The sequence below is a fragment of the Pseudomonas fluorescens NCIMB 11764 genome, assembly GCF_000293885.2.
In the GTDB taxonomy this organism is placed as follows: Bacteria; Pseudomonadota; Gammaproteobacteria; order Pseudomonadales; family Pseudomonadaceae; genus Aquipseudomonas; species Aquipseudomonas fluorescens_B.
Map to the genome: position 1 here is coordinate 3,606,194 of NZ_CP010945.1, position 115,343 is coordinate 3,721,536.

General features: G+C 55.8%; 99 protein-coding genes, 1 tRNA gene and 6 pseudogenes (2 of these 106 running past the window's edge). 54 read left to right on the top strand and 52 right to left on the bottom strand.

All coding sequences use genetic code 11. The features are described 5' to 3' along the window. The 11 genes from B723_RS16690 to B723_RS16740 form a co-directional block, all read left to right on the top strand. Window positions 1-36 carry the 3' end of a WD40/YVTN/BNR-like repeat-containing protein gene (locus B723_RS16690; RefSeq protein WP_017337773.1) on the top strand. 1,077 nt of this gene lie to the left of the window's left edge, so 36 of the gene's 1,113 nt are visible here — the last part of the coding sequence; its start codon lies off the left edge, out of view; the stop codon is at window positions 34-36. A gap of 50 nt (window positions 37-86) precedes the next feature. Continuing rightward, window positions 87-2,561, top strand: a complete 2,475-nt coding sequence (locus tag B723_RS16695) for an efflux RND transporter permease subunit (RefSeq protein ID WP_017337774.1) — start codon at window positions 87-89, stop codon at window positions 2,559-2,561. Window positions 2,562-2,605: 44 nt separating this feature from the next. After that, window positions 2,606-3,079, top strand: a complete 474-nt coding sequence (locus B723_RS16700; RefSeq protein WP_017337775.1) for a VOC family protein — start codon at window positions 2,606-2,608, stop codon at window positions 3,077-3,079. Between the two features lie 45 nt (window positions 3,080-3,124). Then, window positions 3,125-3,649, top strand: a complete 525-nt coding sequence (locus tag B723_RS16705) for a nuclear transport factor 2 family protein (RefSeq protein ID WP_017337776.1) — start codon at window positions 3,125-3,127, stop codon at window positions 3,647-3,649. Window positions 3,650-3,773: 124 nt separating this feature from the next. Continuing rightward, window positions 3,774-4,130 carry a DUF4286 family protein gene (locus B723_RS16710; protein WP_017337777.1) on the top strand — a complete coding sequence of 119 codons (357 nt, stop codon included), beginning with the start codon at window positions 3,774-3,776 and terminating at the stop codon, window positions 4,128-4,130. Between the two features lie 19 nt (window positions 4,131-4,149). After that, window positions 4,150-4,641, top strand: a complete 492-nt coding sequence (locus tag B723_RS16715; protein WP_017337778.1) for a VOC family protein — start codon at window positions 4,150-4,152, stop codon at window positions 4,639-4,641. 75 nt (window positions 4,642-4,716) lie between these two features. Further along, the gene (locus B723_RS16720; RefSeq protein ID WP_017337779.1) at window positions 4,717-5,592 is read left to right on the top strand and encodes an SMP-30/gluconolactonase/LRE family protein; all 876 of its coding nucleotides are present in this window, start codon (window positions 4,717-4,719) and stop codon (window positions 5,590-5,592) included. Between the two features lie 71 nt (window positions 5,593-5,663). Beyond that, complete coding sequence (locus B723_RS16725; RefSeq protein ID WP_017337780.1) at window positions 5,664-6,455, top strand: SDR family NAD(P)-dependent oxidoreductase; 792 nt, start codon at window positions 5,664-5,666, stop codon at window positions 6,453-6,455. A gap of 36 nt (window positions 6,456-6,491) precedes the next feature. Beyond that, on the top strand, window positions 6,492-7,253 hold the full coding sequence (locus B723_RS16730; protein WP_017337781.1) for an SDR family NAD(P)-dependent oxidoreductase: 762 nt from the start codon (window positions 6,492-6,494) through the stop codon (window positions 7,251-7,253). A 219-nt stretch (window positions 7,254-7,472) separates the two neighbouring features. Continuing rightward, window positions 7,473-8,453 carry a LysR family transcriptional regulator gene (locus B723_RS16735; RefSeq protein ID WP_017337782.1) on the top strand — a complete coding sequence of 327 codons (981 nt, stop codon included), beginning with the start codon at window positions 7,473-7,475 and terminating at the stop codon, window positions 8,451-8,453. Beyond that, entirely contained in the window at window positions 8,446-9,420 is a 975-nt protein-coding gene (locus B723_RS16740) for a LysR family transcriptional regulator (RefSeq protein ID WP_017337783.1), read from the top strand. The genes B723_RS16735 and B723_RS16740 overlap by 8 nt, the downstream gene beginning before the upstream one ends. A gap of 58 nt (window positions 9,421-9,478) precedes the next feature. On the opposite strand, the gene B723_RS16745 is transcribed toward B723_RS16740, so the two are convergent. Beyond that, window positions 9,479-10,033 carry a nuclear transport factor 2 family protein gene (locus B723_RS16745; protein WP_017337784.1) on the bottom strand — a complete coding sequence of 185 codons (555 nt, stop codon included), beginning with the start codon at window positions 10,031-10,033 and terminating at the stop codon, window positions 9,479-9,481. A gap of 24 nt (window positions 10,034-10,057) precedes the next feature. Beyond that, window positions 10,058-12,412 carry a CocE/NonD family hydrolase gene (locus B723_RS16750; protein ID WP_017337785.1) on the bottom strand — a complete coding sequence of 785 codons (2,355 nt, stop codon included), beginning with the start codon at window positions 12,410-12,412 and terminating at the stop codon, window positions 10,058-10,060. A gap of 164 nt (window positions 12,413-12,576) precedes the next feature. On the opposite strand from B723_RS16750, the gene B723_RS16755 reads away from it, so the two are divergent. After that, window positions 12,577-13,221 (top strand): TetR family transcriptional regulator, encoded by a 645-nt coding sequence (locus tag B723_RS16755; protein ID WP_017337786.1) that lies wholly within the window; start codon window positions 12,577-12,579, stop codon window positions 13,219-13,221. 74 nt (window positions 13,222-13,295) lie between these two features. On the opposite strand, the gene B723_RS16760 is transcribed toward B723_RS16755, so the two are convergent. Beyond that, window positions 13,296-15,557, bottom strand: a complete 2,262-nt coding sequence (locus tag B723_RS16760) for a CocE/NonD family hydrolase (protein WP_017337787.1) — start codon at window positions 15,555-15,557, stop codon at window positions 13,296-13,298. Between the two features lie 116 nt (window positions 15,558-15,673). On the opposite strand from B723_RS16760, the gene B723_RS16765 reads away from it, so the two are divergent. Together B723_RS16765 and B723_RS16770 are read left to right on the top strand one after the other, a co-directional pair. Continuing rightward, on the top strand, window positions 15,674-16,273 hold the full coding sequence (locus tag B723_RS16765; RefSeq protein WP_017337789.1) for a TetR family transcriptional regulator: 600 nt from the start codon (window positions 15,674-15,676) through the stop codon (window positions 16,271-16,273). An 83-nt stretch (window positions 16,274-16,356) separates the two neighbouring features. Beyond that, entirely contained in the window at window positions 16,357-16,806 is a 450-nt protein-coding gene (locus B723_RS16770; protein ID WP_031318669.1) for a MarR family winged helix-turn-helix transcriptional regulator, read from the top strand. 77 nt (window positions 16,807-16,883) lie between these two features. On the opposite strand, the pseudogene B723_RS16775 reads toward B723_RS16770, so the two are convergent. Together B723_RS16775 and B723_RS16780 are read right to left on the bottom strand one after the other, a co-directional pair. Next, window positions 16,884-18,332: pseudogene (locus tag B723_RS16775) on the bottom strand (tyrosine-type recombinase/integrase). 489 nt (window positions 18,333-18,821) lie between these two features. After that, the gene (locus tag B723_RS16780) at window positions 18,822-19,424 is read right to left on the bottom strand and encodes a hypothetical protein (protein WP_017337791.1); all 603 of its coding nucleotides are present in this window, start codon (window positions 19,422-19,424) and stop codon (window positions 18,822-18,824) included. A 607-nt stretch (window positions 19,425-20,031) separates the two neighbouring features. Here B723_RS16780 and B723_RS16785 point away from each other — a divergent pair. Next, window positions 20,032-20,262 (top strand): AlpA family transcriptional regulator, encoded by a 231-nt coding sequence (locus B723_RS16785; protein WP_031318670.1) that lies wholly within the window; start codon window positions 20,032-20,034, stop codon window positions 20,260-20,262. A gap of 581 nt (window positions 20,263-20,843) precedes the next feature. Here the strand turns inward: B723_RS16785 and B723_RS32285 are convergent. Continuing rightward, a protein-coding gene (locus tag B723_RS32285; RefSeq protein ID WP_425311781.1) for an IS3 family transposase occupies window positions 20,844-22,063 on the bottom strand; the annotation gives its coding sequence in 2 pieces (ribosomal slippage) (window positions 20,844-21,724 and window positions 21,724-22,063; 1,221 coding nt in all). On the opposite strand from B723_RS32285, the gene B723_RS32290 reads away from it, so the two are divergent. The 11 genes from B723_RS32290 to brxL all read left to right on the top strand — a co-directional run bounded on the left by B723_RS32290 (window position 21,981) and on the right by brxL (window position 39,547). Beyond that, a complete protein-coding gene (locus B723_RS32290; RefSeq protein ID WP_144425242.1) occupies window positions 21,981-22,691 on the top strand; it encodes an inovirus Gp2 family protein in 711 nt (236 codons plus the stop codon). The genes B723_RS32285 and B723_RS32290 overlap by 83 nt on opposite strands. Before the next feature lie 143 nt (window positions 22,692-22,834). Then, entirely contained in the window at window positions 22,835-23,749 is a 915-nt protein-coding gene (locus B723_RS16800; protein ID WP_017337794.1) for a WYL domain-containing protein, read from the top strand. Window positions 23,750-23,810: 61 nt separating this feature from the next. Continuing rightward, on the top strand, window positions 23,811-24,314 hold the full coding sequence (locus tag B723_RS16805) for a BrxE family protein (protein WP_017337795.1): 504 nt from the start codon (window positions 23,811-23,813) through the stop codon (window positions 24,312-24,314). Next, window positions 24,311-25,096 carry a DUF1819 family protein gene (locus B723_RS16810; protein WP_017337796.1) on the top strand — a complete coding sequence of 262 codons (786 nt, stop codon included), beginning with the start codon at window positions 24,311-24,313 and terminating at the stop codon, window positions 25,094-25,096. The genes B723_RS16805 and B723_RS16810 overlap by 4 nt, the downstream gene beginning before the upstream one ends. Continuing rightward, the gene (locus B723_RS16815; RefSeq protein ID WP_013692224.1) at window positions 25,077-25,649 is read left to right on the top strand and encodes a BREX protein BrxB domain-containing protein; all 573 of its coding nucleotides are present in this window, start codon (window positions 25,077-25,079) and stop codon (window positions 25,647-25,649) included. Before B723_RS16810 ends, B723_RS16815 begins: the two co-directional genes overlap by 20 nt. 15 nt (window positions 25,650-25,664) lie before the next feature. After that, window positions 25,665-29,306, top strand: coding sequence for a BREX system P-loop protein BrxC (gene brxC, locus B723_RS16820; protein WP_017337797.1), 3,642 nt, complete (start codon window positions 25,665-25,667; stop codon window positions 29,304-29,306). Continuing rightward, window positions 29,307-31,208, top strand: a complete 1,902-nt coding sequence (locus tag B723_RS16825; RefSeq protein ID WP_031318675.1) for an Eco57I restriction-modification methylase domain-containing protein — start codon at window positions 29,307-29,309, stop codon at window positions 31,206-31,208. After that, on the top strand, window positions 31,205-33,142 hold the full coding sequence (locus tag B723_RS16830; RefSeq protein WP_031318677.1) for a hypothetical protein: 1,938 nt from the start codon (window positions 31,205-31,207) through the stop codon (window positions 33,140-33,142). Before B723_RS16825 ends, B723_RS16830 begins: the two co-directional genes overlap by 4 nt. Further along, window positions 33,139-34,947, top strand: a complete 1,809-nt coding sequence (locus tag B723_RS16835; RefSeq protein ID WP_017337800.1) for a DUF262 domain-containing protein — start codon at window positions 33,139-33,141, stop codon at window positions 34,945-34,947. The genes B723_RS16830 and B723_RS16835 overlap by 4 nt, the downstream gene beginning before the upstream one ends. After that, complete coding sequence (locus B723_RS16840) at window positions 34,944-37,466, top strand: PglZ domain-containing protein (protein WP_017337801.1); 2,523 nt, start codon at window positions 34,944-34,946, stop codon at window positions 37,464-37,466. The genes B723_RS16835 and B723_RS16840 overlap by 4 nt, the downstream gene beginning before the upstream one ends. 5 nt (window positions 37,467-37,471) lie before the next feature. Continuing rightward, on the top strand, window positions 37,472-39,547 hold the full coding sequence (gene brxL / locus B723_RS16845; protein WP_017337802.1) for a BREX system Lon protease-like protein BrxL: 2,076 nt from the start codon (window positions 37,472-37,474) through the stop codon (window positions 39,545-39,547). 24 nt (window positions 39,548-39,571) lie between these two features. On the opposite strand, the gene B723_RS16850 is transcribed toward brxL, so the two are convergent. The 7 genes and pseudogenes from B723_RS16850 to B723_RS16880 all read right to left on the bottom strand — a co-directional run bounded on the left by B723_RS16850 (window position 39,572) and on the right by B723_RS16880 (window position 45,696). Continuing rightward, window positions 39,572-39,874, bottom strand: a complete 303-nt coding sequence (locus B723_RS16850; RefSeq protein ID WP_017337803.1) for a hypothetical protein — start codon at window positions 39,872-39,874, stop codon at window positions 39,572-39,574. A gap of 251 nt (window positions 39,875-40,125) precedes the next feature. After that, complete coding sequence (gene radC, locus B723_RS16855) at window positions 40,126-40,623, bottom strand: RadC family protein (protein ID WP_017337804.1); 498 nt, start codon at window positions 40,621-40,623, stop codon at window positions 40,126-40,128. Window positions 40,624-40,675: 52 nt separating this feature from the next. Then, window positions 40,676-41,595: pseudogene (locus tag B723_RS16860) on the bottom strand (hydrolase or metal-binding protein). Between the two features lie 78 nt (window positions 41,596-41,673). After that, on the bottom strand, window positions 41,674-42,678 hold the full coding sequence (locus tag B723_RS16865) for a YqaJ viral recombinase family protein (RefSeq protein WP_017337805.1): 1,005 nt from the start codon (window positions 42,676-42,678) through the stop codon (window positions 41,674-41,676). Between the two features lie 93 nt (window positions 42,679-42,771). Further along, window positions 42,772-43,740, bottom strand: coding sequence for a DUF932 domain-containing protein (locus B723_RS16870; RefSeq protein ID WP_017337806.1), 969 nt, complete (start codon window positions 43,738-43,740; stop codon window positions 42,772-42,774). 144 nt (window positions 43,741-43,884) lie between these two features. After that, window positions 43,885-44,220 (bottom strand): hypothetical protein, encoded by a 336-nt coding sequence (locus B723_RS16875; protein WP_017337807.1) that lies wholly within the window; start codon window positions 44,218-44,220, stop codon window positions 43,885-43,887. Between the two features lie 393 nt (window positions 44,221-44,613). Next, window positions 44,614-45,696: a helix-turn-helix transcriptional regulator gene (locus B723_RS16880; RefSeq protein ID WP_017337808.1), complete on the bottom strand. Its 1,083-nt coding sequence runs from the start codon at window positions 45,694-45,696 to the stop codon at window positions 44,614-44,616. Window positions 45,697-45,886: 190 nt separating this feature from the next. On the opposite strand from B723_RS16880, the gene B723_RS16885 reads away from it, so the two are divergent. After that, window positions 45,887-47,371 (top strand): DUF726 domain-containing protein, encoded by a 1,485-nt coding sequence (locus B723_RS16885; RefSeq protein WP_017337809.1) that lies wholly within the window; start codon window positions 45,887-45,889, stop codon window positions 47,369-47,371. 49 nt (window positions 47,372-47,420) lie between these two features. Here B723_RS16885 and B723_RS16890 read toward each other — a convergent pair whose 3' ends face one another. The 3 genes from B723_RS16890 to B723_RS16900 are packed head-to-tail and all read right to left on the bottom strand — an operon-like array spanning window position 47,421 to window position 51,622. Next, window positions 47,421-49,166, bottom strand: coding sequence for a LeoA/HP0731 family dynamin-like GTPase (locus tag B723_RS16890; protein ID WP_017337810.1), 1,746 nt, complete (start codon window positions 49,164-49,166; stop codon window positions 47,421-47,423). Beyond that, window positions 49,144-50,859 (bottom strand): hypothetical protein, encoded by a 1,716-nt coding sequence (locus tag B723_RS16895; protein WP_017337811.1) that lies wholly within the window; start codon window positions 50,857-50,859, stop codon window positions 49,144-49,146. The genes B723_RS16890 and B723_RS16895 overlap by 23 nt, the downstream gene beginning before the upstream one ends. 1 nt (window position 50,860) lies before the next feature. After that, the gene (locus tag B723_RS16900; RefSeq protein ID WP_017337812.1) at window positions 50,861-51,622 is read right to left on the bottom strand and encodes a hypothetical protein; all 762 of its coding nucleotides are present in this window, start codon (window positions 51,620-51,622) and stop codon (window positions 50,861-50,863) included. Between the two features lie 525 nt (window positions 51,623-52,147). Here B723_RS16900 and B723_RS16905 point away from each other — a divergent pair. Both B723_RS16905 and B723_RS16910 read left to right on the top strand, forming a co-directional pair. Next, a complete protein-coding gene (locus B723_RS16905) occupies window positions 52,148-53,548 on the top strand; it encodes a hypothetical protein (protein WP_193392998.1) in 1,401 nt (466 codons plus the stop codon). A 53-nt stretch (window positions 53,549-53,601) separates the two neighbouring features. Next, on the top strand, window positions 53,602-54,354 hold the full coding sequence (locus tag B723_RS16910) for an NAD-dependent protein deacylase (RefSeq protein ID WP_017337815.1): 753 nt from the start codon (window positions 53,602-53,604) through the stop codon (window positions 54,352-54,354). Window positions 54,355-54,812: 458 nt separating this feature from the next. On the opposite strand, the gene B723_RS16920 is transcribed toward B723_RS16910, so the two are convergent. From B723_RS16920 to B723_RS16930, 3 genes are all read right to left on the bottom strand, one after another. After that, a complete protein-coding gene (locus B723_RS16920; protein ID WP_017337818.1) occupies window positions 54,813-56,123 on the bottom strand; it encodes an RES family NAD+ phosphorylase in 1,311 nt (436 codons plus the stop codon). A 169-nt stretch (window positions 56,124-56,292) separates the two neighbouring features. Continuing rightward, the gene (locus B723_RS16925) at window positions 56,293-56,514 is read right to left on the bottom strand and encodes a hypothetical protein (protein ID WP_017337819.1); all 222 of its coding nucleotides are present in this window, start codon (window positions 56,512-56,514) and stop codon (window positions 56,293-56,295) included. A gap of 179 nt (window positions 56,515-56,693) precedes the next feature. Then, a complete protein-coding gene (locus B723_RS16930) occupies window positions 56,694-57,341 on the bottom strand; it encodes a HEPN domain-containing protein (RefSeq protein WP_017337820.1) in 648 nt (215 codons plus the stop codon). 377 nt (window positions 57,342-57,718) lie between these two features. Here B723_RS16930 and B723_RS16935 point away from each other — a divergent pair, with 377 nt between their 5' ends. Next, window positions 57,719-61,120, top strand: a complete 3,402-nt coding sequence (locus tag B723_RS16935) for a TM0106 family RecB-like putative nuclease (RefSeq protein ID WP_031318681.1) — start codon at window positions 57,719-57,721, stop codon at window positions 61,118-61,120. 45 nt (window positions 61,121-61,165) lie between these two features. Next, on the top strand, window positions 61,166-61,834 hold the full coding sequence (locus tag B723_RS16940) for an ankyrin repeat domain-containing protein (protein ID WP_017337822.1): 669 nt from the start codon (window positions 61,166-61,168) through the stop codon (window positions 61,832-61,834). Between the two features lie 49 nt (window positions 61,835-61,883). Here the strand turns inward: B723_RS16940 and B723_RS16945 are convergent, their stop codons facing one another. Then, window positions 61,884-62,759 (bottom strand): WYL domain-containing protein, encoded by an 876-nt coding sequence (locus B723_RS16945; protein WP_017337823.1) that lies wholly within the window; start codon window positions 62,757-62,759, stop codon window positions 61,884-61,886. Window positions 62,760-62,878: 119 nt separating this feature from the next. Here B723_RS16945 and B723_RS16950 point away from each other — a divergent pair, with 119 nt between their 5' ends. From B723_RS16950 to B723_RS16970, 4 genes are all read left to right on the top strand, one after another. Next, a complete protein-coding gene (locus B723_RS16950; RefSeq protein ID WP_017337824.1) occupies window positions 62,879-63,136 on the top strand; it encodes a hypothetical protein in 258 nt (85 codons plus the stop codon). A gap of 10 nt (window positions 63,137-63,146) precedes the next feature. Then, a complete protein-coding gene (locus B723_RS16955) occupies window positions 63,147-64,199 on the top strand; it encodes an ADP-ribosylglycohydrolase family protein (protein ID WP_017337825.1) in 1,053 nt (350 codons plus the stop codon). A 373-nt stretch (window positions 64,200-64,572) separates the two neighbouring features. Then, window positions 64,573-65,838, top strand: a complete 1,266-nt coding sequence (locus B723_RS16965; protein WP_144425243.1) for a DUF1269 domain-containing protein — start codon at window positions 64,573-64,575, stop codon at window positions 65,836-65,838. Between the two features lie 9 nt (window positions 65,839-65,847). Continuing rightward, complete coding sequence (locus B723_RS16970; RefSeq protein WP_017337828.1) at window positions 65,848-68,391, top strand: AAA family ATPase; 2,544 nt, start codon at window positions 65,848-65,850, stop codon at window positions 68,389-68,391. Window positions 68,392-68,932: 541 nt separating this feature from the next. On the opposite strand, the gene B723_RS16975 is transcribed toward B723_RS16970, so the two are convergent. Continuing rightward, the gene (locus B723_RS16975) at window positions 68,933-69,826 is read right to left on the bottom strand and encodes a tyrosine-type recombinase/integrase (RefSeq protein ID WP_238588283.1); all 894 of its coding nucleotides are present in this window, start codon (window positions 69,824-69,826) and stop codon (window positions 68,933-68,935) included. Between the two features lie 98 nt (window positions 69,827-69,924). After that, on the bottom strand, window positions 69,925-70,305 hold the full coding sequence (locus B723_RS33675) for an Arm DNA-binding domain-containing protein (RefSeq protein WP_238588284.1): 381 nt from the start codon (window positions 70,303-70,305) through the stop codon (window positions 69,925-69,927). 132 nt (window positions 70,306-70,437) lie between these two features. On the opposite strand from B723_RS33675, the gene B723_RS33320 reads away from it, so the two are divergent. Next, a tRNA-Ser gene (locus tag B723_RS33320) sits at window positions 70,438-70,512 on the top strand. Window positions 70,513-70,601: 89 nt separating this feature from the next. On the opposite strand, the pseudogene B723_RS16980 reads toward B723_RS33320, so the two are convergent. Continuing rightward, window positions 70,602-71,114 (bottom strand): annotated as a pseudogene (locus tag B723_RS16980) (integrase); the annotation flags it as partial. Between the two features lie 121 nt (window positions 71,115-71,235). Continuing rightward, window positions 71,236-72,458, bottom strand: a protein-coding gene (locus tag B723_RS16985) for an IS3 family transposase (protein ID WP_416739011.1) whose coding sequence is annotated in 2 segments (ribosomal slippage) — window positions 71,236-72,107 and window positions 72,107-72,458 — 1,224 coding nt in all. Because the reading frame shifts where the segments join, the coding sequence is not laid out codon by codon here. A gap of 207 nt (window positions 72,459-72,665) precedes the next feature. On the opposite strand from B723_RS16985, the pseudogene B723_RS34120 reads away from it, so the two are divergent. From B723_RS34120 to B723_RS17015, 4 genes and pseudogenes are all read left to right on the top strand, one after another. Next, window positions 72,666-72,794: pseudogene (locus B723_RS34120) on the top strand (Rha family transcriptional regulator); the annotation flags it as partial. Between the two features lie 199 nt (window positions 72,795-72,993). After that, entirely contained in the window at window positions 72,994-73,434 is a 441-nt protein-coding gene (locus B723_RS34125; RefSeq protein ID WP_425311820.1) for a phage antirepressor KilAC domain-containing protein, read from the top strand. A 107-nt stretch (window positions 73,435-73,541) separates the two neighbouring features. Continuing rightward, window positions 73,542-73,841: a metal-sensing transcriptional repressor gene (locus B723_RS17010; RefSeq protein ID WP_017337834.1), complete on the top strand. Its 300-nt coding sequence runs from the start codon at window positions 73,542-73,544 to the stop codon at window positions 73,839-73,841. Between the two features lie 7 nt (window positions 73,842-73,848). Continuing rightward, window positions 73,849-74,985 (top strand): nickel/cobalt efflux protein RcnA, encoded by a 1,137-nt coding sequence (locus B723_RS17015; protein ID WP_017337835.1) that lies wholly within the window; start codon window positions 73,849-73,851, stop codon window positions 74,983-74,985. Window positions 74,986-75,567: 582 nt separating this feature from the next. Here B723_RS17015 and B723_RS17020 read toward each other — a convergent pair. The 10 genes from B723_RS17020 to B723_RS17065 form a co-directional block, all read right to left on the bottom strand. Then, window positions 75,568-75,804 (bottom strand): thioredoxin family protein, encoded by a 237-nt coding sequence (locus B723_RS17020; RefSeq protein WP_017337836.1) that lies wholly within the window; start codon window positions 75,802-75,804, stop codon window positions 75,568-75,570. A gap of 19 nt (window positions 75,805-75,823) precedes the next feature. Beyond that, entirely contained in the window at window positions 75,824-76,861 is a 1,038-nt protein-coding gene (locus B723_RS17025) for a permease (RefSeq protein ID WP_017337837.1), read from the bottom strand. Window positions 76,862-76,887: 26 nt separating this feature from the next. Further along, window positions 76,888-77,967 carry an ArsO family NAD(P)H-dependent flavin-containing monooxygenase gene (locus B723_RS17030; RefSeq protein WP_017337838.1) on the bottom strand — a complete coding sequence of 360 codons (1,080 nt, stop codon included), beginning with the start codon at window positions 77,965-77,967 and terminating at the stop codon, window positions 76,888-76,890. Window positions 77,968-78,099: 132 nt separating this feature from the next. Next, window positions 78,100-78,399, bottom strand: coding sequence for a hypothetical protein (locus tag B723_RS17035; protein WP_017337839.1), 300 nt, complete (start codon window positions 78,397-78,399; stop codon window positions 78,100-78,102). 101 nt (window positions 78,400-78,500) lie between these two features. Further along, window positions 78,501-78,896: a hypothetical protein gene (locus B723_RS17040; protein WP_017337840.1), complete on the bottom strand. Its 396-nt coding sequence runs from the start codon at window positions 78,894-78,896 to the stop codon at window positions 78,501-78,503. Between the two features lie 340 nt (window positions 78,897-79,236). After that, window positions 79,237-79,938 (bottom strand): VIT1/CCC1 transporter family protein, encoded by a 702-nt coding sequence (locus B723_RS17045; protein ID WP_017337841.1) that lies wholly within the window; start codon window positions 79,936-79,938, stop codon window positions 79,237-79,239. Window positions 79,939-80,007: 69 nt separating this feature from the next. Beyond that, window positions 80,008-80,979: an FAD:protein FMN transferase gene (locus B723_RS17050; protein ID WP_017337842.1), complete on the bottom strand. Its 972-nt coding sequence runs from the start codon at window positions 80,977-80,979 to the stop codon at window positions 80,008-80,010. Next, a complete protein-coding gene (locus B723_RS17055; protein ID WP_017337843.1) occupies window positions 80,963-83,143 on the bottom strand; it encodes a PepSY domain-containing protein in 2,181 nt (726 codons plus the stop codon). The genes B723_RS17050 and B723_RS17055 overlap by 17 nt, the downstream gene beginning before the upstream one ends. A gap of 25 nt (window positions 83,144-83,168) precedes the next feature. Continuing rightward, a complete protein-coding gene (locus B723_RS17060) occupies window positions 83,169-83,639 on the bottom strand; it encodes a DUF2271 domain-containing protein (protein ID WP_017337844.1) in 471 nt (156 codons plus the stop codon). Between the two features lie 92 nt (window positions 83,640-83,731). Further along, window positions 83,732-84,055, bottom strand: coding sequence for a PepSY domain-containing protein (locus B723_RS17065; RefSeq protein WP_017337845.1), 324 nt, complete (start codon window positions 84,053-84,055; stop codon window positions 83,732-83,734). A gap of 132 nt (window positions 84,056-84,187) precedes the next feature. Between B723_RS17065 and B723_RS17070 the strand changes: the two genes are divergently transcribed. After that, on the top strand, window positions 84,188-84,847 hold the full coding sequence (locus B723_RS17070; protein WP_017337846.1) for a response regulator transcription factor: 660 nt from the start codon (window positions 84,188-84,190) through the stop codon (window positions 84,845-84,847). Continuing rightward, a complete protein-coding gene (locus B723_RS17075) occupies window positions 84,844-86,172 on the top strand; it encodes a sensor histidine kinase (RefSeq protein ID WP_017337847.1) in 1,329 nt (442 codons plus the stop codon). Before B723_RS17070 ends, B723_RS17075 begins: the two co-directional genes overlap by 4 nt. 47 nt (window positions 86,173-86,219) lie before the next feature. Here the strand turns inward: B723_RS17075 and B723_RS33010 are convergent. The 5 genes and pseudogenes from B723_RS33010 to B723_RS17100 all read right to left on the bottom strand — a co-directional run. Next, a pseudogene (locus tag B723_RS33010) lies at window positions 86,220-86,716 on the bottom strand (site-specific integrase); the annotation flags it as partial. Between the two features lie 175 nt (window positions 86,717-86,891). Then, window positions 86,892-87,188 carry a DUF6388 family protein gene (locus tag B723_RS17085; RefSeq protein ID WP_017337849.1) on the bottom strand — a complete coding sequence of 99 codons (297 nt, stop codon included), beginning with the start codon at window positions 87,186-87,188 and terminating at the stop codon, window positions 86,892-86,894. 66 nt (window positions 87,189-87,254) lie between these two features. Further along, on the bottom strand, window positions 87,255-88,463 hold the full coding sequence (locus B723_RS17090; protein ID WP_031318689.1) for a D-alanyl-D-alanine carboxypeptidase family protein: 1,209 nt from the start codon (window positions 88,461-88,463) through the stop codon (window positions 87,255-87,257). An 87-nt stretch (window positions 88,464-88,550) separates the two neighbouring features. After that, window positions 88,551-89,966 (bottom strand): sensor histidine kinase, encoded by a 1,416-nt coding sequence (locus tag B723_RS17095; RefSeq protein ID WP_017337851.1) that lies wholly within the window; start codon window positions 89,964-89,966, stop codon window positions 88,551-88,553. Beyond that, complete coding sequence (locus tag B723_RS17100; protein WP_017337852.1) at window positions 89,944-90,624, bottom strand: response regulator transcription factor; 681 nt, start codon at window positions 90,622-90,624, stop codon at window positions 89,944-89,946. Before B723_RS17100 ends, B723_RS17095 begins: the two co-directional genes overlap by 23 nt. Window positions 90,625-91,179: 555 nt before the next feature. Between B723_RS17100 and B723_RS17105 the strand changes: the two genes are divergently transcribed. Continuing rightward, window positions 91,180-91,482, top strand: a complete 303-nt coding sequence (locus tag B723_RS17105; RefSeq protein WP_238588285.1) for a hypothetical protein — start codon at window positions 91,180-91,182, stop codon at window positions 91,480-91,482. Between the two features lie 95 nt (window positions 91,483-91,577). On the opposite strand, the gene B723_RS17110 is transcribed toward B723_RS17105, so the two are convergent. The 3 genes from B723_RS17110 to B723_RS17120 form a co-directional block, all read right to left on the bottom strand. Continuing rightward, window positions 91,578-91,964 carry a DUF1850 domain-containing protein gene (locus B723_RS17110; protein WP_017337854.1) on the bottom strand — a complete coding sequence of 129 codons (387 nt, stop codon included), beginning with the start codon at window positions 91,962-91,964 and terminating at the stop codon, window positions 91,578-91,580. After that, window positions 91,961-93,988 (bottom strand): TRAP transporter permease, encoded by a 2,028-nt coding sequence (locus B723_RS17115; RefSeq protein WP_017337855.1) that lies wholly within the window; start codon window positions 93,986-93,988, stop codon window positions 91,961-91,963. Before B723_RS17115 ends, B723_RS17110 begins: the two co-directional genes overlap by 4 nt. 81 nt (window positions 93,989-94,069) lie before the next feature. Continuing rightward, entirely contained in the window at window positions 94,070-95,023 is a 954-nt protein-coding gene (locus B723_RS17120) for a TAXI family TRAP transporter solute-binding subunit (RefSeq protein WP_017337856.1), read from the bottom strand. Between the two features lie 233 nt (window positions 95,024-95,256). Between B723_RS17120 and B723_RS17125 the strand changes: the two genes are divergently transcribed. Continuing rightward, the gene (locus B723_RS17125) at window positions 95,257-96,576 is read left to right on the top strand and encodes a chloride channel protein (protein ID WP_031318691.1); all 1,320 of its coding nucleotides are present in this window, start codon (window positions 95,257-95,259) and stop codon (window positions 96,574-96,576) included. A gap of 1 nt (window position 96,577) precedes the next feature. On the opposite strand, the gene B723_RS17130 is transcribed toward B723_RS17125, so the two are convergent. Beyond that, window positions 96,578-97,855 (bottom strand): DUF2254 domain-containing protein, encoded by a 1,278-nt coding sequence (locus B723_RS17130; RefSeq protein WP_017337858.1) that lies wholly within the window; start codon window positions 97,853-97,855, stop codon window positions 96,578-96,580. Between the two features lie 239 nt (window positions 97,856-98,094). On the opposite strand from B723_RS17130, the gene nhaA reads away from it, so the two are divergent. Further along, window positions 98,095-99,432, top strand: a complete 1,338-nt coding sequence (nhaA, locus tag B723_RS17135; protein ID WP_017337859.1) for a Na+/H+ antiporter NhaA — start codon at window positions 98,095-98,097, stop codon at window positions 99,430-99,432. Window positions 99,433-100,184: 752 nt separating this feature from the next. On the opposite strand, the gene dctM is transcribed toward nhaA, so the two are convergent. From dctM to dctP, 3 genes are all read right to left on the bottom strand, one after another. Continuing rightward, the gene (gene dctM, locus B723_RS17140) at window positions 100,185-101,468 is read right to left on the bottom strand and encodes a C4-dicarboxylate TRAP transporter large permease protein DctM (RefSeq protein WP_017337860.1); all 1,284 of its coding nucleotides are present in this window, start codon (window positions 101,466-101,468) and stop codon (window positions 100,185-100,187) included. After that, entirely contained in the window at window positions 101,465-102,097 is a 633-nt protein-coding gene (locus B723_RS17145) for a TRAP transporter small permease (protein WP_017337861.1), read from the bottom strand. Before B723_RS17145 ends, dctM begins: the two co-directional genes overlap by 4 nt. A 63-nt stretch (window positions 102,098-102,160) precedes the next feature. Further along, window positions 102,161-103,156 (bottom strand): C4-dicarboxylate TRAP substrate-binding protein DctP, encoded by a 996-nt coding sequence (dctP, locus tag B723_RS17150; RefSeq protein WP_031318693.1) that lies wholly within the window; start codon window positions 103,154-103,156, stop codon window positions 102,161-102,163. Between the two features lie 717 nt (window positions 103,157-103,873). On the opposite strand from dctP, the pseudogene B723_RS17155 reads away from it, so the two are divergent. The 7 genes and pseudogenes from B723_RS17155 to arsJ all read left to right on the top strand — a co-directional run. Then, window positions 103,874-103,984 (top strand): annotated as a pseudogene (locus B723_RS17155) (ArsR family transcriptional regulator); the annotation flags it as partial. 8 nt (window positions 103,985-103,992) lie between these two features. Beyond that, window positions 103,993-104,355, top strand: a complete 363-nt coding sequence (locus B723_RS17160) for a metalloregulator ArsR/SmtB family transcription factor (protein WP_017337864.1) — start codon at window positions 103,993-103,995, stop codon at window positions 104,353-104,355. Window positions 104,356-104,391: 36 nt separating this feature from the next. Next, window positions 104,392-104,862, top strand: a complete 471-nt coding sequence (locus B723_RS17165) for an arsenate reductase ArsC (protein ID WP_017337865.1) — start codon at window positions 104,392-104,394, stop codon at window positions 104,860-104,862. A 197-nt stretch (window positions 104,863-105,059) separates the two neighbouring features. Further along, window positions 105,060-105,776, top strand: coding sequence for an arsenical resistance protein ArsH (gene arsH, locus B723_RS17170; protein ID WP_017337866.1), 717 nt, complete (start codon window positions 105,060-105,062; stop codon window positions 105,774-105,776). A 12-nt stretch (window positions 105,777-105,788) separates the two neighbouring features. After that, on the top strand, window positions 105,789-106,088 hold the full coding sequence (locus tag B723_RS17175) for a hypothetical protein (protein ID WP_017337867.1): 300 nt from the start codon (window positions 105,789-105,791) through the stop codon (window positions 106,086-106,088). 23 nt (window positions 106,089-106,111) lie between these two features. Next, window positions 106,112-107,116, top strand: coding sequence for an ArsJ-associated glyceraldehyde-3-phosphate dehydrogenase (locus B723_RS17180; protein WP_017337868.1), 1,005 nt, complete (start codon window positions 106,112-106,114; stop codon window positions 107,114-107,116). 9 nt (window positions 107,117-107,125) lie between these two features. Continuing rightward, complete coding sequence (gene arsJ / locus B723_RS17185; RefSeq protein ID WP_017337869.1) at window positions 107,126-108,346, top strand: organoarsenical effux MFS transporter ArsJ; 1,221 nt, start codon at window positions 107,126-107,128, stop codon at window positions 108,344-108,346. Between the two features lie 145 nt (window positions 108,347-108,491). On the opposite strand, the gene B723_RS17190 is transcribed toward arsJ, so the two are convergent. The 6 genes from B723_RS17190 to B723_RS17215 form a co-directional block, all read right to left on the bottom strand. Beyond that, window positions 108,492-111,170, bottom strand: coding sequence for a cation-transporting P-type ATPase (locus B723_RS17190; RefSeq protein WP_017337870.1), 2,679 nt, complete (start codon window positions 111,168-111,170; stop codon window positions 108,492-108,494). A gap of 354 nt (window positions 111,171-111,524) precedes the next feature. Further along, window positions 111,525-112,388 (bottom strand): MBL fold metallo-hydrolase, encoded by an 864-nt coding sequence (locus tag B723_RS17195; RefSeq protein WP_017337872.1) that lies wholly within the window; start codon window positions 112,386-112,388, stop codon window positions 111,525-111,527. Between the two features lie 137 nt (window positions 112,389-112,525). Then, the gene (locus B723_RS17200) at window positions 112,526-112,714 is read right to left on the bottom strand and encodes a YgaP family membrane protein (protein ID WP_017337873.1); all 189 of its coding nucleotides are present in this window, start codon (window positions 112,712-112,714) and stop codon (window positions 112,526-112,528) included. A gap of 13 nt (window positions 112,715-112,727) precedes the next feature. After that, the gene (locus B723_RS17205; protein ID WP_017337874.1) at window positions 112,728-113,147 is read right to left on the bottom strand and encodes a DUF6691 family protein; all 420 of its coding nucleotides are present in this window, start codon (window positions 113,145-113,147) and stop codon (window positions 112,728-112,730) included. Beyond that, window positions 113,144-113,584, bottom strand: a complete 441-nt coding sequence (locus B723_RS17210) for a YeeE/YedE family protein (protein WP_017337875.1) — start codon at window positions 113,582-113,584, stop codon at window positions 113,144-113,146. The genes B723_RS17205 and B723_RS17210 overlap by 4 nt, the downstream gene beginning before the upstream one ends. Next, the gene (locus tag B723_RS17215) at window positions 113,581-113,895 is read right to left on the bottom strand and encodes an ArsR/SmtB family transcription factor (RefSeq protein WP_017337876.1); all 315 of its coding nucleotides are present in this window, start codon (window positions 113,893-113,895) and stop codon (window positions 113,581-113,583) included. The genes B723_RS17210 and B723_RS17215 overlap by 4 nt, the downstream gene beginning before the upstream one ends. A gap of 538 nt (window positions 113,896-114,433) precedes the next feature. Between B723_RS17215 and B723_RS17220 the strand changes: the two genes are divergently transcribed. Continuing rightward, window positions 114,434-114,721 carry a hypothetical protein gene (locus B723_RS17220; protein WP_017337877.1) on the top strand — a complete coding sequence of 96 codons (288 nt, stop codon included), beginning with the start codon at window positions 114,434-114,436 and terminating at the stop codon, window positions 114,719-114,721. Window positions 114,722-114,980: 259 nt separating this feature from the next. Next, window positions 114,981-115,343: the 5' portion of a quinone oxidoreductase family protein gene (locus B723_RS17225; RefSeq protein ID WP_017337878.1), read on the top strand. 618 nt of this gene lie beyond the right edge of the window; only the first 363 of its 981 coding nucleotides appear in the window; it begins with the start codon at window positions 114,981-114,983; its stop codon lies beyond the right edge, outside the window.

Here is a 115,343-nt window from a genome sequence, read left to right on the forward strand (position 1 = left end):
GCCACCAGCATGGGTGGAGTCTCCCGGCTTGGTTGACGACATCCACCTGCACGCTCACTCGACGCGCCTTATAAGAGTCCAATGACATGACCACAGTGAAACCTGCTGAGACCGGCGCTTGCCGGCTCGAAGACTTTGATCCGCGCTCGGGCAATGTGCTCGAACGCGCCGTGTTCAACCACCGCATCCTGGTGCTGTGTTTGTGCGTGCTGGTCACCGTCCTGCTGGGCTTCAGCGCGCTGAGCCTGAAGCTCAATGCCAGCTTCGAAAAGACCATTCCGACCGGCCACCCGTACATCACCAATTATCTGGAACACAAAAAAGAGCTGACGGGCCTGGGTAACTCGGTGCGCATTGCGGTGGAGGCACGCAAGGGCGACATTTACAACGCGCGCTATCTGGAAACGCTGCGTCAGATCAACGATGACGTGTTCACCCTGCAGGGCGTGGATCGCGCATTCATGAAATCGCTGTGGACGCCGAACGTGCGCTGGACAGCGGTGACCGAAGACGGACTGGACGGTGGTCAGGTGATCCCTGCGCACTACGACGGCTCGCCAGCCAAAATCGAAGAGTTGCGCATGAACGTGCAGCGCTCGGGCGAAATCGGCCAGTTGGTCGCGGTCAACGGCGGCTCGACGGTGATTCAGGTGCCGCTGCTGGAACATGACGCGGCCGGCAAACCGCTGGACTACGCGGCGCTGTCCAAGCAGCTTGAGCAGTTGCGCGCCAAGTACAGCAGTGACGAGGTGGCCATTCACATCACCGGGTTTGCCAAGCTGTCCAGCGACCTCATGGATGGCATGCAGGAGGTGATCGGCTTCTTCTTCATCGCACTGATCATCTGTGCGGCAATGGTTTTTCTGTACAACCGTGACGTGATCAGCACCGCGCTGGTGGTGATCACCTCTGTGACCGGCGTGCTCTGGCAACTGGGCCTGCTGCCGCTGCTGGGTTACTCGCTGAACCCGTATTCGATGCTGGTGCCGTTTCTGATCTTCGCCATCGGCATCAGCCATGGCGCGCAGAAAATGAACGGCATCCTGCAGGACATCGGTCGTGGTACGCACCGCTATGTCGCGGCACGTTTCACCTTTCGCCGCCTGTTCCTCGCGGGCTTGACTGCTCTGTTGGCGGACGCCGTTGGCTTCGCAGTGCTGCTGATGATCGACATTCCGGTGATCCGCGAACTGGCGATCGCCGCCAGCCTCGGTGTGCTGGTGCTGGTGATTTCCAATCTGATCCTGCTGCCGGTTTTGTTGAGCTACGTCGGTGTCAGCCGTAAAGCCGCCGAGCGCGCAGTGCGCCGGGAATCGGCCACCGCTGCAGGCGAGAGCAGTGCGTTCTTTATCTGGCTGGTGCGCTTCACCGAAGGTCGACGTGCCACCGCGGCGATCGTCTCGGCGCTGGTGCTGGCGGTGGTCGGCGTTGCCGTCGGCACGCAACTGAAGGTGGGCGATCTCGACCCTGGCGCTCCAGAGCTGCAAGCCGACTCGCGCTACAACCGCGACGTCAGCTACCTGACTACAAACTACGGCGCGAGCAATGATCTCTTCGCGATCATGGTCAAGACATCCGAAGGCAACTGTAGCCAGTACGACGTATTGCGTCGGGTCGACCAACTGGAATGGGCGTTGATGGATCTGCCCGGCGTCGAATCCACGCAGTCGATTGCGCGGCTGCAACGGCGCCTGATGGTCGGCATGAACGAGGGCAGTCCGCTGTGGTACGACCTGTCGAGCAATCAAAGCATGCTCAACACCATCACCGCCCGGGCGCCACGTGAACTGTACAACGAAGAATGCAACCTGTTGACGGTGTACGCCTACCTGCGTGACCACCGCGCCGAGACCTTGCAGCAAGTGGTCGATCTGGTCGAGCGCTTTGCCGCCAAAAACAATGACAAGGACGCCACCTTCCTGTTGGCGGCCGGTTCCGCCGGGATCGACGCGACCACCAACATCGTGGTTCACAAGGCCTGGTACCAGATGTTGTTCATGGTTTACGGGGCCGTGGCGCTGCTGTGCTTTGTGACGTTCCGCTCATGGCGAGCGGTACTGGTGGCTATGCTGCCGCTGATGCTCACCTCGATTCTGGCCGAAGCCTTGATGGTCGCGCTGGGCATGGGCGTCAAGGTGGCGACCTTGCCGGTGATCGCCCTTGGCGTCGGCATCGGCGTGGATTACGCGCTGTACGTATTGAGCGTAACGCTTGCGCAAATGCGTGCCGGTGCCACGTTGAAACAAGCCTATGCCACGGCGCTGCAGTTCACCGGCCGCGTGGTGTTGCTGACCGGTATCACGCTGGCGGCGGCGGTCGCGACCTGGCATTTCTCCAGCATCAAGTTCCAGGCCGACATGGGTCTGCTGCTGGCGTTCATGTTCTTGTGGAACATGCTCGGCGCCCTGGTACTGATCCCGGCACTGGCGCGGTTTCTGCTGCCCGGCGCACGCGTCGGAGCCGTCGTCGAGGTCACCGAACAAGCACCGCCGCCAGCGGCCGCAGCACCCTTATCCGCCACCAAACCCGAGAAGCCGGTATTCGAAAGATGCCTGCCGTAACCCATCAACCTGATTTTTCACACCACCTAAAATAAGGAAACACCATGGATCGCTATATCAATCGCCTGTTTCACGTGTGCATCACCGTCGCTGATATCGATGCTGCACTTGAGTTCTACTGTGGCGTGCTCGGCCTTGAGTCCATCGGCAAACTGCGCCACGAAAGGGCGCCCGGTGAAATCCTTGGTTTCCCGAATCAGATCATTGAAATCCACGCTGACCACCTCGTCGGCAAAGACAAGGACAACGCCACCGTTATCGACCTGATCGAGTTCGTCGAACCAAAAACCATGGTCAACAAAAACGCTTCCGCGCCGCTGAACCACGCTGGCATCAACCGTATGGCGTTTGGTGTAGACGACACCGATGCCATTCATGAGAAGCTCAAGGCGCGCGGCGACATCGTTTTCCTGTGCGAGCCGCAAGTGGTGATCGCGCCAACCGGCGGCAAATTCAAGATCCTGACGTTTAAAGACCCGTTCGACAACGTTCTGGAAGTGATTGAGTACTGCAAGTAACCCGTGTTTGTAGAATTTATTACTCGGAAAAATCGGAGAATTTAAATGAGTGTCACACAAGACAAGTCCGAAATTATTGATGTCATCAACCTGTATGGCGTCGCGTTGGACGCTCACGCCTGGGACTTGCTGGACGAGGTGTTTACCGAGGATGCCCACGCTGATTTCGGGCCGGCCGGCGCGGTCTGGAAGTCGGTCGGTGCGCTGAAGTTCGCCTTCAAGGACTTCCACGAAACACTGACCAATCACATGCACACCATGACCGGTTCCTGCGTACACGTGGAGGGCGATACGGCCTACGCGCTGACCTACGGCGACTGGCTGCTGTCCCGTGATTCGGCAGTGGGTGGCCCTGACTGGGTTGGCCGTGGCTGGTACGACGATATCCTGGTGCGCACCGATAAGGGCTGGCGCATCAGCAATCGCGTGTGCCGACTGATTTCCTGGACAGGCAACCCGAATGTGCCTGAACCCGCGTATGAACAGCATCCAGTGATGACCACCCACACGCTGCGCAGTCATCGCGAAGAAGGCAAGGTCCGGTTCTTCGAAGCCATCGCCAAAAAGTAAACAGCTAATAGCAACGACGGATCCACTTCCGATTGTTTGACGGAAGTGGTCTGGGGTTTCTATTGCCCGAAATTCCATTGTGGAGCTCTGGCGAAGAGTAACTTTTTATATTGGAAACCTAATCATGAATGACCAGAGCGTTATCTGGACAGTGGGCATCAATTGCTCAGCGGAAGACGAAGACAAGTTCAATGTTTGGTACGACGACGTGCATGTACCGATGTTGATGCAGGGCGACTGCGTGAGAAAAGTCAGCCGCTTCAAACTGGCCGAGGAGACCTATCACGTCGGCGTAACCACCCAGCCGTGCCCGACGTACCTGACGATTTATGAATTCGACAGCCAGGAAAAATTCGAAGACTGGATGAAGAGCCCGTCGCGCATTGAAGCCGGTGAAGACAAGACAAAGACCTGGGGCGACAAGGTGTATGACGTCCAATGGGCAACGCGCTACGACCTCACTAACACCTGGAACGGTTAATTAAAGGGCGGTAAAAGTCATGAACGCACTGGTTAAAAAACTGCTTCACGTTTGCATCACCGTCCCGGACGTTGATCAGGCCCTCAAGTTCTACCGCGACGTACTGGGTTTTGTTTCGACCTTTGAAACCAGAACCGATGAAGCGGATGGCCCGCTGCTGGGTTTCGCCGAAGATGAGATCAGCATTTACGCCCATCACATCCTTACCGCAGGTGCCGATGCCAAGCACGCCACCGAAATCAACCTGATCGAGTACACCAAACCGGCAACGATCATCGGCGATGGCCCGTATGACTTGATGAATCAGGTCGGGATTACCCGTCTTGCACTGCTGGTTGAAAACACTCGCGAAGCCTTTGAAAAGATCAGCGCGTACGAAGGTGTTGAAGTGGTTTGCGAGCCCAAAGACATCATTATCCGCAAGCCTGGGCAGAACCTGACGATGACCTGGTTCAGCTTCAAAGATCCTTACGGCGTGTTCATCACCATCGCCGAACCACCAAAAGCTTAAGCAGCTCCGTTCAATATCGCGGTTCAGTTTGGGTCGGATCGCCTCATTCCAGTTCAGGAAAATCCAGGAGATAACATGCAGATCGATGTTCTGGTGGACGTAAAAACCACCATCGGTGAGGGCCCTGTATGGGATGTGCAGGAGCAGCGCCTGTACTGGATCGACGTCGTCGGCGGTCGCGTTTATCGCTGCACCGCTGACGGGCGCGAGGTGCGTACGTGGGAAATGCCCGACACCATCGGTTCGATGGCGCTGCGCCGTAATGGCGGTGCCATTGTGGCGCTGGGTTCGGGGTTTCACTTCCTCGACTTCGACACGGGTGAGACCGAGCTGATCGTCAATCCCGAGGCTGACAAGCCGCATAACCGTTTGAATGACGGCAAGGTCGACGCCCGTGGGCGTTTCATCGTCGGCAGCATGGACACCCGCGAGGGCTTCGCTGATGGCACGCTGTTTCGCATCGACCCGGATCTGTCGGTGCATAAGCTCGACTCAGGTTTTGCGATTTCCAACGGGCCGTGCTGGAGCCCCGACGGTTCAACGTTCTATTTCTCCGATACTTTTTCCGGTGAAATCTGGGCGTATGACTACGACCTCGAAACCGGCGGCATCGCCAATCGTCGCACCTTCACCAAAGCAGGTTTTACCGAGACGACAACCACTGACGGCTCCACGGTCGATGCCGAAGGCTACCTCTGGAATGCTCAGGTCTACGCCGGCAAGCTGTGCCGCTTTGCGCCGGACGGCAGTCTCGATCGGGTTATCGAAATGCCGGTGAAGAAGGTCACCAGCGTCAACTTCGGCGGGCCTGAGATGGACACGTTATTTGTCACTTCGATGGCCAAGCCACCGTTGCCGCGCTATCCGGGTGACAACGTGATGCGCGGGAGTCTTTTCGCGGTTCGTGGTTTGGGTGTGCAAGGGCTGCCAGAGCCGCGTTTTGGTGGCTGAATACGAGTCCGTCGAACGCGATTTCGGAGCTGCTTCGAAATTGACATTTCCACCGTTACAGGATCGTTGCGATGCCTGAGTTCAAAGACAAAGTCGTACTGATTTCAGGAACCGGCGGGCGTATGGGGCGGATAGCTGCCCAAATGTTTGCCAGAGAAGGCGCGAAAGTACTTGGCTGCGATGTCGCAATCCAGCGATCTGAAGAAACCTGCAGGCTGGTGAGAGAGGAGGGTGGAGATTTTTTTTCGCTGGAACCTCTCGATCTGGCCAGCCCCATTGATGCACAACGATGGATAGATGAAGCCATATCGCGCTGGGGGCGAATCGATGTCCTCTATAACAATGCCGCAGGTGTCAGCATTGCCGCTTTTGAAGATGCGTCGATTGAGCATTGGAATTACACCATTCGCAACGAGTTGACGATCGCCTACGTGGCAGCTCGCGCGGTTTGGCCGCAAATGCTGAAACAGCAAAAAGGAGTAATAGTCAACGTGGCGTCGATTGCCGGCCATCTTGAGCTATCCGGTTTTCCTGCAGTTGCGCATGGTGTGACTAATGCAGGCGTACACGCACTTACGCGTATGCTCGCCGCCCAAGGCGCACCACACGGCATACGTTCGGTAAGTATCAGTCCAGGGCTGATTGCCGATCCAGACGCGCAGCCCTCTCCAGCGCTTGATGAATACGGCTTACCGACAGCGCGACAACTGTGGAAACACGCGGCACTGGGCCGCCCGGCCCGAGCTGAGGAGATTGTTGAAGCCGCTCTGTTTCTTGCATCCGACAGAGCGTCGTATATCACTGGAACCGATATAGCCGTAGACGGTGGAATGTCCAGCATCATCTGGAAATCAGAAGCGTGAGCAATTTACGCTGACCATTTTGCAATGAATCCCGAGATGCTTGAGGTGAAAACTATGCAAACCCATAAAAATCGCGTTGCCGTTGTTTCGGGCGCCGCCAAGGGCATTGGCCAGGAACTGGCGATTCAACTGGCACAACGAGGCGCCGCTCTGGCGCTGCTGGACATCGCCGATCTTTCGCAAACCTGCGAGCTGATTGAGGAGGCGGGCGGCCAAGCCATTGCCATTCATTGTGATGTCAGCCAGGAAACCGACTGGATCGCTGCCGGCGAGGTCGTCAAAAACCACTACGGTCGCTGCGACATTTTGGTCAACAACGCCGGGATCTACCCCAATGTGCACTTCGATGAGCTGGACTTCAAAACCTGGCGGCGCACCTTTGAGATCAATCTCGACAGCATGTTTTTGAGCGCAAAAGTGTTCGTGCCGATGATGCGCGCTAATGGCTGGGGGCGCATCGTCAACGTCTCTTCGACATCCATCGTCACCAACGCCGTCGGCGTCAGCCATTACATGGCAAGCAAGATGGGCATCATTGGCTTCACCCGAGGATTGGCAAATGACCTGGGCAAGGACTTCATTACCGTCAATTCGCTCGCGCCTGCACTGACCGCGACACCCGGCACCAGCCATATACCGGACGTCGTACGCGATAACATTGTCAATTTACAGGCCTTCAAGAGAATGGCGGTGCCCAACGATATTGTCGGGCCCATGCTGTTTCTGACCAGCGAGGACGCACAGTTCGTGACGGGACAGGTGCTGGCTGTCGATGGCGGCATGATGAAAACCTGCTGAACGGCGTCATCCTCCGGTTCATGGACGATCGGCAAGCGCTGTCTTGCCATCGTCTCCCTCGTTAAACCCCTTCTTTCGCCTGTCCGGAACCGTTGATTTTGCACCTGTTCATCGAGGTTGGATCAGGGCTGGCAAGCCATTCCCGATATGGATAGAGTACGAGCCACCTATAAATTGCTGACGGTGTTCAGCAAGCAATAACAAGAGACGATTCCGCGCATGATGCTCCCCAAGTTGATGCACATCCGCATGTTTGTTGCCGTGTACGAGGAAGGCTCCTTCACTGTCGCTGCCAGCCGCGAAGGGCTGGGACAGTCCGGCGTGTCTGCGCATGTTCGGCAGTTGGAAAATCAATTGGGCGTGCGGCTGTTCGCCCGCGATCGCACGATTATTCCCACGCCCGCCGGGCATGCCTATTACCAGCAATGTGTGCAATTGCTGCGTCAGCACGAAAGCGCCTGCAACGCAGTTGGTCATCGTGCAGAGCCATCGGACGGTTCGCTGCGCATAGGCATGATTCCGACCATGACGCGTTCGGTATTCAGCCGCGCACTGCTGGCTTTTGAAGCCGCTTATCCCAACGTTTCAGTTCACCTTACCGAAGGCGCAGGCAGCGTGATTGCGACCGCAGTACGTCGTGGCATGCTGGATTTCGCCATCACCCAGCGCATGTCTTACGACGGCGGTGGCGGGGCGGTCGGGCTGAGTACATCGTTGTTCACGAGAACGCCAGCGTTTCTGGTGTCCTCACCCGACTCAGGCTTGCCGCACTGCGAACCGGTGCGCCTCAGCGACATCAATGACTTGCACCTGGTACTGCCGATCGGGCGACGACCGCTGCTGGAGCAGTATCTGATCGACCACAAGGTGCAAGTCGTGCAGCGTCTCAACTGGTTCGAGTCCATGCTGGGCGCCATGGATCTGGTGCGCTCCAGCCACTGGGCGGCGATTATTTCCGGCCTGTTTATCGCCGACGATCTGCGGCGCAAGCGCTTCACACTTAACCCGCTGGCCGATCCAATTCTCTGGGACGAAATGTTGTTGGTGGAGCCGGCGCGCAAACCCTTGTCGACGATTGCCCAGAACTTCATCGAGTTTTTGAAGAAGGCCACCGAAGACATCAACGCGATACCGATCCGTATCGCCCATGGCGAGCATTCGTCAAACGCAGACTTCAATGAGATATCGCGCCATGAATGACTCGCTGCCCGGTTTGCGGGAAATGCAAATGTTCGTGGCGGTGTACGAGACGCGATCGTTCACGGCGGCGGCAGCACGTGAGTTTGCCACTCAGTCGGGCATCTCCCAGCACATCAAGCAGATCGAAGAAATGCTCGGCGTGCAGCTGTTTGACCGACAGAAAGGTGTAGAGCCTACCGCAGCAGGCACCTCGTTTTACCAGCATTGTCTGGAAGTGGTGGCGGCCAATTCCAGGGCACTGCAGGCGCTGGATACCTTCGAGCAGGGCCTGTCCGGCGAAGTCCGTTTTGGGGTGACACCGACACTGGCGACCTATCAGCTCGCGCCGGCCTATCTGCGCCTGATGTCGCAGAACCCCAATGCCTCAATCGCGGTGATCGACGCCCCCAGTAACATGCTGATCGACATGGTCCGGGCCGGCGAACTCGACTTTGCGATCATTCCGTCGATTTCGCAGCCACCGGCGGATCTGTCCACGACGGTATTTGCCGCCACGCCTGCGTTTCTGGTCTCGTCAATCACCCATGACAGTGGCTTTGAGCATGGCGAACTCATTGAGCTCGACGAGCTGACGGGGTTCAAGCTGCTGGCACCTGACAGTCGTGAGTATGCGCAGTGGATCGGTTCACAGCTGGACGCTCTTTCGGGGCCGGGCCCCTGTTACCAGCTCGATGCGGTGCTGGCCACGCTCGACCTGATCAGGCAGAGCGAGTGGATGGCGATTCTTCCCGGTCTGCTATTCGTGCACGATTTCAGTGTTGAACCAGCAGAGCGAGACTTCAGGATCAACCCCTTTGCCGGTGCCGGCCTGACGCTGGAGTTGCTGTTGGTGCAGCCGGCGCGGCCAACGCCTTCAGCGCTGATGATGGCGGCGATCAGTGCAATCCAACAGGTGGCCCAGGAGCACATTCAGTTGCTCAGCCGTTTCCGGTTTGGCAACCAGCCGGCCGTTCGCAGGTTGCAATAATCGCGGCGGTTTTGCGGGGGAGGGTGCAGAGGGGCATTGCCCCTCTGGTGTTCGTCGATCAAGCGTCTGCGAGTGATTTTTGCCCAATCGGGGTGCCCGAGTAACCGGCCACCTTGCGCAATACCCGATCAGTGCCGTCACGCGGACTGCCGGAAGCGTCTGGATGATCGTCGAACCAGTTTCCCTTCGGATAGCGGTACATCAAATCGACCATGAGACGCCGCTCGGCAATCAGCCAAACACCGTCGCGACGTTCAAATCGATCAAAATAGCGCGCCCATAATTTAACCGTATCGCCGTTCCAGTGATGACGCTCTGAAGCGGCGTGGTCAGCCTGCAGATAGGTTTCAACGAACGCAATCTCAGGGCCATCGAATTCAACCAGGCTATTTCCGAGGAAATGTTGAGTACGGTTAAACCGTGGCATTTCGTCAGTCAGGAATTGAAAGAATCCCTCGGCGCTGCCGACATGAAGGCTTTCGGGAAAGTGGATGTAGGCGTCTTTATGGAAAGCGCCACGCACCAGTGACATGTCAATCCGGTCAAGGCCACGGCAATAGCGCAGCAGGACATCGTGAATTTCGGTGCGCGCGGCAAGTTCTTCGAGCGTCATAGCTATCTCCTGTACTCATCGTTGTTAGAGGTGCAACGGTGCTTTCGCTGGAACAATCGGAAGCTGAATAAAACCCTGGCGATCCGGCCCGGTGTAGACCGTGTTGCGCGCGCCGTCGTGGCAGGCACTGTCATATCCGTGCCGGGGGCCATGATCGACGCCGTCGAAAGGCTGTATGTCCACGCGCAAGCGGTAACCCTTGCGGATCAACGCTGTGTTGGGAATGATCTCGATTTCCACCATCACCACTTCATCGCTTTCGAGCGGTGCATGGTCGGCTTTGAGGTGCGTGTGCTTGACCGTGTACTCGGTGGTACGCGACGCATCCACTTGGCGATGCGACGCCTTCAACCAGCCCTTGGCCAAGGGATAGTTGGGCACGTTCATGCCCATTGTGGTCGGGCCGGCGTAGTCGACTTCCAGGCCGTTTTCATCGAGTACACGCAGGCTCACGAAGATGTCCATGTCCTCGCTGGTGGAAGACACCCACAGCCGCGCTTTGCCATACCCCGCGAACACCATGTCTTGCGTCACGGGATCACTGATGAACGAAATGCCGGTTTTCCATATTTCCAGTACTGAAGGGGGTTTGACGGGAAGAAAGCACGGCGGGATGCCCGTGCGCAGCGCCAAGGGAATTTGCGCGGAATAATCTGCCTGCCCGCTGACGACCTGAGGGGTCAACGACAGACGTAGAAAATCATCGCGGTGCTCGTCGCCTTGCCAGTCTGATGGCGTGGTGTCGAAGAACCATTGCGGATAGTTCGTTCTTGCAATGGGCCATTCTTGTTCTTCCTGAATATAGGAAGCGCCATTGCCACTTCGAATCTCAAGACGCACCGGCGGGGTGTCCATGATGCCGTTGTCGATGCCTTTCAACCAATGGTCAAAAAACGCCCGGTGATCGGCGATGGCAGTTCGCGAATAGGCTTTGGTGAACCAGTCTTCCCAGAAATCGATCTTCTTCGATGCCGTGTTCGTGGCCAGATAAGCCTCGCTGCTGCCGAGCTGATGGAAGTGCGCCATGTGCGTTGTGCAGGCGATCGCCCATAGCGGTACCTTCACCTTGCTCATGTCCGGGTTCATCAGAATCGTCGAGCGTGGGCCGAACGCCTTGGTGGTATCCGAGTCCTTGAACGTGGCCTCCTTGAGCATGCCGATAAAGTCGACTGCATTGGGCTCGCCACACACCGCGGCCAGCACGCCGGCCTTGTACCAGTGACTGAAGAACTCCTCGTTGAGGATGCCGCCGGTATAGGCGACCTCGTCGTACAGATCAACATCGGTGCCGATGGCGATCATTGCTTTAAGATGTTGTGGCTCAAGGCTTGCCGCTGCGTGCTGGCTCATCGCGTAGTACGACATACCCCACAGCCCGACATTGCCGTTTGACCAATTCTGTACCCCGGCCCAGTCAATCGCATCGCGAAAGGCTTCGGCCGTTTCTATGCCAAATGGCGCCAGTGTTCCCGGGTTTTTGCCTGAGCCCGGGCCATCCACACGCACCAGCACATAGTCATGCGGCACCCAATCCACCGAGTTGGCTGTTTCGTGGTTCTCAAACACCTGCCCTTCGGGATTGCCGTGGAAATAGCGCTCCTCCATGTCCTCGTGGGCGACAAAGTCGGCGTCGTCGGCAATCGAGTGATGGTAGAACGCTCGGCCGTAAGGGCCGCAGTTCATGATGACCGGGAAGCGGCCAGGCTTGGCCGGACGGAACACGTCCGCGTACACGTGCAGGCCGTTTTTCAGGGGGATTCTGACGTCCTTGAAACGCAGAATACCGAGTATGTTTCGTCGGACTTCATTGCGTGCCGTCGCCGCATGGCAGAGCTGGCGCGGTGTGCGATCGGTAAAGACGCCGGCGGCCGAAAGCTCGGCGAGCACCGATGCGATCAAAGGATCCTGTTCGAACTCAAGCACCGGGTTCAGTGCGAGGCCGGAAAAGGAAATATCGTGGCGGAAATTGAGGCGATACTGGCCGATAATTTTGTGTGCTGCCGGATCGATGCAGATGCCGCCATCCAGGTGTCCATCGCGGTCGAGCGAGCAGAGGAAGCGTGCAATGTTTGTCAGTCCAGCGTCGAGCAACTTGTTGATGTTGCCGTCCACGCGGCTGACGATGTCTGCCAGGTTGAGGCGGGGGGCGCCGAGTGCGGAACCGATCGGTGTGTTGCCCACCAGAAAGGCAACCCGCTCGCCCTTGCGGTAGTGGAACTCACCGTTTTCGTTCGTCATCCCGTTAAGGGTAGAAGTCTGATATCTGAGCCCGGCAACCGGACCGGAAAACACACCGGTATGCAGCGTGCAGACATCGTGTCCGCTATCGCCAGCAGGCAACGCTGTGGCGTGGGTAAAAGTCTGCAGGGTATCGCTCATGAAGAGGTCCTCTTGTAGTGCAGATCTTGGATTTGCGCAGTGCAGCGGCGCGAGTGTAGGTCTGATTTTTAATTAACTCAACACGTGTTGAGTTTTTATGTATAGCATGTATCTCGACACACTGAACAAAGAAAAATGACCACGCACAGGGAAATATCGGCGCCATGAAAATCACAGAAGAACTCACCACAGCGGATGCCCGAGAAATCAAAACCGGGCGCCGTCCTGGCTCTGGCAATAGCCGCCAAACGGTGCTTGAAGCGGCACGCGCGCGTTTCGCCAGCGACGGTTTCGGTGCGACCACGATGCGCCGCGTGGCCGCCGATGCCGGCGTTGACGTGTCCATGGTCATGCAGTTTTTCCGCTCTAAAGACGAGCTGTTTGCGGCGGTGATGAATATTCCGGAATCAGCTCTGGAGAAGCTCGGCGCCGTTTTTGCCGGCACCGACGAGCAACTTGGGGAGCGCGTGGTTCGCGCGTTTCTGCAGGCGTGGGAGGGCGCGCCAGAAGAGTCGGAACCGCTGATGGCGATGCTCAGAAATGCGATGGTCAACGAGCAGGCGCGTCATCAACTGCGCGACTACATTGAGTCGCGGTTGATCGCAGGCGCAGGCGAATCGCTTGGGCAAGACGCGCGCCTGCGCGCAGGCCTGGCGTTGTCCATGCTGGTGGGAATAGTGACCGGACGACAAATCATCGGCGTGCCGATTCTTGCCGCGACCGATCGGGAGACGCTAGTCGCGGTGGTCGCCCCGGCGATTCAGCACACGCTGCTGCCACCGCCAAAGTGTACAACCGCCACTGACTGATTGGGGGCATGGTGTTCACTTCCTTACGTCAGGTGAACACCATGGTTCCGTTCAAGGCTACAACGCTTGATCGGTCAGGGAACGATCGGCAGTTGCAGGTAGCTCGGGTACTCCGGCCCGGTGTAAATGCGGTTTACGGCATCGACGTGATAGCTCTTGTCATAGGCACGAACCGGTACGCCGGCCGGCGCATAAGGCTGGATATCCACCAGCAGACGGCAGCCTTTGCGAATCCTCGCGGTGCTCGGGTTGAGACCGATTTCGACCGGCACGATATCTCCTCGCTGCAGCGGCGCGCAGTCTTTCTCCAGGTGAGTGTGCACCGGCCAATACTCGGTAGTGCGTTCGGCGTCCAGCGTACGGCGGGACACTTTCAACAAGCCATGCCCGACCGGGTGGATGTGCACCGGATCCACCGGAAGTACCACGGATTCGTAACGGATTTCGCGATCCTGCTTATCAAAAACCCGCAGAGAGACAAATACGTCCATATCTTCGCTGGTCGATTCCACCCACAACCCGACCTTCATGTAGCCGGCGAGGGTCATGTCTTCGCTCATCGGCTCGCTGACAAACGAAATACCTGTCGACCAGCGTGGAGTGCCGTCACTGGAGCCCGCCGGCGCGAGAGTTGGCGTGCCCAGATCAAGGTGCGCGTCGTATTCGGCGCGGCTTTGTTCGGTGGGCAGCGACTCGGTGATGCGCAGCACGTTGGGACGACGACCGTCGTTTTGCCAGTCTGAAGGGCGAGCATCGAGGTACCAGCGACGGTATTCTGTACGCGCTATCGGCCACTCGTATTCATGCAGGACGAAGTGAGCTCCGCTGCCTGTTCGCACCTGCACCCGCACCGGCGCTTCATCCATCACGCCGTTGTCGATGCCCTTGAGCCAGTAATCGAAATAGCGCATGTGTTCGGCGATCGATTTGTTGCTGTAGGAGTCCGGGAACCAGGCATCTGCGAAATCGAATTTGCGCGCTTTGGCAGCGGTGGAACGGATGTAAGTTTCGCTGCTGCCGAGTTGGTGAATGATCGCACCGACTTGCGGGCCGACGATCCACACCGGGGCAGTGGCTTTGCTCATGTCCGGGCGCATGAAGATGCTGCCGCGCTGGCCATAGGCGTTGATGTCGTTGAACGGCGTCGCCAGCACGCGGGCCATCCAGTCGGTTTCCGGACGTTCGCCACAGTGGTTGTTGCCGGACCAGATCTTCCACCACCAGTTCCAGAAGCCGGAGCCGAAGATGCCGCCGCCGTACAGGGCTTCGTTGTAGATATCCGCGTCGGTGCCTTGCGCGATCATCGCCTTGAGGTGCGAAGGTTGCAGGCTGGCCACACTGTGCTGGGCCATCGCCAGGTACGACATGCCCCACAAACCGACGTTGCCATTGGACCAAGGCTGAGTGCCTGCCCATTCGATGGCGTCGTAATAATCTTCGGCTTCCTGAACGCTGAAGGGCGCTTGTAGGCCCGGGCTTTTGCACACGCCACGCGCGTCGACGCGGATGCACACATAGCCTTCCGGCACCCACACCGAGGTGTCGACGGTCTCGTGATTTTCGTACTGGGCGCCATCCGGATTGCCGGAAAAATAACGATCCTCCATCTGCTCCTTGCGCAGAACGTCGGCCTCGTTGCAAATGCAGTCGTGATAAAAGCTCTTGCCGTAAAAGCCCTTGCTCATGACGATCGGATATTCACCCGACTCGGCAGGCCGGAAGACGTCGGCGCAAACGTATGAACCGTCGCGCAAGGGAATGCGCACATCTGTCATCTTGATGATGCCGCGAATATTGCGGCGCAATTCGTTACGGCTGGTGGCGGCATCGCACAGTGTGCGCGGCGTTTTGTCGGTGAACACACCGGGCGTGGCGTTGAGTGTTTCGAGAATCTGCAGCAGGGTCGGATCGTTGGCAAAATCGACCACGCCGCCTTGGCCCATCGGCATCACCGGTGGGCTGAAATTGATCGGCGTAGCGCCAATCAGCTCATGCACAACCGGCGCAATTTTTACGCCTGACTCGATGCTGCCTTGTTGATCCAGGGTATGCACGAAACGGGCGAGGTTGGTGACCGAAGGATCGAGCAGCTTATCGATCTTGCCGTCGACACGATTGGCCAGTTGCGCCAGATTCAGGCGTGGTGCGGCCTGTAGGGCGCCCAACACGATCCCGCCGACCCGGAAGCTGATGGCTTCGCCGGCGCGGTAGTGGAATTCGCCTTTATCGGAGGTCACGCCGGATAGCGTGGGGGTCTGGTATTTGAGTCCGGCGATCGGGCCGGCAAAAATACCTGTCAATACGGGGCTCAGTGCAGGTGCAGGAGACAGACTCATGCTGGATTCCTTATTGTTCTTGATTATGGGATCGATTCCAGTAAGGTACGGCGATCAAGAAATTAATTCAACACTCGTTGATATGAACGATGTTTCGTAATAATTTGGATATGACTATGAAGAAAGAAACCACTCCTGCGCCGCGTCGTGGGCGTCGGCCAGGCCCCAATAGCACGCGGCATCTGGTGCTCGAAGCGGCACGTGCGCGTTTTGCCAGCGACGGGTTTGCCGGCACGACTATCCGACTTGTGGCAGCTGACGCTGGGGTCGATGTGGCTCAGGTGATGCAGTTTTTTCGCTCCAAGGACGAACTCTTTGCCGCTGTGATGGCGATCCCTGCGTCGGCGCTGGAGCGTTTCGATGCGCTCTATGAAGGACCGGACGAGCACTTGGGCGAGCGGGTCGTGCGTGCGTTTCTCACAGCGTGGGAGGGCATCCCGGAAGAATCGGAACCGTTGATGGCCACGCTTCGTGGCGCGTTCGTCAATGACCAGGCGCGCGATCAGTTACGCGCCTTCATTCAATCGCGATTGCTGGGTGGTACTCACGAGCATCTCGAACCTGAAGCTAAGCTGCGATCCGGCCTCGCGGCGTCCTTACTGGTCGGCATGGTGGTCAGCCGACGCATCATCGGCGTGCCAATGATGGTTGCCGCAGAACCAGAAGAACTGGTGAGGATCATCGGTCCTGCCATTCAAAAGATTCTGGTGCCATAGGCGAGACGCTGGGAAATCCAGACGAATGAATCAACGCGGCGGGAAGTTTCATGACGATCCGTCTAAGCATCCAGGGTGAATACATGGCCAATTTTTCTGCCGCCAGTTTCAAAACGGTCCACCTCGGGATATTGCTAGGGCAAACGGCTACGCTGAAAGATCGGCTGTTGGATCGGCACCTGATGCCTCTCGGCATAACTGCTGCGCAATACAAAGTGCTGAAGATTATTTGTCGTGGAGATGACACCGCGGTCGCGTTGTGCCGACATCTGTCCATCCACAGCGCCTCGATGACTCGAATGTTGAATCGCCTTGAGTGCAAAGGCTTGATCGTTCGTAGCCAGGACGGTCAAGACCGACGCCAGGTTCGCTTGGTGCTGACCAATAAAGGGGAGGCTATGAGGTCGATGCTTCCGACGATGGAGGTTGCTGCGATGAATGAATTCACTTCAGGACTCACGTTGGAGGAAGTGCTGCGGTTGGAGGGCCTTTTGGAAAAGATGCTGTCCATTGAATCGCCACGGATTACATAAATGAGTGCGATTAGCCGTTTTTGGCCGATTGTGCGATCCCTACTACGCTATGAAAATGCAGCGCTAACTAAGCCGATTTATGAAGGCAGTAGTAATCCGGTCGCGGTGTGTTCTGGAAAAAACATTATCGACTCGATTGATGAATGCTCATAGGTTGAGGACAACACAGCACTGAGTCGATCGCCCAACAGGTTCCAGGCGTTTTTTTTCTCTTCGGCGTAGTCGTGGTGTAAGTAATGGCGTCTCACGCGAGAGCCGGCCAGTACATGATTTTGGCAGCGATCGATTACATCCAGGCTAACGCCTAAGGCTTGCATCATGGTTGCGCCGGTACGGCGCAGGTCATGCGGTGTCCAGTCGCCGTGCTGGCCGTCGGCAAGCACCAGGGTATCGTCATGACGCCGCCTGGACAGGGCCTTGCGGTTTTTGAACCGGGCCTGGCGATCACCGACCTGTTTGCTCACCACCTTCACATCCACATGCTGATCATCCTGTTTGTTCGGAAAACACCACTGGGAATCTCCTGTGAGGGTCCTGAGTTCCTGAAAGAAATGCAGGGCGAAGGGTGAGAGGAAGACATGGTGGTCTTGTTTTTTGCCCCGGGTGCCTTTGACGTTTTCGCTGGGGAGGAACCACGTCTGTCGGTCCAAATCGACATTTTTCCATTCGGCCTGGAGCAACTCGCCAATTCGGCACAGCGTGCCCAGGCTGATCCAGAGCGCGAGTTGAGTTTCTTTTTTCAATGGCCGAATGCCTTCGTACTTTTGCCCGGCGGGGAGGGCGTCGTAATCGGCGGTCATTTGCTGGAAGCGGTTGTGCAGTTCTAACAGCTCCGCCGGGGAAAGGATGCGGCTTCTTTCCGCTTCGTAGTCGGCAGGGATCAATGGGGAGATGTCGACCAGTTCCGTCGGATCGCCCTCGATCAATAAGGCCCGCCAGGGCTGACGTTTTCTGGCCCAGCTGAACATCTGGGTAAGGTCGGCGAAGAAGCTGATGGCTTGTCGGTGAGCGCCGCGGTTGACGACGGTGCGGATCAGCGCCCGAATATCGTGTTCGGACACACTGCTCACCGCTGTCTTGCCAAGCGCCGGGAATAGGTCCAAAACGACGCTGTAACTCGGCATTGCCGTCTTTGCGCGCGACGCCATCCACCAGCCAAGCCTTGGCCAGATCCTGGACGGTCAGCGTTTGCACCTTCGTCGTTTTTATTTGTTCGGCCTCTACGTTAGCCGCGGCGTATGCCTGTGCCTTGGCGGTTTTCTTCTGTTCGTTGGGATTGATCTGCTCATCGATGAGCGCGCGGGCCTGGTTGCGGGCCTTGCGGATGTCCGTCAGGGATTTGCGCGGCCAGGATCCGCAGGCGTACTCTTTGTTCTGCTCGCCCAGCGATAACGATAGAAAAAGCTGACCGACACACCGTCCTTACGCACGGAGATTCGACCGGCCAGATTGCCATCCTCCCTGAGGATTCGGCCGGCATCGTTGGCGGTCAGTGATTCGAGTTCTTTGATGGTGATTTTGGCCATAAAATGGGTTCCCCCTACTTTTACCCCCACAAAAACGTCGGCTCTTGGTGGGCGTTACTGGATTCTCGTAGAGCAGAACACCGCTGGAACTGAAGTAAATACTCGCTTAGAAAAATCCAGAGCAAAATTTTGGAAGCTTTCAAGAAGTATGAAAAAGGAGATGGGGTGCTAGGGGTCGAGTGTTCGAATCACTCCGTCCCGACCATATAATTCAATGACTTAGCCAGGTTTAGTAACAGCCTGGCTTTTTCATGTCCGCGATTTGGCTGTTCCGGTAGTGAATTGGTAGTGAATTGAGATTGTCTTGTATGGTGGTTCGCATCTGGCGATCGGATAGCCATACGCCTCTAGGTCGTTTATCACGACTGTCAGCTAAGTCTCCCGGAGCCGCTAAGCAGCTGCGCCTGCCAAGTGTGAGTTGGCGTCTGAACTATCGAGCGGGCTTCATCCTGGCGCACCTGACGTAGTCGGAGGGTGATATCGAAAAAGCTATTTGGGGTTCTCGGCAGTGCTGAGTCTGTGGCGTAGTGTTGCCCTAGGCTCAGATTCCCTTGACCTTGCGAGCTTCCTCTTCGTTTCAGCTTTTTCGGCCTTGAGTACTGCTTGCGTGATCAGATCCTCCAGCATTCCAGATATCGTTTTCTTTTGTCTGCCGGCTAGACGGTCAAGCTGAACCTTCACTGCCGTATCAAGAGTGAAGCTGTAGGACTTCTTATCTACTTGTCGATCTCTGTACCGCTTCTGGCGCCAGGCGGCTGACATATTCCTGATTAGCAGCTCATTGGCTGGTGTGTCTCGGAGACATTGACTCCATTCGGTGAGGCTATCTTCAGGAGAGGACAGCAAGCCCCTAGAAAGTATCTCCCCCTTTGTAGTCAAGTAGTCAATTGCCCATAGGTGCTGGGTTCGATTTCGAGGGTTAAGCCACTTAAGAACCATAGCCTCTAGCTTTGTAACCTCCGGTTCTGATAGGTCTACGATGGGCAGGTCTGATGGAGCTATGGTGGATAGGTCTGACAGGTCTGACAGGTTTATGGTGGATGGGTCTGATAGGTCTACGGCCGTTATGAATGTAGTATTTTTATCGCTCAATGTAATGTTATCCTGTATCAGATATTGACTCGTTACTATGTGATGGTATGCCGTATCGTCACATAGTGACAAAACGTGTGACGTAACCATGTAACGCTACGGAGAGACGTTTAGTGTGACGTTACCTGTTTAATTTAGCGTATATGTCCAATTATGAAAGGCTTTATCCTGAAATATCCTTGGTTATGTTAAAGAAAAATAACCTATTTAATATGCAACTCTGCTCTGAATGGCATCTCGATACCCAGGTGAGGGGTGTCACATATCCACTTGTGAAGAACGGTAATCAGGAGTGTCTTTGATCTAGCGCTTCCATCTCCAGCGCGGCGCTAAACGGTCGGCGCTGCAGTCAGAGCGACTTGCCGCAGTAAGCTCAACATTATCGCGGGCCGTGCATAAGCGCTCGAGCTGGCTGTTTGTCGGTTCCCATCAAAGTGGTAGACCTACGGCTGCGCTGATTCATCCTCATTCAGGGAGTTCGGAGGTTTGGGCAGGAACAGATGGAGCAGGCTTTGGCGATGATCGGTTCCCAATGTGGTCGATCGGCTTCGAAGTATTTTTTTACAGGCTTTGCGAATCCTCTGAACGATATGAGAGGAGCCCGTTCATGAGGATCATGCGCCTGAAAGAAGTTATCGACTGCACCGGGCTGGGCCGGTCCACTATCTACAAGTACATCAGCGAGGGAAGTTTTCCGAAAACAGTGTCATTGGGCGACAGGGCTGTTGGCTGGGTTGAAAGCGAAGTTATGGGTTGGGTCATGTCCAGGATCGAGGCTCGTGATGCACGCGAGTCTCTCACTGCGGAGTCTCCGCTAGGTAATCAGCCGATTGGCTGAGCGTTCGTCAAATCATCCGGTTGGCGCTCAGGCTGTCCGGATGACTCGAATCTTTGGTTTATTTCCAGAGTATCTGAATCACTGAAGCTCCCACATTCTTGCCGAGCTCTCTGTCAGTTTGCCACTCCACTCCCTTGCAGGAGTGGAGTGGTTGGTTTCGGTATTAGTATTATTTATATGCCCATACATTAGACATGGGGTCATCTGGGTAGAGCCTGCATTTCTCATAGCCATCATCAACCAATAGATTTTACCCATCCGTTCTAGGCAACTGCCATCCTGACGCTCATCCCTCAAGAAGGGATGAGTTCAGTCAGTGACTGAACAAAGTGTCTCGCAGCAGTTGCTGAGGTCTGCTACATCGGCAGCTCGAGCTGTAAAAATTTACAGAATCCACTGAGTTGATGAACCTACTCACTCAGCGGATCATTCCCATGACACACCAACCCAAACGTCACCCTGGCAACAGCAATCTCCGCCTGCACTACGAGAGTACCTTTCGAGGACTGCCTGTACTGACGTCCTACGCTCCTTTCATTACTGATGGACTTGCCCCTACAAAACCGGACACCAACTCCCTGTTAACTTGATGCTGCGGCCAAGCGCCTGAACTCCCTCGGCGAGCGATAGCTCAAGGCACTATGCGGATGCTGCTCGTTGTAATGCTCGAAGGCAATGGCCAGGTTGCGCAGCGCCGTTTCTCGATCCGGCTTGGGCATGTGCGCCACGTAGTCACGCTTGATCGTCTTCACGAAGCTCTCGGCCATGCCGTTGCTCTGCGGGCTGCGCACCGGTGTGGTCACCGGCTGCAAGCCGATCTGTCGAGCAAACAGGCGCGTCTGTTCGGCGGTGTAGGCCGAACCGTTATCGCTGAGCCACTGCACCGGCGTTGCAGGCAGTTGATCACCGAAGCGCTTCTCCACGCTTTCCAGCATCAAGTCGCGGATATCATCGCCGCTGTACCCGGTTGGGCTGGCGACCCAGCCGATGGCTTCGCGATCACAGCAGTCCAGGGCGAAGGTCACGCTCAGTTTGGCGCCGTCCTCGCAACGGAATTCAAAGCCATCCGAGCACCAACGCGTATCGCTGGTTTGCACCGCAATACGGCCTTCGTGCCGACGCGGCACGCCGGGTTGTTTGATCCGGCGTTCAAGCAGCAGGTTGTGATCACGCATCACCCGGTAAACCCGCTTCACGTTGATCGCGGGTAGCAACTGGGTTTCACGGGCGCGACGCAGCAATCCCCAGACTCGACGGTAGCCATAGCTGGGCAGTTCGCTGACCTGTTGCTGGATTTCGGCCACCAACTCAGCGTCGTTCACAGGCCTGTTTCGCCGTACTTTGGGCGATACCAATTGCTTGATTCGAACCGTTAATTGCGAGCGCGCCACACCGAGACATTCGCTGACCAGCTTCACTGGTCGTCCCCCGGCAACAAGGGTGAGTGCGCAATCCATTTTCGCGACCGGGCGATCTCGACGGCCTCTTTGAGGATTTCTGCTTCCATCGTTTTTTTGCCCAGCATCCGTTGCAGTTCACGGATCTGCTTGAGCGCATCGCTCAGCTCGGAGGCAGGCACCACGGCCTCACCAGCACTGACCGCCGACAGGCTGCCGTCCTGATACAGCTTGCGCCACAGGAACAGCTGGTTGGCATTGATGCCGTTGCGCCGAGCCACCACCGAAACGCTTTGTCCTGGCTCAAGGCTCTCGCGAACCATGGCCAGTTTTTGCTCCGGGCTCCAGCGGCGCCGCCGCTCCTGGCCCAAAAGCTCCCCACTCTTATCGTTGCTGTTAGTCATAAACATAACCGTTTGCCTATCCCTTATCGTAAGGGGGAAACGGTGTCCTGTCTTTCATGGGGCTCGTTCAACTGAATATCTCGAAGGCGTTTATGAGACTACTCAGTTAGCTCTGATCGCTCACCGTCGGGTGTTTGCTGTACGTTTCGACCTGCATTTCCCAGATGACGACTCCGTCCCTGAATCAGCTAACACCGTCGTCTCCAGGTTTGTTGACTCCTTAACTGAAAGGATTCAATCCGCACGGGAGCGGTCCAGGCGTCAGAATGGCACTGCTCATCAGACAGGCGTCCGATGGTGTTGGGTCAGGGAGATTGGTCGAGAGGGACGGCCGCATTACCACTTCGTCTTGTTGCTCAACAAAGATGCGTACCACACCGTGGGGCGCTATGACTCAGCACAGCAGAATCTATACAGCCGCATTCATGCTGCATGGGCCAGTGCGTTGGGAATTCCTGTCTACGATGTCTATGGCCTGGTACATATCCCTGTCAACGCTGAGTACCACCTCACTCGGAATGATCCGGCGGAGTTGGAGCGGTACTTCCGTCGAGTGAGCTACCTCTGCAAGGCGGCGACCAAGGTGTATGGCAATCGCTGTCGTGTATTTGGTTGCAGCAGAGGGTGAATGGACCGCTGCAGCAAATCAGGGGATGGAAGGTTAGGTAATCAAAATGAGTACCACCATGTTTGTAAAATCCAAATATGGACATGCGCCTAAGGCGTACAATAATATCCGCTAAATAGTCAGATCACGTGCCGCTAATTCGTATGACGCCCATAAGCTCTCTTGCAGACCTCGCTCAGCCACAGCGTGACCGCCTAGCCTTTATCGAACTGCGTGTGCGTTTCGTCGGGGAGATTCGGAGGCAGGATCTGGTTGAGCGCTTTGCCATCCAGTCCGCTGCGGCCACCCGGGATCTTGCTCTGTATAGGGAGCTAGCTTCCGGCAATATCGACTATGACTCCAAGGCCAAGACCTATGTCCTTGGCGCTGACTTCCGTTCGCTGTTCGATTACCCGGCCGAAAGAGTTATGTCGTGGCTGACTCAGGCCTTTGGTGATGGCGAGCCGCTTAAGTTCAAAGCTTGGGTGCCTAGTGAAACTCCTTCTAGGCTGACGAACCCTGATTTGGATGTGCTGGCGAGCGTGACGCGCGCCATCCATCAATGCTGTCCCTTGGTCGTTGAGTACCACTCGATTTCCAGTGGCAAATCGAAACGCGAGATCGTGCCTTTTGCTTTGATCGATACAGGTTTGCGCTGGCATGTTCGCGCGTTCGATCGAAAGTCAAAGGAATTCCGCGACTTCGTCATTACTCGGATAAGGCGCCCAGTGGTGCTTAATGGCCAGCCCGTGGCTCCTCACGAGATGAGCGATCAAGACATTCAGTGGACTCGAATCGTCGAGTTAGAGTTGGTGCCGCATCCGAGTCAGCCGCGTCCAGAAATAACCGAAATGGACTATGGGATGGATGGAGGGGCACTGCGCATGAAGCTGCGTGCCGCCACTGCCGGATACATCCTAAGGCAATGGAGCGTGGACTGCTCGCCAGGCCATAGTCTGCGTGGACATGAGTACCGGCTTTGGCTGAAGGACCAGTTGGCGCTATACGGTGTCAAGAATGCTGTTTTGGCTCCAGGCTACAAAGAACCCCGCCTGGACGAGGCGAAGCCAAATTACTAACTGTGTTGCCCAGCTGCCCAGCTGCCCAGCTGCCCAACTGGAAAAAAGATTTAGGACTTTTATGAATACCATCGCAAAAACAATCGCAGAGCTCCGGATACTGATTGGTTACCTGGGGGAAAAGGGCCAGGCTAATTGGTGGGGCAGCGAGTTCTTTGGCGCTACAGCGGCTGCTTTTTTGGCTCCAATATTCAACCGATCTCTGTTTCTTGCCCAATACCAGGGGGCAACTGCGGCGGCAGCTAAGGTTCACGACGAGGTCATTGGTGTTGGCCGTATCTATCACCTATTTCGTTTGCCGATCGGGCTCGAGCAAGCATCTGCTGATGCGCTCAACGACACCGCTTTCGTGCAAATCTTGCAAGGCAGATTGGCAAGTCGTGAGCTGGCGATGGTGCGCCTGGCTGAATTGGCGGAAAAACCAGAGTCCGCATCGCCAGGCCCCGTTTCGCTGGGCCAGATGAGTCAAGATCTACAAGCCGAGCTACAACGTGCTGCGGGCTTTTATTGTGCAGCCCTAACCTCCGGAATTCAGACGTTCCCCTACGTTCGGGAGGTTGAGTGAGTCAGCAGCGCTACTACACCACTCAGCTACAAGCCGGACTGGGGCTCCTAGAAGAAACAAGGCAACTGCTCCAGGTTTATCAACCTGGCATGAGTGCGTCGCAGCTTTATGAAGCCGCGCTGGCATCGGGTCGTTTCCCTTTGGTAACGGCAAGGCGCCTACGCAATATTGTTGTCGAGTGCTTTGCCCCACGCTACATGCGCGACCCATACGTTGCCGCGCGCCTCAAGTCCCTGGTTGATCATTTCACGACCGCCGAGCTCAATCAGCTGCTTTTTATCTATACCGCGCGAGCCAATCTTGTATTGGCAGACTTCGTTCGAGAGGTTTATTGGGCGCGCTATTCAGCAGGGCGAAATGATCTCCAGCTGGAAGACGCACGCACCTTTGTTACCAACAGCGTGCGCGAAGGAAAAACGCAAAAGCCATGGTCTGAGACCACGATCAAGCGCATCTCATCGTATTTGATGGGCTGCTGCGCCGACTATGGATTGCTGACAACCACAGGCCGCAACCAGCGCTCGATTGCTGCTTATCGCATCTTGCCAAAGGTCGCCGCCTACTTGGCTTACGACTTGAAGTTCAGTGGTCTTGGTGACAACCAAATTGTTTCAAGCTCCGACTGGGATCTCTTTGGACTGGAACGTACTGACGTCCGAGACCAACTGAAACGTTTGTCATTACAAGGCCTGCTCATATTTCAGGCCGCTTCCGATGTCGTGCATATCGGGTGGACCTATAAAAGCATGGAGGAACTGATCGATGTCATCGCTCAAAGCTGATTTCAATGAGTTGATGGAGCGAATTAAGCAGGGGCGCGAGTTTGGCCATGCCAGCTTCGAGCCCATTTTCTATTTGGTTTTTCCGCCGAATCAGATCCTCAATGTGAAGCGCGAAACACCCGCGTGGATGCACCGACTGCGCAACGAAGGCTGGGAAGTCGAAACCTTTTCGATCGCCGAGCATGTTGCAGACATTATCGAGAAGGCACCGCTTCGCAAGATCTGGCTCGCTGCCGATCAGAAAGCGCCCTTGGCATGGGACAAGACCAATGCGTCGCTCGCCAATGCCATCAGTAATGGCGCGTTGCAGGCACGCATCGAAGCCAAGCTGGCCGAACTTGAAGGCAAGCCTAAGGCCATTTTGCTGGTCACCGATCTTGAGGCGTTGCATCCCTACACACGCATTGGTGTCATCGAAGGCAAGTTGCAAGGCAAATTCCATGTGCCCACGGTGTTCTTCTACCCTGGCGTGCGCACCGGCAAGACACGACTCAAATTCCTGGGGTTCTACCCCGACGATGGCAACTACCGCTCTGTCCACGTCGGCGGCTAATCATTGAGGTAAAACATGACGATCAAAAAACTCTTCGACCCCAGCAAGAGCATCAATCGCAGCATTGAAAAGGTCATCACCTATGGCGTGTCACAAGAGGCGCGCCTGAAATCGGAAATCTCGGAATACGTGGTTACCGACAGCATCGACCAGCAGTTTGAGAATCTCCTGCTCAAGATGGAAGCCGCCATGGATATTGGTGGCGAAAACGAAGTCGGCGTCTGGGTGTCGGGCTTCTATGGCTCGGGTAAGAGCTCGTTCACCAAGTATCTAGGCTTGGCATTTGACGATCGCATCACCATTGATGGCGCTCCATTCATCCAGCACCTCCAAGATCGTCTCAAACGTCAGCAAACCAAGTCCTTGCTGACGAACGTAGCCAAGCGCTTTCCTGCCGCAGTGTTGATGTTGGACTTGGCCAGCGAACAGGTCGCAGGTGCGACCATGGAAGAGGTGTCGACGGTCCTGTTCTACAAGGTCCTGCAGTGGGCAGGTTATTCGCGCAATCTCAAGGTTGCAGCGCTGGAACGCAGGCTCAAGAAGGAAGGTCGTTACAACGAATTTCTGGATGCATTCAAAGAAGCCGCGGGCGGTGAAGACTGGAACAACTACCGTAACGACGAGTTGGTGGTCGACAGCCTCATTCCTGAGATTGCGCACAAGCTTTACCCCACACTTTTCAAGACGCCCAGTTCGTTCACGACCGAATCAAGTGAAATCGTCGTTTTCGAAAACGACCGTGTGCGTGAAATGCTGGAGATTGCCCGCGAGGCATCGGGCAAGGAATACATCATCTTCATCATCGATGAAGTCGGTCAGTACGTTGGCCCGCGGCCCAATCTGATCCTGAACCTCGATGGATTGGCGAAGAACCTGAAAAACATCGGCGACGGCAAGGTTTGGATCGTCGGAACGGCGCAGCAAACGCTCACGGCGGACGACGCGAAGGCAGCCCTCAACTCGCCAGAATTGTTCAAGCTTAATGACCGCTTCCCGATTCAGATCGCCCTTGAATCCAACGACATCAAGGAAATTTGCTACACACGTCTGTTGGGCAAGTCGTCACCAGCGGAAGCCGAATTGGGCGGATTGTTTGATCAATATGGTCAGCAGCTGCGCCAGAACACCAAGCTTGTCGATGCGCGCGTCTATGGCGTCGATTTCGATCGCAAGACTTTTGTCGATCTCTACCCGTTCCTTCCCGCGCATTTCGACATCCTGCTGCACTTGCTAGGCGCACTGGCCAAGTCCACAGGTGGCATCGGCCTGCGCTCGGCGATCAAGGTGGTGCAAGACATTCTGATTGACGGCTCTGAAGGCAAACTTGCCGTTGCAGAACAAGCCGTTGGCTGGCTCGCCACCACCGTCACGCTGTTTGATGCTCTGGATAAAGACATCAAGCGCGCCTTCGCTTCTTTGCACGCATCGGTCGAGAAAGTCACCAAGATCCGCTTCTCGCATTCCGAGTTGCATCAAAACATCGCCAAGACGGTCGCCGTTCTGCAAATCCTTGGCAACCTGCCGATCACCCGTCAAAACGTCACCAGCCTGATGCACGCCAGCATCGCCGGGGCGTCTCAAGCAGACGCTGTGGCCAAGGCGGTCGAAGACCTGATCAACGACTCCATCGTTCCATTTGGCGAACAAGACGGCAACCTTTGCTTCTTCAGTGAAAAGCTGAACGACATTGAACAGGAACGCAGCCAAGTTGCATTGCGCGGCGTTGAGCTGCGTCGCATCGTTAACGAAGCGTTGAACAGTGTCTATGCGCCATTGCCCTCCACCCAATTGCACGGTTCCTATGCCGTATCCACCGGACTTAAGGCGCAATCGGCAGGCAATGTACCCGCATCGTTGGCGGGTGAGCGTAACCAGATCCAAACCATTGTTGAACTGGTCGACCCCAAAGAAATCGACAGTGCACGCACTCGAGTCACTGACGAGTCGCGTCACAGTTCATCCAAGTTCAACATCTACCTGGTGGGCCGCACTACGCCGGAAATGGACGAACTGACGGCTGATATCCACCGCTGCCGTGAGATCGCCAACCGCTACCGCAGCGATCCAGATCAGGAAATTCGCGAATATTGCAACGGCCAGGCCGACCGGGCTGAACACCTCAGCACCAAACTGCGGGCACAGATCCAGCGCAGCCTGTTGCAAGGCTCATTCATCTTCCGTGGCCAGGTTGTCGCAGTAGATACGCTGGCGGCGGAGCTGCTGGATGCCGCTCGCAAACACCTGAGCGAAGTGGCCGAGCAAGTGTTCGATCGCTATGTAGAGGCCCCGGTGCGAGCCGGAACCGAACTCGCTGAGAAATTCCTTCGGGTCGGCAATTTGTCGGGCATCACCAGCGCTCTAGATCCTCTGAACCTTGTGCAAACCCAAAGCGGGCGGCACAGCATTCGCACGGACCACTTGGCCATGGTGAGCATCCGTGACTACATCAATCGCAACGGCACAGTCGACGGCAAGCGCTTGACAGATGTCTTTGCCGATGCGCCCTTTGGTTGGTCGGCAGACACCCTGCGATATCTGGTGGCGGCCATGCTGCTGGCCGGTGAGATCAAGCTCAAGGTGGCAGGACGGGAAGTCACCGTCAACGGCCAGCAAGCCATCGATGCCATCAAAACCAACAATACGTTCAAGATCATTGGCATTTCGCTTCGCGGCGGCGACCGTCCGACCAACGACGAACTGGCACGCGCTGCAATCCGGTTGACTGAATTGACTGGCGACACCGTCGTGCCGCTGGAAGACGACATCAGCAAAGTCACCACCAAGCTCTTTCCGCAACTTCAGCACCAATACGGCCCTCTCACTGAAAAACTGCGCAGTCTGAATTTGCCAGGTGTAGACCGCCTGCAAAACCTCACGCACGAGATTAACGATGTGCTGCTCACCGACGCTTCGGATGCGCCACGTCGTTTGGGCAACGAGCAATCAGAGCTGTTTGAAAGTCTCAAATGGGCTGCCGAAGTCAAACTCAAGCTGGAGCAAGGCCTGGAGCAAACGCTGCGCGATCTTCGCCAGCACTGCACGGCCATTGCCAACCTACCGAATGTGGCCTTGCTGGCCACGCTAAAAGAAGAGTTGTCTGAGGCCCTCAGCCTTATCGACGAGCGCCTGCAGCAGGCCGACTTCTATCGTTTTGCGGCTGATTTCAGCACCAGCCTCACCACCATTCGCGCCCGCATTCGCGATACGGTGATCGCGATGCAGGATCTGCTCAAAACACGCATCAAAGAGGCCGAGGTCGACCTAAAGCGGGTGCCGGAGTGGATCAAGCTCACCCAGCAAGAACAGACTGAACTGTTGGGTAGCCTAGAGCGGTTGATTGTGGAAGTGACGCCTGATTTGTTGGGACTCAATTCCATTACAAACAAGCTCTCTGAACTGCAGGATGTAGTACAAGGTTTGAAACACAGCATTGAGCGTCTTGGCACGAAGCGGATTAAGGAGGAGCTTGAAGCTGAGATTCCTGTGCCAAGTGCTGTAAATGAACCGAAACCAGCCATCGCGCGCAGCATCAAGGCGCGCACCAAGATCACCACGATGGATGACCTGGATGCGCTGATCATGCAACTGCAACAACTGCGTGGCGAGCTGAAGTATGCACATGCCTTTGCCGTCAATCTCGAACTGCAGGACGAATAAATGGCTTTCGATCAATCCACACGAGGCCGCCTGCAAAAGCTGGTTAACATTTGTCGCAGCCTGCTGTCCGACGAATTCAGCATCCAGCTTCAGCAAACCTATGGTCTAGACCCCAAGACCGGTGAAGTCACGCCGATGACACGACTCACCCATCTGGACGACCGGCAGCGCCACACGGCTGAGGTCCTACGCCAAACTCTGGTGCACTACCTGGGCGCTGATACCGACGACACCGATCACCGCATCGCAGTGCTCGACCGCATGGTGCGCGAGCAGGCATTTACAGTGCTCAACCGTCTGGCAGCGCTGTTGATGATGGAGGCGCGCGGGCAGTTGATCGAGTCGATCAGCAAAGGCTACCAATCCCGTGGCTATCAGCTCTACAGTAAGATTGCCGGTACCGCCCTGGGCGAAACAGGTCAAGCTTACCAAGTCTATCTGTTCAGCGTGTTTGATGAGTTGTCACAGGAACTGCCCGCCCTGTTTGACCGCTATGCTGCCAACGGTTTGCTGTTCCCTCGTGAGATTGCCCTGCGTGCGCTGCTGGATGAGCTGAACCACTTTGAGATTGAATCTCTCTGGGCCGCAGACGAAACAATCGGCTGGATCTACCAATACTTCAACTCTAAAGAAGAGCGCAAGGCCATGCGCGATGCCAGCCAGGCACCGCGCAATAGTCGCGAGCTGGCCGTGCGCAATCAGTTCTTCACGCCGCGTTATGTGGTGGAGTTCTTGGTCGATAATACGCTCGGGCGTCTCTGGTTTAACGCCACTGGCGGGCAAACTGAGCTGCGGGACCGTTGCCAGTACCTGCTGGTCAAGCCCGACGAGCAAGCACAGGTCGCCATCAAACTGCGTGACCCGCGTACCCTGAAGCTGCTGGACCCGGCTTGTGGCTCCATGCACTTTGGCCTGTATGCCTTCGATCTGTTTGCTGAGATCTATCGGGAGGCTTGGGCCTGGGAACAGCAGCACGGCCCCGGGTCTCTGGATGTTTCCACGCAGCCCCAAGCTGTGCTTAAGCCTCTTTGCCAGACCTACGATGACGAAGCGGCTTTTTCGCGCGAGGTACCGCGTCTGATCATTGAAAACAATATCTATGGCGTCGACATCGACCCGCGCGCCGCGCAGATCGCCACCTTGGCATTATGGCTGCGGGCGCAGCGTGCTTGGCACGATGCCAGCGTAAAAGCCAAAGATCGCCCACGCATTGGTCAGGGGCACGTCGTGGCCGCCGTCGCCCCCCCGGCTGAACGCGATTTACGCGCAGCTTTTGCCGCCCAGCTGGATCAGAGTGACGCTGAGTTGTTCGAGAAAACCTTACAGATGCTGAAGCACCTGCCTGAAATGGGCGTACTGCTCCAGGTTGAGCGAGAGCTACCGCACTTGATTCGTCAGGTCAATGTCGGCAAAGGTACAGGCCTGTTTGCTCAGCAAGAGCAAGAAACTTGGCTGCAGGCTGAGGTGCGTTTGCGTAAGGCACTGAATGAATTCGCGCAAGCAGCTAAATACACCTACCAAGGCCGCCTATTTGCCCAAGATGCATTGCAGGGCCTGCGTATGATTGATCATTGCCGTGAAGTGTTCGATGTGGTGGTAATGAATCCACCTTTTGGCGCGCTAGCTTCAAATACGAAGGATCAACTCGCCAAAGCCTATCCGCGCAGCAAAAACGATTTGCTGACCATTTTCGTAGAAAGAGGATTAGGCCTCCTTCGCACGGGTGGTTACCTTGGCGCGATCACTTCACGTACCTGTCTGTTTCTATCAAGTTATCAGACTTGGCGAAAAGAGATCGTCTTGGGCATGGCTACCCCTAAAGTTCTGGCAGATCTTGGTCTTGGAGTCATGGATGATGCAGTTGTTGAAGCTGCTGCTTTCACATTGGAGCGCTCTGCATGACAACAGTAATTCGTGTTATTGAGAGCGATGATAGAGCTCAAGCGCTCGAAGCAGCTTGCGCGTCTTTTCGGTCTGGTGGCATTGATAGCCGGATTGTCATCGTAGACCCTCTTGTATTTGAAAAAATACCTACCGCTCCGTTCGCGTATTGGGTTACGAAGAGCGTTTTAGATTGCTTCTCGGATCACCCACGCCTAGGTGATGGTGAGTTTGAGGCGTGGGTTGGTCTTCAAACTAATCATGACTTTCAGTGGGTGCGCGCATGGTGGGAGAATCAGGAGGTAGGAGGGCTATTTGGGCTAGTTCCTTTTTTTAAGGGAGGAAGCCGCTCACCTTTCTACTCCGATGTTTATTTGAGCGTCAGGTGGGGGGATGATGGACGACTCATTAAGGAGTGGAAGTTGGGCGAATTGAAAAGTGGTGAAATTACCGCTAACAACTCGCAGTGCTGGAACGAAAAAAATTATTTCAATCCTGGCGTTGCATGGCCAAGCCGAACTCTTTCGTTTTCACCCAGAGTGCTACCTTCTGGTTGTATTTTTGCTCACAAAGGACCATCAGCATTCTCGAAAAACAATGACGCCCAATCGCTTCTGGCTGTTATGGCGATGATGAATTCAAGACCTTTTACTGTTCTCCTTGAGACCCGTTTAAATGCCGCAGATAAAAACGCACGGTCGTACGAGGTTGGAATCATAGAGGGAACGCCACTACCGTACATAGACGGCCGTTCAAGAATCAAATTAGAAAGCCTTGCGAGACAAGCTTGGGAACTCATGCGGTTGCTTGATTCCGTTGTCGAAACTTCGCATGCTTTTTTGCTCCCAAGCATCTTGTTTTGGCAGCGCCTAGGTAGCGAGCCAGCATCCGTTGAAGCAGCTTTGAGAGATATTCAGAGAGAGATCGATACTGCGGCATTTGATCTCTATAACTTCTCAGAAGCTGATCGCCGGGTAGCCCTCGACAAAAGCAATGTGGAATCAAAAAATCGAGACGAAATGAGCGAAGATGAGGGAGATGCGACGGAGCCAGAAGCTCCCCCGATAGACGCGCTACTCTCTTGGTCCGTAGGTGTTGCTTTCGCCCGATTTGACTGGCGCTTAGCTACCGGTGAGCGTGTTGTAACAGCCGAGCCAGAACCCTTCGACCCACTACCGGCAAAAAGCCCGGGTATGTTGCCGGATGGTGCTGAACCCTTCCATGTACACTCTGGCATTCTGGTGGACGATCAGGGTCATCCGCACGATCTTGCTCGCCTTGTTGAGGAAGTACTGGATCGTGTCAGGGTGAACGTACCTGATGACGTGCGTCGCTGGTTGCAAAAGGATTTCTTCCCTTTCCATCTGCAGCGTTATTCCAAGAGCCGTCGCAAAGCGCCAATCTACTGGCCTCTTTCCACCGCGTCGGGTAGCTATACGCTTTGGGTCTATTACCCATCCTTGAATAATCAAACTCTGTTCACAGCGGTGAATGATTTTCTCGATGGCACCAATGGCAAACTGACGCAAGTTAGCCGTGAGTGTGCTGAGTTGCGTATGAAGGGGAGCGGCCGCTCTCGTGACGAGGAAAAGCAGTACGAAATGCTGCAAACCTTCGAGCAAGAGTTGACCGACCTACGCGACACCTTGCTCAAGATCGCACCAACCTATCAGCCAAACCACGATGACGGTGTGCAAATCACCGCCGCACCGCTGTGGCCACTATTACGCCACAAGCCCTGGCAAAAGGTCTTGAAAGACACCTGGACCAAACTGGAAAAAGGCAACTATGACTGGGCACACCTGGCCATGGCCTACTGGCCAGAACGCGTACGTGAGAAGTGCAAGACCGACAAATCCCTCGCCATCGCGCATGGGCTTGAAGATCTGTACGTGGAGCCAGCGGCCACCCCCAAGAAAACGCGCGGAAAAAAGAAGGCCGGGGGTGAGGAATGATCCAGGACGTCAAAGCATTCCCCGTCAGCTTTTACTTCAACCCGGATGGAGCGACCTCTTTCTTTATCCCAAAGTACCAGCGTGAGTACGTTTGGGGGTGGTCGAACTGGGATGCGCTATTCAACGATCTAGATGAGTCGCCTTCTGCTCACTTCTTGGGGTCGATCATTTGTGTCAACGGGCAGAAGGACTCGATGGCAGGTAGCAAGCTGGAGTTGATTGATGGCCAGCAGCGCTTTACCACTATCAGCCTGCTGTTCTGCGCGCTTTACGACAAGCTGACGTCGAACCCTGATCCGGATGACGACTTCAAAGTCGAGATGGTGAACTTGAAGAATCGCATCTTCATCAAGGCTAACAGTCAGTGGCGGCTTGAGCCCAGCGAGCAGATGCAGAACAAAGCGGATTTCCAGCGGATTCTGAGTGAGCTTTTTCCAAAGCTGGTCACCGCACCCAAAGGGCTGGCCAACTTCGGGAATCGCCGTATCGCGAAGGCCTACAAGTATTTCCGCGAGCGGCTTGCGCTACTGACCATTAGCCAGGGCATGGCGCTGCTGGAAAAACTCAAGTCGGCGATCCTAGTCAAGATTGAGGTTCAAAACCACTCAGACGCGTTCATGTTGTTTGAGTCGATCAACAACCGGGGCATTCCGCTATCGGCCATCGACATCATCAAAAATAACTTGCTGGCAGAACTCGACAAACGTCCCGACTACGGTATTGACCGGGCGTTTGATGAGTGGAAAGAGCTGATTTATTGGCTTGATCAGCCTGCGCTACAGGAGCGATTCCTGCGGCATTTATACAACACTTTCAAGTACCTGGGGCGCGTCGAAGTTAAAGGATGTCCAAGGGCGACGAGATCAAATCTCATCACCATTTATGACGTTATTTTGCGGCGTCATCCGGTGTGGTTTATCGGGCAGCTATTAGAAAAAGGAAAGACATATTCCTTACTTCACTTTCCGGATAGTGAAGACTGTGTTTGGTCTGAAGATACAAAAAATCAGTTGTTGGATTTACAGCACCTCGGCGCCGCTCCTGCCTATGCATTTTTACTATGGGTGAGTCAAGTTGCTCGAAGTCGGAGTTGGGATGAAGGCCTGGCACTAGGCCAAATAGCTTCTTTGCTCACCAAGTGGTTTTTTTGGCGAAATCTTACCGATACACCGCCAACCCGTGAGCTAGACCCGATGTTCGTGCAATTAATTGGCGAGCTGCTGAAGCAGATTCGTAATGGCTCGATTGGCAACCTCGAAGAGTTTGTGGTGCAGACCAGTGATTGGTTGGTGGCGCGTGCGGCCCCTGAGGATGTGTGTGATGCGCGCCTGAAGGGCGATGTTTACCTCGATAACTACGAGGCCACACGTTTCATGTTGTGCAAGCTGGAAGAAGTACATCAGACCCGCGAGAACACGCGCAATTTGTGGGCACACGACGCAAACGATCGCCCCGTTTTTACGGTTGAGCACATCTTGCCCAAGACAGAAAACCTTGGCCCAGGCTGGGTGGCCATGCTGGAACTCAACGGCAAGGACACCGCTGACGCCATACGCCAGCGCTGCGCCCACCAACTCGGCAACCTAACCCTGAGTGGGTACAACTCCAAACTCGGCACGATGGAATTCATCAAGAAGCGTGACCGCCAGAACGATAAGGACGACTTCATCGGGTATCGCAATGGGCTTTATCTGAACGCTGATTTGGCCACTCGCACCGAATGGAATGAGGCCGCGATGACGGCACGAACAGACAAGATGCTCAAGGAGGTGAAGTCCATCCTGAGCCTAAGGAGCAGCTCATGAGCATTGCTGAATTCATTCAGAACAAAATTCTTCGTCCCCGATTGCAGAAGACGGGTAGTCTCGTGGTGTATGACCCTGCCGGGCATTACCAAGATGTCTGCAAAGGGTTGGCCGACGAAAAGCTGCTGGTTGTGGATGCTTCAAAGAGCAGCATTGAGAGTCGGGTAGCTGCGATGCAGGGCTTGCGTGATGTGATCGATCGGCAGCTCGCTGGAATGCTGGTCTATGTGCCTGCAAAAGCGCCCGAGAGCGATGAAGAAAGGCAGGCTGATCCCTTCGCACCCATTGCCGCAGCCGGGGCGATTTTCCCCGAAGGGGATGGTGATAGCTTTGAGAGCCTATGCCTGAAGGCGAAACCAGATCACACCACGGCCATTAGGGCCATCTTTGAGCAGGATGCTTCGCCTAGTTTTGCGGTGGTGGATGCTATTGGCGGCGGCTTGGGCTGGCCCAACTTGCGTGCGCTACTGGCAGTCGAGTCCGCCCGAGACATTCTGTTCGCGCTGCTTGTGCCAAACGATGCGCAGCAATCGGCATTGAAAGGCAGCGATAGCTGGGTGACAGAGGCGCGTGATTTGCTCCGCAACAGCATGGGCCTGTCATTGAAGACCAGAGGCAAGACATGGGACTCGGTTGCCAACGAACTGTGGCGTTTCGTTTTGTTCAGCGAGTTTGTGTTTGATCTGCCTGGTGCATTGCCTGCCAGTTTGAGCGATGTACCGCGAGCCGAAACTCAGGCGAAGCCGTTAATTGAATACCTGTGCGATCTGCTGCGCAATGATCGCCGTACGCAGAGTGTTTATATCGACCGCGCAGAAGAAATTGAGCGCGATCTCAACCTAGTCAGCCAATTTGGTAGCTGGTCCGATTTGGGCGACCGGGACACCTTCCCGTTTGAAGAGCGCACATTTTTGAGTCGGGCGATCGAAGGCATCCTGCGTGATGACATCGACCGGGTGAAGAGCATCTCGGAGCGCCATCAGCAATCGGTGTGGACGGGCAAAGGCGAGAGCCGTGCCCAGTGGGATTTGATTCGATCGGCTACTGAGTTGCTTCAAACCTGCGACGACATGGAGCGGCAGCTTTCGGATAACGCACGCAATCTTGATGTGCTGCTGACCTTTTACGTGAGCAGTCTGCGTGAAGCTGATCGCTTGCATCGCGAGTTCGAACAGGCAGTTAGCGATTACGACTGGCAAGACGCGCAAGGTGTCATGACGCCAGTCAAGCAGCAAGTTCGTAAGCAGTACGGCAAACTGGTCGAGAAGGTGCAGTTGATCTTCACTCGCCATGTGGAACAAAGTGGCTGGCCGTTGGCTGGGCAGCTATCGAATACTGATGTGTTTGACCGCATTGTTGCGCCCAAGCTGCAAAAGAACGGCCACAAGGTGGCGTACTTCATGATTGATGCGCTTCGCTACGAATTGGGCGTGGCGCTGGAACGGCAGTTGACGGAAGACGGACAAGTTGAATTGCAGGCTGCCATGGCGCAGCTACCAAGCATCACGCCAGTAGGCATGGCCAGTTTGTTGCCCGGGGCTGGCCAGCAGCTTCGCATCAAGAATGACGAACAGAGCCTGGTGCCAATGCTGGGTGACCAGGTGGTGGGTACCGTTGCGCAGCGCATGGATGTGTTTCGGAAGAAATACGGCCAGCGCTTTGAAGAGGGGCGTCTGGAAGACTTTGTTCGCGGACGTTTCGATTTCTCGCCTGAAACCGATTTGTTGGTGTTGCGCGCTGTAGAGATAGATAGCCACTTTGAGAACCATCCTGACACCGCCCCTGCAGAGATTACCAATGCACTCAAACGCATTCGGGTCGCAATTCATAAGCTGAAAGAACGTGGCTTTCATGAGGTGGTGATCGTGACCGATCACGGCTTCTTCATGAACACCCACGCTGGTGCGGGCGATGTCTGCAGCAAGCCCGCTGGCAACTGGATTGGCATTCATGACCGGTGCGCGCTGGGTGATGGTGCTGGCGACAGCAATCACCTCGTGGTCTCAGCCGAGAAAATGGGCATTCGCAGTGACTTTGCCAAGTTCGCTGCGCCACATTCGCTGGCGGCCTATCGCAGTGGTTTGCTCTATTACCACGGCGGTATTTCTTTGCAGGAATGCGTGGTGCCGGTGATAACGATGCAGTTGAAAACATCCAATCAACCGACACTGCATAAAGCATCTGTGGCGATGAGCTACAAGAACGGTGCCAAGGCCATCACCACACGTATGCCAGTGATTGACCTTGCAGTTGAAACGGCAGACATGTTCTCGACTGAAAACGAGTTCGAGATTTTGCTGGAGGCACACGACAGCAAGGGCGAAGTGGTGGGTGAAGCGAAGGCCGGAGGTGCAGTGAATCCGGCAACAGGAACATTGTCGTTGAAGCCAGGTGACAAGGTTCAAGTCACGATCAAGATGCAAATGGATTTCGAGGGGAAATTCAAGATCAAGGCTTTGCATCCAACGACTTATACGGTGTACTGCCAACTTGACCTGGCAACCGACTATGCGGTGTAAAAACGATGAATGAGCTCGACCAAAAGCTGACCGCCACCTTTGATGGCAAGGTACTGCGCAAGGATCTACTCCATCGGATTAAGAAGGGAACCAACGTCCCTACCTTCGTGCTGGAGTTTTTGCTTGCGCGCTTTTGTGCGAGTGATGATCAGGCCGAGATGGATGCGGGCATGGAGGCGGTGCTCGCCAGCTTACAAGACAACTATGTAAAGCCTGACGAGGCCAATGCCGCGCAGTCAAAGGTGGCAACCAAAGGCAAGCATCGCTTTATCGACAAGGTCCATGTTCGGTATGTCGAGAAGGAAAAGCGCCACTGGGCCTCATTGGAGAACTTCAATTCACAGCGTATCGCTATTGGCGAGAAGTTCTATCGAGACAATGACCGCCTATTGGAGGGCGGAATTTGGGCTGAGGTGACGTTGGCACATAACGCGATCGAAGAAGACGACTACGCGTTTTACATTGAAGACCTGCGGCCCATCCAGATCAGTCGCTTTGATTTTGACCGCTACTGTGAAGGTCGCACTCAATTCACCCGTGACGAGTGGATTGCGGCGATTTTGCGCACCGTTGGCCTGGAACCAACAAAGCTGTCAAATCGCGTGTGTATGCACTTTATTGCGCGCCTGGCTGCCCTCGTTGAACCCAATTACAACTACATTGAGCTTGGGCCACGCGGCACCGGGAAGTCGTATTTCTTCAGTGAATTTTCGCCCTATGCCACATTGATTTCAGGTGGACAGGCGACCAAGTCGGCGCTGTTCTACAACAATGCGCGCCGTAAGGTTGGTCTGGTTGGGTTTTGGGATACCGTGGCTTTCGACGAAGTAGGCGGCATCAAAGTCAAAGATCCGGACACCATTCAAATCATGAAAGATTTCATGGCGAATGGTCGCTTTTCGCGTGGTGCTGAAGTGATCGCTGATGCCAGCCTTAGCTTTGTTGGCAATTTCGATTTATCCATCAGCCAAGTAGTTAACTCGGTTGAGCATGATCTTTTCCAACCATTGCCCGCTGAGTTTGACTTGGCGATCATGGATCGATTTGCAGCCTACATACCTGGCTGGGAAATGCCCAAGAACAGCAGTGAATTTCTAACCAGTAGCTACGGGTTCATTACCGACTACCTGGCGGAAGCATTCCACTACCAGTTCAAGCACACCAATCGGTACGAAGAAGTCAGTAAACGCATCCGACTTGGCAAGAGTGTTGAGGGCCGTGATGAAAAAGGCATCAAGAAAACCGTCTGTGCCTTCCTGAAGATTCTTCACCCTACCGGTTCTCCGACCGATGAGGAGTTCGAAGAATATGTAGCCTACGCAGTTGAGTGCCGTCGACGTGTGAAGGAGCAGATGAATAAACGCAAACCCGATGATGAGTTTGCGCGCATTGATCTCTCATTCGTTAATGCGCAGGGGCAAGAAGTTGTTGTCTATTGTCCCGAGTCGAAGGATGCCGCAGCTACACAGCAACCGTTTAGACGGCAGCTCAACGACAAACTTGCACCTGAACGTGACGTTGCGACAGAGGCTATACAAAAGCCGAGGGTGCCCGAGCCTGCGAGCAAAGTCGAAGTAATTCCTCCTGTCGTCACCCCTGTTGTTTCAGCCGAGTTGGTGGAGAAGCACTTCACGATTATGTACGGTGACGTCGGCCACAGCTACGAATCGATCATTGGTCCCTACCTGCGAGGAGCAAAGACGGTCGTCATTGAAGACCCGTACATTCGCCTTCAGCACCAGATCCAGAATTTCGTTCGCTTTTGTGAGTGCGTCTTAAAGGCCGGAACGGTGAAGAAGATCAACCTCATCACCGGATACGACGACAACACGCAGCTGGCCGATATTGCAGAGAAGCTGGAAGAGTTGAAGCAAAGCTTGCTCGAGATGGATGTGGAGCTTGAGGTCAAACTCAACCCGAACCTGCACGATCGAGAAATCCGCCTGGACAACGGTTGGGTCATCAAAATCGGGCGAGGCCTGGATTTTTACCAAAAGCCGGGTGGCTGGTTTGAGGTGGGCGCGAACGACTTGAGTCTGCGAAAGTGCCTTGAAACCAAGGTGGATATTTTTCGTGGGTAAATTGAGAACCACTGATTTTTGCTGTCATAGCCAATGTTCAGGTAATTCTATTCCATAGTTCTTAGACACTGTTTTTAATGTAGAGATGATCTCGGCGTGTTGGGTTCTGTTGGTTTGATTCCAGGCAGCACGGCAGTCAAGTAGGTTTTTCAGTACGCTCAGGTTGTACATTCCTAGCCGATGGAAATTTCCCCAGCTGGGAATGCCGAACAGGTTGTAGATGACCACGGTGGCGTCGCGTTCGCTGGCCAAGCGCTTGTCGCCAGTCAGCTTCTCGGCAGCTTCCTCGGCTTCGTCGCGGTCGTCGTAGGTGTTGAGTAATTTCATCAGTGTCTGGTTGTAGTCCTATCGGGCTTCAGATTCTGCCTGACCGGCAAAAAAAAGAACATCAATAGGAACTACTCAGGGAAAGCCGCAGTCAAGCGGCTTTCCCTGAGTATGAGACCTATCCAATTAACCCCGCTGCATTCGACTGAAGATACGGCACGCAAGCAGAACGTAATGCCGGGGTATCCTGCTGCTGACCGCCCTAGCATTGGCCAGGGCAGTCTATCGGACGGAGTATCTGGGCCTTTCGGTTACAGATACCCCCGTTCAGCCAACGACACGCAGCCGTCATGACCCACCACCACATGATCCAATATCCGGGTACCGACCATGTTGAGTGCGTTTTTGAGGGTGGTGGTCAATGTGCAATCGGCCTGGCTAGGCTCTGGGTCGCCGGAGGGATGATTATGAACCAGGATTACGGCCGCCGCGTTGTGCTCTAAAGCGATCTTCACCACTTCCCGTGGATACACGCTGGCACCATCCAGCGTGCCTCTGAATAGTTCTCTGAAACCAATCACCCGGTGCTTGGCATCAAGCATTAGCAAGGCAAAGACTTCATACTCATGGTACTGCAGCAGTGTTTGCAGGTGACTGAAAACCTGCTTCGGCTCAGTCAGTGCCCGGCCTTTAGACAGACGACTCATCGCCAGTTGTTGAGCCATCTGCAGGATGTCAGCTTCGGTGACTGGAGTCTCCATGACATAGGTACCGGTCGTTTCACCGGCTACAAGCTTGTGATATTTCATGCGGGTATTCCTGTGCGGATGTGTGAGAACGGAGGGGGGGGGAGAAATCCGGTTACTGAACGGTGGGCTTGCCGTTGTATCGCATGGTTTGCGACTCCAGCTTTTGCGCGAGTGTGGGTTTGGTAGGCGCTGCCAGTTGGTTTTGGGGCTCTATAGGGCTGGTCTGATCTTCAACGGCGGGGAAAAACTCCTCGACGATGCCACCGGTGTCCTCCTCGCTGTCTTCAAAGGCCCCATTGTTAAATCCCTGCCAGGCCGCGTGATCCAAGGCGCTCTGGTCAAAGCCCGCGGCTTGCCGGGTTTCCTCTAGTTGCTTGGCGGCAAGCAAGGCGTCTTCTAGGCTCAGGCCATTGCGCACTGTGATATCGACGTAGAAGATTGGTGTCCCGTGGCTCTGCCGAGTGGATTTACCACGCAGACGTAATTCCAGCGGCAGACAGGCCAGGCGATTGCCGGAGATGGCTTGGAAATACTGCAGGCGTGCCGCCAGGGTACGGATGCTGTTGAACCCAGTGGTGCGAAGACGAAACTGCCCAGTGGATCATCGTCACCAATCACCACGTTCAGCCGGCCGTAAGGCTTGCAGGCTCCGCCTTGCGCCAGTGAGCAACCATCCGGCGAAGGGCAGGGTAACGACTGGATGCCATCCTTAGTGAGACGCTTGCAGGTCTCGCCGTTGCCGACGCACAGCGGCCGGCCGGTGGTGCGGTCGAACAGGCTGTAATCGGCGCGAAAGTTCAGATCGGGCTCGTTGAACAGCAATCGGATCGGAATACTGCGCAGCTTGCCGTCCTGGCCGTTCCGCAGTTCCTCATTGAGTGGGTGCAGTAGCCAACCGTCACGGCTTTGCACCTGCGAGGTGAGGGTGAATTGATCGTCTTTCTCCGGCAGGCGCTTACCGTTTTTCTCGACTACCTTACCGATGGAAATGCGCCCGAGTACCGGCGGGGTGATGGTTAAACCTCTGAGCATGGCGGTTATCCTTGATCTGAAAATAAAAAAGCCACCGGGATGTAAACGATCCGGGCGGTCTGGGTGAGGGGGAATGGTTCAGCCGATCATGAAGCGGCGACTGCCTGTTTTGATCTTGGGATAGCGGGCCTGCAGGTAGGGTTTGTCCTTCAGCATCTGTTCGACATCCAGACCGGTGCTGTCTTTGGACTTCTTCCAGCTGATGTAGCCCTCCGCAAACTCCGCACGGGTGGCTGTACCCATAGCCTGCTGCAAGGCTTGTTTGAGCTGAGCCTCACGCGTCTCCTGCTGGGCAATGCTCTGGCGAATAGCCTTGAGCTCCAGGTAGGTGCTGGCCAGCTCCGTGTGCTGGCTGAAGTCCAGGGTCTGACCATTGTCTTCGGGGTAAAGGCAACGCAACGCCGATTCGGCCGAGGCTGTACCATCGGCCGGTGGCGGGGTATCACTGACCACGTAATCCCAGAACAACCGTTCTAGATCGATCAATCGAGCAATCATCGACTCATCCCGTTCGATGCGATGGATCTCCAGGTGTTGGCCCCCCAGCAGTACCGCTACATCTGCCGCCTGCTTGCCGGTCACCGCCAACTGGTGCATGACCTGTAACTGCACATACTCCGGCACGCCTTCTTTCCAGAGGCGAGCGCCGTTGATGCCGGCAGTTTTGCATTCAAGGATCTGTACATTGTCGGTGCCGATGACCTCGCGGTCGATGTTGGCCAACATCCAGGGCAATTTAGGATCAGGATGCTGCAGCACGGCATTGATCCACCGTACCCGGTGACCACTGCGCTTGGTGTAGTGGGTCGCGACAATCGGTTCCAGGATGTTTCCCCAGTAAGCTGGGCTCTCTTCATCATTGTGATCTAGCTTTAGTAGCGAACTGTCACGGCCAGTTTTCTCCAGCCACAGTTCCAGTTGGGATTTGTAAGGATTGAGCCCTACGGCAGCGGCGGCATCCGAGCTGCCGATGCCTTGCTTGCGCACCGCTAACCAGTCTTCACGCGGTAGCTCCTTGGTACCCACCAGGCGCAAGGCTGGACGGGGTTTGCTGCTGGGGTTTTGCAGTGTTTGCGTAGCCATAATGATTTCCTGTGCGGCATGAAAAACGCCCGGCCAGCAGAAACTGACCAGGCGTTTAGCCGTGAGAAGAAAGAGAGGGGGATCAGGCAGAGACTAAGCAGCGAGTTGCAGGGCGGCGTTCAGGGCGCGTTCTTTGATGGCGGCACCTTGGCCGAACCAGGCCGAATCCATGCGGTATTCAGTACTTCGGGCACGTCGCTCGTGATCGACATACTCCGTCACGGCGTTGAGCAAGCCCCACGCAGTTCCTTGGGCTGATTCAAGCGTCGCTCCACGACCTTGGCCTTCATACAAGCCTTGGACTTTGCGCAGTGCCCGCTCATTCGGCAGGACTTCCGGCAGTTTGCTATTGGGAGCTACGTCGCACAGTACATTCATGAAGAAGCCCATTGCCTCATGCCACTGCACCTTGCGCTCTGCCAGTGCCCGCATGCGGTACATGAACTCGTCCCATTGCGAGACGGCGATGCCCAGTTGTTTCTTCACGGCCTTTGGATCAAAGCGGGTGTTGTGCGGCACCTTGATCGCATGCGTAGCGCCGCTCAGAGAAATGGTTAGGGTGTTATTGCAGACCACGCGAACTGTGGTCGGGGTGGCAGTAGTGGCCAGGGTGCTATCGCAGGAGGTAGCTAGCAGCAGATAGCCATTCACCTGGTCGTTTCCCTTCAGCGCGGTTGCCTGCCCCGTCCTGGCCAGCGCCCAGAACTTGCGGCCACCTTTGAGTATCCCGGCTGTTTCGAGCTCGTAACCAGAAACCTCCGTCAGATCTCGGTAGAACTCCAGCACCTCACGCGGCTGCACAATCTGGTAGCGGTTGGATACCACAGATAAGGGGGCCTTGGTGTCGGAGCGATACAGTACCTTCTGTTCGGGGAAAGAGTGGATCGAGCCCAGGGTGCCGATACTGTCTGATTTGAAATGCACTGGGCTGTCATGGATTTGCCAGTTCATGCCGGCTTCGCGCTGCCAGACTTCCAGCGGTTGTTTTTGCGTCAGGCGGTTACCCAAACCATGCCAAGGGGTAGCGCCAACGTAAGCCATTTGTTCGACGAGATGAGCCATGGAAGTGATTCCTTTTCATAGGCGCACGGCGAAGCCGCTGGATATTCAGCAGGGATCAGTCGGTGTGCGGAGTGTTGATAGAGAGGGGAGGGAGCGATGAATCAGGTGGGGAACAGCAATTACGTCAAGCGGGAGAGGAGCAGTTCAAACGGAATGACGGTCACTAAACTGCAGTTTGCAGTCGAGACAAGCGTAATTGTCCAAAACCCGTTCATCGATGACTTCGCCGAGTTTGGCGCCCGCGATACAGCCGGTCGCCGCGCCGGCTAGCCCCCCGAGAATGGCCCCAGCCATGCCACCAGCAGCAACACCGGCGGGGCCAGCGACTACGCCGATAACTGCGCCAACTTCGGCACCGGCCATGGCGCCGGTGACGCCTTGGGCTGCGCCACCAACGGTGCCGATAAGGGCGCCGACTTTCCTGGCTAAATCCTTGGTGATGACAGCAGTGGAGTGACAGCGTGGGCATTGAGTGGTCATGTGCAGGGTTCCTGTCGAGAAAGTCGGGCTCAAGTCATTGCACGGGCATAGAGCCCATCAAGCAGGTCGCCTGCGCGATCTGCTTAAATGGAGAGACTGCGAAGTCTGGGGGATGCCTGATGCGGATAGGTGCAGGTTCGTGATGTATGACTGAGATTGTTTTGAATCGAATCGTAATCGGGCTCTTTGACGATTAGGTGCAGCAATCGGTCAGAAGGGATAGCCAAACGCACCGGACTGTCGAGAAACACCATCCGAAAATGGGGCAGAGCGAGCCCAATTTCAAATGGCACCTTTTGCCGGCAAAACGATGCCTCTTCATCGAGTCGAGGTTGTCTGCGTCGGGCGGTTTCCACTGTGTGACCAGCCTCAACCGGCGGCTTAGCCAGGGTCCTACGCGACAGACGCGGTGGATTGTTCCGCCGCTTGCTCGTTAACCTGCGAGACCACTGTTCCCGCGACCTTATCAAGTGGTTGATAGGCAGCTGCTGCACGCTGCAGCATTTCGCCGATCTGGGCACGAAGTTCGGCCGGCTGTTCGACCACCATGGCGTCGCCCTGGGACAGAATCCACCAGTGCAGTTGCCAGGTGTTGCTCAGCGTCGAGCGCACCCGATAGCCATCTTCGAGTTGTTCCAGGGTCATGTCCGGGCTCAGCGGTGTCTCGCGGATCAAGCGTGCCTGGCGCTCACTCACCCATGCCTGAAACTGAATTTTCTCCGGCGTTCCGAACTGCAACGCGTCGCTGGCCAGGTAGGCGCGCAAGTCGAATCCCTGCACGCCCTCGGCAGATCTGTCGAGCTGCTCGACCGTGCGGAAACGGTGCACTGCAAACTGGCGTATATCGGTGTACGGATGCGCCGTGGCAATCAAATAGGTCACCAGCCCGCGCTGCACCATTGCCAGGGGATTGAGCGTCATCTCGCTCAACTTGTCGGTGTGTGCGGAGTAATACTGGCACTGCACCTGACTTTCATTGATCAATGCCTTCTGCAATGACTCCAGCCGGTGCGGATCGATGTCCGGTGCCTGGAGATTCAGGTCCGGTCGCACGGCGGCAACCTTTTCCAGCCAACGAGCTGCCGGGTTATCGTCTTCCAGGCCTTTGAGCTTGCGCCGGGCATGCACGAAGCGCGGTTCCAGCACGCTCAACATGCTGGCGGGCAATAACGGGCGAATGGCATCTTCAACCAGCGCCAGGCTCAAGGCTTCGGTCAAGGTAATGCCTTGCAACTCGACATTCACCCCCGGCGTCCAGTGCCAGGCCTGCGGTGAACCGTCTTCGCTGCACTGCAATGGAAACACCAGGGACAAATCAACCAGGTCGCGTTCGACCGTACGCCGGCTGGTCTGGTAGCCACACGTGTCAAGCCGCGCCAGCAGTTCCGTCACGGTGATGCCTGAATCGCGTTTGGGCAGGAGCTTGAGCAGTTCCCATTGACGACTGACCGTGGAATGAGATTTGGCTGACGGCACGGTATTTTCCTTGTGCGGGGGGAGGGTGAAAAAGCAACCGGGGGAGGAATTTACGGGAGTACATTGTGTCGCGGAATGGCGATAAGCTATCACTTTTTGAAGATCGGGATCCACAGGCGAATAGGCAAAGGGCTTGTTTCGAAGTGTGCCCATGGCACTGAAAAATCCTGGTTAGAACGGAGCTTCACTTTTGGTAAAACACTTCAGGTTCTTGACCCTGCCGCACAGTGCCAGCACGGTGGCGAACGTGTTCGTTCACGGGTATTCCGCCGGGCACGATCTGAAGGATCGCCGATTGTTGTCCAGGCAGATTCCCTCCACGCTGCACAATGGCATCAACATTCTTGGCTTCTGGCGCTCGGGCCATTACTTGCAGGTGTCCAACACCACCAAGCAGCTCGTTGTCGCCGCCGGCCGCCTGTATCCCTATGCAACGGCCGCTGCATTTGTAGCGGACCGCGTGGCGCATTTTGCCCTCAGTCGTCGTCGGGCAACGGAAATGGGTGATGTCCTGCTCAGTGAGTTGCACGATTACTTGAAGGCGAATCATCCCGAGGTGGCCGAAATCAATCTGATCGGCCACTCATTGGGCGGCCGAGTGCTGGTCAGTGCCTTGAGGAAACTGGTTCGCCAACCCGACGGCTATAGCCTCACCATCGGCGATGTACTGCTGATGGCCGCTGCTGTCGAAGTGAAGGCTGACGAAGTGCCAGGACTCAAGGCATGTATCAAAGGACGGTTGATCAATGCCTACTCCAGGTCCGACAGGATGCTGCTGATGAACGCAGACGAAACTTGCCTGGGGCGCCACGAAGTGACGAATTTCGAGAATGTTTCGATGACCGGTTTCGGCCATCAAGACTACTGGCCGAACCTGCACAAGGTTTTGACGGTCACTGTCTTTGCCGGTTTCCAGGGGCAGCATTATCCGGTTCTTCTGAACAAGGAAGGCGATCTGCAGGATGATCACGTGCGTACGGATTATCTGCTCTACGACCTGTTTGAACACCTTGAACCGTCGCACCCAACGTTATTGGAGGAAGCGATCAAGCACCTCAAGAACAGCAGCTGGACGTCCCTTGACGACAACCAGGACTCAAACGAAAAGCACTACGCCTTCACCCGGGAATTTCAACTGTTGGGCGGCCATTGCCTGGCCAACATGACGCGACGCCGAGGTTTGCCTTACGCCGAAGTGCTTGAAATGCTGGCATCGCATTTTGAATTGGATGAAGACGAGTTGCATAAGTGCACGACCATCCTGGAGCTTGAGGGCGCATTGGTCCGCAGGTTCTTCCATAACGCGTTTCCAGAAGGGCATGAACTCAGCAAATCAACGGAAACGGACCTGAAAACCCTGTCGGCAGAGCACTATTTCAGGCACGTCGATGCTTTGGCGGGACGGTTAACGTTGAGTGCCTGCTTCAAGTCATCAGCCTCGATGGGCGCGCAGGCATCTGGCTCAGTCAGTTCGCAGATTACAATGGCAACCATTGGTAGCTTCGTGTCGCCTAACCTGCTGGCGATGGTGCCAAAACTGTTGGCGGCGACGACGGTCGGACGAGTGATTACCAACGTCAAGACAGCATTGAAGCCCGGTTACTCGGCATTGATTCCGGCAGTCGCAATCATTTTTTATGCGCGGGTGAAGCTGGGCAATGACGGGTTGCATTGAGGAAAGGGTAGCCGCCAGCGTGCTGCTCCTGGCGGCGTTAAAGCCCTGGTTAAGCGGTCAACGCTCGCATTGAAGGCTCTGTGCTGCCTGGCAGCCCCAGCGCGTTCAGTTTTTCGCGTACTTGAATCAGCTTTTCCTGGTTGCTGCGAATGAATTTCGAGCGCTCATCAACGGCTGCGACGATCTTCTCAAACTCTTTGAGCTGCGGTGCAAAGAAGTCCAGCAGCTTTTCGTCATCGCCAATAAGGTCGTAAATGTCCTTGAACGAACTCTTGATGATCGTGGTGATGGATTCTTTGGCAGTCTTCAATTCCTGCTCGAGTTCGTGAGCCTTGTAGGCACCCAGAAGGTCCGAGGTCAGGGTGAAGGCAGCGCCTGCAGGGCCAGCCCACTTGGAAATGGCGCCAGCAATTTTGGTTGCCTGCCACGGTTTGAACTTGAAGACCACTCCGGTCACGGCCCCCAGTGCATCTCTCGCAGCAAACACTGCACTCTTGATGATGTCCGGGCTCAGGTTGGCAATACCTTTAGCGGCGCCACCCATGGACTTGAGTGCGCCCTCGCTCATGGCATTGAGGAAGCTTTCGCTTGAGTTGAGCTGACGGCCGATGTCCTGGGAAATGCGGTTGGTGACCTTGGAGGATTGATCGAACGAGCGGTCGATGGCGGCCTTGATTTTAAGGTTGAGTTTGTAGCCGACACCTTCTTCGGTGTAGCCGATTTCGTCCTCGAGAAAGTCACGAATATTTTCCAGCGACAGCGGGCGAAGCTTGCCAAGCAAGTCTTTTTCAAGATTGTTCAGCTCATCGAAAAGCTCCCCAGCAAGGCGTTTCACCTCGCGACGGCCCTTGGAAATATCCTGGTTGATCCGCACGGACTCCTCGGCGTTCTGCTGCGCAAAGGCATCCAGTCTGCCCAATTGCTCTTCGGCCCGTGCCACATGCTGGCCGACGACATCGCGCACAACGTCCATGCCCGTCTTGGCCATCAGTGCCGCAGGTACGTTGTCTTGCAGGATGCGGCTGGTCATGGCCTTCAGGTCGTTGATCCGCGAGCGGCTTTCGTAGTGCTCGGGCTTGCCGAACCAGAACTCCAGACCCCGACCACCGGGGTTGGAGGCCAGGCAGACGATGTTCAGGCGTGCCTGTTCTTCCGAGGTCAAGTTGGCTATTCGCTGCAACTTGGCTTTCAGGTTGTCCTTTTTGATGGTGGCCTGATCATCGAACAGCACCTGTTCGGTCAGGTCGGTCACTTCGTCCATTTTATTGATGACGAAGACCGTCGAAGACAGCTTGTTCAAGTCGCGCAGCACCCACTTGGCGATAGCGCTGTGGCTTTCCTTGAGCGGGTTGGTGGCATCCACGACGTACAGGATCAGATGCGCTTCGGAGATGTAGTGTTTGGTCAGGTCTTCATAAACCACCTGTTCGCCATCGACGGTCTTTTCCTTGTCACCGAAAAGGCCGGGGGTATCGACGATTTCACACTTGCCCGGCAGCCCCTCTGGCGTGTAGATCGCCAGGCGATCGGAGGATTCGTCCATGTCGATCTTCATGTCGGCCATGACTTTACCCAGCCATGCGGCGATCACGCTGGTCTTGCCGTCGGAGAAGGCGCCTAGCAGTGCAATGCGCAAAACGTCGGATTCGATTGCCTTGACGGCTGAATCGATCTTTTCCATTTCGGCACTGACGTCACTGCCTAGCTCGCCCAACTCTTTCAGGATGACTCGAAGCTGATCCAGGCCTTTGATCGCTGTTTGCTTATCAACATTAAATTGCGTGAATTGTTCCATGGGGCATTTTCTCCAGTTGATCTTTGGTGCGCTGCATCAATGCCATCTGCTGCTTGATGATGTGCAGCGGGCGAATCAGGGATGCATGGATGTCGTTGACTTGTCCGAGGACTTTTGCCTCGATTTGACTGCGAACAGGTGTGAGCAAAGCCTTCAGCTCATCACGCAGGGAGTCGGCGGCATTGGCGCGTGCTTCGGCGATCTTGTCCTGGACTTGAGCCTGGGCTTTGCGAATGCGTTTTTCCTTGCTGAGGAGGAAGTTCATGAGGTTGATCAAGAGCCCCACCGCAGCGCCGACAGCTGCGCCAATAAGGTTGCCGACGACAGGGAATGCGGTGCCGATCCCGGCGCCCGCGAGGGCATAGGACCCTACGTTGAACAGCATCCAGCCGTAATCTTTGAAATCCAGTCCAAGGCCCAGCTCCGGTGTCTTGTAGCTCGCGTTAAGGTCCGCGCCTGCGTAAGCGATTGCCTGCTCGAACTCAACCCTCGAAACGTCCTCCAGCAGCCGCTGCATGGCCTGCACCAGATCGTTTTGCAACTCCGCCAGATACTTTTCGAACTGAGTCTGCAATTCTTCTTTCAGCTGTTCCTGGCGCTCGCGAAAGGCGCGCTGGATCTTGCTGGCGACCAATTCGTTTTCGCCGAAGTGTTCCTCGACGATGTCGTCGGCAGTCGCACTCATGTCAGTGAAGAGTCGGTCCCACAGGATTTTTCGGCCCTTCGTGACGGACTGTTCGAACTTGGCCAAGCCGTCTTTGACGGCAATGCGGCACTTGTCGAACTCTGGTTCTGTCCTGGCCACGAACGTTTCATGGCTGGTGTGGAGTTCTTGCAGGATGGCGAGGTTTTCCACCAGCAACTCATGAACTTTGGTCTTGTTGCTCTCGATCATGTCTTCTTTGAAGGTGCCCAGTTTTCCGTGAAGCACCTGGGCGACTGACTTGATCTGGCTGAACTCGTACATGGCCTTCGGCGAGGCGAAATACTTGCGGTAATTTCGTTGCTGAATGACCAGGTCGCGATCCCGGGAAGGGTGGATGGTCGTACGTTCCGTCCCTGGTGCAGCGGCCAGCGCCGAGAAAGCCAGCAACCCCTGCACGCAGTGGCCAGACTGCATGGCCTTGGCGCCCAGCACAGACTCGAGCACGCCCACGGTCTGCTGCAATGCACCGCTTTCGAGGGCTTGCCGGTCCTCCTCGAACTCGTAGGCATCGGCGTTGCCGCGCACGTTCACCAAGGGACACACTTGGGTGCCGAGACGCAAATAGGAGCGGATTTTCTCTGCGGTGGCTTTTTCAGGCTTCTTGTTGGTGCCGTTGACGTAGAACACCAGGTGCGCCTTGGCCACCGCTTCACGGACCATGTGCGAATACTTGCCCTCGTCACCTTCAATGCCGGGTACATCGATCAACTGGAAGCGTTTGCCCTTGTAGTTGAGCGTGTAGAACGTATTGCCTTTGGTGAAATCCGCTTCGCCGGTGCCGATGATCCGCCCGTCGATACGCAAGGCCAGGGCTTTTTTTCGGTCAAGTGCCAGAGCGCCGGAAAATACATCGGCCAATCGCTGATTCAGCACGTCATCCATGGCGGCCGATTGGGTCTTGATGTGAGCAAAGGGGTTAGCGATCGGCGCGTCTTCAGGCACCGCGGTCGCTTGATCGAACAGTTCGTCGAGCTCAAAGTTGCTCATCTCAGACTCCTGCCAGTTTCAACAGCAGTGCCGATGCGGCTGCCCCCAGCACCATTCCGCCACAGGTAAAAGCAATCAGTTTTGTCCTGATTTTGGCGTTGGATTGGTCTTGGGCCAGTTGTAGGCGTTGCGCGGCTTCTTCCTGTTCCGCCTTCAAACGTTGCGCCGCTATGTCCTGCTCGGCCTTTAGCCGTTGTGCGGCGACTTCCTGTTCGACCTTCAATCGGGCATTGGCCTCTTGCTCTGCCAGTGCCGTTCGGGCCTGCGCTTCGGCTTCAGCGATGCGGTTTCTGGCAGCGGTCTCTTCCTGCAGAATCTCGCAAAGACGGCGCGTGCCCTGGCGGATGTCAGAGATTTGCGCGGCATGTTCCTCGTAAACCGCACTCAGGCCTTCACGCAATCGTTCGATATGCTCGGCCAGCGCTTTTTCGTACTTCACCAAGTCGTGAGCATTTTGTTCCAGCAATGCTTGCCGGGACTCTTCCTTGAACAGAATGCGCAACGACTCGATGATCGTGCTCTTGCCCGCGTTGGTTTCACCGAAAAACGCCATGGTGAACATGTCCCACTCGGCATGCGTCTTCAGCTGATCAAGTTCGCCATCGAACTGAGCCTGGATGGCGCGAAGCTTCTCGGTCATGTTGCCGACTTCGCGCTTGCCGTCTTTGTGCTCGACATTCAAATCCAGAATGTCGGCCATGGCGCCGGCGATACTGTCGGAAACGTCGGAATACAGGCGGTTAAGGTCTTGGGGCGCGTTCATTACTGTTCCTTGTGTGATGGAGTCAGCCTGGTGGGGCTGAGTGTCAGGCGTACCCGCGACATTTTGTGTCGTGCCCGATGTTCCGATGGGGGGATAAATCGCAGCCGCAGGCGCCGTCAGTTCAGCGAAGCTGCATTGAAATTGCCCAATGGCTGTAGAAAGTGTTGGTCGAGAGGTCGGTCCGGGGAGAACCGTGAAGCGGGTTACAAGAGGCATACGCAACGTCCTTGTTGGTGTGGGGCTTTATGCCAGTGGAGCATGGTCCATTGCCGTTTATCGGCATCGCCGGGAAAAGCTTGAGTGGGGTGGGTGCATCAACGCCACTTTTGCTCGGTGCGACTCAATTTGTCGCGGCCCCTGATCATGATCAAACCTTCCAACAACTGAGGGTGTGACCATGTTGAAAAATTTTCTGGCCGCTGTAGGCGTCGTAATCATCGCCAAGAAAGGGTATGAGATGTACCGGCATTACAAGTCGATGGAAGCGGAGGTTGAAATCTTGCGCAGGACGCAGGGGGAGGGGTAGTGTCCGCCGGCAATCTTATTCTCGAATTCAGCAAGGAAGTAAGCATGACGCAAGTGGCAGCTCAAAAAGTCTCATCGTTGTGGCCAATGATGGGGGCATTGGGAACGCTTCAAACACCGTCGCGACGTTCTGAATTCGGTGTAGACAGTGTGACGCCCGAGCGGGTCAAGGTAGCGGTGGGCAAGACGACGCTTGCGATCCCGAAAGCCGCCTTCGAAGCCGTGCTGGAATATCTGCACGTCAACGACCACCACGCCGGTAATCCGTGTGTGATCGAATCCGATAATGACCATAAAAAAGCCGGGCCGCTTTGCAAGGTCGCCCGAGAACTTTCCAGTGGAACCTACGGTCCGCGAAATATCACCTACGTGCTTCCGATTCTTGAGCAATTGGGAGTTGTGGGGATCCGCTCGAAACAGCCCACTGCGGTCTGGTTGACGACGCGGTCCGTGGCCGTAGCGGCGGTTGTCGAACCGAATCAACGGGTTGTTGAAGAGTTGAAGGCAGGATGTCTCAGCCCGGTTCAACAGGCGTTTGCCAATCATTTGGCAACACTATGGTCAGGCGGTCCGGGTTCATTCGAGCATCGTTATTCAATCACCAGGCATCACTCATGGACGCCATGGAAGGAGCTGACCCGGCCCCAAAACAAGGAGTGGTGGTGCCTGACCCTGGCCGAGGCCGCCAAGCATTATTCCTGGCCGGAAAAGAAAGCACCTGATGACTTTTCCAGCATTGCGGCGCGGCTTCGCACGGCACTTGCGGCGAACGATTGCATTGCCGCGCGAGAGGCCTGCCTGCAGATATTCAAATGGGGAGGTGTCGCCAATAAGCCGGGCGACGCCTCTTTGCTGTGGGTCGAGACCCGGTTCGCCGACCAGACCCTGTGCCATTCGATCTTGCAGGCGGTGAAATTGCTTCGACCCGCAAGCAACGAATCGCTCACGGCTTTCGATGGCACTAACCTGCTGATGAACTCCGCAATGACCAAGATTTACGCCGCTGCCGCCCCGGACGGCATCATCATCTATGATGGACGGGTAGGGGCTGCGCTGGGGTTGTTGGTGCGTAAATGGCTCGAAGGCATCGGGGGGAGCGTTGTACCGCCAGACCTGGCGTTTCGCTGGGGCCCCAATCAAAAAACAACCAACAATAACGTCGAAACACGCGACCCTTCGCAAGAAGGCTTCGAATTTATCAATCTTTACAGAAGCAGCACCAAGGGGCCCAATCCTGCCGGAATCTGGGCCGGACTTGTGCGGGTGACCAGTCGCATCCTCCACGCGGTGATCCGGGTGCTCGCCGCGCAGGGGCGGGAAGTGAGACTGCTGGATCTGGAGCGGGCATTGTTCATGGTGGGCTTCGACGTGCGTTATCCGTTGGTGACGGCTTCCCGGTAGCTCACTGAATTGAGCAGTACTGAGGCCACGCTGACAACATGCAAGAGGTCGTGATGGAATTCCAGGTTGATCAGTTGCGTAGCGCACGCCACGTCGTGGTGTTTAGCGGCGCAGGCATTTCTGCAGAAAGTGGCATCCCGACATTTCGCGATGCCTTGACCGGCCTGTGGGAAAACTTCGCCCCCGCTGCACTGGCCACAGCCCAAGCGTTCCGCAATGACCCCGCCCTCGTATGGGGTTGGTACGAGTGGCGACGTGCCAAGGTCCTTGGCGCACAACCGAACGCTGCGCACCGGGCCATCGCCGCATTGGCTCGTCGCGTGCCCATGCTCACCGTCGTCACCCAGAACGTTGATGATTTGCTAGAGCGCGCCGGCTGTTGTGATGTCTTGCATCTGCACGGAAGTCTGAGTTCACCGCGCTGCTTTGCCTGTGCGCGACCGTATACGTTCAGCGCGGACCCACTCGATGAGCCGCAAGGCGGGCGCCGCATCGAGCCGCCGCGCTGCAGGCATTGCAATGGAAAAGTGCGACCAGGAGTGGTCTGGTTTGGCGAGTCGCTGCCCGATGATGTGTGGCGCAAGGCCGTGTCGGCAGCGAAGGACTGTGATGTGCTGCTTTCGATCGGCACGTCCGGTCTGGTGCAACCAGCGGCCGAGATCCCTCGGATTGCCTTGCAACATGGCGCGCAGGTGCTGCACATCAATTTGCAGCCTGAGCCTGTAAAAGGGGATCGCGAATTCAGCTTGGCGGGCAGAGCGGCAGAGGTTCTGCCGCGGTTGGTCGAGGAGGTCTTCGCAGAGTAGGTCCAATCGCCTACATTCCGCTCAATGAACGAAACCTATGGGGTGCTGCAGCCCCTTGGACTTCAGTCGACATTCCGCCTGATATTCCTGTGTCATTTCTTGCCATTCTTATGAATATTCGTCCAACTCATCCTTATCAATGCCATACGTATCCATCATCCACTGACGCATACGGTCATTTTCAAGCTCCATCATGTGATCCTTGGCACGTCCCATACTTCGCTCCTGATTCAGTTAAGAGATGAAGCCAGACCTGGTAGGATCTGGTTAAATTCGTCCTACACTGTCCTTATCGCGTCATAGAAACGCGGATCGCCCGACAGAATCACCCCCATCTGTAGCGTCATCATGTTCAGACCATTGCAGTTCCTCAGCACGTACTGAACCAGCACTGCCGGATGGACAAGTGCCGTAAACGCTTTATAAAGCCTTCGAAAGTCAAAAAGGAGGGGCTGCATTCAGTCCCAGTAACCCCGCTCATAGTAATCATCGATATCGCTTTCGAGCTGACCCTTGATCACCCTCGTATCCTTCGTCTTGACCTTCACCTGCTCGATCTCGTGAACCATCAATGACTCGGGTACAAACTCAATTGCGGAATCAGGTTGCTCACCTACCCACGGCAAATGGCCGTATTCATCAACAACAGGCAGAAGCGGATCAGGCGATATAGCCTGCGAAAACAGCACAATGTTTTTGCCTCGTTCATGCTTGTTCTGCGCAGACGCAAAAATAACGGCATCAATGGGCGGGGAATGTTGAGTGGCAAGGTACTCAGCGATCACCTGAGTTTGTAGGTACTCATGGTCCTGACCAGGTACCACAGGGCGACTGATGATGCTGTGGAAACTCTTCAAAAACTGCCGCCGTTCAATTTTTCGGCGATAGTCCGGTTCAAAGTAACTTATGACTTTCCTGTCGTAGGCATCCTCCAGCGCTGTGAAGTCGAATACTCGTATTTCTTTGGTGAGTTTGAACTCGCCACTGATGACTTTCCCACCGACGGGTGGCCTGAGCTCAGCGATGCACGTTTCACGTTCAAAGGCACCATAGAACACTGGAACACCCGCAGGACTCATCCGCCCGGCAGGCGCTAACTCTTTCGGAGGCGCTGCTAACTGCTTAGTGGGATCAGCAAAAATGGCCGAACTACGGTCCTTCGGTGGCGTACAGTCTCGCGCACGAAAAATCGGCTTGCTCTCGGTGGGATTTAGCGGACGAACGACACCAGGGCCAGAGCCCCATACCTGGTAATCGTCGATTCCCTCAAACAGCCACTCCAGAAATTCTCTGGCCTTGTGATTGAAGAAACGGCTCTTATGCATCAATCCGTTTCGAAAATCGAGCCAGTTTTCCTCTACGTCAACTGGTACCCATACTCTTCGTTCATAGGCACCCTCATCAAAGAACCCTTCGTTGCCTGGCGACTGGCTTACCAGCGTACCCAGCACGTAGTCGATGACCGAATTGCTCTCTTCATGAATTTGCAGGATCTCTCTTACGTAGTAACTGAGCGACTCACCCCGTCGTTCGGTATAGCTCATTCGATCCCTTTCAATGTCCCAGACATCGAATAAATCACCAGGCGCTACGTTTGTCAGAAGTATCTCGGCTATATCATCGGATAATGTCTCTAGCTCAATGGAAAACCGGTATTCCCCACAGTTCAAACATTTGCCCTTCACCCCTGAACCTACAATCCTCTGCTTCAAATAGTGATCCCCCACACACTCAAAGCAAATCGACTCTAGCAACTTGTCCGTTTTCATCGTCCGACACCTTTAGATTTTGACGCTCGCGGGCATAGCTGGATGATCGCATCCATAGCCCACTGAACCAAGACGCCTTAATCCCCAGGGTGACTCTGAACACTCTTTAAACCCGATTAAAAGCCCAGGGTCACCCACTGGCCCGGGCTGTGCGCATTCGGTATTTATCTCAGTACTGAACAACATCAGCCGCGCTGTAATCATCAGCCTCGACCCACCTCCCAAGGCCCATCCCGAGCGCAAGATCATCATCGTTAAAGCCGTGCCGGCCGAGAAGATTTCGGTGTCCGCCAAGCTGCAGCAGCAGTTGGAGACACCACTTGCGCGAGAGCGGACAGGTGTCGGCTGCACGCTGGTCATCGGCGGTGAATGGAGTGAGAGTGGTACGCATAGGAAGTGTCCTGACACTGAAGAGAGGACAGGGTAGAGGCGAGAATGGTCAGAATGCGTCGTGAGCTGAAACTCCAATGACGCGCCTTTGTTTTCAGCAATCGAACGAGTCGATAGTGACCATGGCCCGGCTGGTTCAGACGGGCCATGGTGATCAAAGTAGGATCTTTGTGGTTTTTCCTAAGCAACCACTGGATAACAGGCATCACCCCATAGCGTTTCCGGGTTATCTAGCATCAGCAAAATAATCACCGGCACCAGCTTGCCGAGAAGGTTCGAGCAGTCGCGCAACTGATCTCGATTCACACTGCTGTTCCAGGTTGCGCCCCCATGCATTACCTGATTACGCAATGTATAAATTCGATTGAACAGAACACCGAGTACTGCTGGGGTATTGCGGTTGGCCAAGGCTTGCTGTGCTGCTCGCCGACCGCTGGCAAAGCGCTCGGTCCATTGTTGTTCGCTGATCTTGCCGTTCTGGTTATCCCAGAAACTCTGGAACACATAGGGGTTGTCCAGTAGCGCGCGAATGCTGCCAGAGAACTCCGACCAGACCAGATTTTCGATCAGGTTGGCAGTGTCGAGCGCGCACAGTTTGTCCAGGAACGCCTTGAATGTGGACTGCTCGGAAAGGCGGTATTGCTCGTCAATATCGGTGGCGTAGGCGGAGTTGAAGGCGATCCACAGGAAGATAAAGCGCCCGTCGACATCGTCAGCTTGCTCGGCACGATTGAGCCAACTCAGCGCGCGATGAACACGCAAGGTGAGGTTGGGATGATGGCTTTCGCGTTCCTGGCGATGACGGGTCTTGAGTGCTTGATGGTCCATGGGGGGCCGATCCTTGAGGTCGTGGGCAGTACGCAAATAAATTGGAAGCGTCTGAAAACTTTACGTGTTTTTTGATTAAGCCCTGGCGTGGGTTGAGAAGTATCGATCTAGAGCCTGAGAACCTGCTCCATTTGTTTACCTGTACGGACAAACAACATGGACGGAGGCTGTGTTTTTACTTAGGGTATGGCCATTCGATATTACCCGCAAGGTGGTCTGCATCAAGCGCGAACAGTTCCTGGCTCAACCTGTAACTGAGTCCTTTATAGCTTGGTTTGTAGCAGTTTTTTCGCGGATGTTCGCTCGACGCCTGACTCACACACGACATTTAATCAGCGTGAAGCGTTCCTGGACGCTTCACCGGACTGGAAGCGACCATGCAAACCCGAAACGGAATTCAGCTGTACTCTGCCTCAGATATTTGCGGTTTTCTTGAGTGCCAGCACCTGACGGCGCTAGACCTTCAGAACCTTGTCATGCCTATGGAAAAAGCCGCGGCAAGCGATCAGAACCGACTGATACAGGACAAGGGCTTGGCCCACGAGGCGGCCTTTTTCGAGCGGCTCAAAAGCGAAAATGCCAACGTAGTCGACATTGCCGAGGGCAATCCGAGTTTCGCGCGCCGGGTGGAACTTACCATCCAGGCCATGAAGGCCGGCGCCGATATCATCTTTCAGGCGTCGCTTCAGGAAGGCGCCTTTATTGGCCATGCCGACTTCCTGCGCAAGGTGCCGCGAGAGTCGGCGCTGGGCGACCACAGCTATGAGGTGATCGACACCAAGCTGGCGAAAACGGCCACGGCCAAGTTTCTTGTGCAGGTTGCGCTTTACTCGCGAATGCTGATCTCGATCCAGAGCGTACAGCCACAGTTCATGTACGTCGTACTCGGTGATGCTGCGCGTACCGAGCAGGCATTTCGGGTGACCGACTACGCCGATTATCTGGAACATGTGCTGCAGCGTTTCGATGCGTTCGTGAACAGTGCCGAACCGCCAGTCACCTACCCCGAACCGTGCGGGCATTGTGGGTTCTGCGCCTGGCGTGATCGCTGCGACGAACAACGACAGCAGGACGATCACCTCTCGGCGGTAGCGGGAATCAGCCGTTCGCAAATCAAGAAGTTACAGAGTGCCGGCGTGACCACATTGCACCAGCTGGCGGACAGTCCCGACGAGCTGCGCATCCCGAAATTGCAGACAGAGTCGTTGAGCAAGTTGCGACATCAGGCGCGGTTGCAGTTCAAGGGGCGCTCCAGTGATGTCCCGTTGTTCGAGCTCCTGCCTGTCTTGGGTGAACGGCGTGGTTTCCATCGGATGCCCAAGGCGGTCGACGGTGATCTGTTCTTCGACATGGAGGGCAATCCGCTGGAAGAGGGTGGGCTGGAATACCTCTTCGGGCTTTACATCGACGAGGATGGGCAGCGAACCTTCAAACCGTTCTGGGCGCATACCCGGGAAGAAGAAAAGGTCGCCTTCGAGCAATTCATCGACTGGGTCATTGGCCATCTCAAGCGTTACCCCGACGCACATATTTACCACTACGCCAGCTATGAAGAGACGGCCATCAAGCGCCTGATGAGCCAGCACGGGACGCGTGAAGCACAAGTGGACTGGTTGCTGCGCAACGGCAAGCTGATCGATCTGTACAAGGTTGTGCGCGAAGCGATCCGGGTGTCCGAACCCAGCTACTCGATCAAGAATATCGAGCACTTTTACATGGATCAGCGCGGCGGCGACGTCACCAATGCCGGCGCGAGCATCGTGTTTTATGAGCGGTGGAAAGAGACCGGCGAATCGAAGTTGCTTGAGCAGATCGAGCGATACAACGAAGACGATGTGCTATCCACCTATCTTCTGCGTAAGTGGCTGTTGGAAATCAAGCCGTCGGATGCAGGCGCTTTTCTCGGGTCTGAAGCCGAAAGCGAGAAATCCATGGCGGAGCAAAAAGAGATTGAGATTCGCCTGGAAGATTATCGCGATCGTTTGCTGGGGGGTATGTGCACCGACGAAGAGGCCATGTGTGACGAGGATCAGGTCACGTTGCTCACCTTCCAGTTGCTCGACTTCCACCGCCGCGCAGATAAGCCGACGTGGTGGCAGCTGTTCAGCCGTCAGGACATGACAACCGAAGAACTGCTGGAAGATATCGAGAGTCTGGCCGGATTGCAGCGTACAAAAACACTGCCAAAACCGATCAATCGGTCTTATCTGTATGAGTACAGTTTCGAACCTCAAGAAACCAAAATGCGTACAGGTTCTCAGGGCGTCATCACCGAGTCCCTGGCCAGCGTACAGCTGGTTAATCTGGACCATGACAACGGTCTGGCGACATTCAAGGCTACCGAGAGAAATGCACCGCCTGATTACTTCGACATGATTCCCGGGAGGCCGATCCCGTCTACTTCGCTGCGCAAGGCGTTGTTCCGTTATGCCGACAGCCTCTTGGCCGGCGAACAGCGCTTCCAGGCGGTTGCGGACTTTCTGCATCGACGCGCTCCGCGGGTGAAGGGCGTCAAGTCGGGTGCACCACTGCTTGATTCAAGTCTGCCTTCGATTGATGCCATCAAGCAGGTGGTGCGAAACCTCGAAAACAGCGTGCTTTTTATTCAGGGGCCGCCCGGTGCCGGCAAGACCTACACCGGCTCGCACGTCATCGTTGATTTGCTCAAGGCGGGCAAGCGCATCGGCGTAACTTCAAACTCGCACCACGCCATAAATAACCTGCTGGCTGCCGTTGAAACTCGTGCGCAGGAAGAGGGGTGCACTTTCACGGGATTGAAAAAATCTTCGGAGGGCGAAGGCACCGAGTTCACCGGCCGCTGCATCCGTTCCATCGAGGAAAAACAGCAGTTCCTCGATGCCTGGGGGCCGAACATTGACTTGACGGCCGGCACCGCCTGGCTATTCGCCGATGACACCTTTACCGAGCAACTGGATTATCTGTTCATCGACGAGGCTGGTCAGGTGAGTGTGGCGAACCTGGTCACGATGGGCCTGGCTGCGCGCAACATCGTCTTGATGGGCGACCAAATGCAATTGTCGCAGCCGGTGCAAGGCGTGCATCCGGGCCGCTCAGGGGATTCCATCCTCGACTATCTGCTGGACGGCACGCCTACTATCGCACCTGATCGCGGCGTGTTCCTGGCGCAAACCTGGCGGATGCACCCCAACGTGTGCTCGTTCATTTCGCAAGCCGTGTACGAAGGGCAACTTTCTTCGGCGCCAGGCACCGAGCGACGGGTGTTGTTACTGGATGGCCAGCGACCTGAGGTGCCGAAGAGCGGGCTAATGTTTTGCCCTGTGACGCACGATGGCAACAGCCAGAGTTCGGACGAAGAAGCGGCGCAAGTCAAAGCGCTTTTTGCGTACTTCTTGCGGCAGCGTTATGTGGATAACAAGGGTGTCGATCATGCGATGTGCATCGAAAACATCCTGGTAGTCGCTCCCTATAACCTGCAAGTGCAGTTGTTGAAACAGGTGCTGCCAGCGGGCGCTCGTGTCGGTACTGTGGATAAGTTTCAGGGGCAGGAAGCGGAGATTGTCATCGTATCGATGGCGACCTCGAATGAAGACTATTTGCCCAGAGACATTGGCTTCCTGTACTCGAAAAATCGCTTGAATGTGGCCGTCAGCCGGGCGAAATCGCTGGCCTGTATCGTCGCCAGCCCCGATCTAACTGCCATACGCTGCCTGACTCCGCACGACATGAGCCTGGTCAACGGTTTGTGCATGGCTGTCAGGTACGGGACGGCTGCCAATGCTCTCGCCCGGTGTGAGTAGTGCCATCAAGGGTTTTGTCATCTATCCGCAACAGGGAAGACAGTAATGCCATACACGCCCGCTTTGCTTCCTCTGCTGCAGAAGGCTTTGGCCTCGACGAGCTTTTGCGTTGATGACATGGAGGGGCTCGGCTTGGGGGACTGGCACGCGTCAGTGCTTCTCGACAATACGCAGTATCTGTCGTCGTTTGATCCGCTGGCGTTCAATGACCGGAATCTTGTGGGGGACACCCCACTGGACATCGCCTATCGGCTGAACCGAATCGCCCTGATCGAGAAGCTGGAGGCACTCGGTGCCTTGGGGGACAAGCAACTGCGGGACTGGAAAGGCCTCGGCAGCTTCATGCCGCACGATAAATACATGCATCTTCCCGCCAGGCAGGGAAAAATAAAAACTCTTGAAACGCGTTTCCGGCTAGGCGGGAGTCTCAACCATCGTGATGTGGGCGGAAATACGCCTATCCATTGGCTCGCAATAAACGGCCACCTCAAGGCCGTCAAGTACTTCACTGATAACTACAATATGTTCGAACTTGATATGAACGCGAAGAACAACGAGGGCAATACCGCTCGAAATCTGGCCATCCTCTATGGCCATAACGACATCGCTGAGCAACTGCTGATCCGGGAGATCAACAACTGCATCAGCGCTGCGCGTCTCTGGCACGAGATGTCGGCCGGGTGGACATGGATGTTGCCGAGTCGAAACGCCTGACAGACAGCGATCGACTCGGGGCACACGCCTTCGCCCAAAGGATTGAGGATCAGTCATGCATGAGCCACGGGCGCAACTCCTTGAGGTTGGTTGCCACGATTTGCTGTGCCTCGGGGTTAGTAGCCTGGTTTCTCGGGTCGATCTGATAGCGTTGCAATACGTACTTCACCAGCGCCCTGCGACTGGGCACCACGAGCTGCCCATCAATCATACCGAAGTCGGTTTCGATGATTGACTTCTGTGCCGCGTTCAATCGCCCATCGGCTGCAAAGATGACCGGTATCTCGGTGTTCCAGTCGTCATCCAGCTCACGAGTATTTGGCGATTCGTCGAGCAGATCCGGCTGGCCTCGCAGTCGGCTGAGCACAAAGTCGCGGAACTGACCATTCTTCTCGCAGTAAGCACGAACGTGCCAGCGCATACCGGTGTAGACCAGCGTGTGCGGGGCTATAAGGCGAATTTCCACGTTAGGGGTGTTGAGCGACACATACTCGGTTTCCAAGCGCAGGCCATCGCGACAGGCCTTGAGCAATGGGCGCAGGACCTCCGGTCGAATCGGGCGATCCGGGACTTCCAGCACCTTGGTGTGGGCGTAGGCGAGGGCTAGCCCATCGATGTGCGGGGCGCGTTCGTTGTTCTGGTAAAGCAGGTGCAAATAGGCGCTGGCGCTGTCGTCGATGAACAGCGGCTTGAACGTCTTGCTGGGCACGTAGCCTTTTATTTTTTTGTCATATGTAAGATTTTTAGGCGCATGTTCTGTGATGTAGGTGTTGATGTCCTTGGACGCCTGCTGACGGCTGATGCCGAAGCTCTGCATCAAGTGTCCCGTGGTCAATCGGCCCTCCCACCAGGCAACGGTCTCAATCAAGCGATAGCGAAGTGCCAGATCCCAGCGGACCTGTTCGATGGACTGCTTGCGTTTCATACCCTCTCCATGTGCGCGAATTCTTTACCTGTATAAGTCTACATTCTAGACCCGTCGTTAAACACTACATATCGTGTGTCTGTCTTCAAAATGAATTGAAGTCACGAAAGGAAGTGGACATGAGTATGTCGGAAGCGGTTTCGACGGGTGCATTACTGATGATGGGAGCAATCCTGCTGGTGTTACTGCATCAGTGTCTGAGATTGCGTGAGCTCTGGCAGATGGCTATGGGCTGCCAAAAAAATCTGCGCTGGGTGCGGATCTGGGAAATGGAAAACCGCGAACTGCGTTCGGCGTTGCGAGCCGAGAAAGAGCACGTCCAGCAACTGCAAAGAAAGCTGGTGATTCTGCAGGAATTGATCCCTGCGGAGGGATGAGGGAAAGGACATGAACAGACTTGAACGGATCAAGGGTTGCCTGCTCGGCGGCGCTGTCGGAGATGCGCTAGGCGCACCAGTGGAGTTTCTCGAGTGGTCTGCAATTGAAGCTAAGTTCGGTCCGCAAGGTATCGTTGATTTTGCCCCTGCGTTCGGTACCACCGGCGCCATTACCGACGACACGCAGATGATGCTTTTCACCGCAGAAGGCTTGCTGCGGGCTTATGTGTGCGGCAGCTCAAGAGGGCCTTGCCACGTCCCCAGCATTATTCACCATTCGTTGCTGCGCTGGCTGATAACCCAGGACTATCCTACGGCGATGCCGATCGGCGTGGACGGCTGGCTGATCAAGCAATCGGAGCTCTGGTCTCGGCGTGCCCCTGGCACTACTTGCCTAGGTGCACTCAAGGCCAGTCCGCGGCTGGGCGCGGTTGCCGAGAACAACAGCAAAGGCTGTGGCGCCTTGATGCGCGTTGCGCCCTGCGCCTTTTTTGCAAACGCCTTTGACTACGCTGCCCAGTCAGGACGCCTGACTCACGGACATCCTACGGGCTACCTGGCGGCCGGGTTGTTTGCCGATATTCTCCAGCGCATTGTCGATCGGCAAGATAGCTTGGAGCACGCGGTTACTCAGAGCTTGGCCAAATATGGACAAACGCCGGGTATGGAAGAAACACGGAGCCTCATTGAGCGCGTACTTTTCTACTTTTACGAGGGCTACCAGCCCACTCCGCAACGAATAGGCGAGCTCGGTGGCGGATGGGTCGCCGAAGAAACGCTGGCTATCGGCTTGTGGTGCGCCCTGGCAGCGCGTTCGTTCGAAGAGGGCGTGATCACGGCGGTGAATCACAGTGGCGATAGCGACAGCACCGGGCTCATCGCCGGACACTTGTTGGGTGCTCAGTATGGTGCTGCGGCGATTCCTGCCCGGTGGTTCGAGCAATTGGAGTTGCGCGAAGTAATTGTGCAAATCGCGGAGGACATTGATCGCGTTCCGCGTGAGTACTGTGGGTATGGCGGAGAGTTCGATCTGCAGATCGAGCTGGCGTATCCCGCTGGCTGAGAGCGCTGATGGAGACGACTATGGATAATTTTCAGGAGAGCTGCGATGCCTATAAAGCCCAGGCCATTTACGTTTGTGTGTGGTGAATGCGGTTGGAAGAAAACGGTGGCCCCCCGGAGTGATGCGCTGGGACCGGGTGAGTGGTTCAAGCAGTGCCCGAAATGCGGGTGCGAATCGTTGAAGATGCGCGATGCGGGGTGGGTTGAGCGGACATTAGCAGAGTTGCTTCTGCGTCTTTAAGTGCATTGTCCAGTGATACCTGGGCGGAGTCGCGCCATGGCAAAAGGCCATTTATTCGCGCGACCATAGGCACTTTGCCGGGTATCATTCTTTACCTTTTGTCACCCTGCTGACCTCCCAAGGACACTCTGCAATGAGCCAATCAAACGGATTTTCTACGTCGAACGTCTCTGAACCAATGCTTAACGATGAAAGCGAGCACGAGCACGAGCACGAGCGTCAAGCAGATCTGCTGAGCCAAGTCGCATTCGCTGACTCCGGTAGTGCGCCCAAGGCTGTCGAGGTCATCTGGAGCTTCATTCGTTCCTACGACCAGCATCGCCATGAGATGCCACTGGATCAGTGGCTCACGCAGGAATTTAACAAGTATCCGCATTTGTGGGAAAACAACGCCGAAGTCGAAAGTGTCGCGCGCACGCTCATCGACTCGATCACGCGTACCAATCGGCATAAAGAGTCATTGCAACGACACCTCGATAAGGGGAAAAGTACGGCTAATTGGCTGGCCAAGGAGCTGGAACAGGACGCTCAGGACAATCCCGGTCTGAATCTGGACGAGTACGCCGGACAAGTGCAGGACATGCTGGCGTCGGCCAACGTATCGCTGGCGCAGACACTCAAGCCGGATATTCGCCACACCACTGTACCGACCGGCGTCGCCATTGGCGGTACGACAGTCGCTACGGAAAAGCAACCGACTATCTGGGACGAAAACTCCCGTCTGGCCATTGCCAAGGATATCAACAACCAGGCATTGCTCAATGCGGCCCTGAATGCTTCCTACCACGGTGCCCGTATCCTCGGGCAGCGCACCTGGAACTGGATGCGTGGCCATGAAAACGCACCGACCAGCGTGGCCCTACAGGAATTTTTCGACAGTTCGCTGAAGTCGACCCAGCATATCGGTGCGCAGGTTGCCGTTTCCGGTGGCGTGGTGATTGCTGCCAAAAGCGGTTGGCTGAGTTTTTTCCGCGATACACCAGCTGAGGTGATCGCGACTACTACCTATACCGGCCTGGAGCGTGCCAAGGCGCTGTATAAGCTGGGGCAGGGCGACATCCTCGCCGATACCGCAATCAATGCCATCGAGCAGACAACCATGGTGGCCGCTCGGTCGCTGGCGCAAGCAGTCGAACAGAAAGGCACCCAACTGGGCGCCCAATGGGGAGCTGCGTTAGGTTCCGTTTTTGGTCCTGGAGGTACAGCTGTTGGTGGTCTTGTTGGCGGCATTGCCGGTCGTTTAGCGGGAAAGGCGGTGGGCACGCTTATTGAAAAGGGTGGCAGGAAGATTGTCGAGGTTGCCAGCAAGGTGGTTCGGAAAGTGGCGGAAACCATTAAAGAGATTGGCTCGGCCGTAGTAGATGTTTTCAAAGGCGCGTTTAACTCTATTTTTGGCTGAGGCTCTTTCATGGATAGCAAAAAGAATTTCGAAATAAAGCTGGAGGAGCATTTCATGGCTGGCGCTCCCGCCATCTATATCCAGTCCGCCGAAGAGGCCCGTGTCGATCAGTTGCTGATCCGACTTCAGGATACACTCGGGCTCAAGCGTATCCACGAGTGGAACCTGGGGCATGGCTGGGTCGACTTTGACAACAAACGCCCCTTGGGCAATCCCGAGTCCGGTAAAACCGAGCTGGAGCACGCGCTGCTGGCGTTGCTGGACGCGGACCTGGAACAGTCGCTGATCGTGATCAAGGGTGCCCGACTTGCCTTGGAGCACAACACACTCGCGATCGCCCGCCTCAAGCAGCTGCTGAACTTGATCGAGCGTCATCACGCTGGCGAATGCTCGGTCATCCTGGTCTCGGAGGCGGTCTGTATCCCGGCCCCGATTGAAGCCCAGGTCACCTTGCTTTCCTTACCGCTTCCCGACCGCAAGGAAATCAAGGCCATGTTGGTTCAGGCCGAGAGCAATGGGCTATTGGCCGTGCCGGACAATTTGAACGATCTGGCGATTTCTGGGCTGAGTGGGCTGACCGGAAGCGAAATAGGCCAGTTGCTAAGGATGGTGGGGCGGCAGACCGAGACGCTGGATGAAAAGGCATTGCAGATGATCCTCCACGAGAAGGAACAAATCATCGCTAAGAGTGGTGTGCTGGAGATGGTCGGCGTCGATGTAAAGTTGAGCGATATCGGAGGACTGGAGAACCTGAAACATTGGCTGGAGCAGCGCGCCACCATTATCCGTCGGCTGGACGAGGCCATTAAACAGGGAGTCAAGGCGCCCAAGGGGGTACTGATCGTCGGCATGCCCGGTTGTGGTAAGTCGCTGACAGCTAAGGTCGCCGCCAGCCTTTTCCAGTTGCCCTTGTTGCGTCTGGATATCGGCTCGTTACTTGGTAAGTATGTCGGCGAAAGCGAGCACAACATGCGCCGCGCGTTGAGCATGGCCGAAACCGTCAGCCCTTGTATTCTCTGGGTCGATGAGCTGGAAAAGGCTTTTGTTGGTATGGGCGGCGGTAATGCCTCGGAGGTGACTGCGCGCCTGCTCGGCTACTTCCTTACCTGGATGCAGGAAAAGACCGGCGCGGTGTTCGTTATCGCCACCGCCAATGACATCAGCGCTTTGCCGCCGGAGCTGCTGCGCAAAGGGCGTTTCGACGAGATTTTTTATGTTGGCTTTCCCAATGCCGTGGAGCGGGAAAGCATCCTGAAGATTCATTTGGGCAAGTCGCGCCAGAAGGTTGCCGATCTGGAGATATCGACGCTTGTAAAGCTGTGCCGCGATTACTGCGGTGCCGACATCGAGAATGCGGTCAACGAAGCCTTGGCCAATGCCTTCATTGGCGGCAGCTCGTTGACTCAGAAGCTGTTGGAAGACGCGATTCAGTCCACCATCCCTCTGCGCGAAACCCTGCGCGGTCAGGTCGGCAAGTACGAAGAGTTGTTCGAGAAACTAAAGTTGCGCCCGGCCTCCGAGTATCAGGGGCTCAGCGTGGCACAGATGATCAAGATGGCTGCCGACCCTAACCAGGTGAAACGTGAGGAGGTAGCGAGTAATCCTGATTGTCCGGATGATCAGTTAGAGAAGCTTGCAATGGATCCACAACGCAGTGTGATCAAGGCCGTTTATGAAAACCCACGCTGCCCGGAACGCTTGCTGTCGATCCGTATCAACATTCCCCAGAACAGCCCTCTGTACGATCTCGAGCTGCTCGAACTGGCCTGCTTGAACGGCAATGCGCCGGAAGATTTGCTAATTCGCCAGATCAATGACGGCACCCTTGCCAAAGAGCTGCGTACCAAGCTGGCAAGTCGGGCGAAAGGCGTGACGCTGCAGCAGAAGCTGGCAGCCGATAGCGATGCGCTCGTTCGTCAGCGTTTGGCAAGCAACAGGGCACTTTTCGAACAAACACTGGAGAAGTTGGTGGCGGATACAAATACCGCAGTAAGAGAAAAACTGGCTGGCAACCCTATATTGCCTGAAAAACTACAGCTTAAGCTTGCCGTAGACAAAGGGACTTCAGTTGGCGCCGCCCTGGTTTCGAATCCATCGCTTGCCAACAGTGTAAAATCCGAGCTCCTTGAGCATGGTGGAAGCAGCATCAAACAGGCCTTCGCCAAACGGCCAGAGTTGACAGGGAGTGAGCAGCTACTACTGCTGAAAAATGCTAATGCGGAGTTGAAAATAATTCTCACCTCACATCCCAAGCTCACTAAGGAAGTGCAAACAAGGCTTGCCAACGATTCGGACCACAACGTAAGAATGAGCCTGGCCAATAACCCTCATTTGGCCAAAGCAACTCAGGAAATCTTGGCTGAAGACACCTACCCAAGTGTAAAGGTATCGCTGTCAAACAACCCTGGTCTATGCCTGGATGAGGCGAAAAAGTTTAAGCTGAAAAAACAAGCAATGGAAAATAGGCATCTGAATGGGAGTATGTCGGTTGCTGGAGGTATTGCGGGTGGAGGTATATGGGGTGGCATTATTCGAGCTATGAATGAAAAATGATTGCCTGTCGGTATCCTAATAACCCTCAATCGTCCTGCAGTGCTCAACTGTCTGGAGGCGACCTTGTGCTTGACGCTGGAAGCGGTCAAGAGCTGGTCGCGGTGCCACGCATCCATCCTGCTGCCTACGTCGTGACGACATGGGAAAATTGGCTGCTTCCTTTCGCTGAGCGAACTATCTCTGCAAGTCGGCTGCCAAGGCCTTTGATGAAGGTAGCCCCAGCTGCAGCTGAGCAGCGTACAGGACCTGGATCCAGAAAACATTAGTGATGGGGGTCGTGCCAATGGCCGCCCTGCGTTAGCCAAGGGAAGTCTATCGGACAGTGTGAGCATAGGAGTTACAGGTAAGCTGCCAAGTTGGACATCTTCGCCGATCACCACATTCACTCACCTTTAGGGTTTGCAGGCATTGCCTTTGGCCAACGGGCAAGCGTCTGACGAGGGGCGGGGCGGCGACTTGATGTCCTCAACCCTGCAATGACATGGCTTGGTCTCCATGATGGGATGTTCATTGCTGTAAAGTGTGACTGAAGCGTTTTTAATTAGGCCGTTTGCGGGTTTATATCTGTAGCCTTTGTGTTCGTGAGCATCTCAAGGTATTCGCCTAGTAGGTTCCATGCGGCAGTCATTTCGACTGTATAGCTATGTCGCTGGTAGATCCGCTTCACTTTATTGTCTTCAGTATGATTCAGGCAGCGCTCCGCCACTTCAGGTATTACTCCCAGTGCGGTCATTAACGTTGCGCCTGTGCGACGAAGGTCGTGAGGAGTCCATTTACCACCCGGAAGCAGCAGACTTTGAGCTTTAGCACTGCGTCGGCTCATTGTTCCTTGCTCAGGCTCGCGTTGACGGTCACCTAGCTGTTTGGTCACGGTCTTGGAGTTGACTGGACCACGGTTATCGGTATTTGGGTAGCACCAGGCCGACCTGCTATTAATGCTCTGAACCCGCTCGAACTGACTTACAGCGAAGTTTGACAGGAAAACAGTATGCGGCTTGCCATTCTTGCTGTGGTCAGCAGGAATTAGCCAAGTGCGCTGCTTGAGATCCACATGCTCCCAACGACTATTTAGTAGTTCACCGATGCGGCAGCAGGTGGAAAGTGCAATCCAGATTGCAGCTTCTGTCGTCATTAGAAGTCCCGCCCCTGGAGCTTTCTTCGCAAGGCTACGAATTTCATCATCAGTCAAAACGCGGTCGCGTTCGACGTCTTTACCGCCAATTTTTGCTTTTCGGATACTAGCGCTGGGATCGTGTTCTATGAGGTCACGGTCTACTGCGAATCTGAACATCTGGCGCATCAGGGAGAAGGCTATTTTTGCAGCACGGTTGACGCCTCTTGCAAGCATGGTGTCAGTTACTTCTGTGATATGGCCTTTTTTCACGTCCGCTACGGCTAATTGGCCTAGAAAGGGCAATACGTCTTTTTCAAACATTCGACGCACTTCTGCGCCGCCATCTTTGCGATTGATCAAGTCGATCTTGGCCCAGTGTTCAAACAGCTCGGTAACGCTCTTGCGGGATGCCTGGCGGGCTAGCTCGTTTCTGCAGTGGCTCTCTCCGCGTCTAACCGTGCTAGCTCGGCGTTGCGGGCAGCGATACGTGCAGTTTCTTTGGACTCAAGGTGCTCACGGATGTTTTTGATGCCTGTTTTATGAAGACTGGCCAATTCCATTGCTCTTTGTCGTGCATCCGAAAGAGTCATTGTTGCGGAATCATCCCCGGCACCATAAGTTCCGATTGGTAGAGCGTATCTCTTGCCTGTCTCATTGGTGTATTGGAAGTAGAAAAGGCGGTCACCCGATGGCGTTATGCGGGCCAGAAGTGATCCATGGCCCCAAATCGCGACTTCACTCATCCATTTATGAGTTTGGCCAGGCTTGGCCTTCATTGCCTTGTCTGTAATGTTGGCCATGTGCTTGCTCTTGGTAGTGAATTGGTAGTGAATTGAGATGGGCTTTAGGGGGGTGTTAGCGGATGCTAATGGACAGTGGTAGCGGGTAAAATCAATATTTTCAGAGTGTTATGAGGGGGGGCTTGGATCTTGCAGGACGTTGCTGGATTGTAATTCACCTTTATGGGGTGCTAGGGGTCGAGTGTTCGAATCACTCCGTCCCGACCATATTTACTGAGTAAAATCAGGCAGTTAAGCCGATCAGATAGATCGGCTTTTTTGTGCCTGCGCAAAACCCGCGCAAAACTGGCGCAAAACTACCCGGTGATTTCACTGATATTCAGGTCCGGAATGGCCTCGGACCAGATGATTTCCTCGTGGTCTCGCTGGTAGTTTTTGGTCATGCCCTCGCTCGCATGCCCCGCAATTTTCTGCCCATCCTTTCCGGCTTTCTTGTAGAGATACAGCGACAGCGCTCGCACTTCCTGGAAGCCCGGCATCTCTTCTTCCTTCCATCCCTTGTAGCATTCCGCAGCCTCCCGGGCTTCCTTGAACGCTCGAGTCAAATATCGCTCTTCAACCTTCGTCCAGTGGTCCTTGGTCTGTGCCTGTCTCTGTTTCAGGCGATCGGGCTTGCGGTGCACTAGGTACGGCGAGACAACATCGTCACGGCACCGACTGATGACTGCTTGGAGTTCCGGCGTCACCCGAAAGCGAATCCATGCCGCGTCACTGGCCTTGGCCGTCTTCTTCTGCACGACGTACAGGAATCCCTCCCGAAAGCGCATATCAAGGATGTCGGTTCGGCGTTGCGCGGTGATCAGGGCCAGCACGAAAAAGCCCAGGGCGAGAAAGCAATTCTTGAAGCAATCGACGCGCTGCAGGTTCTGCGCGAATCGCTGTAGGCTGCCTGAATCCCATGTCTAGTCCTGAAATAGGTTTACACCTGTTTCACCCTAACGCCCGATGCACCGCATCGGGCGTTTTGTATTTTAAAGAGAGGTGCGGCCGCTCCTGGTTGTAGATCGTGACGGCCTCTCGCACCATCTGTGTGGCCTGCGCAAAATCCGCAGGTCGGTGGATCAAGAACTCTGTTTTCAAGATGCCGTTGACCCGCTCTGCCAAGGCGTTTTGGTAGCAGTCGTAGCCGTCGGTCATCGAGCAAGTGATGCCATGCTTTGCGTGCATTTCTTGATAAAGGGCCGAGCAGTACTGGGCGCCTCGATCCGAGTGATGGACTAGTTTCTGAACGCTTCGACGTCGCTTCAAAGCCATTCGAAAGGCTTGCACCACGGAGTCGGTGTGCAGACTTTCATGCACGTGATAGCCGACTATTTTTCTCGAAAAGACATCCGTCACTAAACTCAAATAGGCAACGCCATCACGGGTAGGCAGGTACGTAATATCGGCCACCCAGACCTGTTCTGGGCCGGTAGCGACTATTTGTTCCGGGCTTGGTTTCAGCAGATTGGGGTGTCGGCGGAAGCGATGATGGCTGTCGGTCGTCTTGTGATACGCCCGTTTTCTGCGGACCAACTGGCGGCTTTCCCGCAAAACCGCGAACAAACGATCCCGGCCAACATGGAGCTCCTGTTGCTCACGCTGCTCATGCATCATCGAATGCAGCTTGCGAGTGCCGATGCACGGTTGGCGAACACGGACCTTCTCTACAAACGTTATGAGCTGCTGATCCTGGTCGGCCCGAGCCCTGTAGACCCGGTTGCGTTTGTAATAGGCCTGACGGCTTATTCCCATAAATTGGCAAGCCCTGCTGACACTCAGGGTTTGGGTTTGCGCAACGACTTGCCGGGTCGCTTTTTTACGACAGATACGCCGTAGTCATTTTTCAGAACATCGACCACGGCTTCAAAGAATTGGGCTTTCTGAGTTGCCAGCGCCAGTTGTTCTTCGAGTTCTTTGATTCTTTGCTCGGGAGTCAGTGGCAAGGTTGGCTCGTCCATAGGTCTGATCCTCTGGGAACGAATGGAGGCGCCTTGGCTCCAGTCCTGGCGACCATGTTTGCGTAACCAAACCAGCACCGTCGACCGACCCTGAATCCCATAGCGCCGCTGAGCCTCTTTATAACTCAACTCGCCTTTTTCGACCTGGTGGACAACCGATAATTTAAAAGCCAGTGTGTAATCACGCTGACTGCGCTTCGTGCCCGTATCCATTGCACCTTCCTGAAAAGAAGTCAGAAGGTGTAAACCTTATTCAGGACGGGACACCAGACATAAAAAAACCGCCTGGCAGGGCGGCTTTTTCAACAACGTGTACAACACAGTGGAGCCATTAAGAACACGATCGTCGCTCCAGGCAATACGGTCACCATGTCGAGCCGGGAGATTGCTGATCTCACCGGCAAGCAGCATCAGCACGTCATGCGCGACACGAAACGCATGCTCGGCGACCTTGGTTTCGATGCGTCCACTTTTGGACGCATTTATCTCGATGGCCTGAACCGTCAGCAGACCGAGTACGTGCTGGGTCAGGATCTGGTCATCACGCTGCTTTCCGGGTACAGCGCGCCACTTCGATACCGTGTCGTGACACGTTTGCACGAACTAGAAAACGTGTCACGACAGGTTGTCACGATCCCGCAAATTCTTCCCGAGGCTCTGCGGTTCGCCGCCTTGCAACCCGAAGAGAATCTCCAGCTTCAGCAGGTCATCGCCAAGCAAGCGCCGAAAGGTCGAAGCACTGCAGCGCTTGGCCAAATCACAAGGCGACGTTTGCATCGCCACGGCCGCCCAGCTTCTCGGCATTCGCCCAACCAATCTATTCGCCTGGCTGAACCAGAACCGCTGGATTCATCGCCGTACCGCTCGTTCGAGCTGGGTTGCGTACCAACCGCGCCTGAACACCGGCTGGCTCAAGCACAAGCTGGTCAAGGTCGGCGGTGGGGAAGGGCAGGACATCAAGGTCGTCGAGCAAGTCATGGTCACCCGTTCGGGCATGGTCACGCTCGCTGATCCGAGCAGCCCGCACCCGACATTTCGGCTTGCAGTTCATGGGCGTGATGGGCGTCTTGCGCAATCTCGCAGGCTGGCTGTTTCGACGTCACTGACAAGGTATAGGTATACCCGGCCCAGGCCACAAGCATGGCGAGAACAAGCGCGATTACCACCGTCGTTGTCAGTGTTCTGCTGAACACGGCATTCGGGTTTCAATTCGTTTTATAGGGCTTTCCTTCGTTTGACCAGATCCCCCTAGGGGGGATAGGATGCCAGCGTAATTTGAGGCCTGAGGCTCAAGTCATGAGTGAGCACGATCACGAACACAACCATCCCCACACTCACCAAAGTCATGAGGCGATCATCAAACGCCTCAAACGGGCGGACGGCCATTTACGCGGCATCATCACCATGATCGAAGAGGGTCGTCAGTGCGTGGACATCGCCCAGCAGCTGCATGCAGTTGAAAAAGCGGTATGCCAAGCCAAGCGCACACTCATTCAGGATCACATCGATCACTGCCTGGAGGACACCGTCTCGGCATTGAACAATGGCGAGCGCGCGCCACTGGAAGCCTTCAAGCAAATCACCAAGTACCTCTAGGTCTGACATGCCCAACTTTGCTGAACTCTTGCAACAGGGCGGTTCACACGCCTGGCTGTATTTCCCGAGCGCCATCCTGCTCGGTGCTTTGCATGGCCTGGAACCGGGCCATTCAAAAACCATGATGGCGGCCTTCATCGTCGCCATCCGGGGCTCGGTCAAACAGGCCGTTTTATTGGGTTTGGCCGCGACGCTGTCGCACACCGCAGTGGTGTGGTTGGTCGCCATCGGTGGCATGTACCTGGGCAAAGGCCTGGATGCTCAAACCACTGAGCCTTACTTCCAGCTTGCGTCTTCCGCGCTGATCATTGTGATTGCATTTTGGATGCTGTGGCGTACCTGGCGTGGCGAGCAGATGTTCAAGTTCGAGCAAGAGGATGATCACCATCACGGCGAGCATGACCATGGTCATCACGATGAAACCCATCGCATCGATACCGGCCATGGCCACATCGAACTGTCGATCTTTGAAGAGGGCATGCCACCGCACTGGCGCTTGAAGGCATTGACCGGGCATGCGTGGCTTGCTTCAGACGTTCGTCTGACCACTACCCGTCCAGACGGCAGCACTCAAACGTTTTCATTCGTCGAGCGCGAAGGTTTCCTGGAGTCGGCGGTCGATATTCCAGAGCCTCATGAGTTCAGTGCGCGGTTGAGTCTTGGGCATGCAGGTCACTCCCATGATTACGACCTGGAGTACCAGGAGCATGATCACGGGCACGCGCATTCCGAACTGGAAGGCCTGGAGCTGTCGATTGATGGCTATCAGGATGCGCATGAACGTGCTCATGCCAACGATATCCGTAAACGCTTCACCAACCGCGAAGTCACCACCGGCCAAATCGTCATGTTCGGTCTGACGGGTGGCCTGATTCCGTGTCCGGCGGCCATCACCGTGCTGTTGCTATGCCTTCAGGTTAAAGAGGTGGCACTGGGAGGCATGCTCGTCTTGTGCTTCAGCATCGGTTTGGCGATCACCTTGGTCACTGTCGGTGCTGCGGCAGCTATTGGTGCTAAACAGGCTTCCAACCGTTGGCCGTGGTTGGGCACCGTGGCTCGTCGTGCACCTTACCTGTCCAGCGTACTGATCATCGGTGTTGGCCTTTACGTGGGCGTTCATGGCTGGATTGGCCTGAACGCATAAGGTGACGCGTGGGTGTTTGAACGCTCCAGCTACCTGGGGCTGTTCCTGGCGCTCCATTGAGCGATTGCTGCGCTCGTGACAACACGGCATTGAGCATTGCCCCACCAGCATTGGTGTTGATCTCAATCAGGCCGAAATTGTTCTCAGTGACATGAAAGTCATCCCCAAAGAACACTCCCTTGATCCCACCCGGATCATGTCGTGCGATAGCAGGAGAGTGAGCCAGCACTTCCTCACGGTAAGCTCGGAGTGAAACAACTGCTTCGACCGCGCGCACTACCTGCGCCATACGATGCAGGTGGGCCGGTGCGATGAAGACTGGATGGGCTGCGAATAGATGAGGGCAGCGTTGCTGCGCAAGCTCAAACAAACCTGGCTGCCCGAGAGCGTCGACTCCAGAGTTTCGTAGAGGACGTCTTTATCAAGGCTGATGCAAAAGCACTGGCTGTTGAGGGTTTCTATAGGCACCCTCGCCAGAGCTGCCGCAGCGGCTGCCGTCGAAAGAAACGCCGCGTCATTGTCGGAGAAGGGCAGTCAGGTCTCTCACCACCGAGTCTGGTTGGGTGTGCAGAGGCCTTTGTCTCAAGCGCTGAGCCATTCTTCAACCTTCTCACGGCTCGGGATGCCCCCTGAGTGAACGACTTTTCCATCAATCACGACGCTGGGCGTGGACATCACTCCGTAGCCGACGATCTGTTGCATGTCTTCGATTTTTTCCAGCTTAACGGGGACGCCTTTCGCACTCGCCACCTGTTCGATGATGGCTACTGTCGATTTACATTTTGCACAACCGGTGCCCAGAACCTTGATGTCTTTCATAAAAACCTCGGTAGGTGGATTACAAAGCGAAGTTGAAGACGTAACCAACGATCAGAATGCCGACGGCGACGACCCCAATGAAGGTGGCTATCAGGCGCACTTTCAACACCTTGCGCAAGATCACCATTTCCGGAAGGGATAGAGCGATGACACTCATCATAAAGGCCAGCACAGTGCCCAGCGCTGCGCCCTTTGCGAGCAGTGCCTGCACAATGGGGATGATGCCTGCCGCATTGGTATACATGGGGATGCCGATAAGAACCGCGAGCGGAACTGACCACCAGGCTTCCTTGCCCATGAAGCTGGCCATGAAATCCTCAGGCACATACCCGTGAATGCCTGCGCCAATGGCAATACCGGCAAGGATGTAAGGCCACACTTTTCCGACGATTTCACGCACGCTGCTGAACCCGGCATTTATCCGCTCATACAGCGGCATACTCGTGTCCCCGGCGGTTGCCTGGATCTTGGGCATATCACGGACCCAGTCTTCCAGATAGGCCTCCATTTTCAGACGCCCAATGACCCAGCCGGCAACAATCGCAATAAACAACCCCAGGCTGAGGTACAGCAATGCAACTTTCCAGCCGAACAGGCCAAGCAACAGTGTCAGCGCTACCTCGTTCACCATGGGTGCAGAAATGAGGAATGAGAAAGTCACCCCCAGGGGTACTCCAGCTTGAACAAAACCTATAAACAGAGGAACGGCTGAGCACGAGCAAAATGGGGTAAACACACCGAGAGTGGCCGCCATGACATTGGCCATGCCCTCGCTTCGCCCTGCCAACATTGCGCGGGTGCGTTCAGGCGTGAAGTGGGAATTGATCATGCCCATCAAGAACACGATGCCGGTCAACAGCATCAGCACCTTGGGCGTGTCGTAGAAAAAAAACTGTAAGGCACCTCCCAAGTGGCTGTTGCGATCAACAGGAAGCGCTGCGACCACAGCCTCTGAAACAGGTATCAGGGCTTCATACAATCCGAACCAGACAAGCGCTGCTACCGCTAAAAACAGGCGGGGATTGCGCTCCGGCCAGCGCATGATCGTTTCATTCATGTCCTCTACTCCTGGGATGTAGGGCACTAGGCCACGGACGGATCGCCAAGATAGGTCGCGATCTCATTGACTGTGCTGCGTGCTGTGCGCGTTACACCGATCAGTGTGGCGGAAGCCGAACCTGTCCACTCGCCATAGCCCACCAGCCATAGTCTTGGTTCCTGGATCGAGTGAGTGCCGTCCACCTCAACACGACCTTCAGTGTCGATCACCCCCAACGAATCAAGATGCTGAAGTGCGGGCCTGAACCCGGTACACCAGATCACCACATCCACTGCGGATTCAGATCCATCGGCCCACATCACACCATCGCGAGTGAAGCGTGCAAAGGGGCGTACAGACTTGAGAGCATCACGCTCACGGGCTTCTGCAACTGGTGGCACCATGACAATGTCCCCCAACCCGCCGACGGGCTGGTCAATGACACGCCCCTCCTGCTGGGCCTTCAAGCGCTGGGTGGCGCGCTCGAACAGTACTCGTCCATCCACTTCGTCAGGCAAAAACACCGGTTCGACAGGGGTTACCCAAGTGGTCTCGGCGACCTTGGATACTTCTGCCAAAATCTGCGCTCCTGAATTGCCGCCACCCACCACCAAAACCTTCTTGCCAGCAAAGGCTTGTGCATCGACATAGTTCGCGGAATGCAATTGCCGACCGGCGAACAACTCGGCATCAGGGTAGTGAGGGATATACGGATTGCTCCAGGTGCCGGTGGCGCTGATTACAACCTTGGCATCCCAATACTTGCCGTCAGAACGTACTCGCAAGCCAGACTCTAAGCGTTCCACAGAAACGACCCGAACCGGGCGCTCCACCGGAAACTGGTAGCGCTGCTCATATTGGTTGAGATAGTCGATTACATGATTTCGCGTTGGATAGCCTTCTTGGGCGGGCGGCATCATCCAGCCTGGTATCGAACTCCAGGTGGCCGGAGAGAACAAGCGCAGCGAATTCCAGCCATGCCGCCAGGCACCACCGGGCTCTTCCTCTGCGTCGAGGATAACGAACGAAAGTTGAGTTCGGCGCAGGAAATACGCTACCGCCAAGGCTGACTGCCCCCCACCGATAATCACTACATCTCGTTGGTCACTGGGCGAAAGAGTCATGGGAAAAACCTTGAGTCGATGCTGGGGCGGTAGCCAGTATAGCGACCCAGGTTTGAACCCAACTGATCTAGCTCATAGGTTGAGGATTCTGTGTGGCCGACGGAAATAGGCCGAGGTGCTGAAAAAAGCATTTTAGAGCAGGTTTGACTGCCAGGATTTATTCATCATTTTCATGCCCTCTTGCATAGCGGCTTGCCGTTCGGCTGGCGTCTTCGCAGCGGCGGCTTTGTCATGAGCGGCCTGCATTTTCTGCATTTTCTGCATTTTCTGCATTTGCTCGCTCATCGCTTTATTCATCGCCGACTCGGACGGTGCGCTGGCAGCCGTTGCGCTGGCAGGTGCGTCGGCTGGGTGATGCTCATCTTCGGCAGAAGCCATGAAGACGCTGCTGGCCAAAATGGCGGCAAGAACCAGTTTCAATTGTGTTTGCATGGTGAACTCCGGGTATTTAGAGATAGGTAGGAACTACTAAGCCGCGCCGAATCGGCGCAATGAAGCAGAGCGGCCACGGTGTGGCCGCCCTGAAAGGCGAATTAATCGTTGAAGCGGACGAATATAAGGCGGGCGGGTGGCCCCGATGGAGCGGGGCGCTTCAGTGCGAGTGCAGCGAAGATTATTGTTTGAGCGGAGTTAAGCAGCATCATCGCAGGTAGCAGCAACGCAAGCGCTAAACTGGCGAGATCCAGTGTCGGTATCTGCGATGTGGGACTGATCGCCTTTGCTGCATCGGCACAATGCTTAAGACAGCCGCTGGCATGCAGCGCATGTTCATCCACCTGTTGCAGCGTGGAAGGCGTCTCGTGCGTTGAACTCAGGCTGTGCTGCGGCTGCACCAGGCAGCCGTGAAATACCGTCACGATCACAGCCAACACCCACACCCCTAGGGTGAGTCGCAAAAGATTGCGGTAGTGATGACGGAACCAATACATGACGTGCTCCACGGGCTTGTTAGTCCCTCATAGTTCCAGTGTAGACATCCAGGCAGTCGCAGAGTTGACTTCAATCAGGTAAGTGGTTTTTCGGTAGGCTTGGGCAGCAAGGCTGTTGCTCGGCAAGCAGGTGTTGCTGTGGTCATGATTCGGTGAGTGCATTCCCTCCGAGTCGATTTATCTCGGCAAAATTAAACTCAGCTTTCTTGGATACAGGCCGTCCTCGCCGGCTGTTCGGTCGCACGTAGTTTCTGGAAAGGCTGAGCAAGAGGGGGGCGCAGATCGGCAAGAACCAACAACCTCCAAGCCCTCCGTTTGCGTTTCGAGAGCGTGCGCCTTACTAAACCACTGCTCCGAACAGCGATCCCACCAGCGCCGTCATGCCCATGGCCAGCGCACCCCAGAGGGTCACCCGCCAGGCTCCGGTCATGACCTTGGCCCCGCCGGCCCTGGCAGCAATGGCACCCAATATCCCGAGAAACACCAATGACATGCCCGATATCCAGGGCACCACGCTGTGCTCCGGAGCAACAAGCGTCACCGCCAGTGGCAATGCGGCGCCCACCACAAAGCTGGCGGCCGAGGCGAGGGCGGCCTGCAAGGGTTTGGCGGTGAGGGTGGCGCTGATGCCCAGTTCGTCCCGGGCGTGAGAGCCCAGCGCGTCGTGGGCCATCAATTGATCGGCCACCTGATGCGCCAGTTCAGGTGACACGCCGCGATGCATATAGATGTTCGCAAGTTCAAGGTGTTCGGCTTTCGGGTCGCTTGCCAATTCTGCCCGTTCGCGGGACAGATCGGCCCGCTCGGTATCGGCCTGGGAGTGCACGGAAATGTACTCGCCAGCGGCCATGGACATGGCCCCGGCCATCAACCCCGCCATTCCTGTGACCAGCAACGTGGCATGGCTGGCGTTGGCGGCAGCGACGCCGATCAGCAGGCTGGCGGTAGAGACAATCCCATCGTTGGCACCCAGGACAGCGGCGCGCAGCCAGCCGATACGATCGCTTCTGTGTGCCTCGGTGTGCCTGTGCATGAATTTCATTGTTTAAAGGGATTCCCTGTCATTAGGCGGTCCACGTCGGACGGGTTCCGAGCGGGCCGGCAATCGGCGTCAGCGGGTTTCAATTTGCGCCTGCAGCTGGCCGCCGACAATGGATATTTCTTTGAATTGTTCACCCTCGCGCAGCACGAACAACGCGTCCATCCCGCGTTCCTGAGCCAGACGCGGGCCCTCGGTTTCGCCCAGGACCATTAGCGCCGTGGCCCAGGCATCGGCGAGCATGCACGAGGCCGCCACTACGGTGACGGCGGCGAGCGGGTTGCACAGCGGCGCACCGGTGGCCGGGTTCATGGTGTGAGCATAGGATTGACCGGCCACATCGACCCAATGTCGATAGTCCCCGGAGGTCGCGATTGCGGCATCGCTGAGTTCCATCACCCCCATGACTTCACGCACGCCCCGGTTGGGCTTTTCCAGGGCCACGGCCCAGCACTGGCCGTCAGGTTTGACGCCCCGGGCGCGCATCTCGCCATCGATGCCGACCAGGTAGCGGGTGATGCCAAAACCCTCCAGGCAACGGGCCAGTTCATCAACGCCAAAACCTTTGGCGATGCCACTCAAGTCAAGGTTCAGCGGGACGCGCTTGCGCGCCTGATTGTGTTGCGGCTCAACCACCAATGCGGCGCTGGCTAACAGCCGGGCGCGCGGCGCAATCGTGCCGATCGCCTGCTCTGTGACCGTCTGCTCCCCTGGGCCGAAGCCCCAGGCGTTCACCAGGTCACCGACGGCGATGTCGAAGGCGCCGCCCGATTGCTCACTGACGCGCAGTGCCGCAGACAGCACCGTGGCCAGTTCCTTGGGCACGGACACCCATTCCTGCTCGGGGGCGGCGTTGAGGCGGTTGAGGTCCGAGTCGGGTTTCCAGCTGGACATTTGCTGGTCCACCCGGGCCACGGCGCGCGCCAGGCGCTGGCCAATTTCGTCGGTATCGATCCCGGCCCCGGCATAAAACAGGGCGGTGTATCGGGTGCCCATGGTTTCGCCGTTCAGGCTATAGCGCTGCAACTCAGTAGACGTCTTCACGGTAGCGTCCCTGTGCCTTGAGAGTCAGCACACTCAGGTTGAGAGGCGCCAACACTTCATCGAGGGCCTGCATCACGCCTTTGGCCATTTCGCGACTGCCACACACCAGCACCTGGGCGCCTTTTTCAATCAGCCGGCGCAAGGCCAGGGCATCGCTGATGAGCCGGTCCTGCACGTAGCTGCGGTCCTGAACCTGAGAGAAGGCGGCGCGCAGTGCCGTGAGGCGGCGGTCTGACAAGTATTGGTTGAGCTCCGGTTCGTAGAGAAAGTCCGAGGCCGGGTTGCGCCCGCCCCAATACAAGTGCATCGGGTGTCGGGCCTTGTTGTTGCGGATAAAACCGGCCAGGGGACCGATGCCGGTCCCGGCGCCGATCAGGATCACCGGGTGCGCGCCCGATGCCGGACGAAATTGCGGGTTGGGCTGGATGAAGGCTTCGATCTGCGCGCCGATGTCCAGGCCATGAAGGAATTCCGAGCACACGCCACCGTTGTGTTTACGCACACAGATCTCCAGCACGCCGTCCTGGGAACCGCTGGCCAGCGAGTAGAACCGCGGGATCGGGCTGCCCGGCGGCAGAATCCCGACCAGGTCGCCGGCCAGAAAGTCCGGCAGTTCGCCGCAGGCTTTGAAGCGCAGGATGTGGGTCGGCGCGTTCACCTGTTCGCCATAGGCAATCCGCTCTGTCAGCTTCAATTGATGGGTACGCGGCTGCTGCGGGGTGTGAACCAGCGCCAGCTCCTGCCCCAACACGTCACCCAACGCGTGGCCCCAGCGCGCAAACTCCTGAGGGGACTGGCGGTTGACGGTTTCCAGCGCCAGCAATGGCGAGCCACCGGCCTGCAACATGGCGTCCTGCACTTGATGGGCGTACTGACAGAACTGCGCAAACTGGCGGTCGCCCAGGCCCAGCACCGCAAAGGGCAGGCCGGGCTTGAGGCCGGTTTTGGCCAGCCGCGCCAGAAACTGCGAAGCCGAGGCCGGCGCATCGCCGTCACCGTGGGTCGCGGTGAGGATGAAGACCCGTTGGGCATTGCGGTAATCGCCCGCCCATTCATTCATCGCCGCGCTGTGTACCTGATGGCCACTCTGGTGCAAGGCGTCGTGCAAGGTTTTGGCAAAGCCCCAGGTGCTGTTGTTTTCGCTGCCCACCAGAATCACGCTGTCGGCGGAGTGGGCAGGGCTGTTGTGGCGGATGTTCGGGCCAGCCTTGCGGCGGCGCCACCACAACAGGATGCCGGTCACGCTCATCAACGGCACGCAGAGGGCGCAGAGCCCCAGCGGCAGGCCTAGCCACCAGAGGCCTTCGCCAGTGTGCAACTGATAGATCAATTCGTAGAGGTTGTGCATCGAGTCGTGGGCTTGATAGGACAACAAAGCGCCGCTGGCCTGATCCACATAGCCGTCGCCCTGGGCCGTGCGCAGGGAAAACACATCGCGCGGGTTGCCGGGGTTCGGGTAGACCAGCTCGCGCAGGTCGTTCAGGTCGGCGGCCTGCAAGGCTTGCAGCTTCGCTACCGGCAAGGCCGGGCCGGCGCTGACGTGGGCGGGGAAGGTGGGTTCACTTTGACTGCCGTCGGCGATAAAACCAAAAGTGGTGGCGGACATGTAGAGCCCGCTCAAAGCCGACAGCAGCAGCCCCAGCAAGGCCAATCGCCCGACTTCAGCATGCCAGCGCTGGCTGAAAGTGCCCCGCAGTGGCCGCAGCAGGTTGCGCCAGCCACCCAGGCGCCGGGCCAGCAATAGCGCGCCGGACACTGACAGTATCAGCATGAACAGGGCGCCGACCCCCGACACCCCATGGCCCGGCGTACCAAGAAATAGCGAGCGGTGCAGGTCTTTCACCCAGCGTGTGAACGCGGATGGTTCGTAAGGGGCGAGGCCTTTGCCGGTCAGTGGGTCGACCTTTTCCGCCCCGGCCTGGCCGTTCTGGTTGTAGTAGACGATCACCGTGCCGGACGCTGAGCGCTGGATCTGCTCCACGCCTGGAAAGTGGTTGGCAACGCGCCCGGCCAGTTGGCCGACGTTGAGTTGTCCGGCAGGGGTGGACGTGCTGTGCAGGCGTTCCAGCGCCGGGTCGACCGACAGGATCGCGCCGCTGATGGCCAATAACATGACCAGCAGGGCGGCGATCAGGCCAGGAAGGGAATGGAACTGACGAAGCATGTTCAGCCTCCAGAGATGGCGGGTGCTATAGATCGTAAGTAAAGGACTCGACATAGGTACTGCCGGGCGCTGGCTTGCCGGCGCCCTTGGATGTCAACGGCATGCTGACATCGGCGCGAGCGTCACGTTTGTCCTCGACGGCGCTGTCGATGCGGATCTGATACCCGGCATCGATCAGGGTGTCTGCCAGTTCGACGCTGACTTTGAGCGTGCGCCCGCTGCCGACACTGGCGCCGCTGACCCCGTCAAATTCGCTGGGGTTCATCCCGCTGCCACGGGCCCAGTCGCCCAAATGCTTGTAGTACTTGGCCTTCTTGCCGGCCACCCACAGGGTTTTCTGGTATTGGCCATTGGCGTCGGTGACGTAGATCGCCAGGTAGGCATCATTGCCGCTGTAGTCCTTGAGCTGGGTGGTCAGGGTCACTTCACGGGCCTGGGCCAGCCCTGGCAGGGCAATGGCGCCGACGAGGCAGGTGGCTGCGATGATCTTCTTCATGAGGGTGTCCTTTTGATCGTTAGGTCGAGAGCCTGGACCTGCTTGCTGACAGCAACCTGAAACGCAGGAAAAACTCATCGACAGGTGAGGTGTCATTCGGTGATCGGGCTACCGAGGTAATCCCTGGCATTGCCATCGTCGCGGAAGTGGATCTCGAGGGTGCGCAGGCGCAGCGAGGCCGGTGAGTAGCTGGCTTCGATGGCGTTGCCTTTGCGGTCCAGGCCCTTGAGCTCGTAACAGCCGTCGTCGACTTTGATGCGCTGCACGCTCCAGCCGTATTGCCGCTCGACCTGCTGACGCAAGGTGTCGCGCGGTTGCCAGTCGCTCACCGGGTCGCTGCAGTCGTCGTCAGCCAGGGCGTAACCGCTGAGCAGCAGGCTCAACAGCGCGGCATTGGCAATAAAACCTGATTTCATGATCTGTCTCCTGCCGAGGTCGGCGTCTGTGGCATACCCTAAGGTGCATTGCTGACAACCAGCTGAATCTTCAGATTCACGTCAGGTAAGGCGATTAAGGTGCTGCACGACAACCATCACAGGAGGTTCCAGATGCGGGTTCTATTGGTCGAGGACGCACCAGGGTTGGGGGATGCGGTGCGCGAGCAGATTGCCGATGACGGCCACGCCGTCGATTGGGTGCAGCGCCTGGACCACGCACGCAACAGCGTCCGCACCACGCCTTACGACCTGATCCTGCTGGACCTGATGCTCCCGGACGGTCGCGGGCTGGACTTTTTGCGTCAGCAGCGTTCGGCAGGTGACGTGACCCCGGTGATAATCCTGACGGCCCAGGATCAGATATCCGATCGCATTGCCGGCCTCAATGCCGGGGCCGACGATTACCTGGTCAAACCGTTCGATCTTTTCGAGCTTTCGGCCCGTGTGGCGGCGGTGGCCCGGCGTTATAGCGGCAATCCCAACCCGCAGATCAAGCTCGGTGATTTGCAGGTCGACATAAGCGCCCGCACCGTGCAGCGGGCCGGCACCACCGTAGACCTGACGGCTCGCGAATGGGCGCTGTTCGAAGCGTTCGTGCAGCGGCCCAGCGCGTTGTTGTCCAAGTCGCAGCTGGAAGAACGTCTGTATGCCTTCGGCGCCGAAATCGAGAGCAATACCATCGAGGTCTACATCAGCCGGCTGCGCAAAAAACTGGGACGCGAGCTGATTGAAACCGTGCGCGGCATGGGCTACCGGTTGATGGCCATATGAAGTCTTCTTTGAGCCTGCAAAAACGCCTCGGCCTGGGGCTGACCCTGGGCATGACTTTGCTGTGGCTGGGCGCGACCGTCGGCGCCTGGCTGGTGGTGCAACATGAGTTGAACGAGGCGTTCGACAGCGCGCTGGAAGAGACCGCGCAACGCATCTTGCCACTGGCCGTGCTGGAAATCAGCAACCGGGAGGAACCCCGTGAGGCTCAGCACGTTGCGACGTTGAAAATGCACAAGGAATACCTGACGTACCTGGTGCGCGATGCCAGCGGCAAGATCCTGATGCAATCCCACGACGCCAACCCGAAGATCTTCAGTCAACAGCCGACTGAGGGTTTTTCCACCTCTGAAAAATACCGCTTGTATGGCGCCAGTGCATTGCGCGAAACGCTGTTCATTGAGATCGCCGAGCCGCTGGGGCATCGCCGTGAAGCCGCGCGGGAAGCCTTGTTTGCCTTGTTGTTGCCGCTGTTGGCGCTGATTCCCGTCAGCCTGTTGGGCACCTGGTTGTTCGTGCGGATCAGCCTGCGCAGTGTGTTGGCGTATCGTCGTGCGGTCGAGGCGCGTGGCGTGGGTGACTTGTCGCCGATCAAGGTGGCCCGCCTGCCGGCAGAAATCGATCCATTGGCCGAGGCGGTCAACCACCTGCTGGAGCGCTTGCGCAAGGCCCTGGAAGCCGAGCGCAGCTTTACCGCCAACAGCGCCCATGAGCTGCGCACGCCACTGGCCGCGACCCTGGCGCAGATCCAGCGGTTACACCACGAGGCGCCCGAAGGCCCGTTGCGGGTACGAGCGGCGAAGATCGAAAACGCGTTGCGCGAGTTGGCGCGGCTTTCGGAAAAACTCATGCAACTGGCCAAGGCCGAGGGCGGTGGGCTGTTGTCCGAAACACCTCAGGACCTGATTCCATTGCTGGCCCATGGGGTCGACGAGTGGAACCATCGCAGCGGTCAGCGCATTGAGTTGCATTTGCCCGGTCAAGCCAGCGTGTACTCGAGCATCGATCCGGACGCCTTTGGTATCCTGTTGCGCAACCTGATCGAGAACGCGCTGAAGTACGGCGCAGCGGATCAACCGATCGAAGTCAGCCTCACCGAACAGGCACAACTGCGGGTGGTCAATAGCGGCCCGGCGGTGCCGCAGTCGGTATTGCAGCATCTGACAGAGCGCTTTGTGCGCGGTCACAGTGAAATCAGTGGTTCAGGGCTGGGGTTGGCGATTACTAAAACCATCGTTCAGGGGGTTAACGCGAGAATGAAACTGTTTTCCCCTGCTACAGGTCGACAGGAGGGTTTCGAAGTGTGCGTCTGGTTACCGCTTGCCTAGTTTTAAACAGATCGCCCGCTCCGCTGGGCTCTTTCTCAGCGTCGAGAATAACGAACATCTCCCGTCAGGGTCTTGAGTTCCTGAAAGAAATGCAGGACGAAGGGGGAGAGGAAAACAGGGTGGTCTTGTTTCTTGCGGCAGAGCCTTTGACGTTCTCACTGGGAAGGAACCAGGTCTGCTTTTCCAGATCGACATTTTTCCATCAGGCCTGCAGCAACCCGCCAATCCGGCACAGTGTGCCCAGGCTGACCCAAAGCGCGAGTTGAGTTTCTTTCTTCAGTGGCCGAGTGCCGTCGTATTTTTGACCGGCGGGCAGGGCACTGTAATGGCTGAACATCCGGGTGAGGTCGGCGAAGAAGCTGAGGGCTTGCCGGTGAGCGCCGCGGTTGACCACAGCCCGGATCAGCGCTCGAACATCATGCTCGGAAACACTACTGACTGACGTCTTGCCGAGTATTGGGCAGAGGTCATTATTAAAGCGTCGTTGCAACTCGGCATTGCCGTCTTTACGCGCGACGCCATCCAACGGCCAGGCCGGATAGAGAAGCAAAGTCCCGAGGAAGCGATCATCGAAAATCTGCCACTTAGTTTATCCACCTCGTAATTGACTGGCGATTAGTTGGCAGGGGATCTTGACGATTGTAAAAAGATCATCGGGATCTCGTAACCTGCTGCAATGTCTTCATAACTAATGATCGTACCTCAACGGTTTATAAAAACTACTCTCTTATTTCGTTCAGTTTGCAATACTCCTCCCAGTCCATTTCTACCATTTCTGCCACTTCTCGATGGAACTCCAGCGTCAGGTATTTCAGCTCTTCAGAAGACTCTGAAATCATGATGAGCGTAAGCTCCCATACTTCGATCCCCAGACGTATCGCCTCCTGCTCAAAAGCTGACTCAATGCATAGTTTTCTTTCGGCCTGATTCAGTTCTTTGACATCGTCATTTAGTAATGAATTACCGTTGAAAAATTTCGAGAGCGCTAATTCTCTTCGTAGATCATCCGAGTTCATCAGCTTCTCCAGCAATGGGATCCGTCTCGGTATTTTTTGCCTCGTAATACATAACATTGTCCATGGCTAGGCAATCTCAGTGTCATCGAACCAACTACGAATCATTTGGAGCAAAAACAGATGCATCGTGTCCCACCAACGTTTCCACCAGGCGCCGGTTTCCCCATCTTCAAGGGTAATTAATGGCCGACTCCCCAACTTTTGGCCATCTTCGTACAGCCCCAGCGTTCCGACGATGGTACCAGCGGCAATAGGGGCCTCAAGCGGTCCATCAATCTCAAGGCGCGTCTCTATTTTTCGACTTGTATTTTTGGGCAGGGTGAGAGTCAGATCATCGAGTAATCCCAGTGCAATCGATCGCTGCTTACCTTTCCAGAGCGCAGACTCTGTGAGTATCTCTCCGCCTTTTTTGTAGGTTTTTGTGTCATAGAAGCGAAACCCATAGCCCATCAACTTTTCTGTTTCTGCTGTGCGTTTATATGTACTGCTTGCGCCAAGGATCACGCTGATCAAGCGTCGCCTGGCTCGGTACGACGAAGCCACCATGCAATAACCGGCCGCCTCGGTATGACCGGTTTTCAAGCCATCGAAACTGGGGGCTCGCCATAAAAGGAGATTTCGGTTGGCCTGCCGAATCCCGTTCCAGGTGAGGTATTTTTTGGAATAAAGCGAATATGAACTAGCTCCTTCGCCAATGATTGCCGCCGCCAATGTGGCCATGTCGCGAGCAGATGAATAATGCGCTGGCTCAGGCAGCCCGGTGGCATTCATAAAGTGAGTATTGCTCATTCCTAAGGTTTTCGCGGTCGCATTCATCATCCCGACGAAGACGCCTTCACTTCCAGCTACATGTTCAGCAAGTGCAACGCTTGCATCATTACCGGAGACGATGATCACACCGCTCAGCAAATCCTGAATCGAGACTGTGCTGCCAGGGTCAAGAAACATTCGTGAGCCACCCGTACGCCAGGCGTTTTCGCTGATCGTGACTGTGTCATTTTCTTTCATGCGCCCGGCCTTAATTTCACGTGTAGTGATAAACGCGGTCATCATTTTTGTCAGGCTGGCTGGGGGCAGACGCATATCGCTGTTATGACTGGTAATCACACTACCCGTTGCCGCATCAATCAGTATCCAGGCTTTGGCTCCGAGCTTTGGTGCTGCAGGGATCATCGCCCCTCGAGTGTTCGTTTCAGCCCGAGCATGGTTAATACAGGCAAAAGGCGTTGTTACACAGAGCACGGTCAACACAAGACGGAACAACAGATATTTCACAACCAGGAAGCCTTGGTTTTGCAGAAAGTACGGACAAACCTAGCCCACAGCTCTAATGCGCTCAAATTAAACTCAATTAACTTAAATTTAATGTTCAGCCAGTGATTGATACGAAGGTGACTCGGAGATCATCGGGCAGTGAATCAAGACACGGGTACCGCAGTGCATCGCTGCGGGTTGGATATCCAGCGAGTAGCCGTGCAATTTGACGACGGCAGCGACCAACGATAATCCGAGACCATGCCCGGGTTGCATCTTGCTTGCATCTCCTCGATAGAGCCTGCGAATGACGTGCGTACGGTCCGTTTCGGGTATGCCGGCACCATCGTCAGCGACTTCAATGATGACGGTTGACTCCTCGATACTTCCCCGCAGTTTGATATGCCCACACTCCGGCGTAAATTTGATCGCGTTATCGAGCAGATTGACCACAGCCTCAAACAGCAACGAAGCGTCGCCATACAGTTGGGGTAGGTCATTGGTAATTTCTAGAGAAAGCGTTTGAGAACGATCAAGTGCCAACGGTTCATAAAATTCATGTGCTTGTTGTAACAACGCCATGATTTGGAAAGGTGCAAATGCAGAGCGGCGGCGAATGTCCTCGAGTTCAGCAACTCGAAGCAATCCTTGAAAACGCACCATGATCGATTCGCTTTCCTCAAGGGCCTGATTTAATATTCGCTCGTGATCACTGTCCAATGGCAGTTGCTGGAGCTGATAAAGCCTTGCACGCAACCGCGTCAGCGGTGTACGCAAATCATGGGCGACACCATCGCAGACGCTTTTGACCTCATGCATCAGTTGCTCGATGTGATCGAGCATCGTATTCACAGCGCTCGCCAGCATATCCAACTCATCGCGGCGGGCGGATAAGGGTAAACGCTCCGACAAGTTGCCTGAAACGATACTCTCGGTACAAAGCTGCAAACGTTTGACACGGCGTAATGGCAGCCGCCGTAATAAATACCAGCCAATCAATCCGGGGATGAGCGTTAATGAAAATCCCCACATCAATGCTTGCTCGATAATCCCACCAACGGCTGAGATCGAGCCGCCGTCCCGTGCCAAAATAAGAATATGTCCGTCTCGGCGCCGAGTTAAAAGGGCATAGCTGCTTCTGGTTTCTTCATTGGGTAATGCAATACTTAATCCGCGCTCAAGATAATGGACCTTCCCATCATCGGGCAAACTGGAACGCAGTTTGAGCAGATCTCCTGCAATGTGCTGGCCATCGGCTGTGAACAATCCGTACGCATCGATGCCGGGCGTTGAATAGGCTTCACTGGCAGCCAGTTCTTTTGCCAGTTTTTTATCATCGACTTTTTGATAGTAGTGCGCACGCTGCAATAATGTTCGCTCTGCAACGGTTCCCAGGTAATGGGAGATTTGCCAGTACAATACCCCGGTGAAAAGCGCTCCCCAAACCACAAAAAATATGGCGTAGAACCCGATCAATCGACTACCGGAAGAGCGCCATTCCTCAGTTTTTTGTAGCAAGGACATATCCTGCACCACGTATCGTATGGATGATGGGAGAGTCTTTATCGCCTTCGAGTTTTTTGCGCAGTCGGCCAATGTGAACATCAATGATGTTCGTTCCCGGATCGAAGTGGTAACCCCAGACCTCTTCGAATAGCATGGTGCGTGTGACCAGTTGGCCGGCACTGCGCATCAGGTAATTGAGCAGTTTGAACTCGGTCGGAAGCAGCAGGATGTGTTCATCGTTTCGAGTCAATTTGTGCTCCACCAGATCCAGTCGCAGGTTTCCGTAACTGAGATGTGGATGGCTAGAATCGGCACTGGTGCGCCGAAGCAACGCGTCTAGACGCGCAAGCATCTCGATAGGCGAGAATGGTTTGGTCAAATAGTCATCGCCGCCCGCCCGAAGCCCCTTAACGCGCTCATCTATGTCTGAAAGTGCACTGATCATCAGGACCGGTGTCTGGATTCCAAGACTCCGTAACGTACTGACGATCGTTAGCCCATCAAAATCGGGTAGCATCCGATCCAGAGTAATGGCGTCATAGCCTCCAGCAATCGCCAAGGCCAGTCCGTCTCGTCCGGTTTCGGCCCATCTGGAGCTGAAGCCGTTGCGTTGGAGCGCGGCGATGATGACTTCCGCCGTCACCTCGTCATCCTCTATAACCAACGCGTAACTCATAACTTTCTCCGTGTAATGCCGAACGCCGATACGGCATACCCTAAGAGACCAACGTTGCGGCCGAAAATTAAATATTTCTTAATCCACCTTAACCTTGATGCCTTCCAAAGCACGGATATATTTCCCATGACGGATGCTCGCACGTACTGAAAGGAGGAAAATTGTGACCCCGTATTTGGCTTTCTTTTTGCTCGCATTCGGCTTGGTGTGTACCTATGCGAATTGGATTACTGCATAAAGAAAACTAGCGTAGCTGGAGCGCATGAGCTGAACGCACAGCGAAGGCTTGTCCCGTTTCCCTGATGGAGCGTTCGGTATTTACCCAAAAATCATTGATTGGGAGTTCGTTAGCCGATACAGGTCGCCTCACCTGTCATTTCTCAGCGAGCATCTCGGAGCAGCCATCCCATCGTCATGGGTGCTCGGTCGCCTCCATTTCATCAAGTCATTCCCGTGATTTGATTCAAACCAGCATCAAATACCAAATCGACAGCTGAGCAAAACGGTACTGACCATCCGATCATGCGTTGGCTGTGCAGCTTCACGCGACCACCAATGGCACCAACCACGGGGGCTTTGCAACTCACGGTTTATGCAGGTGTCGATTGTTTATGGTTGCAGATCAATGCTCGGTTTCCACTTCTGGAGAACCCTATGACTCGGCAAGAAGAATTTTTAGCAAAAGCGCTGGAAATACACCATGAGTACGAACAGGCGACAGCTATCATCCACGCCATGATGAGTAAAAACATTGCCGTGGGTCCTGAGTGGGACGCTGCTGTTGCGAGGCAGCTCACGGCGCTTGACGCCTGGATGGAATTACCTCGTGGTTACGGCAATCTTCAGGACGACGACTGATCCACTGGCTCGCTTGCACTAGCGCAATTTAGTAATTCCTGCAGGATCGAAAGCCTCTTCTTTTCTCGACTCATATTTGGAAGGAGGTATCACATTCAGCCTGCCTCGCATGCCCACATCTGCATAGAAGGTTGCCTGTAAGTTGGTGCGCCAATCCACTTGCTCATGAAATAACATTGGTTGTCAAAACACAGCTGATAATCGCCAGCCTCAGGCGTTCGCCCCAGAATCAGTGGCTGCATAGGTGGCAACGATCGCCGGTAGTGCCAACTACCATTTTCCAGTCGAGCACCTGGCGGAATGTCCATTCCTGCGCCATTGCCACGCACTCGAGCTTCTTCCAGTACCAGGCCCTGCTTGGTGATACGGTAGTCCTCTTCCCAGCGAATCTTTTCAATCGTGTGATTCCACGCCAGCGTGAAGTGTGAAACCGACAGTTGAGCCCACACGGCGCCGGTCAGGCCCAGACATAATCCGATCATGCGTTGGCGATCCCTGCCTGACGGGAACGCCAAACATGTTGAAATATCATCAATGTCCCGAGGGCGAAGCCCAGCTCATCAGTCAGTGGCAACGCAACAACCAGCAAGGCTCCCGCGCCTACGCACGACAATCGCTCCCAAACAGGCATCTTGCGTTGCAAGTAGCCGGTGGAGGCCATTCCCCAAAGCCCGACCGCCAATGTTGTCTTGATCAACATGTAGGCGGTTGCCCAAAGATTGTCACCTTGCAGCATCAACGCCGGGTTGTAGACCGCCATGAAAGGAATGACGAAACCCGCCAACGCGATTCGAACCGCCCACAGGCTGATCTTGAATCCACTCTCTTTGGCGATCGGTGCGGCCGCAAAGCAGGCGAGAGCGACCGGGGGGGTGAGATCGGCGAGGATGCCGAAATAAAACACGAACATGTGCGAAACGATCAGAGGCACACCCAACTCCAGCAGCGCAGGGGCTGCGATCGAGCTGGTGATGATGTAATTGGGAATGGTCGGGATGCCCATGCCCAGCACAAGGCAAGTGATCATCGTCAAGATCAGCGAAAGCAGCAGGTTGTCCCGGCCTATAGCTAAAATGTAACCCGCAAAGGTGGAGGCCACGCCGGTCAATGACACCACACCGATAATGATGCCCACCAGTGCACAGGCGATACCTACCGGTACCGCATGGCGCGCGCCTTCGACTAGAGCGTGCAGGCAGATGGTCAATGTTTCGTGACCGCCCTTGATGAACCAGCAGACGACCACCAGTACGCCGATGACCGCAAAGATCACACCGATCCCGAGCTGAAAAAAACCGGTACACAAGATGCCAAGCGCTATCCAAAAGGTGCAACGTAGACCGAAGCTTTGCACTCTGAGAATAATCGCCGAGCCGAGAATCACGATAGCTGTCAGTGCCAGGCCGACCATGCCGGAGAATAGGGGCGTGCGCCCGGAGAACAATAAATAAACCAATACCAACAGTGGAATCAGCAGGTACCAGTTCTCCTTGACCGCCCCCAACGCACTGGGACACTGGTCTTTGGGAAGGCCTTCGAGATTCGAGCGCTTGGCCTCCAGGTGAACCATCCAGAACACCGAGCCGAAATAAAGGATAGCGGGTATCAACGCCGCTTTGGCGATCTCCACGAAGGGGACGTTGATGGTTTCGGCCATGATGAAGGCGACGGCCCCCATCACTGGCGGCATCAACTGGCTGCCCATGCTGGAGGTGGCTTCCACGCCGCCGGCAAATGCAGCTCGGTAGCCAAAGCGTTTCATGAGTGGGATGGTGAATTGCCCCGTGGTAACGACGTTGGCAATCCCGGAGCCGGTAATGGTACCCATCAACGCCGATGAGGCGACCGCAACTTTAGCTGGCCCGCCCAATTTGTGACCGAACAGGCCCATGGCGAAATCGGTGAACAGTTTGATCATGCCGGCTTGTTCAAGAAACGCGCCGAATAGAATGAAAAGAAAAATGTAGGTAGCCGATACATAGGTCGGCGTGCCGTACAGCCCTTCGGTACCAAATGACAATTGATTGATGATCTGATCGAAGCCATATCCGCGGTGGGCCAAGTCGCCAGGCAGATATTCGCCAAACAAGCCATAAGCCAGAAATAGACCGCAAATGATGGGCAGAGCAATGCCCATCACTCGCCTTGCAGCTTCGAACACCAGTGCAATCAGCAAAAGACCGAGCACGGTGTCTGCAAATGTCAGATCGCCAGACCGCTGGATCAGATCAGCCTCGAATACCCACTGATACAAGGCCGTGGCGATGGCCGCTAAACTGAGCAACCAGGCCAGAGGTTGCCAGGGACGCTTCCTGCCGTACGCCGGGTAGCTCAGAAATACTACCCACAGTAGGAAGCCCACGTGTACCGCGCGCAGAACTTGGCTTGAGATCGGCGAAAACGCAGCGGTGAAAATCTGAAAAATCGAGAACAGCAATGCCACGAAAAATAGGGCTTTTGGCCAGTCTCGCGGATTCGCGGAGATGCCGTGATGATCTTCACTCATGTGCTGCCTGCCTCATGACTGCATGGAAGGTGGGGCGAACAGTCGACGCAGTGATAGTTCTGACCGATACGCCCTGGCGCGTTACAGCGCGTCTTTTTCCTTGTAATAACGTTCGGCGCCCGGATGGAGCGCAATTGGCAGGTTTTTGGCGGCAGATTCCAGCTTGATGTCCTTGGCCGCCGAATGCGAGTTACCCAAGCGTGTAAGGTTTTCGAACAGCAACCTGGTCATCTGGTAAGCCACTTCATCTGGCACATCAGCACGGGTGACCAGGATATTAGTGATCGCCACCGTTGGCACCGCATCAGGTTGCCCATCATAGGTGTTGGCCGGAATCATGGCGCCCTGATAGGCCGGGTTGCCGATCTTTGCAACGACGTCAGTCGGGATGGACACATAGTTCAGCGGCATGACAGAGGACAGGTCACGAATGGCCGCCATGCCCAGCCCGGAAGACTGCAGCGTGGCGTCCAATTGTCGATTCTTGATCAGCTCGACCGATTCGGCAAATGGCAGGTATTGAACTTTACCCATATCTTCGTAGGTCAGACCCGCGGCTTTGAAAATCGCCCGCGCGTTGAGCTCTGTGCCAGATTTCGGTGCTCCGACCGAGATGGTTTTGCCTTTGAGGTCGGCTAGCGTCTTGATTCCCGACTCCTTGCTGGCCACGATTTGAATGTAGTTGGGGTAAGCGCCGGCAATCGCGCGCAACTTGGTCAGTGGAGCGTTGAATCCTGCATCTGCGACACCATTTTTTGCGTCGGCCACGGAGTCCCCCAGAGCCAAGGCCAGTTCACCTCGACCGGCCTGCAGCAGGTTCAAGTTCTCCACTGAGGCTTTAGTGGCTTGCACCGATGTTTTCACCCCTGGTATGCCGTCGCTGTAGATCTGCGACAGACCGACACCGATCGGGTAGTAAACCCCGCTGGTCCCCCCAGTCAGTATATTGATGAACACTGGCGCGGCATGCGTTGTGGTGGTGATTGCCAAGGTTGCGGCGGCAACTAAGAGGGCAAAGCGGCTTTTTACTCGCATGAGAAACTCTCCGTCTTGTTATGGCTTTATGCAGAGTGTTCCAACTGTAGTCGATACTGACGCAGACGTGGCGAGAGGGTAGTCAATTTCTGGCTGGGGGATCGGCTACCGATATGTGGGGTTTCGGGTGAATTGTTTTGTAATCATTTTCCCTGCTCCGGTTGGAGCGCATAACGAATGCGGTTAGTCTTGCCTCACTTCGTTGACGAAAACTTCAACTGGAATCCGCTCGAGTGATCAAACCGCTACTTTTGATACGCCGTCGCTTTGCCTCGATCCGGTGGCGTACACGGGTGACGCTTTGGGCTGCCGCTACACTCGCGGGCCTGTTGGTAGTGATGTTCGCCCGGTTGGCCGACCTGGCTCTCACGCAATTCGCTCAACAGGCCGCCGAGCGACCGTGGTTGCCCTTTTTATATACGCCGCTGATTGGCATGCTGGTTGTGTGGATGACCACCCGTTTTTTTGTGGGCTCCCAAGGCAGTGGCATCCCTCAAGTGATCGCCGCCACCCGCCTGGCTCATCAAGGGAAGCCAGTCGATAAACTGGTGTCGCTGCGTATCGCCTTCGCCAAGATAGGCCTTGGCACTCTGGCGCTGACCGGAGGCTTTTCGGCCGGGCGCGAAGGCCCTTCGGTGCAAGTTGCGGCCTCGATCATGCATTTCTTTCACCGCTATTTGCCCAATGCACGAATCATTCGCAGCGAAGACCTCATCCTCGCGGGCGGCGCTGCAGGCATTGCCGCAGCGTTCAATACTCCGCTGGCCGGCGTTGCCTTTGCGGTCGAAGAATTGGGTCGCAAGTTGGAAACCCGCACCAGTGGGGTCTTGCTCAGTACGATCATTCTGTCGGGGATGGTCGCAATTGCTTTGCAGGGTAACTACAACTATTTCGGTCATTTTGATGTTCAAGACATTCATCTCGACATGATTGCGCCGGTGCTGGTCACCGGTATTGGCTGCGGTCTCCTGGGTGGTTTGTTCAGCCGGCTGTTGCTGTGGCCCCAGCGACATCATCGATTTGTTGTCTGGGAATGGCGGCGTATGCACCCCGTCTGGTTCGCTGGCGCTTGCGGATTGGTCGTGGCAATTCTCGGTTGGCTCAGCGCAGGGACGTCATTTGGCAGCGGTTACGGTATTACCTCCCAGGTCATCGTGTCCGATGTCAGCCTACCTTGGCATGCGCCGATCACGCGTTTTCTGGCGACCGTCGTGACTTACTTTTCTGGGATCCCCGGGGGCATTTTTGCGCCGTCTCTGGCGGTAGGTGCTGCTGTTGGGGCAAATGCCGCCGAACTTTTCGGCCTGGCTGCTCAGCCGATCATTGCCCTGTGCATGGCTGGGTTCCTGGCTGCGGTCACGCAGTCGCCCATCACGTCCGCAATCATCGTGATGGAGATGATCGACAGCCACGGAATGGTGATCAGTCTCCTGGCTGTCGCGCTCATTGCCAAAGCGGTCAGTGCAAGGATGGGCCCCGAGTTGTATCAGCAGTTGGCCCGCGGATTTCTGCAAGCCCCGGACAGTGATGCAACTTCGCGAAAATCTGGGTGACCTAGCGCATCAGTTGTCGTGCCGTTGCGCCAAGTATCTGTTTGTCCTCCTCCAATGTCAGTGCAAGGTTCGCGCGCTTGATTAGGAGATCGGCATGCCTGGTACAGGCACCGCCGAACATATCAGGGTGTATGTGCGCGAGACTGACAAGGGCCTTTATCAAGCGAAGGTCCACTTCGATCAAGCCTGCTCCGTCTCGAGCTATGGGCGCGAATAAGTCATCGAAAAGGTCATCGACCATCAGGCTGCGCAAGTAAACCTGCTCGCAATTTTCATCGATTTTTGCCGCAGGCTCTTGGGGTATGCTCCAACAGGTTAGGCTTCTGACCCCGCGCCCAATGACGTCGATTGCCGTTCCAGGGTCGTTAACTGCTGGCGATAATGCGCGTGAGGCAATCTCGGAAAGCACCGACAGCCCGAACCGTGGATCATGCTCAAACGTCCGACGGACGCCGATGGTTAGCGCAGCGAGGATTTTTTCACTGCTGTCGTGCAAAGCGTCTGCGTGCTCCTTGTTCAAATTCACGGTTCGAGCGATCGGCATGTCCAGATGGACAAAGCTCCCCGGAAGGACGTCCAGGAAAATCTGTATTTCGCAGGTTTTGGCGATGGCACCTAATGCATGTACATCAATATGCTGGACGTACCCGGTTTGAAGACTTGAGATTATTTGCGCCGCGGGTGGAATCATCCACTCGGATGGGTAGGCAGCACCGCCCAAATGAGGCCATTGGATTCTGTGTTTGATGGCGTCGATGGTTGCCTGTTCGACACGATCAATGGTTTCACCCACCCGGCCAAGCTTGGACAGGTGATCGATCCAGCGCAAAAGCGTGTAGACAATCAGAATCACGACGGCAATGGTCACCGCAAATAGCAGAACCCTTCCTTGCGTGCCGTAGGCCCCGGTACTCAAAGCGATGATACCTACCAGGCTGAACAGAAATGATCCAATGAAGGTGGCGAGTGCATTTTGAGTCGTGGTGTCCTCCATCACCAGCGTGGTAGCACGAGGCGTTACGCCACTGCTGGCTGCACCGTAGGCAGTCACCATAGTACTCAGCGAAAAAGTGGTCACGGCGAGCATGCTCGAGGCGATGATGCCCAAGATTTTGTCGACGGCATCGGCGCCGATTCGGGTGGGTAATGATTCGGGAATGTAGTCCTTGAAGGCAACGGCGAGTAACGCAGTTGCTATTCCCAGCAAAGAAAACAGACTCGCTCTGAACCACAGCCGTTTGGTCAGTTGGTGTAGCACCCAGCGCCAGCGAGCGATCATTTTTAATATCCTTGATAGTGACGTGATCGGTCAGTAGTTTCGGATTTTCGTCAACAAAGGAGGAAGAGGTTATTACCTTTGGTGGAGTCTTCTTGGCAGACGAAGGTTCATTCAGTAGTTTGGCTTGGTCATTTACATCGTGCTTGTTAGCTACTTATCATCCGGCTGGGTGCGTTGCTGCATACGGCACGGCGCAGGTTAAGCTCAAACGTTGGTCGGGCCGCCAGCGGAGAGTTAATGTGTCTGATAAAAACTCGGCGTCCTCCTCTATTCCTCGTCCTCAGGTTTTGACCACTCGCGCACTGGCCGCAATAGAACGGTTTTCACATATCGAAGCGGTTAGCGGCATCGTCTTGCTGCTCGCTGCGATGGTTGCGCTCATCTGGGCCAACAGCCCGCTTGCTGATTCTTATGAGCACTTTTGGAACACCCAACTCACCTTAGGTTTAGGCGAGTTTACGGTCTCGTGTTCGCTGCATTTTTTGGTCAATGATGGGCTGATGGCTATTTTTTTTCTCGTGGTCGGAGCTGAGATACGCCAGGAAATCAATGACGGTGCGCTTGCGAATCTGAAGTTGGCGACGTTACCCCTTGGCGCGGCATTAGGTGGCGTCATGATGCCGGCGATTATTTACATGGCGTTCAACCAGGGTACCGACGCCAGTAGAGGGTGGGCTGTACCAACCGCCACCGACATTGCGTTTGCTGTCGGGGTTCTCGCACTGTTAGGAAAGTCGATTCCGGGTGGTATTCGCGTGCTGCTGCTGGCACTCGCCATCATCGACGACATTGTCGCCATCTTGATCATTGCCGTTTTCTATACCGCGAGCCTGGATTACCTGGGGTTAGTGGTTGCGATGAGCGGATTGGCTCTGGTGCTGCTATTTCAGAGAATGGGCATTGGCAAGGCCTACGTGTACATACTGCCGGGCGCCATTGTATGGTTTGGCCTCCTGAAAACCGGTGTTCATCCCACACTGGCGGGCGTGATTCTTGGTTTGATGACGCCGGTAAACTCCAAGCCCGCAACGGAACGGCCACTGGATACAATTGGACGAAGTTTCCATGAGCTGATCGATCGTTTCTCCCATTCCTCCAACAGTCCGGGGGAGGTCGCCAAGCCGCTGAAGCAACTTCAGCAAGCACAGAGGGAAATATTGCCTCCGGTACAGCGGGTCCAAGTAGGACTGCACCCATGGGTAGCGTTTGGTGTCATGCCGCTCTTCGCTTTGGCCAATGCGGGGGTCGGCCTTGAAGGCATCAATCTTGACGATGATGTCTCTCGGAATATCTTCCTGGGTGTGATAACAGCGCTGGTGCTCGGCAAGCCGCTCGGAATCGTTCTTGCGAGCTTCGCCCTCGTCAAGCTCAACGTCTGCAAGCTGCCTGAGGGTGTGACATGGAGTGGTATCGGGCTGGTGGGTTTGTTGGCCGGTATCGGATTTACGATGTCCATCTTTATCTCATCGTTGGCGTTTTCTGATCCTGCGTTCCTTTCTTCGGCAAAACTCAGTGTTCTTGCGGCTTCAGCAGTGGCTGCAATCACCGGATTGATCTGGGGGAAAATAAAGTTCTGACAGTTTATTCTCGGATCAACGTCTGATTGTGCGCCGTGATGGTTTACAGTTCGCTCAATCTCTTGCCCATTCCCCGGTAGCTCAAGAAAAAATTTGCCGGCGGTTTTTTTAGCTTCTCATTGCAGTGGTGAAGGTGACAGCCAGCTGTAACAGAATTTTTTATAAATGGATTGCTTCGCAAAATGTGCTTTGGCAATATCGGCGACCTGTGTTCCTCATTCAGTTCTCTATCCCTCTCATTTGGGAACTGTGCAGTAGGGGAGTACAGGTAAGCCCGGCCCTGTGCCGGGTTTTTTCGTAGGAGACATTGCTCAATTACGTTGCAGATACTTTCAACTCGTCGGTCTATGTCCATCGCGGCTTATTGGTATCGTCCTCGGTGTATTTCTGATCACGCTGGCTGTCAGCAGGGTCATTCCCATGGTTACGCTCGAGGCCTACGGGTACAGCGATGACCTTCCCGCGTTTCTTTGGTGGAGTTTGATCACTTTCCTCGGTGGCCTTCCGTTGGTCGTGCGAGGACGGCCAGATACCGTGATGCTCCGTCCAAGGGAAATTGGTGGCTATCTGGTTGTGTTTTCACAGTGGTTACGGCTTGTGGGACGCCTTTCGTATCGTGACAGTCAATGTGGCGACCAAAGAATTTGGTCCCCCTTCGACAAAAAGCCCGCCAAGTGTGGGCTTTTTGTCGTCTGGCTATCCGTTTAAACCGTGGCAATTTCCTTCATGACACGGGCGGCCAAGGTGGAAAGTCAACTCATGCCCAGCCAGTTTGGCAGCACAAGGGAAATCCAGGGAACGTAGGTAACCAGGATCAGGAACAGCAGCAGGATCATCAGCCAGGGCATGGCGGCCCTTATGGTGGCTGGCAATGTCATACCTGTCACAGCCGAGGTGACGAACAGATTCAGGCCCACCGGTGGCGTGATCAGGCCGATCTCAAGATTGACCACCATGATGATGCCGAGGTGAATCGGGTCGATACCCAGTTTGATGGCAATGGGAAAGAGGATCGGCGCCAGAATCAGAATGATGGCCGACGGTTCCATAAAGGCGCCCGCAATCAGTAGCACGATGTTCACCACCAGCAGAAACATGACGGGCGTCAGGCCGGCCTCGATCACCCAGGCGGTAATCTGTTGCGGAAGCTGCTCGGTGGTCAGCACATGGGCGAAGAGCATGGCGTTGGCGATGATGAACATCAGCATGATGCTCAACTTCGCAGAGTCCAGCAGGACTTTCGGGGTTTCACGAAACGTCAGGTCCTTGTAGACGAACAAGGCGATGAAGGCCGAGTAAACCGCCGCCACAGCCGCCGCCTCGGTCGGGGTAAACATTCCGGAGTAGATGCCACCCAGGATGATCAGCATCAGCAACAGTCCCCAAATCGCCTTGCGTGCGGTGCCGAGTAGTTCACGCAATGTCGCGCGGGGCAGCGCGGGCAGGTTTTTCTTAACGGCGACAATATAGATCGCCACCATCAGCGCTGTACCCAACAACAAACCTGGCACCACACCCGCCATGAACAGCTTGCCGACGGAGGTTTCGGTCGCGGCGGCATAGACTACCATCACGATCGAGGGAGGAATCAGGATGCCCAGGGTCCCTGCATTGCAGATGATCCCTGCGCCAAAGGCCTGCGGATAACCGGAGCGCACCATACCGGCAATGGCAATCGAACCCACGGCGGCCACAGTCGCCGGACTGGAGCCGGAAAGAGCGGCGAATAGCATGCAGGCCAACACCGCCGCAATAGCGAGGCCGCCGCGAATATGGCCGACACAGGCATTGGCAAAATCGATCAGCCGACGGGCAACGCCACCGGTGGTCATGAATGCACCAGCGAGCAGGAAAAACGGAATGGCCAGCAGCGTGTAATGTTCCGAAGTCTCGAATAGCTTAATCGCCAGGGAGCGCACGGAATCGGGACTGAAAAAAATGATGGTCAAGGAGCCGGCCAGTCCCAGGGAAATGGCGATGGGAACACCAATGAACATCAGGACGAACAGGGCCGCGAAAAGGAAAGTAATGGTCATGGCTTGTCGTCCTCGTGTTCGGCCAATTTCAAGGCATCGGCGGCTTCATTAGCCAGCCCCAGACCGGTTTGGCGGTTCTGCAGGATGCGCACGAGAATCTCAGCGAAGCGAATGAAGACCAGGGCAAAACCCAAAGGGACGATCAAACCGATATGCCATTGCATGATGCCAACGTGGCCAAGGTCCTCGGCACCGATGCCTGCATTCATCAGGGTCTGAATCCATTCGAAGCTGGCAACGCTGAGTAGCCCTGCATAGGTCAGGCAGCACAGACAGGCCACAATACCTATGTACTTCTGTACCGATCTGCTGGTCAGTCGGACGAGCGCGTCTACACCTATATGCCCCGCCGTGCGCACGCCGTAGGCCAGTCCGAAAAAGATCAACCAGCCAAACAGGGCTTTGGTCAGTGCGCTGCTCCAGGTCATCGCCTGGGCCATGCCCATGATCCCGTCGCCCATTGCGAATAACGGGGCGCTCGCAGTACCCCAATGATCGCCTAGCCAGTAGAAAAAACTGTAGAGGTTGTTGAGGATCACGTAAACGAACGTGACCAGCGTCATGGCGGCAAGAAGGAAGACGATAAAACCCTCCTCGAAGTGTTCCCAGATACGCTGAAGCGCTTTCATGGATGGCATCTCCTATCGAGTAATGATCGGCAGGTGCCGCCCTGGGCAGCACCTGCATTGCGATCATTGGGCCTTGTTGGCGGCTTCGGCGGCAGAGATCAATTCAGGACCGATATCGCCCTCAAACTTCTTCCATACCGGTTTCATCGCTTCTCGCCATTGTTCGCGTTCCTCTGGCGTCAGGGTGATGATTTCAGTGGTCTTGGCCGCCAGGATGCGCTGCTTGTCGCCCTCATTGAGTTGTTCCGCGTCCTTGTTCACCTGAGCTGTGACTTCAACGACAATCTTGTCCAGTTCACTTCGAACATCCGGCGGCAAACCATTCCAGAACTTGGTGTTAGTGATCAGCATATAGTCCAGTACACCATGATTGGATTCCGTGATGTACTTCTGCACTTCATACATCTTCTGGCTGTAAATGTTCGAGTAAGGATTCTCCGCACCGTTGACCACACCGGTCTGCAGCCCCTGATAAACCTCTGCAAAACTCATCTTGCGCGGATTGGCGCGAACAGCCTTGAACTGCTCCTCAAGCACGGCAGACGCCTGCACCCGGAACTTCAGGCCACGGGCATCGGTAGGGACGCGCAGTGGCTTGTTGGCCGAAAGTTGCTTCATGCCGTTGTGCCAATAGGCCAGGCCGGTGATGTTCTTGCTCTCCATGGACTTGAGCAGCCCTTGCCCCTGCGGACTCAACTGGAAGCGGTTGACCGCGGCGATGTCGTCAAACAGGAAGGGCAGATCGAACAACTGGACAGACTTCGTGTACTGCTCAAACTTTGCGAGCGAGGGGGCAATCAACTGCACATCTCCCAACAGCAAGGCTTCCATCTCCTTACCGTCACCAAACAGGGACGAGTTGGGATAGACCTCGACCTTGACCTTGCCGGGCAGGCGCTCCTCGACCAATTTCTTGAACAGCAAGGCGCCTTGACCCTTGGGCGTTTGCTCGGCGACTACATGTGAGAACTTGATAATTATTGGATCGGCGGCCATCGCTGTGCTCAGCGTACCGAAGACAAGGGTACAGGCGAGTGCTTTGCATATTGACTTGAACATCGGAGGTATTCCTCTTGTTTTAGTTTTTTGTACATTCCAGGCATTGAAGCTCATTCATGCGGCGGACAAGAGGCAAGTCTAGGCGGAAAAATTCCATTGGGAGGATGGCAACCAGGATGGATTGAAATCCAGGTCATCGAATTCACTGAGATTGCAGCGAAAAATTAATACTGACGCGAGGAGCCGTACATCGCCCAATCCGACACAAGGTGCCGGGACAGGTCGTGAAGGCGGGAGAACAGATACTCCCACCACTGGACGAACTCATTGTGGCGCCGGGAGTATGAGCAAGTTCGCTCTGTCGTCGCGGCGCTGGCGGGTGATTGGGACGCGGCCAAAAGGGTTGAGCTGGTCCTCCCGGAAACTGGCATTTACAACTCGGAATTCGATGAAGTCGATGATCGCTTGAAGGCTTCGGCAAGCCAGACATCTTGTTGTGGCACTGGAGAGACAACCCTTGAGGCCGCGTGAGCGACAGATTTATTACAGATACCATATATATTTCGCAGCAGGTATTTGAAGAGCGCCGGAAAGCGATTCGACGTGGCTAACCCTGTATTACAGGGCTTTCATTGACAACGGTCGTCGGGATCCAGTCATTTTGATGGATTAATGTGTCGTTGACTCTTTACCTTGCATATGGGAAAACATATATTCGTTAAGCCGTATATGAGCTGAGGCTGCACAATGACCAGCAAAGCCCGTGTCCTGTTCGTCTGGAGTTTTGAAGACCCGGTCACCAGCACCAAACATGATGCCTTTCGTCTCACCCTTCACGAAATTCATGAGCGCATCAAGATGTTCGTCTTGGTCAAAAACAAACACTGAGAAACGATATGGCTGACCATCTGACACCGACCACTGTTTTCAAATGCCTGGCTGACGACACTCGGGTCCGCACGATGATGCTCATCACCCGTGAAGGAGAGCTTTGTGTTTGCGAGCTGACCAGCGCGTTGAACGAGAGTCAGCCAAAAGTCTCCAGGCACCTCGCGCAGCTGCGGAGTTGCGGCCTGTTGTCGGACCGTCGACAAGGCCAATGGGTGTATTACCGACTGCACCCGAATCTCCCGGATTGGGTTCATCAAGTACTGACCACTGTGCTCGAAAGCAACAAGCACTGGTTGAGCCCTGATGCCAAACGCCTTGATGAAATGGGCGACCGTCCTGAACGGGCACTGGCCTGCTGTGAAAGCTAAATAGCCTGACTCCGCCTTCGACTACGAGATCGCTCGATGAAAATCCTGTTCCTCTGCACTGCCAATAGCTGTCGCAGCATCCTCTGTGAAGCAGTCTTCAATCACTTGGCACCGGAAGGCATGAAAGCCTGCAGTGCGGGCAGTCAGCCCAAAGGTGAAGTGCATCCGCTGAGTCTCAAGACTCTGGAAAACGCTGGTATTTCGACGCTTGGGCTGTTCAGTAAGTCCAGCGATGCCCATGTGAATTTGGCACCCGACTTCGTCATCACGGTGTGCGACAAGGCTGCCGGTGAAGCTTGCCCGGTATTTTTCGGACCGGCCACCAAGGCCCACTGGGGGCTGGCTGATCCTTCGGAATATCACGGGACTCAAGAAGAGATCGAGGCGGCTTTTGAAGCCACGCTGGAGCAGATCAGAACCCGTATCCAGGCCTTCCTGGCATTACCGCTTTCGCAACTGAGTGCCGAACAGCTCAAGGCACAGCTGGCCCTGATTGGCACGCTGTAACCACAGGAGCAATTAACATGAGTAAAGGCCGTCTTTCTTTCCTGGCCCGTTACCTGACCCGTCACCAGTGGCCTTCGCCACGGTGATTGACCCTTGGGTGGAAGTGCCAGTGCTGATTTCCCTGGTCGGCGTGGCCCTCTAGTTGAAACGCCGTTGGTTCGATGAATCCAAGAGCGCCGTTGCGCAGGACAAACACTATGTTTGATGACTCTATCCCTCAACTCGATACCGAACTGGTTGATCTCCCATCGACTGACAAACTGGGTATCGAAAAGACCTCCATCCACAAGCCGCGCATTTTGCTGCTGTACGGATCGACCCGTGAGCGCTCCTTCAGTCGCCTGTTGGTCGAGGAGGCCGCTCGATTGCTGGAGCACTTCGGCGCCGAGGCGCGGATTTTCAATCCGTCAGGTTTGCCGCTGCCCGATGACGCACCCGACGATCATCCCCGTGTGAAGGAACTGCGCGAACAGATGTTGTGGTCCGAGGGGCAGGTCTGGTGCTCTCCAGAGCGTCACGGTTCCATGAGCGCGGTCTTCAAGGCGCAGATCGACTGGGTGCCACTGGCGATGGGCGCGGTACGCCCGACCCAGGGCAAAACCCTCGCCGTCATGCAGGTGTGCGGCGGCTCGCAGTCGTTCAACGTGGTCAATCAGCTGCGGGTGCTGGGACGTTGGATGCGCATGTTCACCATCCCCAATCAATCTTCAGTGCCAAAGGCCTATATGGAGTTCGACGACAACGGCCGGATGAAGCCGTCTCCGTTCTACGACCGTGTCGTTGATGTGATGGAAGAGTTGGTGAAGTTCACGCTACTGCTTCGCGACCGTCAGGACTATCTGGTCGATCGTTATTCCGAGCGCAAGGAGTCGGCGGAAGAACTCATGAAACGTGTCAATCAGCGCTCCATCTGAGGGTTTTTCACCGTGCAACAACACCCATATTCCGTACTGCCGCTGGCACAGTTCAATGGCCAATTGATCTTCACCCCGTGTCCCGGCACGAAGGGCACCAAGCCTTTCGAGGCGCTGCAAACCGTCAAGGACGCGGGGGCATCGGCACTGCTGACGCTAACCGGTTTGGTTGCCACTCGGCTGTTGATCGAAAGCGGTGTGCCATTGTGCGATGCCATCCGCGATGTTCAGTCGCTGCGCCCGCGCGCTATCCAGCATCCTGCCCACATTGAATACATCGGCCAGTTCGACACCCGGTCGAACGCCCACTGACACTCAATACAGAGCACAACAACATGGCTATCAAAGTTGGTATCAATGGTTTCGGCCGGATCGGTCGCCTCGCGCTACGAGCAGCCTGGAGCTGGCCAGAACTCGAATTCGTGCAGATCAACGACCCAGCGGGTGACGCGGCGACCCATGCGCACCTACTGAACTTCGACTCGGTACATGGTCGTTGGAATTACCAGGCCGACTCCGAGGGCAACAGCATCGTCATTGACGGCAAACGAATCAAGGTAACGGCCAACAAGGCAATTGCCGACACCGATTGGTCGGGTTGCGATCTGGTGATTGAAGCCAGCGGCAAGATGAAGACCGTCGCGGTGCTTCAGGCGTATCTCGACCAAGGCGTGAAGCGCGTAGTGGTGAGTGCGCCCGTGAAAGAGAAGGGCGCGCTGAATATCGTCATGGGTGTCAATCATCAGCTGTTCAAACCGGCTGAACATCGCATCGTCACGGCGGCGTCATGCACCACCAACTGTCTGGCGCCGGTGGTGAAAGTCATCCACGAGAAGCTGGGCATTCGCCACGGTTCGATCACCACCATCCACGACCTGACCAACACCCAAAGCATTCTCGATCAACCGCACAAGGATCTGCGCCGTGCGCGTGCTTGCGGAATGAGCCTGATCCCAACCAGTACCGGATCGGCCACCGCCATTGCCGAAATCTTCCCGGAGCTGCGTGGGCGCCTGAATGGTCACGCCGTACGCGTGCCGCTGGCCAACGCTTCGCTGACGGACTGTGTCTTCGAGGTCGAGCGAGCCACCACTGTCGAAGAGGTGAATAAACTTCTCAAGGACGCTTCCGAGAATGAACTGAAAGACATCCTCGGTTTCGAGGAGCGTCCATTGGTGTCTATCGACTACCGTACCGATCCGCGTTCATCGATCATCGATGCGCTGTCGACCATGGTTATCAACGGCACCCAGGTCAAACTCTATGCCTGGTACGACAACGAATGGGGCTATGCCAACCGCACCGTTGAACTGGCCAGAATGGTCGGTCTGGCAGTCTGAGGAGCGATCATGAAATCGTTGTCAGCCCTGGCGCCGGAAGTGCGGCAGTACCTGCTCGTGACGGGCAACTACTGGGCCTTCACTCTCACCGATGGCGCCCTGCGCATGTTGGTGGTGCTGCACTTTCACGCGTTGGGCTACAGCCCCCTGCAAATCGCGGCGTTGTTTCTGTTCTACGAACTCTTTGGCGTGATCACCAACCTGGTGGGGGGCTATCTCGGCGCGCGATTAGGCTTGAACCGAACCATGAACATCGGGCTGGGGATGCAGGTCGCAGCGTTGTTGATGCTGACAGTACCCTCGGCCTTGTTGACCATCCCTTGGGTGATGGGCGCGCAGGCGTTGTCGGGGATTGCCAAAGACCTGAACAAGATGAGCGCCAAAAGCTCGATCAAACTTTTAGTGCCCGATGGGCAGCAGGGCAAGCTTTATCAATGGATAGCCATCCTCACCGGCTCGAAGAACGCGCTCAAGGGTGTCGGCTTCTTTCTTGGCGGAGCCTTGCTGGCATTGATCGGTTTCAAAGGTGCCTTGCTGGCCATGGCGAGTGTCCTGGCGCTGATCTGGATCAGCAGCTTGATCCTGTTAAAAAAGGACCTGGGTAAGGCCAAAGCCAAGCCCAAATTTCGCGACATCCTCTCCAAGAGCCGGGCGATCAATATCCTCTCGGCGGCGCGGATGTTTCTGTTCGGCGCCCGTGATGTCTGGTTTGTGGTGGCCTTGCCGGTGTACCTGAGTAGTGTCTTCGGCTGGAGTTTCTGGAAGGTTGGCGGGTTCCTGGCAGCCTGGGTGATTGGCTACGGCATCGTGCAGTCCTTCGCGCCCAACATCACTGGAAAGAAACGTGGGCACGTACCGGATGGTCGTACGGCATTTCTGTGGGCTCTTGCACTGGCAGGCCTCCCGGCGGCAATCGCTCTCGGGCTGAACACTGGTTTGTCGCAGCAGGCGGTGCTACTCGGCGGATTAATGCTCTTTGGGGCGCTGTTCGCGGTGAATTCGTCGTTGCACAGCTACCTGATCGTGGCCTACGCCAAGGAAGACGGTGTGTCGCTGGACGTGGGGTTTTATTACATGTCGAACGCCATGGGGCGACTGATGGGCACGGTGCTCTCGGGCTGGGTTTATCAGATGTACGGGTTGGGCGCGTGCTTGTGGATATCGAGCGCATTCGTGTCGCTGGCCGCTCTGGTTTCTATCGCCTTGCCTCGGCATGCAGAGGCGATATGAAACCGTCAGACAGGACGGACTGAACCCTTTGAGACTTCGGCACAGAATCTGTGCCCCTGACTTACCGCCTCCTACCACCACGGACGAACCTTGGATCGGTGCAAGATGATCGAGTATAGCGATTCAATTCAGCTCGCAACCCGCGTTACTCGGACAGGCGGATTCGAATCTGTTTTTCAATCTCGATGATTACAAAGAGCGCAACGCCCACCCCGATGATCAGCAGGCCGTCAACGAAGGGGATCGCTTCGGTTGCAAAAACCTTTTGCAGTGGTGGCGCATACGTGATGGCGAACTGCGCGAAGGTGACCACGGCGACTGTCATCCACACGACTTTGGTGCCACGAATGCCCTTCCAGGTAAGCGATGTGCTGTAGAGGTTGCGAATGAAGAACAGGTGGAAAATTTCCATCACGACTAACGTGTTAACCGCGATGGTTCGGGCCAACTCCACTGAGTAGCCCCGGTCGAGCGCATACGAAAAAATACCGTAAACGCCGCAGAGGAACAGAATAGAAACAAGCACCATATGCCAGACTAAAGCACCGCCTATGAGTGGCGCTTTGCGTGAACGGGGCGGTCTGAGCATAGTGTTTTCTTCGGTGGGCTCGAACGCCAGTGCGATGCCGAGCGTCACTGCGGTTATCAGATTGATCCACAGAATCTGTATCGGCGTCACCGGCAGCGTAATACCGAGCAGCAGGGCGACGATGATGGTCATTGTCTCGCCCGCGTTGGTAGGTAGCGTCCAGCTCAGCACTTTCTTGATGTTGTCGTAGACCGTCCGGCCTTCGCGCACAGCGGCCACGATGGATGCGAAGTTGTCATCGGCCAGCACCAGATCGGCGGCTTCCTTGGCGGCTTCACTGCCTTTTCCACCCATGGCGATACCGGCATCGGCACGCTTTAGCGCTGGTGCGTCGTTCACCCCATCACCGGTCATGGCCACTGTCATACCGTTCGATTGCAGCAGCATCACAAGCCTGAGCTTATGCTCAGGGCTGGTGCGAGCAAAGATATTGACGACCTTGACTGCCTCCTTGAGGGCGGTATCGCTCATGGCGTCCAGGTCAGCGCCAGACAGCACCTTGTCGGCATTTTGCAGGCCAATGTGGCGACCGATAGCGGCGGCGGTGCCTCCGTGATCGCCAGTGATCATCTTGACGACAATGCCTGCTGCCTGGCATTGCTGAATGGCCTTTTTTGTCTCGGGCCTGGGCGGGTCAATCAATCCGACCATGCCAAGCAAAGTTAAACTTCCTTGCACGTCCTCGAATTCCAGCACGGTATGCTCGGGTGGAACTTGTCTAACTGCTAACGCCAATACACGCTGCCCCTTGGCGGCAATGGCGTTTGCCTGTGCGTGCCAGTAGTCCGCATTGAGCGGTTCAGTCTCGCAAGCGTTTACAAGCTGCTGCGTGCTCATGGCCAGTATTTGTTCTGGCGCGCCTTTTACGTAGATAGAGGCATGTCGATCATGGTTGTGGTGCAGTGTCGCCATGAAGCGGTGTTTGGCGTCAAACGGTATGGCGTCGGTGCGGGGCCAGGCCTGATGATCTTCATCACGATCGATTCCGGTTTTTCCGGAAAATGCCAGCAAGGCACCTTCCATCGGATCACCCTCAACCTTCCATGAATCTTCATGCAGGCGCAGCACGGCATCGTTGCACAAACCGGCTGCGCGCCCCAGCTCTTCCAGCGCAGGGTGAGACGACTTGTCGACTGGCTGATCTGCAAGGCTGATGCTGCCCATTGGCTGATAACCTGCACCATCGACCGTGAAGACGAGATCGTTCGTCACGACCGATGCCACCATCATTTCGTTGCGGGTAAGTGTGCCGGTTTTGTCAGTGCAGATGACGGATACCGAGCCGAGTGTTTCGATGGCAGGCAGGCGACGAACAATGGCGTTGCGACGAGCCATCGCCCTGACTCCGACAGCCAGCGTGATGGTCAGGACGGCGGGCAGCCCTTCAGGTATTGCAGCCACCGATATCCCGACCACGACCATGAAGATCTCGGTGAACTCGTAGTGCCCGACATAATGGCCATATACGAGTAACAACCCGCCAACCAACAAGATCAGGATCGTCAGCCTGCGTGCAAATACGTTCGTTTGTTGCACCAGCGGAGTCGTCAGCGTTTCTACTTCCGCAAGCAGCGTACTGATGCGTCCGATTTCAGCCGCTGCTGCGGTAGCAACGACAACCCCTGTCGCTTGCCCGCACGTCACAAGCGTGCCGCTGAACGCCATGCAGGTACGATCACCCAGGGCAGCGTCAAGCTCTACTGGTTTGGTATGTTTTTCTACGGGTAGGGATTCACCGGTAAGAATGGCTTCTTGAATCTGTAGTCTGTTCGCGTGCAGCAGGCGTAAATCAGCAGGGACTTTGTCGCCGGCCTCCAACAATACGATATCGCCCGGGACCAGCTTCTCGCCTGCAACGCTCAAGCGTTCGCCTGCGCGAATCACGGCGGCGTGCGGTGCCAGCATCTGCCGGATAGCGTCCATGGCTTTTTCCGCTTTGCCTTCCTGAACGTATCCAATGATTGCATTGGTAATGACCACCGCCAGAATCACCACCGTATCCCACAGGTGTTGCAACATCGCGGTAATCGCGGCGGATCCTAGAAGTACATAAATCAGAATGTTGTGAAATTGCAGGAGGAATCGCAGCCAGGCAGGTCGCCGTACTGCTTCTGGCAAGCGATTGAAACCCGTTCGGTCAAGCCGGGCTTGAACTTCATCGGCCGCCAGCCCGACATGCTCATTGACTTCAAGCAGGTTCGTCACCTGCTCTGCAGGCAGGGTATGCCAGGCCATGGAATGTGACGGAATGGGTATGGGCTCTTTTGCAGCTTCACCGACCGGCTTCTTCAATGAGTTTCTCCTGTGCGCGCTCAACGGGGACGGGCTGAGGGGGCATGAGCGGGCGTGGATCGTTCAGGTCGGACATTCAAATCTCCTTGTTCAAACAAGTTTTGAAACTGCTCCGCTCAGAATAGTTTTAAACAATAGCAATCCACTTGTACGTTTATAGATTCAGCTGCCGGGGTTTGCAGCGCATGGCCTTGGCAGGCAGTTGAATCACGAACTGAAGCGTTCAGCTACCCTTGGGAGGCTGCGATGACATTGGTAGACGCTGAAGGTTTAAGTGAGTCAATTAACGTCAGCCACTCAGAGCACATTAAGAGGAATTTTCAGGTAGCAAGTGCCATTGCCTTCAGCTGGAGGCAAATTACCTGCTCGCATGTTCACTTGCACGGATGGCAGGATAAGTGTCGGCATGCCCAACGTAGCGTCCCGCGCTTGGCGCATAGCAACGAAATCTGCTTCGCCAGTGCCCTCATGCACATGAACGTTATGGGCTCTTTGCTCGGCAATGGTGGTTTCATTGCGGTAGTCATCTCGACCCGGGGCCTTGTAGTCGTGGCACATAAACAAACGGGTATCGTCGGGCAACTCGAACAACTTTTGAATGGACTGGAAGAGTTTTCGCGCATCGCCACCGGGAAAATCGCATCGGGCAGTGCCGTAATCAGGCATGAACAGCGTATCGCCGACAAAACCGGCATCACCGATTAGATAGGTCATGCAGGCCGGTGTATGACCTGGTGTGTGGATGGCGTGCGCTTCGATCCCTCCGACCAAAAAGCGCTCACCGTCTTTCAGCAGCCGGTCGAATTGACGACCATCAGTGGCAAACTCGCTGCCAACGTTGAACAACTTACCAAAAGTATTCTGAACCACGGTGATCTGCTCGCCGATGGCCAGTTGGCCGCCCAACTCGCGCTTTAGATACTGCGCTGCGGAAAGATGATCGGCATGTACATGGGTTTCCAGTAACCACTCCACCGTAAGGGCTTGCTCCCGCACGTAGGCAATTAGACGTTCCGCGCTGTTGCAAGACGTGCGACCCGATGCGGGATCGTAATCGAGCACTGAGTCGATAACGGCGCAGTGCCCTGTATTCGGGTCGCTGACAACATAGCTGTAGGTATACGTAGCGGAGTCAAAAAAAGCTTCTACATGGGGTTTCATGATGGAATTCTCTTTTCGATATACGAAGTGGAGTGCTGATCTACCAATGGGCTTTTGGTCAGGAATCGTGATCAGCGCTGCAGACCTGAACCACCACGGGCGCCTTCAGGCGCCCGCCAGTGTGCAACGGCCGTCGTTCAGCGACGGTTACAGGTCTTGATGCCCAGCAAGGTGTAGACAGGGCAGAAACGGAAAATGCCAGTGGCCAGCGGCACCAAACCGATCCAACCCCATGCGCCGATCACACCGGACAAACTGAGCCCAATGAGAAGCAGGCCGGCGACAATGCGCAGGCTACGGTCTATGGTTCCAATGTTCGCTTTCATGGCGATCTCCCGATCAATGGCTGCGCCGGCTCTCCAGCGCAGTAAACAACAACATGCCGGCCAGCATGGCCAACATGAACACGATCACTTGCCAGTGTCCTGTCAGCAGAATGGCCACTGCGGGGCCAGGACAGATGCCCGCTATTCCCCAGCCGATGCCGAACAACAGGCTCCCGCCAATCAAGCGCGGGTCCAACTCACGTTTGACCGGTAGCTGCATTGGCCTCCCCAGCAGCGAGCTGGATTGTCGGCGGGCCCAGGTCAGCGGGCCAAAAGCCACGCCAATGGCTCCCACCATGACCAACCCCAAGGAAGGGTCCCAGGCACCGGTTAAATCCAGGAAAGCGAGTACTTTGCTGGGGTTGGCCATGCCTGCCAGAAGCAGGCCCAGGCCGAACAGCAGGCCAGCAATGAATGCGGTCAGTTTGATCATGTCCAGCCCTCCAGCAGATGACGCAAGACAAACACTGTGGCGAAACCACTGAACATGAAACACCCAGTGGCGACCATCGATCGCGGCGAAAGGCGCGACAGGCCGCATACCCCATGACCACTGGTGCAGCCTGATCCGTATCGTGTGCCGATGCCCACCAATACACCGGCGGCGATCAGCCCGAACCAGCCACTTTGGAACTCAATCTGCGGCAGCGCAGCGAACAAGCCCCATAGAAGTGGCGCGATGAGCAGGCCCAGGAGAAAAAGTGCTTTCTCACTTACCCCCTCGCTCCCGCGCTGTAAAAGACTGCCGATCAGGCCGCTGATGCCTGCGATACGCCCGTTGGCGACGACGAATAGACTGGCCGCCATGCCAATCAATGCGCCACCGGCAAGGGATGACCAGGGAGTGAAGTTGAGCCAGTCGACATTCATGACATTTCTCCGGCGCAAAAATGTTGATACAAGGTTTGGATGACTGCCAATGCTGCGGGACTGCTGATGCGATAGAACACCTGCTTTCCGTCGCGGCGGGTCTCCACCAGCCCTTCGCGACGAAGCACTGCCAGCTGTTGAGAGAGAGTCGGTTGCTGTATCCCCAGCAGTGACTCGAGATCGCTGACATTGCGCTCGCCTTGGGATAGCTGGCACAGGAGGATCAAGCGATCCGGATTGGCCAGGGCTTTAAGGAATTGGCTGGCAGCATCGGCATTGGCGTGTAGCTGCTGGATATCTGATTCGGGCATACGATTGGTCACTAATTAATCAGTTTGCTAAATTATAGTATATAAAAAAATAAAGTGTTTGGTGGCATTGATTTGCGCTGGTCACTGGCAGGCGAGATCGGGGAGGGCTAGTCACGGGCTCTGGGCGAGGCTTGGGTGTTGGCGCCGACGTCGCATTGACCTGATTCTTCGCACCAACGCCTGTTTGTTCGAATCACGCCGTCCCGAGCATATTTTTCAATGACTAAGGCCAATGTTCACAGCATTGGTCTTTTCCGTGTACGTGACATGTGCGGAGAAGGCTGACGGCGGGTATCAGGGAAAAGCTGATATACGGGAAAGCCGCACTCGAATAAGGTGCAGCAGTTCGCCCTGCCAGCTGTTTCAGAGAAATGCTGAGTGGCCGCAACTGGTCAGGGTGGGCTTACTTTCTTGACTGCCCGGCCACTGTGCCGGGTTGTTGGTTTTCGCCATTCGTCCAATGCCGGGCACTTGAGCGCGGTGTGGCTCTCTCACGTTTAAGCACGGATTCACCCGGGCGTGAGAGCGGAGAGTCACCATGGAAATTGACGAGAATGCACCTGGCAACAGATCCCAACAGAGCGTGACGCGCACGGCGGACAACGAAACCGGCCATGACCCTGAAAGGGATGAGCCAGGGATTCCGTTGCAGCCGGACGACGGAGCCCCTGTTGATGAAGATATGACCGACGTGGAGGCCAACAACTCGGTATCGAGTGAGCATCCCGACGCTGGAACGAGCGGTCGCGTCGATAATCCGGATCAGGATGAAGATCATAAGGAGGCTCGCGGCATGCCGGCGAGCGATCCGGAATCCGGCGCCTGACCATGTTCGGATCATTTCAATAGCCCGCACAGCGCGGGCTTTTTTACGCCTCGAATTCACCTGTGGCCGGGGCAGCCCTCGGGAAGGCCTGGACGTCGATAACCGGACAGTGCGAGACAGGGCGTCGTCGCAGCCCTCTGTCATGAAATGAAAAGCCATTGTCGTCTGATGAGAAGCGACTCGCCAGACGGCGTCCTACAGTCCAATCAGCGCAATTCGACGCAGCACGCCCCAACTTGAGACTGGAGAATAAGAAAAAATGGCCAACGCCGTACGCTTCTACGAAACCGGTGGTCCCGAAGTCCTTCGTTGTGAAGAGGTCGAGGTCGGCGACCCCGGTCCGGGCCAGGTTCGTCTTCGTCATGTGGCGGTGGGCCTGAACTATGCCGACACCTACTTTCGCAATGGCACTTACCCGATTCCGATGCCCAACGGCATGGGGGTGGAGGCCTCCGGGGTGGTCCAGGCCATCGGCGAGGGGGTTACCCATGTGCGCGTGGGTGATCGCGTCACCTACACCGGTTTTCTCAATACATTGGGTGCCTACAGCACCGAGCGTCTGATCCCGGCCGCGCCGCTGATCAAGCTGCCGGAAACAATCAGTTTCGAGACCGCCGCTGCC

Bases quoted from the DNA above. Each gene is read 5' to 3' on its own strand.
- B723_RS17160 (WP_017337864.1), top strand. From the start codon at position 103,993: ATGGCTGACCATCTGACACCGACCACTGTTTTCAAATGCCTGGCTGAC.
- B723_RS17010 (WP_017337834.1), top strand. From the start codon at position 73,542: ATGAGTGAGCACGATCACGAACACAACCATCCCCACACTCACCAAAGT.
- B723_RS17115 (WP_017337855.1), bottom strand. From the start codon at position 93,988: ATGAGTGAAGATCATCACGGCATCTCCGCGAATCCGCGAGACTGGCCA.
- B723_RS17190 (WP_017337870.1), bottom strand. From the start codon at position 111,170: ATGGCCTGGCATACCCTGCCTGCAGAGCAGGTGACGAACCTGCTTGAA.
- B723_RS16835 (WP_017337800.1), top strand. From the start codon at position 33,139: ATGATCCAGGACGTCAAAGCATTCCCCGTCAGCTTTTACTTCAACCCG.
- B723_RS17105 (WP_238588285.1), top strand. From the start codon at position 91,180: ATGGCACCAACCACGGGGGCTTTGCAACTCACGGTTTATGCAGGTGTC.
- B723_RS17070 (WP_017337846.1), top strand. From the start codon at position 84,188: ATGCGGGTTCTATTGGTCGAGGACGCACCAGGGTTGGGGGATGCGGTG.
- B723_RS17130 (WP_017337858.1), bottom strand. From the start codon at position 97,855: ATGATCGCTCGCTGGCGCTGGGTGCTACACCAACTGACCAAACGGCTG.
- B723_RS16705 (WP_017337776.1), top strand. From the start codon at position 3,125: ATGAGTGTCACACAAGACAAGTCCGAAATTATTGATGTCATCAACCTG.
- B723_RS16735 (WP_017337782.1), top strand. From the start codon at position 7,473: ATGATGCTCCCCAAGTTGATGCACATCCGCATGTTTGTTGCCGTGTAC.
- B723_RS16955 (WP_017337825.1), top strand. From the start codon at position 63,147: ATGAACAGACTTGAACGGATCAAGGGTTGCCTGCTCGGCGGCGCTGTC.
- B723_RS17220 (WP_017337877.1), top strand. From the start codon at position 114,434: ATGGAAATTGACGAGAATGCACCTGGCAACAGATCCCAACAGAGCGTG.
- dctP (WP_031318693.1), bottom strand. From the start codon at position 103,156: ATGTTCAAGTCAATATGCAAAGCACTCGCCTGTACCCTTGTCTTCGGT.
- B723_RS16950 (WP_017337824.1), top strand. From the start codon at position 62,879: ATGAGTATGTCGGAAGCGGTTTCGACGGGTGCATTACTGATGATGGGA.
- B723_RS16800 (WP_017337794.1), top strand. From the start codon at position 22,835: ATGACGCCCATAAGCTCTCTTGCAGACCTCGCTCAGCCACAGCGTGAC.
- B723_RS17165 (WP_017337865.1), top strand. From the start codon at position 104,392: ATGAAAATCCTGTTCCTCTGCACTGCCAATAGCTGTCGCAGCATCCTC.
- brxL (WP_017337802.1), top strand. From the start codon at position 37,472: ATGAATGAGCTCGACCAAAAGCTGACCGCCACCTTTGATGGCAAGGTA.
- B723_RS16695 (WP_017337774.1), top strand. From the start codon at position 87: ATGACCACAGTGAAACCTGCTGAGACCGGCGCTTGCCGGCTCGAAGAC.
- B723_RS16875 (WP_017337807.1), bottom strand. From the start codon at position 44,220: ATGACCACTCAATGCCCACGCTGTCACTCCACTGCTGTCATCACCAAG.
- B723_RS17065 (WP_017337845.1), bottom strand. From the start codon at position 84,055: ATGAAATCAGGTTTTATTGCCAATGCCGCGCTGTTGAGCCTGCTGCTC.
- B723_RS16870 (WP_017337806.1), bottom strand. From the start codon at position 43,740: ATGGCTCATCTCGTCGAACAAATGGCTTACGTTGGCGCTACCCCTTGG.
- B723_RS17200 (WP_017337873.1), bottom strand. From the start codon at position 112,714: ATGAAAGCGAACATTGGAACCATAGACCGTAGCCTGCGCATTGTCGCC.
- B723_RS16945 (WP_017337823.1), bottom strand. From the start codon at position 62,759: ATGAAACGCAAGCAGTCCATCGAACAGGTCCGCTGGGATCTGGCACTT.
- B723_RS16970 (WP_017337828.1), top strand. From the start codon at position 65,848: ATGGATAGCAAAAAGAATTTCGAAATAAAGCTGGAGGAGCATTTCATG.
- B723_RS16935 (WP_031318681.1), top strand. From the start codon at position 57,719: ATGCAAACCCGAAACGGAATTCAGCTGTACTCTGCCTCAGATATTTGC.
- B723_RS16710 (WP_017337777.1), top strand. From the start codon at position 3,774: ATGAATGACCAGAGCGTTATCTGGACAGTGGGCATCAATTGCTCAGCG.
- B723_RS16765 (WP_017337789.1), top strand. From the start codon at position 15,674: ATGAAGAAAGAAACCACTCCTGCGCCGCGTCGTGGGCGTCGGCCAGGC.
- B723_RS17120 (WP_017337856.1), bottom strand. From the start codon at position 95,023: ATGCGAGTAAAAAGCCGCTTTGCCCTCTTAGTTGCCGCCGCAACCTTG.
- B723_RS32290 (WP_144425242.1), top strand. From the start codon at position 21,981: ATGGCCAGTTTTTGCTCCGGGCTCCAGCGGCGCCGCCGCTCCTGGCCC.
- B723_RS16895 (WP_017337811.1), bottom strand. From the start codon at position 50,859: ATGAGCAACTTTGAGCTCGACGAACTGTTCGATCAAGCGACCGCGGTG.
- B723_RS16830 (WP_031318677.1), top strand. From the start codon at position 31,205: ATGACAACAGTAATTCGTGTTATTGAGAGCGATGATAGAGCTCAAGCG.
- B723_RS16755 (WP_017337786.1), top strand. From the start codon at position 12,577: ATGAAAATCACAGAAGAACTCACCACAGCGGATGCCCGAGAAATCAAA.
- B723_RS16890 (WP_017337810.1), bottom strand. From the start codon at position 49,166: ATGGAACAATTCACGCAATTTAATGTTGATAAGCAAACAGCGATCAAA.
- B723_RS16715 (WP_017337778.1), top strand. From the start codon at position 4,150: ATGAACGCACTGGTTAAAAAACTGCTTCACGTTTGCATCACCGTCCCG.
- B723_RS16740 (WP_017337783.1), top strand. From the start codon at position 8,446: ATGAATGACTCGCTGCCCGGTTTGCGGGAAATGCAAATGTTCGTGGCG.
- B723_RS33675 (WP_238588284.1), bottom strand. From the start codon at position 70,305: ATGGCCAACATTACAGACAAGGCAATGAAGGCCAAGCCTGGCCAAACT.
- B723_RS16785 (WP_031318670.1), top strand. From the start codon at position 20,032: ATGAGGATCATGCGCCTGAAAGAAGTTATCGACTGCACCGGGCTGGGC.
- B723_RS16975 (WP_238588283.1), bottom strand. From the start codon at position 69,826: ATGTTTGAAAAAGACGTATTGCCCTTTCTAGGCCAATTAGCCGTAGCG.
- B723_RS16730 (WP_017337781.1), top strand. From the start codon at position 6,492: ATGCTTGAGGTGAAAACTATGCAAACCCATAAAAATCGCGTTGCCGTT.
- B723_RS16720 (WP_017337779.1), top strand. From the start codon at position 4,717: ATGCAGATCGATGTTCTGGTGGACGTAAAAACCACCATCGGTGAGGGC.
- B723_RS17060 (WP_017337844.1), bottom strand. From the start codon at position 83,639: ATGAAGAAGATCATCGCAGCCACCTGCCTCGTCGGCGCCATTGCCCTG.
- B723_RS17085 (WP_017337849.1), bottom strand. From the start codon at position 87,188: ATGAACTCGGATGATCTACGAAGAGAATTAGCGCTCTCGAAATTTTTC.
- B723_RS17055 (WP_017337843.1), bottom strand. From the start codon at position 83,143: ATGCTTCGTCAGTTCCATTCCCTTCCTGGCCTGATCGCCGCCCTGCTG.
- B723_RS16910 (WP_017337815.1), top strand. From the start codon at position 53,602: ATGGAATTCCAGGTTGATCAGTTGCGTAGCGCACGCCACGTCGTGGTG.
- B723_RS17215 (WP_017337876.1), bottom strand. From the start codon at position 113,895: ATGCCCGAATCAGATATCCAGCAGCTACACGCCAATGCCGATGCTGCC.
- radC (WP_017337804.1), bottom strand. From the start codon at position 40,623: ATGAAATATCACAAGCTTGTAGCCGGTGAAACGACCGGTACCTATGTC.
- B723_RS16930 (WP_017337820.1), bottom strand. From the start codon at position 57,341: ATGGACCATCAAGCACTCAAGACCCGTCATCGCCAGGAACGCGAAAGC.
- B723_RS16965 (WP_144425243.1), top strand. From the start codon at position 64,573: ATGAGCCAATCAAACGGATTTTCTACGTCGAACGTCTCTGAACCAATG.
- B723_RS17095 (WP_017337851.1), bottom strand. From the start codon at position 89,966: ATGTCCTTGCTACAAAAAACTGAGGAATGGCGCTCTTCCGGTAGTCGA.
- B723_RS17035 (WP_017337839.1), bottom strand. From the start codon at position 78,399: ATGCAAACACAATTGAAACTGGTTCTTGCCGCCATTTTGGCCAGCAGC.
- B723_RS16940 (WP_017337822.1), top strand. From the start codon at position 61,166: ATGCCATACACGCCCGCTTTGCTTCCTCTGCTGCAGAAGGCTTTGGCC.
- B723_RS17045 (WP_017337841.1), bottom strand. From the start codon at position 79,938: ATGAAATTCATGCACAGGCACACCGAGGCACACAGAAGCGATCGTATC.
- B723_RS17195 (WP_017337872.1), bottom strand. From the start codon at position 112,388: ATGAAACCCCATGTAGAAGCTTTTTTTGACTCCGCTACGTATACCTAC.
- B723_RS17210 (WP_017337875.1), bottom strand. From the start codon at position 113,584: ATGAATGTCGACTGGCTCAACTTCACTCCCTGGTCATCCCTTGCCGGT.
- B723_RS16700 (WP_017337775.1), top strand. From the start codon at position 2,606: ATGGATCGCTATATCAATCGCCTGTTTCACGTGTGCATCACCGTCGCT.
- B723_RS16825 (WP_031318675.1), top strand. From the start codon at position 29,307: ATGGCTTTCGATCAATCCACACGAGGCCGCCTGCAAAAGCTGGTTAAC.
- B723_RS17020 (WP_017337836.1), bottom strand. From the start codon at position 75,804: ATGAAAGACATCAAGGTTCTGGGCACCGGTTGTGCAAAATGTAAATCG.
- B723_RS17100 (WP_017337852.1), bottom strand. From the start codon at position 90,624: ATGAGTTACGCGTTGGTTATAGAGGATGACGAGGTGACGGCGGAAGTC.
- B723_RS16745 (WP_017337784.1), bottom strand. From the start codon at position 10,033: ATGACGCTCGAAGAACTTGCCGCGCGCACCGAAATTCACGATGTCCTG.
- B723_RS16850 (WP_017337803.1), bottom strand. From the start codon at position 39,874: ATGAAATTACTCAACACCTACGACGACCGCGACGAAGCCGAGGAAGCT.
- B723_RS17025 (WP_017337837.1), bottom strand. From the start codon at position 76,861: ATGAATGAAACGATCATGCGCTGGCCGGAGCGCAATCCCCGCCTGTTT.
- B723_RS16805 (WP_017337795.1), top strand. From the start codon at position 23,811: ATGAATACCATCGCAAAAACAATCGCAGAGCTCCGGATACTGATTGGT.
- B723_RS17145 (WP_017337861.1), bottom strand. From the start codon at position 102,097: ATGAAAGCGCTTCAGCGTATCTGGGAACACTTCGAGGAGGGTTTTATC.
- B723_RS16865 (WP_017337805.1), bottom strand. From the start codon at position 42,678: ATGGCTACGCAAACACTGCAAAACCCCAGCAGCAAACCCCGTCCAGCC.
- B723_RS16900 (WP_017337812.1), bottom strand. From the start codon at position 51,622: ATGAACGCGCCCCAAGACCTTAACCGCCTGTATTCCGACGTTTCCGAC.
- B723_RS17015 (WP_017337835.1), top strand. From the start codon at position 73,849: ATGCCCAACTTTGCTGAACTCTTGCAACAGGGCGGTTCACACGCCTGG.
- B723_RS17110 (WP_017337854.1), bottom strand. From the start codon at position 91,964: ATGATCGGATTATGTCTGGGCCTGACCGGCGCCGTGTGGGCTCAACTG.
- B723_RS16770 (WP_031318669.1), top strand. From the start codon at position 16,357: ATGGCCAATTTTTCTGCCGCCAGTTTCAAAACGGTCCACCTCGGGATA.
- B723_RS16815 (WP_013692224.1), top strand. From the start codon at position 25,077: ATGTCATCGCTCAAAGCTGATTTCAATGAGTTGATGGAGCGAATTAAG.
- B723_RS17205 (WP_017337874.1), bottom strand. From the start codon at position 113,147: ATGATCAAACTGACCGCATTCATTGCTGGCCTGCTGTTCGGCCTGGGC.
- B723_RS16725 (WP_017337780.1), top strand. From the start codon at position 5,664: ATGCCTGAGTTCAAAGACAAAGTCGTACTGATTTCAGGAACCGGCGGG.
- B723_RS17040 (WP_017337840.1), bottom strand. From the start codon at position 78,896: ATGTATTGGTTCCGTCATCACTACCGCAATCTTTTGCGACTCACCCTA.
- brxC (WP_017337797.1), top strand. From the start codon at position 25,665: ATGACGATCAAAAAACTCTTCGACCCCAGCAAGAGCATCAATCGCAGC.
- B723_RS17075 (WP_017337847.1), top strand. From the start codon at position 84,844: ATGAAGTCTTCTTTGAGCCTGCAAAAACGCCTCGGCCTGGGGCTGACC.
- B723_RS17030 (WP_017337838.1), bottom strand. From the start codon at position 77,967: ATGACTCTTTCGCCCAGTGACCAACGAGATGTAGTGATTATCGGTGGG.
- B723_RS16760 (WP_017337787.1), bottom strand. From the start codon at position 15,557: ATGAGTCTGTCTCCTGCACCTGCACTGAGCCCCGTATTGACAGGTATT.
- B723_RS16925 (WP_017337819.1), bottom strand. From the start codon at position 56,514: ATGCGTACCACTCTCACTCCATTCACCGCCGATGACCAGCGTGCAGCC.
- arsH (WP_017337866.1), top strand. From the start codon at position 105,060: ATGTTTGATGACTCTATCCCTCAACTCGATACCGAACTGGTTGATCTC.
- arsJ (WP_017337869.1), top strand. From the start codon at position 107,126: ATGAAATCGTTGTCAGCCCTGGCGCCGGAAGTGCGGCAGTACCTGCTC.
- B723_RS17180 (WP_017337868.1), top strand. From the start codon at position 106,112: ATGGCTATCAAAGTTGGTATCAATGGTTTCGGCCGGATCGGTCGCCTC.
- B723_RS16840 (WP_017337801.1), top strand. From the start codon at position 34,944: ATGAGCATTGCTGAATTCATTCAGAACAAAATTCTTCGTCCCCGATTG.
- B723_RS16750 (WP_017337785.1), bottom strand. From the start codon at position 12,412: ATGAGCGATACCCTGCAGACTTTTACCCACGCCACAGCGTTGCCTGCT.
- B723_RS16920 (WP_017337818.1), bottom strand. From the start codon at position 56,123: ATGAAAACGGACAAGTTGCTAGAGTCGATTTGCTTTGAGTGTGTGGGG.
- dctM (WP_017337860.1), bottom strand. From the start codon at position 101,468: ATGACCATTACTTTCCTTTTCGCGGCCCTGTTCGTCCTGATGTTCATT.